The sequence below is a fragment of the Bifidobacterium catenulatum subsp. kashiwanohense JCM 15439 = DSM 21854 genome (genome assembly GCF_001042615.1).
Classification (GTDB): Bacteria; Actinomycetota; Actinomycetes; order Actinomycetales; family Bifidobacteriaceae; genus Bifidobacterium; species Bifidobacterium catenulatum.
The window spans coordinates 1,960,826-2,076,168 of sequence record NZ_AP012327.1 but is presented as its reverse complement, the minus strand read 5'-3'; the positions used below and the strand labels follow the sequence as shown (position 1 = coordinate 2,076,168).

Genomic DNA, 115,343 nt, shown 5'->3' with positions numbered 1-115,343 from the left:
GCTTAGCAGAAGAGCATGTCATGTGGAACTTGCTTTTTTTGCGCTGTTCCCTGTGTTCCCTGTAATGTTTTGCTCTCTTGCGAAAGACACGATTTCGGTTCTGTTTCTTATGGCTTTTTGTCTTCTTTTTGTCGAAGTAATTAGGACAAAAGGCGATATTGCGACTAATCCTTGGGTCATTAGTGGGCTGTTTCTTTGTGGATTGCTTACGTGCTTAACGAAGAAGGCGGGGGTGTATGTTGTCGTTCCTTCGCTTGTTCTTGCTTTCTTGATGGTTCTTTCAAAAAAAGCGAAGGCAATCTTGATTTCAGTAGGGATGGCGGTAGCTGTTATCATGCTGATCTTAATTCCTAAATGTATCATGCCTGCACTTGGTGTTGAGCCTGGCGGAAAGCAAGAAAGCATTCCTTTCGCTATTCAGCAGGTCGCACACGATATCAAATACAACGGTGATGATATGACCGAAGATGAGAAGGGGTTGGTGTCTGATTTCCTGACCATCGATTATTCGAAAATAGCTGATAGCTATGATCCTCAAATTGTTGATCCAGTGAAGGGAACAAAGCTTAAGGATGAAAGCCTTTTTGGCGACTTTATCAAGCTGTGGATCAAAAAAACTGTGGAACACCCGCTTGGGCATTTCGAATCATGGATTGGCCTTGTTAAGGGTTGGTTTGGATTCCAAAACAATGATGGCTCTCCTAACTATATGGTAGTTTGCACAGAATCTGCTTGGTATTACGATCCAATAATGAAGTATGTTCCGCAATGGCCTGTTAAAGCTTCAAAGAGCGATATGGCACGCTCCATATACAACATGGAACAGAGTGTGCCTGTTGTCAACGTACTTTTTTCCAGATCTTTGTGGGCTTCTATTCTTCCATGCTTGATGCTTTTCTTTGCGCTGAGGCCAGAGAAGGGCAAGCTAGGTCGTGTGGCGTCCATGATGCCGGTAGATATGTCCTTTGTGTATTTGTTGTTGGTGCCGGTATCTGGCATGGGAGGTGAACCTACCAGATACGTTCTGCAGATGATTTGTGTTGCGCCACTTTTCTTGACTTTAATAGCTAAGAGCCGAAGTCAAGAGAACGTAGAAGAATAGTGGGCGTTGCTGGTGACGTAGAGAAATCTATGCCACCAGCAGTGTGCTTCTAATAAGTTGATTTATTTGCGTTGGACGATATTGGAGAACGCTGGAGGACACAAGGATGACTGTGGTTCAAAAGGGCATGAAGCGGCGTGTGCCACTTGTTGTTTTGGCGATGATCTGTGGTTTTCTAGCGTCGCTGGTTGACTCCATTCGTCAGAATGATCAGTTGGTTCTGGCTCCGCGCATGCTTTGGTATACGCTCATAATCGCAATCCTCTTCTTCCTTTTTGTGTTGCTTTTAGAGTGCGTGCTGGCTTGGTTGAATCGGGAGCCTGAAACGTATCGAAACGTTTCGTGTAAGTTGCGGGAGATCTTCTCTTTTAAGACATCGAAGAAACAGTTTGCGTTAATTGCGGTTGTGTTGGTGCTGTGCTGGCTTCCGTATCTGATTGTTACTTATCCGGGTGTCATCTGGTATGACACTGAGCAGCAACTGCTCCAATGGAATGGCCAGCCGAATACTTTTACTAATGGTAGTTATCTCTCTGATCACCATCCTGTTTTCGACACTATGATATTTGGTACTTTTCTGCGATTAGGAGCGTTTTTCGGCTCGGCTGATCGAGGGTTGTACCTAGGGTGCATAGTTATCGAACTGGTCACCATTGCATCTCTTGCGTCAATGATTCTTTACTGTCGTCATATTGGCGCTGGATGGCGATTCTGTTTTGCTGAAATGATTTTCTTTGCGGTATTCCCCTTTACGGCGCTGTTTTCCATGACGATGGTCAAAGATTCGTTGTTCATGCCGTTTTTTATCTGGTTTGCCATGATATTTGTTGAAGCGGTAAGAACTCAGGGAGTATTACTCAAACAGCCTCAATTTTTTACGGCGTTTTTACTGACTGCGCTTTTGATGGGGCTTACGAAAAAAACTGGCGTCTACATCGTGCTTATATGCTGTATCATCTTATTTTTTGCAGTATCTTCAATTATACGTAAGCGTGCTGTTGGTGTTTTTACTGTCGTTATATCGGTATTTATGATACTGATGCCGAAAATCGTTTTCCCTGTACTCCGTATACAGGAAGGTGGAAAACAAGAGATGCTTGCCGTTCCGTTGCAGCAATCCGCGTTACTGGTGAAGCGGCATGAAAATGATGTTTCGAGACAGGATCTAGAAGTTATCTACAAAATTCTGGGTGATGATGTAGCCGACCGGTACCAATGGTGGGCATCGGACAATGTGAAAGGTTATTCTTGGGATTCTCAGAATGATCAATATTTAGGTCAATATGCGATTGCTTGGATCCATGGGCTGGCATCTCATCCGGAAACATATGTTGAAGCGTATGTCGCTTTGCAGGAGGCTTGGCTGGGCATTCCTTCACCTACTGATTCGAATGCTGGTGATTTAGTAATGCAGACGTACGCTTTAGGAAGCGATCATTATGCGTTACCTGATTCGGTGAAATTAGGGCTATGCTTTGGTGGCTTCAAAAATGCAGTGCAGAAACTTCAGGAGACGATTAATGATCACATAGCGCGAGCTCCAATAGTGAATCTATTGTGCTCGCGTGCGGTGTGGTCGACATGGATATTCGTGTTTGTTCTCTACGAGTGTATACGTCGTAAACAGCGACATTGCTCGTGGCTGGCACCTTATGTTGTCACATTCCTGTTTCTATGGATTTCACCGGCTACCGTGACCATAGAAGGCATGAGATATCTCATACCAATGGTTATGATTGCGCCGCTCATGCTTGGAATGCTCGGGTCTGGTGAGCAAACAAACAGCGCGCAGGCAGCTGAGGATGAGCGGTAAAGCGAGAATAAATTCAAAGCCGGTGAAAGGCAGTATTAATGCTTTTCACCGGCTTTATATTTGGTGTTAATTAGCGTCGGCCTCGTGCTGTTCGTCCGATTGACTTGAGGAGTTCCCTCCGGCGCGACCCAATCGGCATGATTGGGTCGATGATTTTACGAATTGGGTTATCCTCACCCACCGCGCGAGGTGGCTTGGCTGGCGTGACAATGACAGGAGCTTTCGGTGCCGTAGCTTTTACTACACGCTTCAACAAACGCTCATAGAATGGTGTTTCACGTGCATAACGCCAGTAAATGGAAGCGAAATCGCAATCTGGATCAGTCCACGGCTTCTGGAAACCGGCATAGTGGATGATCTGCGGGTTGTTACGTGACCTCATGTAGGCGTCATAAATGTCGTTTGGTGCCTGCACAAACAGATTGCCGACACGTCCGCCGCAATCGTGAACCACATTCCACTCCCATGGCAGATACAACACTTCGCTCTCGCAATGTGCGTTAAGCACGTCCTGATCGTTATAGATGAACGCAGGATTGGACGCATACGTAAGCCACTGCCTGATGGTGTAGCGCTCGCGCATGGCCTTGGTGTTGAGCACCAGCACGCCAGCCTGGAAGTAATCGTATGGATTCTTCATCTTCAGCACGGTCTTCGCATAATTCATACGCTTACCATGCTTTACGTTCAAATTGCCAAGGAAATCGATATCGCGCACTGCGCCAAGCAGCTTGCCCTGCAAATCGATGTTGTAGAGCTTTGCGATATCACCGTTGATGATGATGTCGGAATCGAGATACAGCACCTTGTCATAGAATGGCAGGACTTTCTGAATCAGGAAACGGTAGTACGTCTCCACGCTGATATGCGCGTTGTTGGTGGAAAGCTCATATCCGGCAAGTTCGCGGTCCACGTTGGTGAATCGCAGATTCATGTTCGGGAACTGCTTGAAGAACCCGCGCATACGCTCCTGCTTATCCCAAGAGATGTTGCGCTGCAGTACGGTGACATCGTAGAAATAGCTCGGATCAGCGTTCTTCATGGCTGAGTACACGGTAGTGGTCAGCTGTGGCACGTAATTGTCATCCGCTGCGAACACCACTGGAATGATCGGCTTATCAGTGACGTCAAGCGGCTTGAGCTGCTCGGCTGGTTCCGGATTGGTGAAGTGCACGCACTGCAGCTCCTTGAACTTCCAATTGGAGCCGATGCGCTTATGGTGCATCAAATAGATGTTCAACAGGCGTTCGGAAAGGTGCCCCGGAGTGCGCAGCGCCTCCTTGCTATACATGCTGTAATCGGTGTTCCTGTCGAATTCCTCAAGAATCGGGAACATCCAAGAGCAATAGTCGAAGAAGATCTCCTTCTTCATGATGAACATGTTGCAGAAGCAGGCTTTGTTGCCCTTGAAGAAGGCGTCGGCATCCTCCTTGTAGTCCGGATACATCTTGCACAGAATTCGATAGCAGTGAAGCAGATCATCATCATGTAGCAGGGGAGCGGCCTCCCACAGTGCGCGCGGAGTGCCGTGCTCGTCAATAATCTCCGTGAGATCACCGAATGGAGTGGTGATGACGTCGTATTGGTGAACTACTCGCTCAATGTTTGTATCGTCAAGTCCATACTCTTTCGCGGCTTTGGCATCGATGTAATCATCTATGATCTCGCCATATGGGTTCTCTTTGTGGGGAGTGTCGGAGAAATCAAAATATCGGCGATAATGGCAGAAACCGTAATAATCGGCATCCACATTCTTCCAGGCCCAGTACTGGGCGGTCAATTCGCAATAGCGCGGATTACGGTCGGAGATATTCTCGCCTTCATCATCGCGGTGGCAATAAAATAGACGCATTGAGTTTCCGGATGAACCTACTTGAATCATTTGGATGGTATCGCAGGGGAAACGATTGACGTCTTTATGAGTGGATGCAAAGATTTTTACTCGATGGTTTTCTTGTCGGAAGTAAAGCTCTTGTGCCGCGTTGTATTCTTTGACGTGCCTGCTGGCAGCTTTTTCCAGTTGTAAATATCGGGCTGGTATGTTTGGTTCATCTTGGACAAGGCTTTTGGCTAGTTTGAACCAGGTGACGAAAGCCTTAGAAGAATTTGTATATCCAAGAGAGGTATAAGCTTCATCTCTGACAAAACGCATCAGTTCTACAGATGTCTCGGTATTTCCAATAACCTGAGAGACTTGTTTTGCCGCTTCAAGCTTGTCTTTTTCAGGAATTCTATCTTTCCAGTCATTCATCAGCGAAAAAATAAGCCGTTCTTTGAGACGTGCAGAGGATTTAAGGATAAGTGCTGATTGATTGTCCTCGGCGAATGCGTTTGCCGCCACCCAACACAGTTTCATCTGATTTGCGGCAGTTAAAAACTGTTGAATTGAGAGGGATTTATCCGTTGTGACGCCTCTGCCTATGTTGTAGATATATCCTCGGATAGTTGTATCAGAGATTTCTAAATCGGACATACTTGCAAGAACGAGAAACTCATAGCTGTCTTCGGCTCGTTCGAGGCGAGTGTCGGACATTACCGAGAATGCCCGACGGCAAATGTCTCCACGGAAGGCTTTATGCGTGACATGCCAGTCTCTTCCGTATTCGCTCGGGGAAATGAAGGTATCTTCTAATAGTTGATTTCCACCGGAGACAGAGGATGGCGAATTCGCCCAAGCCTCAAATTCTCGCGCAGAGTGGCTGTTCATGCCGTTTTGTTCTACACAGGTGAGGCCGAACCGGAAAATATCTGGATTATTCTGATTGATGGCGAAACGAACTTTAGAAAGGGTCTCTTCAGCTAAGGCGTCATCTGAATCTAGAAATAAGACATATTTGCCGGAGCTGATGGAAACCCCACTTCTTCTTGCGAGATGTAATCCTTCGTTTATTTGTTTGTCTAGAAGATGAATCCGCTGATCACGAGAAGTGTATTGTTCGATGATTTCACTGGCTTCGTCAGAACTGGCGTCATTGACCACAATGGCTTCCCAGTCCGTGAAACTTTGTTTAGTCAGGCTGTCTAGGCATTCTTGAATATAACTAGCGCTGTTGTAGCATGGAATAATAATACTGAAAAAAGGATTTTTTTCCCTCATCTTACAAGCTTTCTGGTGAAAAATGTTTATTTCTTTAAAAAAGTAAGGTGCTTTTTGAAAAAAGACATCTTATTTTCTGACTTAGAATTCCGTGTTTTCAAATCTAAAAAATGACGGATTGCTTGATTTCGGTAATCGGTATATTGCGGGGTGACGTTAGTGCCTGCTAGTTTTTCAGCAATTTCTTTCCATTGAACATAGCGTGCTTGGGGATCGAAGGAATCTCCTGCGTCCCAGTGGGAATACGCATCATCACGGGAGAGTCGCATCAGCTCAGTTGCGACTTCTAAAGGGGTAAAAGACTTTGTGGCTGTATCAATAGTTTCTATCTTGTCCTTGTCGGATAGACGAACGTACCAGTCACCGAACAACATTTCTATTAGACGATGTCTGAGTCCTCTTACGCAGGGCGACAAATCAAAAACAGTGAATTGATCCGCGTATGCCGAGGCTCTTTGTACTAGCATTCCATAGTTGGTGCATAAAGAAGCGAATTTATCTTTAGACATGGGATGGAACGTGGTAATTCCTCTGCCTAGATAGTAACGATAAGCTATAACGTTGTTGTAAAAGAGTTCAGTGCTGGCAAGACTTGCTATAACGAGCCATTCATAACTGTCCTCGCCACGGACTAAACGGTCGCTGGACATTACCTTAAAGGCTGACTTTAATAAATTCGTCCTATATAGTCGTTGCAGAACTCTCCAATCTTGACGGAACTCATCTTGAGCGGAGAAAGAGGAAGCAACAATGTCCGATCCTTGCAACGTAGGAAGAGTTCGATTGCTGAGTCGTAGAATGTCAGCGCAGACGGGATCGGGCATATCTGTCCCAAAAAGTTCCGTACCAAAATGAAGAACATCGAAACTCTGCTCGTGAGCAAGTTTGGACAGTGCGAATAAAGCGTTAGGAGCCAGCTCATCGTCTGCGTCTACAAACATCGAATATTTGCCTTGAGCGAGTTCAACTCCGCTCTTTCGTGCGAGATGGGTTCCCTCATTGCGTATCTTGTTAATAATGCGGATTCGTTCATCTTCGTCAGACATTCTGTTGGCTACAAGAAATGCATCATCTGGGCTGCCATCGATGACAATAATGGCTTCCCAGTCACGAAAGACTTGATTTTGTATGGAATGAATACACTTCCGCAGATAATCGGCATTGTTGTAGGTTGGAACAATAATTGAGAAAAAAGGTTGTGAGGCTGTTCTCATTTCTAAAGGCATCGAATTAGGCATTGTTTTCTCTCACTTGTACAGTAGGTGAAATTGTGGCGCTGTCATCGGTCTTATGGTTTATCGTCAGCTGGTTCGGGCACTACTGGCATCTTCGACTTCCTAGCGTCTGAACCAGCTTCACGGATTTTGCTGTAAAACTATTTATTCGATAGTTCCCTTACATTCGATAGCCAAAATATCGTTATTCAGCAAAGCATAGTCTCCATTTCGTGAATCGCGAATTGCGAAACGGCAAGAGTCCTCACCATTTGCAAATGCAATTGCTTTAGGCGTCTGTGGATTTTCGGGGTCGTCAATACGTAAAGAAGCGACGATCTGGAAGTCACCATTATTAAATATATTGACCGGTAGTGAGAACCTTACTTTATGATGACCAGGGTTGTGGAACTTATACAACTTGGGACCTGGATCAAAAGTTAGTCCGCCTCTTTTTGCGTCGAGTAAGGTCATTGTAAAGTAAAAATCAGTATCTTGATCAAAGTAATATTCAATATCGAAGTCGAATGAGTCATCTTTCTTGCAAACTGGGTTTGAAGCTGGAATGACTTTGAGCCACGGTTTATTACCATTGTCTTCTTCGACGTGATTATGTTCCTCGGAATTTTTCTGCTTGAAGTTTTCGAGAGTATAACGATCGGCAACATCATTCTTGTCACCACTGGCGATAATTTCGCCGTTCTTGATCAGGATGGCCTTGTTGCAGTATTTTTTAACGGAATCCATGGAATGGGTGACAAGAATAACGGTCTTCGTCGGATCCTTCTTGATTTCAGCAAAGAAGTTATCACACTTACGCTGGAACGCTTCGTCGCCGACGGCCAGGACTTCATCAAGCACCAGAATATCGCCTTGGGCCTTGATGGCAACGGAGAAGGCAAGACGCACCTGCATACCGGAAGAATAGTTCTTGAGCTTCTGATCCATGAACTCTTCAAGCTCGGCGAACTCAACGATGTCATCGTACATCGCGTCGATTTCAGCGCGAGTGAAGCCCAGTAGAGCACCGTTCAGATACACATTCTCACGGCCGGTCAATTCCGGATTGAAGCCAACGCCAAGCTCGATGAATGGCACCAGCTTGCCTTCAACTGTTACAGAACCTTGTTCCGGAGTATAGATTTGTGAAATGATCTTCAACAGCGTGGACTTACCGGAACCATTACGTCCGACGATGCCGAAGAAATCACCTTGATGCACTTCGAAACTAATGTCACGTAAAACATGCTGCTCGGTGTAGCCCTTGATGCCTTTTGTCCAATTCAGGAAAGCCATCTTTAGACCGGTCGCCTGTTCCGTGGGTAGTCGGAACATTTTGGCAACATGATCAACTTTGAGCACTACCGGGCGCTCGTCAACGTTCTTTTCCTCAGCCATTGCAACCTCAGCCATGATTTAGAGCACCTCCGCGAACTTGGAGCTGTACTTACGAAATACGTGAATGCCCAGCCACAGAATGAAAACAGACAATGCATATGGCAGCAGGCAAAGCAGTTTGTTATCAACCATGCTCCATACAGTCGGCACGTATTCCGGAGAAAGCAGATTATGACGAATATCCATGATCACTTGGGTGGAAGGATTCAACATCAGGATTTTGGCAGCCCAAGAGAATTCCGGGTTATTCGCGACCATGGTAATCGGGTAGATGATAGGCGTCGCGTAGAACATGGCCTGCAATATGACTTCCCAAATATGGGCCACATCACGGAAGTACACGAACAGTGATGCGAGCAGCAGAGCCACGCCAAGACCAAGACAGTACAACTGGATGATGCTAAGCGGTACAAGCAATATGCGCCATGTGTAGTGCGCGTGGGCGAAGGAGCCGAAGCAAATTACCACTAGCAAGTTGATGCCAAGGGAAATCATGGAACCCATCGTGGTGGAAGCCACAATAATATAATTCGGGAAATGAACCTTACGCAGCAAATCACCGCGGCCAACAATAGACTGCATACCCATGCTGGTGGATTCGGAGAAGAAGCTCCACAAGCAGGTACCGCACAGCAATGAAATCGGGAAGGTCGGAGTGCCATCGGAGAACTTCAAGAACTTCACGAACACTACGTACATCACAGCGAACAGCATAAGTGGCTTCAATACGGACCACACCATACCGAGGAACGATCCTTGGTAACGCAACTGGAAATCGGTTTTCACCAGTTCCTTGAATACCACCATTGCGTAGTGGTACCTCTTTTTGAGGCTGTCAAAAAAGTTCTTCACAAGCGTCCTATCCTACTAGTGCGAAGCATTTGAGCACAAAACGTGTAGTGTGCCCTCCTTCAGCAGTACTCTCATATATTCTATTGTGGAAAGGACGTTTGTTTCAGTAAGGCGGAATATCTCACATGGCTCTCACAGGAGAACATCAGCATCTGGATATCAAAATCTTCGTGTCGGCGCACAAGCCTGCTGTTTTCCCCGAAGGAAACAGTATCCTCCCCGTACAGGTTGGAGCAGCCAAGGCTGCAAAGCGATTCGACAGCACGCTACACGATGATGAGGGTGAGAATATTTCCGACAAAAATCCTCGCTACTGCGAATTGACAGCGCAATACTGGGCTTGGAAAAATGAGGACGCCGACTACTACGGTTTCTGCCACTACCGACGCTACTTCGATTTCGCCGACACTCCGCATAAGGAAAATGACTATGGCGAGATCATCGACTCCTATATCGATAGTCAAACCATTAAAGAATACGGTATCAACGATGTGGATATCGCCAAAGCGGTAGATGGCTGGGACGTTATCACCACGCCGCTTAACGACACCCGTCGTATCGGCGGGTTTACGAATCTCAAGCAGCATTGGGGTGCGGATAGGCATCTTCGTCTCAAGGATTTGCGTCACATGTATGACATTCTGTGCGCGCGTCATCCTGATTACAAAGCGGATGCCGATGCGGTGCTGAATGGGCATACTGCAGCTTTCTGCAACATGTTTATCATGAAGAAGAACATTTTCTTCGAGTACAACGAATGGCTGTTCCCCCTGCTGGATGAGTTCGCCGAACATACTGATTTCAGCAAGATGGATGTGCAGACCACCCGCACTGTCGGGCATCTTTCCGAACGTTTGCTTAACATTTTCCTTGCGCACAAACAACGCACTGGAGCCAATTGGAAAATCAAACGACTGCAGTGCGTACATTTTCTGCATCCGGAACCGTTCACCAAGCTTGAGCCTCTGCAGGAGAATCCCGAAAGCATTATGCCCGTAGTTTTCGCAGCGGATGATAATTACGTTCCAATGCTTACTACCACGATATATTCGATGCTGAAGAACGCTTCCACAGATCGTTTTTACGATGTGATCGTATTGGAACGAAATATCTCTGATGAGAACAAGCAGATTATCGCGAAATTCCTTGCGCAATTCTCGAATGCCACCGTGCGTTTCTATGATGTGAGTCGCTATCTTGCGGGGTTCAATCTCACTACCAGCAATGCACATATCAGTGTGGAAACGTATTACCGTTTCATCATTCAGGAAGCGTTGCCTTTCTACTCAAAGCTGCTGTATCTGGATTGCGATCTTGTAGTGAATGGTGATGTTGCCGAACTGTTTGATACAGAAATGGGCGATAGCGCCATCGCCGCAGTACCAGACATCGACTTCATCGGCAATCTCAATATGAAAGATGGTATTCGCGCCGAATATGTGCACAAGCAACTGCATATGCGTGATGCCTACGGATATTTCCAAGCTGGCGTGCTGGTTATGAATTTGGATTGCATGCGTAAAATTCATACGGTCCATGAATGGCTGCAGATTGCCGCAAAACCGGGATACATCTACAACGATCAGGATATTCTCAACACTGAGTGCGAGGGACTTGTTACGTACCTCGACTATTCGTGGAACGTGATGCATAACTGTGCCGGACGTGTGGCGGGAGTGTTTGATTTCGCACCTGCAGACGTGTATAAGGCATATATGGAATCGCGTAAGGTACCAAAAGTCGTGCATTATGCCGGTTTCGACAAGCCCTGGAAGAATCCTTGGTGCGATTTTGCTCCCCTGTATTGGCAGTACGCGCAGGAAACCCCGTTTGTTGCGCAAATGTACGCCGCCATGTCTGGAGTGCAGAAGCCGGAACCTCCGGAGCATCATGATCGAGCCATTGCTGAAGACAGTCCAATCCGTAAATACGTGGACGTTTTGGCACCAACCGGTTCCAAGCAGCGCGAGCTCATGAAGATCGTGGCACGCAAAGTGCAAGGCAAGAAGTAAGCAAGTGTGAAGTTGATACGTGAACCGCGCCCCGATTGATGGACTGAAGAAATTCCGATTCGATGATTGGAAGTGCGGTTCATTTGTGAGGAGGCAGAGACTTTTATTAATCTCGTTTGAACAAATCGCGTGTGAAAACCTTGTCCGATACCTTGTTAAGGTCATCATTCTAACGATTGGCAACGATGACGGTAGACCGTTTTGTGAATGAGTCAAAATCGTGCGTCATTTCGTTGCCAAAGAAGTCGGTAGCGTCTAGTGTCGGCTCATAAATCAACACGGGGATGTCGTTTGCCTTGAACTGCTCATGACACCCTGAATCACGGACTGGCGGAAGTTGTCGGAACCGGATTTCATGGTCAAATGGTAAATACCGGCAACAGGCTCGTCAACGTCCTTGACCCTGTCAAGAATCTCGTCGGCGATAAAGTCTTTGCGAGTACGGTTAGCATTCACAATCGCCTCGATTAAATTCTGCGGAGCCTGATCGTAATTGGCGAGCAGTTGCTTGGTGTCCTTTGGCAGGCAGTAGCCGCCATATACGAAGCTTGGATTGTTGTAACCGTCGCCGATGCGCGGATCCAAGCAAACGCCGTCAAAGATTTCGTGAGTGTTCAGTCCACGGCTTTCGGCATAAGTGTCGAGCTCATTGAAATAGGCCACGCGCAGTGCAAGATATGTGTTAGCAAACAATTTGATGGCCTCGGCCTCGGTAGTGTCCACTACCAGTTCCGGAATGCCCGTGCTGCCATCATGATTGACCCGAGAACGTTCCTCAGAAGCCGCTCCCTGAGCCAGAAGATCCACAAAAGTATGTGCGGACTCTACGGAACGTGCATCATCCTGCGGAGCTCCAACAACAATACGGCTGGGATGCAAGTTGTCAAACAGAGCATGACCTTCACGAAGGAATTCCGGAGAAAACAGAATATGGTCATCGTTCAGCCGATCGCGCAACTGCTGAGTGCAGCCAACGGGAATAGTCGACTTAATAACAATCCACGCTTCCGGCGCGTACCTTCGCACTGCGGAAATCGCCGCTTCCACGCTGGAAGTATCGAAATAATTCTTCTTCTCGTCATAGTTCGTAGGCGTTGCAATCACTGCGAAATCAGCATTGGAATACGCTTCTCCCGGATCAACGGTTGCATGGAAGTCAAGAGGACGTTCTCCGGAAGTGTTCTTCTCCAGAAAATCAGTGATCGTAGCATCCACAATAGGGCTTTTACCGTTGTTCAGAAGCTCAACTTTCTTCGGAACAATATGCCAAAGCATGAACCTCGTTATGTTAAGCAAGCAGCAAAGCGACAGAAAGACCTACATATCCAGTTCCAGCAACTGCAATCTTCATAGTTACCGGCTTTCGTTATTCCTGACAAACTAGCACTATTGTAGAAACAGGCGGTGATGTGGAACGCGAATCTACTGAAGCTCTACGAAATCAGTATCCTTGAGGTAGTTCCTACCGGCACTCATATCGTATTGAATGAGTTTGTAATCATGAAGTAGTGTTTTAGCCTCCTCGGAAAGATCCTTCTCATTCATACATGCACCAGCGGCATTGAGATATACCGGTTTGTCGGAACTACCTCCGGCCGCTGAAGGAACCGACATGGCAGGTATGGCCTGATGCATCTCAGTGAGAAAAGCCAGATATGGGCTCACCTTAGCGTTGAGATGTGAAGCCAGTTGTGCAGAGAAATAGTTGGACGAGGTGTATGCGGAGGAAGCATCATCAAGTTTAGTTCCAGCAGCGGAGGAAGCATTGTTGGACCAAATAAAGTAATCTGTTTCATGAAGACCAAGAATATTGTCTGAATCGGAGTATGCGGTACTGTAGATGCCAGGCAAGTGATCTCCATAGAAAACGACGGTAATAGGACGATCGATATTGTTTAAAGTATTTAGGAAATCTTGTGTTGCTTGATCTGTGTAATTAAGACCTTTCGTGTACGTCTCAATATTGAGTCGTTCATTCTCCTGAAGATTTTCGGAAGTGTCAAGTTCTTTGAACTGATTATCTGTGTAGATATCCTCATAGGGCATGTGATTCTGCATGGTTACGACTTGATAAAACTTGTTGCCATCAGAGGACTGCACTTTCTTGAGCACTTGGCTGTAGAATGATTCATCGGAAACATACCAAGCCGAATCTATAAGGCGAAGGTCTGTGAGTTCAGGTGTCCCATCTGTGGCATAGAACTTAGAGAACCCAAACTTCTTATAGTTGATATCACGAAAATACATGCCGCGGTTGTATGCATGGAAGGCCACGGAAGAATCTTCGCCGTTCTTTTCATTCCATAGCTGATTGAGGGACTGATCCCACTTTTGTCCAGGAACCAATTGCTGGTAAGCGATAGATAGGGTATCGCTGTAGTTAGCCATGGAAAGACCCGTAAGAGCCTGGTATTCGATGTTGGCGGTGCCGCCACCGTAACCGGGGGAAAGCATGAGTCCGGAAGTTGTTTCGTCCTTAATTTGACGAATATTTGGGATCGGATCTTCAGCGAAACTTACGCCCGGGATTCGTGTGGGATCCGAGAAGGTTTCCGAAAGTACCATGATTACAGTGCTATCAGTCAGATTAGTTGTTCTAGACTGATTGATGGAGTCGGCTTCCTTGGAATATTTCTTTGCGATCTTGGTCATGGCCTCTTTGGAATAATCTTCGGGTTCATCCATGATCTTGGTGTGTGCGAGTTGAAGGAAGTTGATGGCGGGTCCGTTATTGGCTGCATCCGCTAGAGGATTCCAAGGTTGTGGATTGTCAGAAAGGTTGTGCGCAAATTCCGTAGCCCATGAATTCGCTGTTCCCAGTTCCCAGATGAAAGACACGACGAGCGTAGCGCTTAAAGCTGCGGCAAGGACACGGGTCAGCGTGCCTGCAAAATTCTTAACGCTGGCAAATGGATGTAGCCAGTGGCAAGGGATGATTGCATTCCTGCCATCAAGGAATTGCATAATGATGCAGATGGCCACAAAGTAAATAACGCCAGTTACCGCACCATCAACTAGAGTCTGACTGGATTTTGGAATAAAAGAAGTGAGTTCTCCCGCATTGCCACCAGTTATGAAGTTTAAATCGGCAGGAATAACAGGTTCGTTGCGAGACTCAATCTTAATGTGATTGGCAACGGCAAACACCGTCATAACAGTGCCGAAGATGGCTGAAGCAACCCAGAAACGATTGAGAATCAGCACCAAGGTGAGGTAAATGGCACCCAAAACTATGAAATTCAGTAATGCCTGATATTGATTGTCAATCCATGTTTGACTTACAAACTTGGTTGTACGTCCAATAACGCTTTGCAAAACCCTGGTCGTATCATCAATTTCCGAGCCTTCAGGATATTCCGGCTCGCTGTACATTCCCCACTGAAGAAAAACGACCTCAAAAGCGGTAACTAATACCAGAACAATGGCGTAGAACGAGAACGAGAAACGGTGACGTTTCTTCCACAGGCCGTGCGCCTTCTGAAAGAATTTGATGATGAGTTGAATAGCTTTGAAATTGGTGAAAGTTTGCCATGCGGTCTTTACCGCTGTAGCGGCGGTATGGATGGCGTGGCCGGTGGTTTTGGCAGCTTTTGCAATTGCATGTCCTGCGGTGGAGAGTGCTTTTGCCGTAGTGTGTACGGATTGTTTGCAGACCTCGACAGCCCGCATCAGAGGATGCTCGTTAGCTTGCGCGAGTTGAATTTCAGCAGACGGGGGGGCTGAATGGGTACTGTCGTTCGCGGCTTCGTTAATGGCTTCGTCAATGGACTTGTCGTCAGTCGTTTTTGGCAGATGGGGCGCATCGACTTTGGAAATGAAAACGCTTGCGTTATCGGAGATGGCGTGAATTGCTGATTTCTGCGTATACAGTTTTGAACCGTGGTGGCCTGAAAGGGCGGATGGAGCGCAAGCGTTGCTGTCTTTGTCATTCGCAAGAGGGCGATACGCTCCGCCCGTAATCGGCTGCTTAGTGAGTTTTACGTATGAAGGTGCACAAGCGTGACGGTCGGGCGAAAAAATAGGCATCGTCGCATCCTTCAAAAAGATAGCCCCCCTATAATTGGAGGCTCTGTACAATTAAACCGGGTACATTTTAGTGTTCAGCTGTGGACGAACGAGTGTCTCGTATATATTTCCGGTCGACCTTCCGAATCTGCCATATATAAGCCCGATATGGTGAGAAAAAGTTTTTGTTGTGCGGAAATCGATGGCTGAATCTCGTTGGGGCCTAAGATGGTCTCATCTAAAGCAACGGACCGTCAAACAGTTCGTCGTGGGATCCCATGCGAATGAATCGGATTGTCGACGCTTCCGGCCGCTCCGAGTAGATCACCAACACATCCATTTTTCCTTCGGCAAGATGGAATTCCGCATATCCTGAGTAGATTCCTCGTGGGCGATCAAGCATGTGAGGATTATATGATTCCGGAACGTGTCCGTACTCCTCAATGGCTTCGATTACATATTCGAGTTCCGTGACGATTTGAGGTTTTCGTCGTGAGATGCGTTTGAAGTCGGTCTGAAATTGTTGGTCGAATTTGATGGTAATCATGGCGTTTTGCCTGTTCAGCCGTGATTGTTGTGCAGCCAGGCGATGGCGTCTTGCGCGCTGTTGAAGGTGGCCGCGTCGTCTGGGAGGATACCGCGTTCCTTGGCTTCGGCTTCGAGCATGGCTCGCTTGGTCTGCTCGTTTGGTTCCGCGGTGCGCACGGAGGTGTCGAAAGGCAGGCGCTGCTGGTTCACGAGCTGGATGCTTGCCATGGTTACGTAAGTGTTGAAATTCATGCCTATGGCGTCGAGTGTCTGGTTGACTCGAGCTTTCAGATCGTCGTTCATGCGAATGGTAATATTGCCCATCTGAATCACCTGCCCTAATCTTGCGTGCAATTAATGTGTATTTTATGTCAAATGCACGCATGTTGCAAAGATAGAGAAAGTTGGTAAGTGGTGTCTCGCTTATGTATGGCAGATTTTGGGGTTTGTGCGGAGGCGATCGATTATCTCGCTTACGCGCGTATGGGGTCTTGCTCTATGCGTTTGTCTACAACGGACTTTGTGTATACAATGTATACAAACTCATTTTGCGTTAAGGAGGCATCGAAATGAGCGCTGCGACACTGGTGAGATGGGGAAACGGCCAAGGCGTTCGGCTGAATCGCGACGTTGTGGAGGATGCCGGAATCAAAGTGGGCGACCAGCTTGACGTGCAGGTACGGGAGGGGCGTATTATTCTAACCCCTAAGCGTATGAGGGTCATTTCGGTTCCGGATTTTGAGGCGATGTTTGCGGGATACGAGGGGCCTCGGACGCAGGAGGACGGATTCGCTGGCCAAGTCGGAAAGGAACTTCTATGAAGGACTATCGCTATGGTGACGTGGTGTGGGTGAATTTGGATTCGTCGGCTGGCCATGAACAGGGGAAACGTCGGCCTGTGGTGGTTGTTAGTAACGATGCTTACAACCGTTTCAATAATCTCACCATGGTCGTGCCGATAACCAGCAGTAGGGAATATCCTTTGCATGTCAATGTTGGTGTGATTCCGACTGAAGATGGTTCGGAAATTTATGGGTGGGCGGAAATCGAACAGCTTAAATCGCTTGACCTCGAGGCGCGATACGGCAGCGTCGTTGGAGAACTGGATGGAGAGACTCTGGATAAAATCACGGACTTGGTCCTTGTTTGTCTTATGCAGCCCACCATGCGCATCGAAAACCTTGTGTAGGTGTGAGTGAGTCTGTGGTGCGGCTTCGTTTGGGGCACCGAAACCCGCCACTGTACCCAAGGTTGGTAAGCGTCAAGAAATGACTATGAGAGCCGGACGGACTTTGGCCTTGTGACCTTAGTTGTGAGTCTAAGTTCAGCGGTGGGGGTGAAAATAGCTGCAAATTTGCCATATATAAGCCAGTTTGTGGAATCGCTTTATGGCTATGCAACCCTGCCGGTACTCTGAAATTGTGAGTAGTGAGATTTTCAAGCCGCGCAACATCATCGTGACCGGCGGATGTGGGTTTATCGGAGCCAATTTCGTGCGCTATGTGGCACATAACCATCCTGACGTGCACATAACCGTGCTCGACAAACTGACCTATGCCGGAAATCCGCAAAATATCGCCGGTCTTCCGCAATCGCAAGTCGAACTTGTGCAAGGTGATATTTGCGATACGGCATTACTGGAACGTATCGTGCCTGGTCATGACTCGATCGTGCATTTTGCGGCCGAATCGCATAACGACAATTCCATTGCCAATCCTGAACCCTTCATCACAACAAACGTGGAAGGCACGTTCCATTTGCTTGAAGCCGCCCGTAAGCATGACGTGCGATTCCACCACATCAGCACCGACGAAGTGTACGGCGACCTTGCGCTTGACGATCCATGCAAATTCACCGAAAGCACGCCGTATAAGCCGTCTAGCCCATACAGTGCGTCGAAAGCGGCATCCGACCAGCTGGTGCGCGCGTGGGTTCGCACGTACGGGCTTCGCGCCACGATCTCTAACTGTTCCAACAATTATGGGCCGTACCAGCATGTGGAAAAATTCATTCCACGGCAGATCACATCCATCATGGAAGGTGTGCGGCCGAAACTATATGGCACAGGCGAGAACGTGCGCGACTGGATTCATACGGAAGACCACTCTTCTGCGGTGTGGGAGATTCTTACGCGCGGGCGGATCGGCGAAACGTACCTGATTGGCGCAGATGGCGAAATGAACAATATTGCTGTAATGCGTATGATTCTACGGCTTATGGGATGCGCCGAAGATGCGTTCGACTGGGTGCGTGACCGTCCCGGGCATGATCGGCGTTACGCGATCGACTCTAGTAAGCTGCGTACCGAACTCGGATGGAAGCCTGTGCACACCGATTTTGAAGCCGGTTTGCAAGCGACCATCGCTTGGTATGCTGCCAACCGCGCTTGGTGGGAGCCCGCCAAAGCCGCCACCGAAGCCCGCTACCGCGCCCAAGGCCAGTAAAGCGCGTCAGACGGGAGCGTTTGTGACGGTGCGTCATGGTGGATGCGACGCAGCCTGGCAATTGGGCTCGGTAAGTGGCGATTGGGAAATAACGTGCTGCAAGTAGCCGGTTTCGTCAGGAAATGGCTGCGAGAGCCGGATGCACATTCTGGCCTAATGACCAGCTGTGAATCCAAGTCTCCCGAATCTGCTGTATATAAGCCAAATACGGTGCGAAAGTATATTTAACGGGGTCAAAGTTGTATCTTTGAACGACTTTGACCCCGTTAAATTGCTGTAAACAGGTAATAAGAGAACTTAAAGGTGATGACGGGGGTGTAAAATCTGTTGTTGAGCATGTAAAATAAGCTTTTAACGGGGCAAAGTTGTTCTTTTGGGTAATTTTATCACCGTTAAAACTGTGATGATGGAGTAAAACATGCAAATGTATCGTCGAGAGCATTATCTGGCCAAGCTTCGTCCGTTCTATGACGATGCGGGACTCATTAAGGTGGTCACAGGCATTCGCCGTTGCGGAAAATCGAGTCTGCTGTGCAGTGTCATGGATGAGCTGCGGGAACGTGGCGTTGCGGAAGGCAATATCTGCTACATCAATCTTGACCGTCGAGAATATCAAGGCGTGAACACTCCGGAAAAGCTTGATGCGGTCATTGAACATAGCCTGGGCAAGTCAGCTTCAACGCGTTACCTGTTCATCGACGAAATACAGAACGTGAAGGGGTATGAGGCCATCGTTAACGGATGGCGTGAAGAAGGCGACTGCTCGATTTTCATCACCGGATCCAATTCATACCTGCTATCCGGCGAGCTTGCCACCAAATTGACAGGCCGCTACATTGAGCTGGAAATGTTCACCCTATCGTTCAGCGAATATCTCGGCATGCGTGAGTATCTTGGACTTCCCCAAAAGCCGGAGTCGCAGATTTTCCAAGAGTATCTCACCTATGGAGGGTTTCCGAAAGCGCTGGAATATGAGGATCTTGATGCGAAAGCCATGTATATCCAAGATGTCATAGGGCAGATCTTCAACAAAGACATAGCCGCACGCAAAGTGGTGCGTCACCGCGATACCTTCCAGCGTGTGCAGGACTATCTCATCAACAACTATGCCGCTCCCACGAATCTGTCGGGGATCGTCGACTATCTGAAACATGGCGAAGGCGTGACGGTCAAACGTGAGACTCTCGCGAACTATGTCCGGCTGTTGGAGAGTGCGAAGGTCCTCTACAAATGCCCGCGATTCGATTTGCGTTCGCGCAGGTCGTTGAGAGGCGGGGAGAAGTATTATCTTGCGGATCCTGGCATACGATTCGCGCGTAACACTGATACGCGAATGAGTTACGGACCAGCCTTGGAAAATGCGCTGTACGTGCATTTGAGGTCGAAAGGCTACGAGGTAAGCGTGGGCATTATTGGTAAGCTGGAGTGCGACTTCATTGTGCGTAAGCGGGAACGGTACGCCTATGTGCAGGTGTCGATGAGTGTGCAGGATCCTAATGTTGAGGAGCGTGAATTCCGTCCGTTCACGAAGCTGGCTGACGGGTATCCGAAATACCTGTTCAGTTTGGACCCGCTGCCAATGCAACGCGACGGCGTAAGGCATCTCAACCTGATGGAGTTTCTACGCACGGACGGAGATCTCGACCTCTCATAGCGTTTTGCGAGCGCGATGGCGACCACTGCGATCACTGCGACGATGGCGATGGTTTTGCATGGTCTCGCATTGTTTTTCTGCGTGGTTGGCCGCATTGCTGGTTCCTTTCTTCTTGTGCGCCTCTCATTTTGGACAAACGTTGCGGGTATACAAAAACACTTCTGAGAAACGATTTACCGGTGGAAATAGTGCGGATTATTTTGCTATGAATGGAATTTGTTTGTGATTGCGATGCTGGGCGCGTCAGGATTTCATGGTATTTATGCTGGAGGGATAAACGTTTTAAGGGGGTTTGGATGGCGTATCGTGCGACGCTGAAGGATGTGGCTGCTGCCGCGGGGGTGTCTGTGACGACGGTTTCGCTGGTGTTGAATAATCGTCCTGCTCGCGTGTCTGAGGGGAAGCGCAAGGTCATTGCCGATGCGGCGAAGAAACTGAATTATGTGCCGAATCAGAGCGCGCGAAGCTTGGTGACCAAGCAATCCCAGTTGGTGGCGTTGATTGTGCCTGATATTGAGAACCTGTTCTTCGCGGCGCTTGCCAAGTGTGTGGAGGATGAATGCGCCGCGCAGGGGTATTCGCTGATTGTGGCCAATTCCGATGATTCGCGTGTTACTGAGCATGAGTTGTTGCAGCGTCTTCCGGCTCGTGGAGTGGACGGTGTAATGCTGATTCCGGCGCGCGAGTCCTGTGTTGGCGATGCTGCTGGGCGGTTGCGTGAGGATGTGGCGCTTGTATCGTGCCCTGTGGTGTTGATCGACCGTTTGACGCAGTGTGGTTGGTGTGATGCGGTTGGTTTTGATAATTATCTTGGTGGCCGTTTGGCTGCCCAGTATCTGTTGGAGGGCGGTCATACTCGTATTGGCATTGTCGCCGGCGATATTGCGGAGTCGAGTGCCGCGGAGCGTCGTCGTGGTTTTGTGGATGCTATCGAGCAGTCGGGAAAGCATTTTGATCCTGCGCTGTGTGTTGAGGGGGATTACCGTTTTGGTAGTGGCTATCGGGCTGCTGATCAGATTATTGATGGCGGTGCGACTGCCGTGTTCTGCTGCAATGATGTGATGGCGCTTGGTTTTCGTCAGCGTATGGCGGAGCGCGGGTTGCGCGTTACCGAGGATATGCAGGTGATTGGTTACGACAATATTCTCAAGCGATTCGGGCTTGGTTGGCGTATGACCACCGTTGAGCAGAGCGTGACTGATCTGGCTGCCGCTTGTTGGGATATGTTGCGTGGGCGGATTAATGTTGCGGTTCATGCCAAGTCCGGTGTGGATTCGGTGGCTGCTCGTCCGTGGCTTTCCGAGCCGCAGGTTGAGGTGCTTACGCCGAAATTGGTGCAGGCGGCCTGCTCGTAAACCGCCGTTTTTAGGTGCTGCAGACCGGTGAAAAACGGGTGGCGTAGATCAATATCGATATGCAGTGACATCAGTATATCCAATATTCTGTAAATGTTGGAAATAAAGGCAACACGCCGTGCGTGTGGTGTCGAATTTGCGTTATTGATAAAACGCTTTATCATAAATCTTGTCAACGCACAACACAACCGAAGAATGTGTTCGATGTATAACTGACGGCGTACCCGTATGGTGGCGGACCGTCGTCAGGCTCGTCAAGGAGGAAGGCACACACATGAAGAAGATGATTCTTGATCTTGATACCGGTGTTGATGACGCACTTGCCATTTCGTATGCCCTGGGAAGCCCGGAAGTCGAGCTGATCGGCATCACCGGTGCCTATGGCAACGTGCTCGTCGAGCAAGGTGTGCGCAACGCATTGGCCGTGACCGACCTGCTCGGCCACCCGGAAGTCAAGGTATATCAAGGCCTGCCGCACTCCAGCACCACCGACCACTTCGAAGTGCTGCCGATCTCCGCATTCATCCACGGCAACAACGGAATCGGTGACGTGGACATCCCTGATTCCAACCGTTCCGTCGAAACCGAATCCGCGGTCGACTTCATCATCGATGCGGTGAAGACCTACGGCAAGGATCTCGTCTACGTGCCGACTGGCCCGATGACCAACATCGAAGCCGCACTGAAGAAAGCACCGGAAATCAAAGACGAAATCGGCCAAATCGTGCTTATGGGCGGCGCGCTGACCGTACCCGGCAACTGCAACGCCTGCATGGAAGCCAATATTTCGCAGGATCCGGAAGCCGCCGACTACCTGTTCCGTTCCGGCGCTCCGACCACCATGATCGGCCTCGACGTAACCCTGCAAACCCTGCTCACCTACAAGGAAACCCAGCAGTGGCGTGACCTCGGCACCAAGTCCGGCAGGTTCCTGGCCGACATGACCGACTTCTACATCAAGGCCTACGAAACCACGTCCCCGCACTTGGGTGGCTGCGGACTGCACGATCCGCTCGCCGTCGGCGTGGCAGTGGACCCGACCCTCGTCACCACCCTCGACATCAATATGAAGGTCGACGTGGAAGGCCCGACCCGCGGACGTACCATCGGCGACGAAACCCGTCTGAACGATCCGGTCAAGACCATGAAGGTGGCAGTAGGCGTTGACGTGCCGCGCTTCCTGAACGAATTCATGACCCGCATCTCCGGACTCGCAACCAAAGCCGAATAAGCGTAACCGGCCAAATAATCGCATAAAACATCCTCAATATAAACAATGGAGATTTGTGAAATTGCGATTACTGAAAAACAATATTTTCGCAAATCTCCTTTTCATTTAAGGAAGACAAAGATGAGCGCGACTGAAGTTCTCTCTGCATTGGATCGCATCCACGGCACGGTGTCCGTAATCGGCTCGATGAATGCGGATTACACCGTCACCGCGCAGCGTCTGCCAAGGCCGGGGGAAACCATCACCGGCGGTCCGTTGCAGCTGCTGCCAGGCGGCAAATCCGGCAACCAGGCTGCCGCCGCAGCGCGCATCGGCGCAACCGTGCAGATGTTCGGCGCGGTAGGCTCCGATTCCAACGCCGACTTCCTGCTGGGCGCCCTAGGTGAAGCTGGTGTGAATACCACGCATGTTCGCCGCGTGCCTGGGCCATCCGGCACAACCGTGATCACCGTGGACGCAACTGGCGAAAACACCATCGTCTACTCTCCGGGATCGAACGCGCAGGTCACTGTGGATTATGTGGAATCCGTGCGGGAGGTGCTGGTACGGTCTTCCGTGCTTGGCCTATGCTTGGAAAGCCCGATCGAAACGGTGACGGCCGCCGCACGCATGTGCCACGAAGCGGGTGTGAAGGTGCTACTCAACGATTCGCCGTTCACGCTGTCGCTGCCGGCTGAACTGGTTGAAGCGTCCGACATTCTGTTGGTCAACGAGCACGAAATGGTGCAGTTGCTTGGCATTGACGAGCCGGAAAACGACGATTGGGATGGTTTCGACTGGGGTCATGCGCTGGAAGCGATGCGCGGATTCGGTTTCGAACAGGCGATTGTGACGCTCGGCGGTGACGGTTCGGTGGTATTGGATTCCACTTCGGCAACGCCGATTCAGCGGATAGCCCCCGTGCGGGTCAATGCGGTGGATACCACCGGTTGCGGCGACTCGTTCATGGGCACGGTGCTTGCCGGTCTTGCCTCAGGTATGGCACTTTCCGAAGCTGCCGAACTCGCCTCGTACGTGTCTGCATATGCCGCCACTGGTTACGGCGCGCAAGCCTCCTACGGCAATGCCGCACAAATCCGCGAAGCATTATCAGACGATAGCTAGATTTCTCTCTTTTCTCTCTTGATACACGGGTGCCGCATCCTGCTCAACAAAGGATGCGGCACCCGTTTTGTCTTGTATTGCCTTCGATAATCGTATTGCCCCGAAATCTCATTTCGTTAAACCATCATTGTAGAGGGTTCTATTTCGTTACGAATCACCCATTAAAACCGTTCTATAATGTTACAAAACGAGATTAAAAACCGTCTCATTGCGTTACAAGGGGGTTTTGTGTTCAAGCGAAAAGCCATGGAAAAACTGGTGTTTTGGAAGGAACATAAAAACAAGCAGGCCATGTTGGTCGATGGTGCTCGCCAAGTGGGAAAGACCAGTCTTGTTGAAGAATTTGGTAGAACCAACTACGAGCATATGGTGGAAATCAACTTCATCGACATGCCTGACGCGAGGAGAGCGGCGGACAATGCGCAGAACGCAGACGATCTGTTTCTTGCCATTTCCGCATATGCACAAGATGAAATAATTCCCGGGAAAACCCTTATTTTCTTAGATGAAATTCAGACATGCCGTGACGTGGTCACCATGATTAAATTTCTTGTTTCTCGGTATGACGATTACGATTTTGTGCTATCAGGCTCGCTGCTTGGCGTTGAAGCAAAATCTGTGGAATCAGTTCCGGTGGGATTTTTGGATTCGATCACCATGTATCCCATGGATTTCGAGGAATATTGTTGGGCGAATAAAGTTCCGGGAAATGTGTGGAATGAAGTTCGTTTGGCCCACAAGGAGAAAAGGTCTGTCAATGAGGCGGTCCATCGAAGAATGACGGATCTTTTCCACGACTATCTTTTGGTGGGAGGTATGCCGGATGCAGTTTCCGTTTTTTTGGAGCAGCACAATATTCAATCATTGCGTGCGCGTCAGCAGGCAATCGTCAATCGGTATCGTGAGGATATTTCGCAGTATGCAGAGAATCTCACACAAGCGCGGAATATCCGCCGTATTTTCGATTTGATTCCCAGTGAATTAAATCAGCAGAACAAACGATTCCGTGTGACCAGCCTTGATAAGCATGCCAGAATGGAACGTAATGAAAACAACTTCCTATGGCTGGCTGATGCGGGCGTCGCATTGCCCTCATACAACGTTGAGGAGCCGCGGTATCCGTTGATGTTGTCGATGCAATCTAGATTGTTCAAGCTGTTCATGAATGATGTTGGACTATTGACGTGCATGTGTGGCATGAACGTTGTACGCGATTTATTGAACGATCGTACTGACATTAATTTCGGTGCATTGTACGAAAATGTGGTGGCTCAGGAACTTCGTGCGCATGGATTCCCGCTGTACTATTTCAAAAATAATACGATTGGTGAGCTTGATTTTGTTGTTGAAAGTGCAGCCGGCAGGGTGGTTCCTGTCGAAGTGAAATCTGGTAAGGGCTATAGACGCCATCATGCCATCGACAAGGCACTTGCCACACCTAACTATGGTATGGAACGAGGAATTGTTTTTGCGGAGTCCAATGTTGAATGCATGAAAAACATTGATTATCTTCCTATATACATGGTTTCTCAATTAATATTTGATGATTCTTGGGCTAAAGAGGAGACTAATTGAACGGTAGTTGCGGTAGATAAAAACTTAGATGATATTTGCTGTCAAATAATGAGTAAAGCATGTACAAAAAACTCGCCGACTGGGTGGCGGCGAGTTTTTGTTTAAGAATAATATGAGATGAGCGAATCAGGCGTAGATGTTGCGCGGACGCATGTCTTCGGGCAGGCCGTTGAGCAGCGTGGAAACGGAGCCGGATTCGAATACGGAGCGGATGCCAGCGGCCAGCAATGGGGCCACAGACAGCACGGTCATATTCGGAAGGCGCTTCTCTTCCGGAACAGGCACGGTGTCGGTAAGCACGATTTCCTTGGCACCGCAATTCCTCAGGCGTTCCACGGCGGGACCAGACAGCAGGCCATGCGTGGCAACCAGCGTCACGGACTTCGCGCCGGAGTTGTTCAGTGTGCGCACAGCCTCGCAGATGGTGCCTGCGGTGTCGATCATGTCGTCAACCACCACGCAGTCGCGGCCTTCGACCTCGCCGATAATGCCATGCGCCTCGGCATGGTTCGGGCGAGTGGTGTCACGAGTCTTGTGAATGAAGGCGAGCGGCAGATTGCCCAGCTTCGCGGCCCACTGCTCGGAAACCTTGATGCGGCCGGCATCCGGAGACACGATGGTGGTGTTCTCAAGCGGCATGTTGTTGCGTACATAGTCAAGCAGCACCGGAGTAGCGGTGAGATGATCGACCGGGCCATCGAAGAAACCCTGCTCCTGAGCGGCATGCAGGTCAACCGTCATAATACGGTCGGCGCCGGCTGCGCGGAACAGGTCGAAAATCAGGCGGGCGGTGATGGGCTCGCGGCCCTGATGCTTCTTATCCTGGCGCGAATAGCCGAGGAATGGCGCGACCACGGTGATGGAACGGGCGGAAGCGCGCTTCATGGCGTCAACCATGATGAGCTGCTCCATGATCCACTTGTTGATCGGCTCGGTATGCGCCTGCATCACGAATGCGTCGGCACCACGCACCGGCTCGGTGTAACGCACATACATCTCGCCGTTGGCGAAATCGTAAGCTGTGGTCTCAAGCACGTCGATTCCCAGGTATTTCGCGGTTTCATGGGCCTGCTCAGGGTATGCACGACCCGTCACCAAAGCCAATTTCTTATCCGGAGTGCCTTCGAGAATCGCCGACATGCTTCGCCTTCCACAAATCTAGAGTCGCGTAAATACGGTACCAACCGTACAAAAATAGCCGTATTCAATATAACAATGCGGGTGCCCATGACGCGCCTGTTTTGCGGAACGTGCGCAATTGCCGCTCGTCCAGCAGAAGGGCTATGCTGAACAGGTTGTCTGAACCGTATCTTTATACCTTTATATATGGATGCGCGAAGGCAGTACGCATACACACTCCTGCCATGGAAGGTCCATGGCCGATAGTCCGAAGGAGGTGGGTGATGTCTGCGCATAAGTACGAACTGATGTTCATTGCCGATCCTGAGCTGGATGAGCGCGGTCTGAAGAAGCTGACCGAGCAGTATCTGGAAACTGTCACCAAGGAAGGCGGTGCTGTCGAGAACATCGACATCTGGGGCCGTCGCAAGCTTGCCTACGAGATCGCTGGCAAGACCGAAGGTAACTACGTTGTGGTCAACTACTCCGCTGAGCCGGCCACCAGCGACGAACTCGATCGTCTGCTGAACCTGAACGAATCCGTCATCCGCACGAAGATTCTTCGCAAGTAAGTAATTCTAAGCTTTTCAAGCTGCAAAACAATAAGCTGCAAAGTAAGTAGGTAACGATGGCAGGCGAAACGATTATCACTGTGGTGGGTAACCTCACGGCTGATCCCGAAATCCGTACGGTTGGCAACGGCTCGTCCGTGGCCAGCTTCACGATTGCCTCCACTCCGCGCACCTGGAACCGTAATACGGGCCAGTTTGAAGATGGTCAGGCTTTGTTCATGCGCTGCTCCGCGTGGCGCGACATGGCCGAACATTGCGCGCAGAGCCTGAGCAAGGGCATGCGTGTAATCGCACAGGGTCGTTTGCAGCAGCGTTCCTATCAGGCGAACGATGGTTCCCAGCGCACGGTTGTCGAGCTTCAGGTCGATGAGATCGGTCCGTCCCTGCGCTATGCGACCGCCCAGGTCACACGAACCTCCAGTGCCAACGGTGGTAATTTTGCCGGCAATCGTGGCGGCAATGCTTTCGCTGGCGGCAACGGCGGGTTCAACAATGGTGGCTTCGCCGGCAATGCCGGTGGATATCAGGGCGGTGCCGGGTATTCCGGTGGCGCTGGCTATCAGGGTGGGGCTGCCGCTCCGGCCAATGCCGCGCCCGCCGTGCAGCCTGCTCCGGCATCGGATCCGTGGGGCAATTCGGATAATTCCGGTTCCTCATCGTTCGGTTCCTTTGGCTCCTCCGAATTTGGTGGAAGCAGCGACGAACCGGAATTCTGATCCGACCCGGATCGCAGCTTAAAAGAAAAGCAATTTCCAGATTTTAAGGAGAACATCAAGATGTCACGCAAGAGGCCGCAGCCGCCGGTCAAGCCGTTTAAGAAGAAGCCGAATCCACTGAAGGCCGCTAAGGTCACCGAGATCGATTACAAGGACGTTGCCCTGCTGCGCAAGTTCATCTCCGATCGCGGCAAGATTCGTTCCCGTCGTATCACCGGTGTTTCCGTACAGGAACAGCGCGAGCTCGCCAAGGCTATCAAGAACGCCCGCGAGATGGCTCTGCTGCCGTACGCCACTTCCGGTCGCTGATCTGAGAGAGGTTTGAACAATGGCTGAAGCTAAGGTTATTCTTACCAAGTCCGTCAATCATCTGGGTCACCCGGGTGACGTCGTGACCGTCAAGGCCGGTTACGCTCGTAACTACCTGATTCCGCAGGGCCTCGCCTTTGCTTGGTCCAAGAACGCTGCTGCTCAGATTGAGTCCATGAAGCGCGCTCGTCTGGCCAAGGCCGTCGCCACCCGCGAAGAGGCTGTTGCCGCCAAGGGTCTGATCGAGGGCTCCGTCGTTGAAATCGCTGCCAAGGTCTCCGAGTCCGGCAAGCTGTTCGGTGGCATTTCCGCCGACAAGATCGCCATCGCTCTGTCTTCCAAGGCTGCCGTCAACCCGAAGAACATCACCGTGGATCCGATCAAGACCACCGGCGAGTTCGCTGCGACCGTCGCTCTGCACCCGGAAATCACCGCTTCCTTCACCGTGAAGGTTGTCGCTGAGTGATTTCGGCCCCATTCATCGAGACTGCATTCGTTGCCGTCAGGATGAATGACTTCAGACTGAGATACGTCTGAGCTTAAGCATGGAAAATCCCCCTGCACCAGCTGAAAACAGTTGTGCAGGGGGATTTTCATATTTGATTAGTAGTTGTAGCCACTGTCATCAAGCGTGACCGTGACCTTGCCATCCTTGTTGACCGTCAACGATTCCACACCATTGATATGCGCGTTCGGAATGATCGCATTATCGGTTTTGGCGACGCTGTTGGAAAGCAGCTTGCGCTGGTTTTTGCTAGCTTGAGGATCGGCAACGCTGCTAGCCTTAGGAAAATTGTGAAGAAATTGTAATTTCAAGTCTTGCCTGCGCTGTTCGAGTGGTGAATATGATGGTTGAATTGCGTTTTCCTGCGACTTTCGCAATATGCTGAAATCGTTGGAAAATAGCGGTTTTACAATCGCGACACGCCGAGAGTTGCATTCTTCTTGATTCTGAGTATATTTACTTCTCGTGCTCAGCGAGAACAAAACCTCGCAAGACCAACGCCCCTTTAGCTCAGTTGGTTAGAGCAGCTGACTCTTAATCAGCGTGTCCAGGGTTCGAATCCCTGAGGGGGCACAGTTTGGAAGGCTCCGGTCGATTATCGGCCGGGGTCTTTTTGTTTTCCGGCTTAATTCTGCTGATGAAATCCTCATCCTGGCGATAGTAGGTATCGTCGGTCAGATCGCTAATGGTTACGCCGAGTTCTTTAGCGGCGAGATACATCTTCTTCGGTCGAATTTCTGATCCCCCGTTGGGCCGTTGGCGGCACCGGGATCTCGGCTGCTGGAGGGTGGGGCCGGCCGCCATGATGCCGCGCGTCGACTGCCCCATGTGCGGCGTGGTCGTCGCATCGGCGCCGGGGGGGGGCGGAGCCCGGCGGCCGGTTCACCCGGGCTGTTCGAACGCGGGGCTCGAGGCGTTCAACAACGGGATCAAGGTCGCCATCCGCATGGCCTACGGCTTCCACCACGTCACCAACCTCATCGGCCTGGTCATGCTCAGATGCGGCGGACTCGACATCCGACTGCCACAACCCGCAATCTAACCCACGAAAACAGCATAAGCCTTACTTTTTCTGGGGATGTGCATTGGTCAAATTACGTCTTCTTTCGTGATATGTCGAGCTTTGTTGATTGTTGCGCAGAGCGCCGTAATCGCAAAAACGAGGCAGGTTCCGATTTCGATGACAACCGTCCAGCCTTTGGCGTCGCTGTTGGCAAAGCCGTTGGCGGCTATGGAGCCGAGGATGATTACCGCTACGATTGCGGTGACGCCCGAGCCTCGCAGCAGTCCAATCAGCCCGCTGATGACGCTTACGCTGGCGGATAGTATGGCAACGCCGAGAGCTTCGACCATCATGCTTGCCAATGCGGGGAGACGGGAACCGTCTCCGGTCAATAGTGCGTAGGGAATCAGGGGCGCCGACATGCCTGCCCATGTGGCGAGGAACGTGCCGGACCAGATCATCGCGTTTTTCACCAAGAACAATGGGGCTCTGCCGCAGGGCCATGCATAGGTGATTACGCGGCCCGTGCCGGAGTAGGCCGGAATGATGATACGGGCGTAGTGGGCGGTTGAGGCGATGGAGCAGCCGGCGGTGGCGACCGCGCAGGTCACGGCCACCGTTAAGTCGGAAACCAGGAAACCGAGATGATCGACTCGGGCGATACCCACGATCCTGAAGAACAGCAGCGACAGCGAGCTGCCGATAAGAGTGGCGGCCAGTAGAAACAGGTAGAACCTATACGAGGTGTATTGTCGTTCGATGCGGTAGACATCCAGCATGGGACATGCTCCTTGGTTGTTTGTGTTAGTCCTGAGTGTGGCGGAAATAGTAGGATTCCAGATCGCTGATGTCGCTCATGGCATGTTGCGCTTTGACGGAACCGTGATTGATGACGATGACCTGGTCTCCGATGGTTTCGAGTTGGGCGAGCATGTGCGCACTGATGATGGCCGTGACTCCTCGTTTGTTCTCTTCCCGGATGATGCGGCAAAACAGCTTCATACCCGTGGGGTCTAACCCGTTCATCGGCTCATCCAGGAGCAGGAGCGTGGGATGATGCGCCAGGGCCGTTGCCAGTGCAAGGCGCATGCGGTTGCCCATGGACAAGGTATCGGCCGGTAAATCCCCCATGGAGGCCAAGCCGACCCGTTCCATTGTTTCGTCGGGGGACCAGTCGCATCGCATGAACGCTAGATGCTTGTGGAGGATGGCCCGTACGCTCATGCCTCGCTCGAAGACGGGAATGCCGATCAGCATGCCGACCTGTCTCAATAGCATGTCGCGGTTCTCGGGGTTCATGATACGGCCGCGGATATTAGTTTCACCTTGGTCGGGGGCGATCAGGCCACCCAAGGTTTTGAGCAGCGTGGTCTTACCGGCCCCGTTCGGGCCGATCAGGGCGATGGTTTCTCCGGGATACGCGCTGAATGATATGTCGTTCAGGACCGGTTTCCCGCCGATAGTTTTCGACACCCTGTTGCAGTAGAGAGTTGCCGACAGTGATTTCATTTCATCTCCTTTTGGATAATCCCGCAAGGCAACCGGCCACGCCGGTAAGACACCATGCGAAGACTACGAATAAATCAATCGAATGGCTTATGTTGCTGCCGGGGAATGCGGCATCGGTGAGCATTCGGTGCATCGGTACGAAGGGCATCCAATCATGAATGGTAAGAATTATTGATGGTAATTTGTCGGACGGGTATAGAATCGGTGCGAACAGCATTGTTGCTAGCATGATTAGCTGACCGACAACCGTTACTCCACCGCAAGGTAGCCATATAGCCAACATGTACCCCAATGACAGGTTCCCCAATGCACAGAGAAGTAACATCATGACTAAATTTGAGGTCGCCATCTGTATGAGTCCAAATTTCATTGTTGAGGCAACGAATCCGGCAACGACACCCGGAATGGACACCGCAATCCAGATAATGAAGTCAGCTATCAGGAGACAAATCCTCGGTACCGGCAAATTACGCTGATATTCAAGTAATCCTTCGGAAATGGATTCCGATAATAGCTGCGGAGCAATAGTGCACCCCACCGCCACCAGACCAAGCTGCCATACACCTGCAGAGAGTTGCTCAGCCTGACTGGTGGTGAGACTTCCCATCATCAGAGTAAGACCGTATACGATTGCTAGCGCAAATACTGTCTGTACCATGGTGAAAGCGATAAATAGATATCTATGCCGTACAAAGCTCCATTTTAATAGAGATGTGAGCATTCGCGCACCGCATATAAGCCGCGATTTATTCAGTCCACTCTCACTTATCATCGGACGTCGATTATCCTTTCATATGCTTCGCGCAACGTGCCGTGTTGCACCGAGAACGACAGTTCTGGCTCATCGCCCATCAGCATGTTCAGCCGGCTCAGTAGCATTTTGGCTTGTTCCGACGAGCAGACATAGCGTAGCCGACCGTCCTCAGCCAGTACCGGAGTTGCAGCTAATTCCGTCAAAACCAAAGAGGGATCCGCAGTGTTGACTTCGATCCGTATAAGTTCGTCAATAGAAGTGAGTTGGCGTGGTGACGCATTACATACGAGGCGACCGCAGTCGAAGATCAACAAATTGTCGGCCACCGAACCTATCTCATCTAGATTGTGAGTCACTACAAGTATTGTTTTGCCTTGGTCGGCTTCCTGCCGGAGTATTTTCCATACTCTGCTTCGACGAATCGGATCCACATCGTTGGTCGGTTCGTCCAGCAGTATTACGGAAGCCTCCTGAACGAGAGCCATCCCCAAAGAGACTAGGCGTCTGCAGCCACCAGATAGATTCTCTCCTGCGACATGCGAATATTGCTCAATGTCCAGACGACCCAAGAAGTCATTCGTTAGGCGAACCGCACGACGACGAGATATGCCACGCATGCCGGCTGCGCAGCATAAAGCCTCGACAGGAGTGACCCCGCGCAAAGGGACATGTGGCTGCGGCATATACGCGCATAGACGTCTCAGCTCGGCTGCATGGGATATTTCTCTTCCGGAAAAAAGTATGGTTCCAGAAGTCGGTTTCACTGATCCGCAAAGCGACCCGAGTAACGTGGTCTTACCTGCACCATTATGTCCGAGAACTCCTGTAAGTGTCCCTTTGGGCAATGAAAAACTGACATCCCGCAGCGCCCATACGTCGGAAGAGAATCTCCCGAACCGCTTATTTAAATCTCGCACGGATAAACTACAGTATTGCTCCATTTCCACCTTCCTATCGTTTACACTTCAAGTAAGCCAATAGTCAAAGCAATGGGCCATTGCCATATTATGAATAAATCCATTGCATATCCAAATAATCTGAATATGAACGATAAAAGATATTCACCATTGTTAGAGGGTTTGCTAAAGAATAGAGGCCTATCCAAAGTTAAAACAATCAGTAATCTACCATCACGGATTGCATGAAACCCCAATTGCCATACCATTCTTAGGCAAACTGTTGAAGCCGCTGATGCAGCATATGCATTATCGAAAATAATCTGAACCGCAAATAAAGCCGAGAGAAGCACTGAGTCAAATATCAGCCCGGCAGAGATCGCTTCAATGCGCCGAATGCGCGGCCAAGCCCAGACGTGATTTAGATTAGTGCTTATCACACGATGCAACATTTGTGCAGAAACGGTCCACGAACGACCGAAAACCATATGGCCAAATTCATGGATTGCTGTAGAAACTACGCCTACTACCGTAATCAGCAGTATGTCAATCAGAATGGATTCATGGGGTACCAGCCACCATCTCCCTGAGGGGAATCCATAACGAAAGAAATAATAAATGTTCAGCATGGATGATAGGGCTAATGATATCCACAAAAAAAATCGCATGCAAAACCATATTTTTCCTTTGCCTGGAGTTGGTTCCGACAATGGTATATTAAATCCGTCAATTGTTTGCGCGATTTTCTTTGCTTCAAATTGACTTTTGCAGTGAGCAGAAGATAGGATTACCGGTGGCTGGTTTCCATTGCCAATAATCCATTGGCCGGAAGAATTTTTTCGGCAATACACATCTACACCTTTTCCTCAAAAGTGAACTTAGACACCTTCCCCGTAATATTTGAATGCTTCCCAATCGTCATATGATCCATTACCGCAAGTTGGACATTCATCGTATCTAGGCCATGCGGGATGGGGGAAACTCGTGTAATTGGGGTAGTCAATTTCCAACTGCAGTCCCAAACTGCGAGGTTTCTCATAGTTTGTAATAAGACGTACCGCCTCATCTACCATAACCGATGTAATCAGCCAAATGGTTGGGGCAAATGCAATGGTAGGAGATTTGAAGCCGGAAGATTGGAAGCCTCGAAACTGTTTAACGAATCGTGAATCATTCTTCGTGTAATATAGATGTAAGCAGTCAAAGCAACCCGTTTTTTGTGGGACAATCGTGAATACTCGCCCATGCGTCATCTGAGTTGCACCGAAAACACAAGGTACGTTGGCTTCTACGATTGCTTTATTCACGCGCCGCTGCGCTAAGAATGGCGGTTCGTCAACAGCGCATATCACCAAATCATTTCCCGGAATCAAAGTCGATACATCTTCGGAGGATTCTATCTTACGATTGATGGCTTTAATTTCCATTTCGGAATTCATCGCATGTAAAGCTTCGGCCGCCGCTTCCACTTTAGGTCGTCCAATATCTGACTCGCGATACAACAATTGACGACCAAGATTGTTTTCCTCAACATTGTCATAGTCAACAATGGTGACACCTGCGATTCCTAGACCAGACAATAATGTCAAGATATTGGAACCCCCTCCCCCCAATCCGAGAAGAAGTATCCGACTATGCCGCAGTTTATTCTGTATCCGAGCCGCGGACTCTGTACTTGCGCCAGGGAAACAAGAAAAATAAGTAGCATTTGCCATATAACGCGGGGCGGTGACAGTGTCTTCGAACATCTCGTCTACATATCCCAGCTTGTCCAAATCCGAAAGGCCTTTTTCGATGTCTTTCTCAGACAATCTTGGATGCATATCCTTCATTCTCTTCACGATTGTTTGCCATTCTGAACCATTAAGAGACTGAACCAAATCCCACATTTCGCATTTCGGATCGGTAAATTCGGAAGTTGTTCCTAATTGTGCGCCAATCCGGAATACTGAGTTGTCAAGCCTATATATCGGCAAGGTTCTTTTAATGACGGGACGATTAAAATGCATATAGAACCCCCTTTGTAAATTAATGAGATAAATAAAGGCGGTGACGATATTAAACCGTCACCGCAATAGAGCTACTTTCAGAGGAGGATCCACCAAGAAGTCGCTTCGACGGTCTCGGCGCGTTCGATCTCAACGTCCATGTTGCACCTCCTTATCGCTGGGGGGGGGGCTAGCTCCGACAGTTTCCTCTCTTTGCTCTGCTCCCCGGACTGTTGTTCCCGTCCATTTGAGCGGGTATTCGTTAGGTTACGGAGAGTCTCGCCATGAGCCAAGGTCTCATCCTCGAAAATGAGGATTATCCGCTGCTGACAGGCCGTCGATGTACCTTGCAGGCCTTGGCAGATGATGGGATGGCAGGCGTGGCCTTGCTATCTGCATCGATGTCAACAGCCATCTGTGGTGTTTCTAGGGGGGCATATCGGGCGTCAACGTGTTTTGCGCCTGCGTCCTTCTCGCTTTAGCACATGTGCCGATTCCCGGATGGGGAACCGCACTACGAAATTTGGCCTACACATCAAGAGGCGCCGTGAAATCGGCCGCCGGCTTAGACCGAACTCGTGTAGCTGTCGAGGCGGCCATTGGAGAGAACATGTATCATATGCGTGTCAGACTTCCGATGACCCTTGGACGTCCGTTCCTGTTTCGCCACATTTTAGGGGGATTCATGAGATCTTCACCGACACTCTTGATCATGGATAACGACCGGCTGGCATTGCGATTGCTTTCAGCCAGTCTCAAACGCCTACTTCCCGGCTGTACGGTTCTTGCACCAGTCGATACTGGCGCTGAGGCCATAGCCGTCTGTACTTCGCATCACTGTCCGGATCTGTTGTTGGCGGATGTCTCCATGTCTGATATCAACGGATTGGTGGTGTGCCGGACGATTAGAAAAGAGAATTGGAAGACATCCGTACTCATGATGACATCATTCAGCGTCGCCGAATATGCTGCAGAAGCGGTGGCTTCGGGAGCCCAGGGAATCATACATAAGGACAATCCGAAAACAATCGCCGAGGCTTTGCTGCAGATAAAGGAAACAGGAATCTGTTCTGATCGTTTTCTGAATGCCCACGATTCGTTTTTGCGGCTGAAGTCAGAGAAGAACAAGGATCTGTCCCCTCGTGAAATGGAAATCGTTGATCGATGGGCGCGAGGGAGATCGATGTCCGACATAGCGGAGGAATTATCGATCGGTCAGACCACGGTGCGGACCCATCTTGAACATGCCGCGTCCAAGCTGGGGGTAGCGAACAACCGTGCATTGATTTCCGCCTGGATGCATCTCAATCGCTGATGAGGATTTCCATGAATACGGCGTTTACGTTTCCGTCAAAAATAATTCGGCGCTATGTGGCACATCCCTGCTTGTCCCTTCTGTCGCTGCTGGGGCTGTCTCTTGCCCTGATGGAGATAATCCAGATTGGTCCCATGCCTCTTCTGCCGGCAATGCTCTATGGAGTGCTTGCGGTTTCCTTTGTCCTTCTTCCTGCCATTGGAGGCCAAGCATGTTGGGCCATCATTGTTGCAGGTTCCGTGATCTCCATCTCCCTCACTCAGGACAGTCCCTTCGTTATCAGCGGCATGCTCATCGCTCTCGGCATTCTTGCGTTCTCCGGAACCGTGCCTGAATGGCTGATCGCAATGCTGATTTGTTCCTGTACGTATATAGCGCGAAGCGTTATGGTGGAGAACTTCAATGTTTTCGTTTCCGTGTCGGTCACGGTCATGTTCTTGGCCAGCTTGCTTGCCGGCAGATTGGTAGCGCTTCGCCAACAGGCTTTTATCAGAGAAGAGCAAAGGCTGAAATTGCAGATTGAGCTTCAGCAGCTTGATTATATGAGGCAAAAGAATCGTCTTGCGATACAGATACATGATTCCTTGACCAATAATCTTTCGGATATCTCATTAATGGCCCGGGTTCATATCGATGAAAACATACCTGACAGCGATGATTGGGCAATCGTTCTTGAACATAGTCAAGAGGCGTTCACGCAAGTGCACGACATCATAGACATCCTTTCCTCGGAAGACAAGGACGCGAAATCAGAAACGACGTTCATGGTTGAACTGCGTAATCTGCTGGATGAAAGATGCAGCCATCTTCATGCGCTGGGGTATGACGGAAATACGGCCATCGACGGATGCTGCATCAAAGCTTCGCCGGAAGAAAAGGAAGAAGCGTTATCCTTGATAAGAGAACTCTGCAACAACATACAGCGTCACGGTTCCCCACGCAATGGCTCGTTCGAGTTGCTGGTCAAGCTATCACCATCGTCAATGGAAATTAGCGAGATGAATGATATTGCAGCCGGATCGGCGCTGACTGCATTCGAACAATCGGGAAGGGGCCTTTCACTGCACTCAAAACGAATACAGGAAATGGGAGGCGAACTTAACTATAGAAGCGATGATGGATTGTGGGTGCTCTACGCCAAAATTCCGCTGAGTCATATGGAGACAACAAAAACTTGAAACCAAGTACAGCGAGAACTTTTAAAAAACAACAAATAATCCATCACAGATTAATACTCCAGTATGACGAATACAACAATCAAAACGCGGAAATATCATTTTATTTTGTATTACTCGGAGGAGGAGCCAGGTAATGATTCAGCGCTATAGTCAAGGGACGTCAGCAAGAAGAATCTTCCCCATATTGCTGATTGCGGAAGGATTATGCCTATCGGGCATGAGCGTGGATCTGACAATCACCTCACTGACCGGTTCGTCCCTCGCGCCAGCACCATGGATGGCAACATTCCCGATAGCGTGCATATTCATCGGTACGGTGATCGGCACACCGGCAATGGGACGCTTGGTGGGGCGATTCGGCTATCGGCAAGTATTCGTCTTCGGCGCCCTTCTAGCCGTCTTGGGTGGAATATCCTCAGCCACGGCTTTGCGATTCCACCAGTTCCCATTGCTCTGTATAGGGACGTTCTGTGTGGGCATATACCAGTCGGGGACGAACTACTACCGGTATGCCGCAGCCGATTCCATGCCCGGCAAAGAAAGCAAGGCAATCAACGGAATCCTATCGGCAGGAGCCATAGCAAGCATCATCGGCCCGGTTCTGGCGACATTCTTCGGCACTGCGACCAACATCGAATACGAGGGATCATATTACGTCGTCAGCGTGCTCGCCGCCTGCGCGGTAATCGTGCTGCTGGCGCTCCCGAAAATTCAGTCGCCAACTCCCGCGCATATGCGCGACAAAGCTACCGCGAGCACAACCCCCAATTATCCGGCATTGCTGACCCGACCCCGGTTCGTGCTGGGCGCGACCATCAGCTTCGTCGCATCATTCGTCATGGTGCTCGTGATGAGCGGCGCACCCATAGTCTTGGAGAGCACGTTCTCCCAAAACGCGCAAACCAGAATGGTCGCCATGCAACTGCACATGGTCGGCATGTACCTGCCAACCCTGTTCGCCATCTTCATTTTCCACAAGAAAAACAGCGAAATGGCGCAGGCGTTGACGGGGTTGATCATCGGCATGCTCGGCACAGTCGTCGCACTCGCCGCGTCGGCTTCGTATGCCGTCACTCTGGATCTGCTGCTGATCGGAATATCCTGGTCGCTGTGCTACGCCGCAGGCAGCGCCCTGTTGACAAAATCCTATACGGAGTCGGAACGTTCGTGGGCGCGAGGCGTCGGCGAACTCGCTCCCGTATTGGGACAGGTGCTGGGAAGTGTGCTCGCTGGCGTGCTGCTGGCCGCGGGGTGGAAAACCGTATTCGTCACCGTGCTGGCGATGATCGTATGCGCGCTCATCGCCATGGCAGGATATCGCAATAAAATCAAGTCATGAGCGCAAATGACATGTCCTTAGACGACATAGCCTAAGGACGTATATTGTATACCGTTGCAAACTAGAACAAACTAGCTTGCAACGGCGAGCGAGGAACCAACCCTAGTCCCAGGTCAGCGAGTTCCTCGGGAGCTTGAGCAGGTATTGCATTTTCCGGATGACGGCCTGCTGGACGTGTTCGGCGTCGTGCCCGTCGGACGGGTGCAGGAGGATCGTGAATCGTGTCGAGCGTTCCACGAGCGTGCCGATCGCGCTTTTGTTGGCCGCGCCGCGCATATCTCGCCACGCGTCGCGTACTCCACACCCTCGAACACCCCCCTGTTCACTTGGCCCTCCCGTCAGTCAGCCAGGCGTTGCGACGATCACTGGAACCCGCCACGAAAGTTTTTTGTCGGGGGGGGGGTCACTTTTCCTAGTGACGGCAGCCGGATGGCGTGCAGTCGGTAAGATACAGAGAAGTATGTGCAATATACGGAGAAGTATATGAATGCGATAAGTATTGCGCTTCCATTCAGACAGTGGAATTACTTGCGTTGTATGGCGAAAGACGACGCCGTCTTCCGCCGAATGGAAAGAAAGGAGTCAAATTGGCATTAGATGTTGGCAAAGCGTTGAAATCCAAGACCTTGGTGGTCGGCGTCTTGTCGATGTCGTTGCTGATGTCCGCCAGCAATGCAGTCAGCGGTACCATACCGGCGATGAAGGAGGCGTTCTCCGACTATTCCACGGCGAACGTCGAACTGCTGACCACGGTGCCGACGATCGGCTCGATGGTCGGCACGGCATTGACCGGCCTATTCGCCAATGCCATCGGCAGGAAGAAAATCGCGATGGCGGGATTCTTCATATCCGCCGTCACAGGTGTGATTCCGGCGTTCTTCCCGTACTATTGGCCGATTCTCATATCGCGTATGTTCTTCGGCTTCGGGTCGGCGCTGTTCGTCACCTTGAGTGTGTCGTACATCACCGACCTGTATGACGGCGATATGCAACGCAAGCTGCTTGGATGGAGACAGGCGGTCGGCAATCTTGGCGATGTCGTGCTGCTGTTCGTCGCCAGTCTGCTGATCACCATCAACTGGCAATCCACGTACCTCATCTTCTTCCTGTTGTTCGTCCCCATGGTGCTCGTGGGCATGTTCATTCCGAAGGAGTTCGATAACTTCAGCATTCGCAGCGCGCTCGTCGACGATGAGGGTCACGTCGTCGACAAGAGCGCCTCGCAGAAGCAGACGACGAACTGGCAGGTGCTGTGGCTGGCGTTCATCTTCCTGATGGTCTCCATGCTTTACAACGTCATGTCCATCAAGCTCGCCAGCTACGTGGTCGATGAAGGCATCGGTTCAGCATCGCTCGCCACATTGATCTTCAGCTTCCTCGTCGTCGCCACCATCCTCTCCGGCGTGTTGTTCGACAAGGTCGCCAAGGTCACCAAGCGCCTGACGGTGACCATCTCCGAAGTGGTCATCGGCATCTGTTTCATCGCCACTGCGCTGACGAAGAACGTGCCGCTGATGTTCGCCCTGGTGCTGATTGCCGGCTTCGCATGGGGCATCATCAACCCCGCGCTGACCGCACGATTCGTGGACTACTCGCCCGCGCACTCGATGAACCTGACCACGTCCATCGTGATTATCGGCATCAACATCGGCTGTCTGATCTCCCCGTACTTCTTCGCGCTGACGGCAAGCATCTTCGGCAATTCCTCGGCCGGATTCGCCATCATCGTCGGTGGTGCGCTCTACTTCGTGATGGTGGTCATCGAGCTGATCACCCTCAAGGTGGACAAGAAGCTCACGGTGTGATTCCCGCGGCGACGGAGCCGTACCGGAATCGGACGACGGCAATCAACAACCAGCAACCAATCAGACACACAGACAACGAACAAAGGAGTTTCAACATGGTGTTGTTCATGGCCAATCCACAGCGTCCCAAGATGTATGAGAAGTTCGTGCACGATACACCCGAATGGTTCAAGGGCGCCGGTCTCGGCATCTTCGCCCACTGGGGTTCGTATTCGGTGCCGGCATGGGCGGAGCCGATCGGTGCGCTTGGCACCTTTGACGATCCGGTGTACTGGAACACCCACTGCCCGTATGCGGAATGGTATTGGAACACGATGAGCATCAAGGGCTCGCCGGCGGCCGAGCATCAGAAGGAAGTCTACGGTGACATGCCGTATGAGGACTTCATCGACATGTGGAAGGCCGAGGCGTTCGACCCCGCGGACATGGCCGACCTGTTCGCACGCGCCGGTGCCCGGTACTTCGTGCCGACCACGAAGCATCACGAAGGCATCACGCTGTGGAAGGCCCCCGACAACGATGGGTGGAATACCGTGGACCGTGGTCCGCATCGCGATCTGGTCAAGGAATTCGCCGACGCCATGCGCGACAAGGGACTGAAGTTCGGCGTGTACTACTCCTCGGGCCTCGACTGGCACAAGGAGCCCAACATGCCGATTCTCGGCGACGGGGAATACGGGCCGCAGAGCGAGGACTACGCCCGCTATATGTACTCGCATGTGATGGACCTCATCGACAAATACCAGCCGTCCATCCTGTGGGGAGATATCGACGTGCCGAAGATCTCGGAGGAGGACAACGATTTCAGCGTGGCCCGACTGTTCGAGCATTACTACGACGTGGTGCCGGATGGTGTGGTCAACGACCGCTGGGGCCTGACCCATTGGGACTTCCGCACCGTCGAATACGAACAGGGCAAGGAGCTCATGGGCAAGGGCATGTGGGAGATGACCCGAGGCATCGGCTACTCCTTCGGCTACAACCAGATGGAGGACGCCGACTCCTACATGACCGGTCCGGAGGCGGTGAAGTTGCTCGCCGACGTGGTCTCCATGGGCGGCAACCTGCTGCTCGACATCGGCCCCGACGCCGCCGGACGCATCCCCGAACTGCAGCGTCAGTGCCTCGAGGGCATGGCCGACTGGATGGACGTGAACTCGCCGAGTATCCATGATGTCGAACCGGTGCCGGAAGCCTCGCCTTCCGGAGAGGGGGACGGCGAGCCATGGGTCCGTTGGACCGGAGACGGCAAGAGCGTCTATGCCGTCGTCGATGCTGCGGGCAGGGTTCCGCTGCGCATCGCCGCCGATGCTGTGGACGCGGATTCCGCCGTGACGCTTGGCGGATCCGCAGTCGCCGTGGACGCCGACGGCGACGTGCTGACCGCCGATGTTCCGGCCTCGGAAGTGGCGGGGCCGCAGGTCGTGCACTTCGTCCGTCGCTGACGGATTGCGCTGAAGGTGCCGTATTCGATATACAGCTATATTATCGGATGCGGCACCTTGTCATATGCGCGCGTACAGGGTAGAAAATGGGCATCGTTCCTCCTTGGAAAGGTATCGAGGATTTCCCCTCCCGAAAACATAATTAGACAATATGTCTAATAAAAAATTATCCGTCCGGACGCAAGTTTTCAAGTCGTCGTCGGGCGTGCGATTCCGTTTCCTGGGACATGAAAAAACATTCACGGAGATCCCGGTTCAAACACTTCCTTCCCTGATCGCGGTCCATCATGGGAGCCGTCATGCGCGGCGACCACGGAAGGAAGAATCATGACGGCAAGCAAACCAACGAACGTCCTCGAAGGCAATCTCGCGTCGGAACCGAAATACCGGCAGGCCAATAGCGAGAAACAGGCGCGAATCGTATTCCGAGTCGTCCACAACGAACGATACTTCGACCGGCAATCGCAGCAATGGCTCGACGGCCGCAAGACCACGGTCGATGTCAGCTTCTACGGCCCAGCCGCCGACGGAATCGCCAAGAAGATGAATGACCATCCGGACATATTCGTCAAAGGCGCGAAGGTCATCGCATTCGGCGAAGTCGCGGAACCCGGCGCTTATCTGTCAGATGACGGTCAGCCACGCAGCCGCATGGCCATGCTTGGCCGGCGAATCGTCCCTGACCAGATCGCCAACGCGGAACGCGCGCTGAATGCCCAGCGAAAAGACGCGATGCAATGGATGACTGCCGCTCCGGCTGTAACTCCCGTCGCTCAGGCGGCTCCCGGCCAGACGTATGTGGGCGGCTTCGCGGCTCCGCTGATGTGACGCTGCGTCGCCAAAAGCCGAAATGCCGTCCGTTGTGGACGACTCGGAATACGATCCGCCGAAGAACAATAAAAGAGGTGAAGCCCGTATCTCGCAACCACTGAGATTCGAGGTCGCTTCGGCTGATTCCGGTGGCTTTCTGGGCATTGCATTCGGCTGGACATTCGACATCGCATCCTGCCGGCATTTCGTCGTGGGGCAAAGTGTACAATCGCCACGTTTGCTTTCGCGCCCAGCGAACAACCGTCGCCGGCTCCGCGAACGGATTTCCAATCACATAGAATGCCGTGAACAGTCAGCCATGCCTGCTGCGCGGCGAAGAGAAAAGAAGAAGCAGTGGAATACTCCCTCTATACCAAGCTGGCCGCCGAATTCTTCGGTACCGCCATTCTGATGATCTTCGGCAACGGCGCTGTCGCGAACGTTGAACTGAAGAACACTAAGGGCCATCATGCAGGCTGGTTGAACATCGCCATGGGCTACGGCTTCGGCGTGATGTTCCCGGTGCTCATGTTCGGTGGCGTTTCCGGCGCGCACATCAACCCGGCTATGACCATCGCCCAGGCGGTGAACGGCCTGTTTGATTGGAACCTTGTGCTGCCGTACATCATCGCTCAGCTGCTCGGCGCCGCAGTCGGTCAGCTTGTGGTATACATCACCTACTATCCGCATTATAAGGACACCGAAGACGCCAACGCCATCTTTGGCACTTTCTGCACCACTGACGCCCACAACGATCGTGTGAACTACTTCGTCAACGAGTTCTTCGGCACCCTCGTGCTCGTGGTCGGCGCACTGTGCTGCCTGTCCCTGCCGTGGGGTGAGGAAGACCATGCTGCCGCATCCATCGCGGTTGGTTTCATCGTGTGGGGCCTCGTGACCTCCATGGGTGGTCCGACCGGTCCTGGCCTGAACCCGGCCCGCGATCTCATGCCGCGACTGCTGCACGCCATCCTGCCGATTCCGTCCAAGGGCTCCTCCCGCTGGGACGAGGCTTGGATTCCGGTCGTCGCCCCGGTTCTGGGCGCTATCGTCGGTGTGGCCATGTTCAAGCTGTTCGTCTGATCGTCTGCAGTCATTCGTGATTTGTTTGTCTGACTGTCACATAAGTTGCGTTTGACATATAAGAACTGACATGCAAAGCCTGTTTTCCTCGGAAATTTTCTGGTTCGGGGGAAACAGGCTTTTTGCATGCCCATTATTGGCTGGTAGCGTTGCCTTGGAAGAGATATGCTGCCACCTGCGTGACGGTAGCATAAGACTGCGGAATAAGCGGAAATAAAACTGCGGAACGTGACTATAGTCCGAAATACGCGTTGAACTCGGCTTGGTCGAGTACACGATCCGAAGTGTTGGCGCGAACGGCGCTCCAACTGAATTCGCCAAGCGCTTCGGCGGCGTTCATAGGCTGCGGCTTGGTGTGTTCCGGATTGCCTTGCAATCCAAGCAGCCATGCGCAATAGCCGATGATCTGTTGCGCGGTGACGCCATGTGCCGTGAGAATACCAAGATCGAGCGAGCGTTCGCGTTTGGCGAGGCGTTGACCGGCCGCGTTGTCGATAAGGGGCAGATGCGCGTATGAAATGGCCGCATCGGCAGGTTCGGAAGACTGGAATCCCGCAGCGATAAGGGCTTTGCGGATATAGATTTGCAAAGCGTTGGAGCGTAGCAGGTCGCGGCCGCGCACAATGTCGGTGATGCCCATGTCAAGATCGTCCACGGTGACGGCCAGCTGATAGGAGTAGATGCCGTCCGATCGGCGGACGATGGTGTCGCCGATGTCTTGGGCGAGGTTGTAATGCTGGTTGCCGAACACTTCGTCGTGAAAGGCGATGGTGGTGTCGGTGGTGGCGATGCGCAGCGAATGGCGGTCTCCGCTGGCGAGACGTTGCTTCACGCGTTGCGGGTCGTTGGCAATGAGTCGGTGGCATGTTCCCGGATATACGGTGAAACGGTCGCCTTCCTGCGGTGCCGACGCGGCGCGGATGTCGGCGCGCGAGCAGAAGCAGGGATAGATGAGCGGCGTTGCGCCGGGTGCGTTTATGGTGTTGTTTGCGGTAGTGCCGTAGGAATCGGAATCGTAGGAACCGATGCCGATAGTGCTGATAGTATCGCTGATTTCGTCAATGTTGAGGTTGGTGAGAAGATTGAGCGCTTCCTGATATAGGGTGTGTCGCGCCGATTGGAATACTGGTTCGCCGTCCCAGTCGAGACCGAGCCAGCCGAGGTCGTGCATCATGGTTTCGGCAGCGCCGGGAACGACCCTCGGTTCATCGATGTCTTCAATGCGCAATCGTATGGAATCGCCTGTTTTACGTGCGGAAAGCCAAGCTCCAAGCATGGCGTAGACATTGCCGATATGCATGCGGCCTGATGGGGTGGGTGCGAATCGGCCGGTCATGGTGGCTCCTTTGATACATCGATGGTGACAGTATGCAACTGTACCTTCTGGGACTCATTCAGGTTCAGCGTAGGGCGATTCGGGTGGCGCAAACCCCCATACCAGTGTGTATAAGGTGGTAGTATGTGCCGTTCCGGTACGTTCGTTTGCGAAGGTAATCTGCGAGCGTGGAAAAGGTATTCCGTTTTGTCGGGTGAATGAGGTCGATATGACGAAAAGGCAGTTTAGCAACACGGAGGTCGAGTATCTTCGTGCGTTGCCGGCGGTTGAGTCGGTTACGCAGAACAGAATCACGTATTCGCGTGATTTTCAAATCAGCTGCATGCGCAGATATTTGGATGGCGAGAGGCCAAGTTCGATTTTCACGTCGGCTGGATTGAGTCCTGCGATTGTCGGTCGCAAGCGTGTGGAGCGTAATATCGCGCGCTGGAAGGTGGATCCGGATATCATGGCCGCCGCGAAAAGCGGAGGTTCGTCGGGGCCGTTGTCTGCCGAGACGCGCGAGCGACTGGTGTCCGTTCAGCTGGGGCAGATTCGGTCGTTGACATGTCAGGTACTTGAACTGAAGGATCGCATCGACGTTTTGGAACGGCAATTGAAAGAAATACAGAGATGAAGTGCGATAGCTGAAAAAAATAGATTGTTTTTTCGGCGCGTGTTTAGTAAATCTTCCATATAGTGATTGTCGGACGGAGTCTTTGAAGTCCCTCTTCTGCTGCCGTCTGTTTTATTGGCCCGTGCGAATATTGGTCGCTTTATCGCTTCGCTTCAGACCGTCGTACGGGCTTCTTCTTACTCTGGTAGAGGTAGTTGGGATTAAATGTAAGAGGCTGAACATGACCGCATATATGGATCATAAGAATCTTGCCAATGAGGTGATCGACGACGTGCGCGCCGTGCAGATCGCCGATGGCGTGCATCGCGTGTTGGATCGTATCGCGTCGGCCGAGCAGCATGCCGGTCGTGACGCGGGTTCCGTGCGCCTGCTTGCCGCTACGAAGACGCGCGATGTGGGCGAGATCATGGCGGCGATCGACGCGGGCGTGCGCATGATCGGCGAGAATCGTCCGCAGGAAGTGACGGCGAAGGCCGAAGGGTTGATGGCGCGTTGCGCGGAACGCGGGTTTGCGTTGGGTGTTGCCGACGATTCCGGCATCGCGTCCGCTTCAGACGATTCCGAAGTTGCTTGCGAGCGCATTCCGTTCCATCTGATCGGACAGCTGCAAAGCAATAAGATCGGCAAGGTGTTGCCGGTCGTCAATGCCATCGAATCGGTTGATTCCCTTGATCTGGCGGAAAAGATTTCACGTAGGGCGGTGGCGCGCGGCATCACCGTGGGTGTGCTGCTGGAAGTCAATGAATCGGGCGAGGCGTCGAAATCCGGTTGCAATCCGGCGTATGCCATTCGCGTCGCGCAGAAAATCGGCACATTGGACGGGCTCGAATTGCAGGGTCTGATGACCATTGGCGCGCATGTGAGCGACGAAACCGCCATTCGCCGGGGATTCGAGCATCTGCGTAGAACTCGCGATCATATTCTCGAATCGGGGGAGCCTGGCACGCAGTCTTGCCGTGAACTGTCGATGGGTATGACCGGTGATATGGAACTTGCGATTGCGGAAGGATCCACCATCGTGCGAGTCGGTACCGCGATTTTCGGCGAGCGTGCTTTTATCTGACGTTTTTCTTCCTGTGACGGGCCTTCGCATGCTGTGGTGGCCCGTTTTTTTTTGATGTTTTTGATTGTCGGGCGTCGCATGTCGATGATATGGACGATTCGACGATTGTTGCGGGTAGACTGGCAAGCATGAGAATCGCACGTTTTTCGCATAATGATGTACCGCAATACGCTTTCGTGCAGACCGATGAAAGCGACGGTAAGGACTATCTCGTAGCGCTTGAGGGGCATCCTCTGGCCGGTGCCGGCGTGAAGCCGACCGGCGAGCGTTTTCCGGTGGACGGCGATGGCATCCGTCTGCTCTCTCCGGTGATTCCGTCGAAGGTGTATGGTCTGGCCAAAAATTATGAGGCGCACGCGCAGTTCATGCATGAAGCCGGCCATTCCGATATCAAGCATGCTCCGGAAGACATGGTGATCTTCTCCAAGCCGAGTACGTCGGTGATCGGTCCGGATGATCCGATTGTGATTCCGTCATATTCGAACGACATGAATTTCGAGCCGGAAGTGGCTGTGGTGATGGGCCGCATCGCCAAGAATGTGTCGGTCGAACAGGCCATGGACTATGTGCTCGGTTTCACCTGCGTGAACGATGTGACATTGCGCGATCTGCAGGGGCTTGACCCGATGTGGACGCGCGCGAAGGGCTTCGACACGTCCTGCCCGCTCGGCCCGTGGATCGTGACTCGTGATGACTTGGATTGGAAGGATGCGAAGATCTCCTTCACGTTGAATGGCGAGGATGTCGAGCTGGCTTCCGGCACCACGGCGAACCTGATTCACGGCATTCCCGAGCAGATCGCCGCGATCTCCGGCTTCACAACGCTGCTGCCGGGCGATGTGATTCTGACGGGCACTCCGAACGCTTCCGGCCATCTCGATCCGGGCGACGAGGCGATCGTGCACGTCGAAGGCATCGGTAGCCTGCGCAATGTGGTAGTGCGCGGCTGATCGTCGATTGGCATATTGCGGATATGAAGGCTGTCACCTTTCGTGGGTGGCGGCCTTTCGTGTTTTTTCGCGACTTTTCGTTCAGTGAACAAAAGTTGAGTGTTGCGGACTCAACTTTTGGGAATAGAATGGTGGTGAAGTTGGTTGAGCATATCAGACAACGACATATGCGCCGGCACAACCGTGCGAAAACGGACGTTCGACGCGAACCATGGAGGATGATATGGAACAGAAGTTCACCACAATGGCGCAGGAAGCCATTTCCGACGCCGTGCAGAATGCGTCGGCCGCAGGCAACGCGCAAGTCGAAACCCTGCACCTGCTTGACGCGCTGCTGCGTCAGGAAAACGGCGTGATTCGCGGACTGATCGAAGCCGCGGGTGGCAACGCGCAAAACATCAGCGCAGCCGTGCACCAAGCGCAAGACGAGCTGCCGAGCGCCAGCGGATCGACCACCGCGCAGCCACAGGTCAGCAGGCAACTGTCCGCCGTGCTTGCGCAAGCGGGCAAGGAGATGCAGCAGATGGGCGACGAATACGTCTCCACCGAACATCTGCTCATCGCCATCGCAGCGGCAAAACCAAACCAAAGCGCGCAAATCATGGAACAATACGGCGTGACCGCCGACGCGTTACGCAAAGCCGTGCCATCGATTCGAGGAGGTGCGAAAGTGACCAGCCCTGACGCTGAAGGTTCGTACAAAGCCCTCGAAAAGTACTCAACCGACCTGACCGCGGCCGCGAAAGAAGGCAAACTCGACCCGGTGATCGGCCGCGATCAGGAAATCCGCCGCGTGATCCAGATCCTGAGCCGCCGCACCAAAAACAACCCGGTGCTGATCGGCGAGCCGGGCGTGGGCAAAACCGCCGTGGTGGAAGGCCTCGCACAGCGCATCGTCGCCGGCGACGTGCCGACAACCTTGCAAAACAAGAAGCTTATTTCGCTTGATTTGGGCTCCATGGTGGCCGGTTCGAAATACCGCGGCGAATTCGAGGAACGCCTGAAGAGCGTGCTGCAGGAAATCAAGAACGCCGACGGGCAGATTATCACCTTCATCGATGAGATCCACACCATCGTTGGCGCGGGCGCAGCCGAAGGATCCATGGACGCGGGCAATATGCTCAAGCCCATGCTTGCGCGCGGCGAACTGCGCCTGATCGGTGCCACCACGCTCGATGAATACCGTGAGAACATCGAAAAGGACCCGGCGTTGGAACGTCGTTTCCAGCAAGTGTTCGTAGGAGAGCCGAGTGTTGAAGACACCATCGCCATTCTGCGCGGCATCGCGCCGAAATACGAAGCCCACCACAAGGTGACCATCGGCGACGACGCGCTCGTGGCCGCGGCAACGCTGTCGAACCGGTATATTTCCGGCCGTCAGCTGCCAGACAAGGCCATCGATCTGGTGGATGAGGCCGCATCGCACCTGCGCATGGAACTCGACTCCTCGCCTGAGGAAATCGATGAACTGCAACGCCAGGTCGACCGACTCAAGATGGAGAAATCATACCTGCTTGGCAATCCGAAAGACGGTGCCGCCGCAAGCAAAGCCGAAAGCGAGCTTGACGAAAGCGCCAAGGAACGTCTCGACGACCTCAATAAGGAAATCGCAGACAAAAGCGAAAAACTCAACGGTCTGAAAGCACGCTGGGACGCCGAAAAGAACGGACACAACCGCATCGGCGACCTGCGCAAGAAGCTCGACGAACTGCGCACCCAAGCCGAACGGTACGAGCGCGAAGGCGATCTGGCGAAATCCTCCGCCATCAACTATGGCGAAATTCCGGCCATTCAGAAGGAGATCGCACAAGCCGAACAAAACGAGGCGGCGGCCAAGAATGATGCGGACGGCATGGCTGGCGACGACAGCGCGGCGGAAGACATTCCGATGGTGCCGGACCGCGTCGACGCCGATTCCGTGGCCGAAATCGTGTCCGACTGGACGGGCATTCCCGTCGGCCGCCTCATGCAAGGCGAAAACGAGAAGCTGCTGACCATGGAAGATTATCTCGGCAAACGTGTGATTGGCCAGAAAGAAGCTATTCAAGCTGTTTCCGATGCGGTACGCCGCTCGCGTGCGGGCATTTCCGACCCGAACCGCCCGACAGGATCGTTCCTGTTCCTTGGACCGACCGGCGTGGGTAAGACGGAGCTAGCCAAGGCGCTCGCCGACTTTCTGTTCGACGATGAAAAAGCCATGGTGCGCATTGATATGAGCGAGTACATGGAGAAGGCCTCCGTGTCTCGTCTAATCGGTGCTGCGCCGGGCTACATCGGCTATGAGGAGGGTGGCCAGCTGACTGAGGCCGTGCGTCGCCGCCCATATTCGGTGGTGCTGTTCGATGAGGTTGAAAAGGCCAATCCTGAAGTATTCGACGTGCTGTTGCAGGTGCTCGACGACGGACGCTTGACCGACGGGCAGGGGCGAACCGTGGACTTCAAAAACACGATTCTGATCATGACCTCCAACCTTGGCTCGCAGTTCCTGGTGAACACCGAACTGGATGACGAAGCCAAGAAGAAGGCCGTGATGGACGCCGTGCACATGCAGTTCAAGCCGGAATTCATCAACCGCTTGGATGAACTGGTCATGTTCCACCCGCTTACGCGCGAAGAGCTTGGCGGCATCGTGGACATTCAGGTGGCGCAGGTTTCGGCCCGCTTGTCGGATCGCCGCATCAAGCTAGATGTTACCGATTCGGCGCGCGACTGGCTCGCCAACACCGGTTACGATCCGGCATATGGCGCTCGCCCGCTGCGTCGTTTGGTGCAAACCGAAGTCGGAGACCAGTTGGCGCGCATGCTGCTGGCTGGCGAAGTGCACGACGGCGACACCGTGCTTGTGGACCAGACCGGCGGCGACCATTTGGAGCTTTCCTCGTGGGCGCCGGGGCAGATCGACGACAATTTTTCGGCGGAAGCTAAGTGACGGTCGGAGTCATTCGGCTGATCGGTTTGGCCTGACGGACTGTTGATTGGCCGAGTTGCGAAAACGGTTTTACCGTTGACGGTGGGCGGACCACGCACATGTGGGTCCGCCCATTTTTTTGTGCGACTGCGCTATTTTTCTTTTTGAAAACCGTTTTACCGTGACGGTTGTCGTTCGTATGCCTGCAAAACCAAGCCTGCGACCGTCAAAGCCGTCGCGCCGATCAACACGGCAATCGCAAGCTTTGGCTGAAGTCCGAAAATCAGCCACAAAGCGAACGTCCACACCGCGATGATCATCGTCACGGTTGCGGTAATCTGCGTTACCCGCGTGCGAATCTCATATGTGATGCTGGCCTGGATAAGCGTATCTAGGCTTTGCTGTGTTTCTTGTATTTCTTGCGTTTCTTGCGATTGTGCGGCCGGAATATCGCCTTCCGATGCTTTCCTTGTCATGGGACGTTGCTCGATCAGCGAAATCGCAAGCGACAGCACGGCGACCATGCTTGCGAAAGCGAAATATTGATTGCGTGACCCTGCGGGGAAAATCCATGACACCACGCACGCCAGCAGGCTGTAGACGTACACGACGGTCATGGCGAGCGATAGCAGCGAATCCGCGTTGGGCATGCGGTTTTTCAGGGCGGCGGTGCCACGATTGTGCATCGGCGCGGCGCAATAGAACATGACCGGCGTAGCTATGATGGCGTGCAGCCATGGATTGGCCAGCCAGTGGGGAAGTGTGATGCCGCCGAATGTCAGCATGGTTACGGTGAATGTAGGAATGGTCAGTATGGTTGCGATGGTGAGACGCTTGGCGATGTCGCTTCGGTGTGTTTCGCCGGCTGCCTCGTCTGGATTCACGGTGTGATTTTCGGAGGGCTTTTCATCGGTGATGCGCTGGCGGGAGGGGGCTATGCCATCGTTTTCGCTTAGGAATAGCCTGAGGATGGCCCAAGTGGTCACGGCCGCCGCAACAATCGCCGCCACCGTCATAAACAAATCGAATCCCATGTGTTTCCGAACCCCCGGATTGCCTCTTGAATGCCTCTCGAATATTCAGCGTGCTCGCGTTGCCGCATGTTCGTGAGCATGCTTTCGGCTCCAAGCATAATGCAGCTGGGCGCGGATGTCTTGCGAACTTTGATCTTCCATGATGTCTTGGGCATGCTGTTATATAGAACATATGTTCGACAATCCTGTGTTTGTGGTGATTCTTCTGGTGGTTGTGGCCGCGCTTGGAGCCGCGGCCGGCTTTTTTGCGGGCCGTTCCAAAGGGCAGGAAATGGCCCGTGATGCGAAAACCGCTGATCTTAACGAGGCGAAAGCGCAGATCGAAGCTGATCGTCAGGAAATCAGCGAATTGTCCACATCGGTGACCCAATACCGCACGCAGGCGGAAGGGTTAGCCCAACAGTTGACCTATCTCAAATCGCAGCTCGCGCAGGCCCAGCGGGCCGAACAGGAACGTGTGGAGCGTGAGCGTGAGCGTGCCGCGGCCGAAGCGGAACGCAAGCAGGCCGAAAACGAACGAAAGCTGCAGGAGCAGAGCAAGGTATTGTCCGCGCTCGCGCCCGTGCAGAAGAATCTTGATGCCCTGCAGCAGAAGGTTTCGCAAATCGAAGAGGGTCGCAAGCGGGAAATGGGTGCGCTTGGCGAGCAGCTCAAGGGCCTTGGCGAGCAGCAGGCCCGTCTTGACCGCGAGACCAACGCCCTGTCGTCCGCATTGCGTAACAACAAGGTGCGCGGCGCGTGGGGTGAGGCGCAGTTGAGGAATATCGTGGAATCCGCCGGGCTGCTGGAACATGTGGATTTCGATACGCAGGTGGTCGTCACTGATGCGGACGGTCGCACGCAGCGTCCGGATATGATCATCCACATGCCGGGCGGCAAAACCATTCCGATCGATGCGAAGGCCCCATATGCCGACTATCAGAAAGCGTGTGAAATTCCCGACACCGCCACGCCTGAGGAGTTGGCACGAAAGTCGGAATTGCTGCATGCGCATGCCAAGGCGGTGCGCGAGCATGTGAAAACTTTGGGTGACAAGGCCTATTGGAATGCGTTCGACGACGCGCCGGACTTCGTAATCGCCTTCATTCCCAACGAATCCTTGCTGCAGGCAGCTTTGGAAACCGATCCGACGCTGATGGACGACGCGTTTGCACGCAAGGTTGCTTTGACTTCGCCGATTACCTTATGGGCGGTGCTGAAGTCCGTGGCGTACGCATGGCAGCAGCAAAGCCTGACCGATGACGCAAAAATGCTGTTCGACCTGTCTCGCGAATTGTATGAACGATTCGCCGTGCTCGGGGACCGTGCCGCCAAGCTGGGATCCGCCATCACCAAAACGGTCGGTGCCTACAATGCGTTCGCCTCGTCACTGGAATCGCGTGTGCTGGTCACCGCACGCAAGCTGCAGCGCGTCGACCAGAGCAGAATTATCGAACCCGTGAACATGATCGCACCCGAAAAGGCCGATGTCCGCGAACTCACCGCTCCCGAAACCAGCGCGCAGTAACCTTTGCCTGATACGTGTCTGTATGAGGTAAGGTTTGACGAGCCGAAAGGATAGGCTAGGAACATGACCGAAGAGAAGACTTTCCGTAAGACCAAGTCGGTTGCTGCGACTGCCGATGCTCCCGCTCGTAGCGACATCGATTTCGCCATGCTTGAGCCGCGTGACCAGCTGAAGTCGCTGTTGCAGGCTGAAATGGCCGACAAGCCATTCTCGGAGCTTTCCTCCGTGCTGTTCGACCATCGTGGCGCTTCGATCGTTGGGCATATCCTGTTGGACACGTTGGAAGAGGCCGGTTATTCCGTGGACGATTTCGACGCGGTGGGTGCGTTGACCGCGGCCGCGGTTCCGCTGGTGTCCGCCATGATTCAGGCGGCCGCTTCGCGTGGGGAGAACCTTAACGGTTTCGTGATGGATTTCGTGTATCCGTCCATCAAGGGGCCTTCGATCGCAGGCAAGCGCGTGATTCTGCTGGATTCTTGGTTGTCTGAAAAGTCGTATGTGCAGACGTCCTCGTTGGTTACGTTGCGCAATGGCAACGAGCTGAGCCTTGACTTCTCCGTGGTGGAAAACGAGGGCGCTAAAGTGCTTGCCGTTGCATCGCTGATTGGTGGCGTCGATATGGCATCGCCTTCTATCAAGGTCATCAATCCGGTTGACGGAAGCGAATCCGATCTGCCGTTTGTGGAAGTATTCAAGGAATCGGAACTTCACTAAGTGTCGCAATACTAAGCATCGAAGTTTCGTGGCTTTTCGGTTGTATTGGTGGTTCGATGACGCTAGATATCGTGTTTCACGGAACGTTTCACGACTTTGCGTCTGGTTGAATCGATTAATGAGTTGTGAGGAGGAATCGCGTGCATCAGCCTAATCCCATCGATATTGCAGCGAAAGCATCCGGAGAGCCGGTCTTTCGTGAAGTGGGCGTAGGGCCGTGGGCTGAAACGCATCTTGGCGAGCCTCGTCCGGATGATCCGCAATCGCCGAATTATGACCGTCGATTCGATTCGTCTCTGCTTGACGAGGGTGATCGCCGTAACGTGCTTGACCGGTATCGTTACTGGACGGTTTCGGCCATCAAAGACGATCTTGACGCTCATGGTCGCCATGATTTTGAGGTTGCCGTGGAAAACTGGACGCATGATTTCAATATCGGATCGATGGTGCGCACTGCCAACGCATTTCAGGCAAAACGCGTGCATATCGTCGGTCCGCATAAGTGGAATCGCAAGGGCGCATTGATGACGGAACTGTATCAGCATGTCGAAAACCACCCTTCCATAACCGAACTGGTTGAATGTTGGAAACTGCGCATTGCCGGAGAAATCGCGGCGGCGCAATCGCAAGCCTCTGCAATCGCATTACATGTGCGCGAAAATGCGGAAAGTGGGCACGGTGCCGGTATGAACGATGCCGTTTCACTGAATGAAGGCCATGTTACTGAGTGTGCTCCATCTGGCATGTCAATGGATGCTCCAGCCGCAAGTGGGGCTGAAAATGGGAACAAGCTGGCCTATATGACGCAGCTGGCGGCGATCGATCAGCGCATTGCTGAGTTGAAGGCTGCGCGGGTGATTGCGCTTGACATCATTCCGGGTGCGGTGCCGATGGAAACGTATTGCTTCCCGAAGCGATGTCTTATGTTGTTTGGCGCGGAAGGCCCGGGACTGTCCGAGAAAGCGCTTGAGCTGGCGGATGATGTGGTCTACATTTCCCAATTCGGTTCGGTGCGTTCCATTAACGCCGGAGCTGCCGCTGCGGTTTCCATGCATGCCTGGATTGCCCAACACGCCGCGCCCCAGTCCTGAGGCTTCTATCGTTCCAAATCCTCCACCTACTGGAGAAATCTTCCCGGTGGCGAGCCTCTCAGCGTCCCGATTCCTCCACTTACTAGGGAAATCTTCCCGTAGATGATCACCCTATGAAACGCAAGGAACCCCAGCGCGCCGTAGTTTCGCAATCAGCGGTTTTTGCTGGACTGCATCGTCAAAAGTGAATCTGACGATTTCCGTAACTCCTGCGTGAAAAAGCGCCTGTTCGCGTTCTCTCTCGGCCTGCACGGTTTCCTGTATGCTTCTACGATTGGTCATTTGCGGATCAACGTATTTCGCGGTGCCGTCGAGTTCCCCGACAATGATTCGTCCATCGGCTTTGCGCCATAAAAAATCGACCCTGAACTGTTTTCCTGTAAGGGAATCAGTAAAGGGAACCTGTAATTGGGGAACCGCAAATCCATTTTCGATCATGACCGCACGGGCGAAAGATTCGCCGCCATTCTCGCTTCTCGCATCGGTATATCTCAGTAATTTGAAGATGCGTGAGCAGTCGAGGGTCGTGCGCGCACATTCTTGCAAAATCTGCTTTTCTTCGATTCCATCTGAAGCTGCATCGTCAAAAATCGGTAGAGAATGGATGAAATCTATCGTACGTCCGCAATCTAGCAGCGTACGAGAGGGATTCGTGACGGGAATTCCGCTTGCGATTACCGCTTTTCCTCTGGGGTATGGACTGTATATGATATTGAGTTTTTCGTGCGGTCGGTATGATCCGTGACTGGGCAGCGTTATGGTCAGTCCTTGCCGATGCAAGATTCGTGGATGGTCGAATCCGTGAGCTGCGGCGGCCGTTATTCCGGAGAAAACCCAGTTGGGGTGGAGATTCCCAAGGGCTCTGGCCATGTGCAACGATTGCTCTGACTCGTTGAACTGCTGCCAATATTCGGCGCGGATGAAGAGCCCCGGATACGGGCGCGCGAGATCGCCCGCGTGGTATCTGCGGTACAGTCCCTTCTGGATGAGAGGGTCGCTGCTATGTGCGCATCGTCGCGCATTTTCTGCTTGATCGAGCAGCGCATCGATTTGAGGATATGCTTTCATGGTTTGACGCTACCTTATTGAGATACTGCTAAGGAAGCGCGATTGGCAAATGTGGATAGAGGATGCCGTTTCGGGCGTGTCTGTGGATAACTCACGATTTTTGTGGATAACTGGCTGGTTGTTTTGTAGATAAAGGTTAATGTCAGCTTATCTCATGTGAATTTAGACTGTTTTCTTCTGTTACGGGGTATTTTGAGTATTGAGATACTGCTTAGAGTCCTAATTGTTCCAGTAGGTGGGGGATTTGAGACTTTATCAGGGTCTTCCGCGGGTGGATTTCTCCAGTGGATGGAGGTTTTTGGTCTCCTGTGGAGCGTCTAGCGGGGTGATTCCCCCCAGTCACTGGAAGAATCGGGACGATTGGAGTCCTGTCAGCGGGGTGATTGTTCCAGTAGGTGGAGGTTTTGGGATTGTGAGTGGCTGGTTTGCGGGTGGATTGTTCCAGTGACTGGGGGATTTGGGACTGCGCGCGTGCTTTTGGCGCGTCCCTGGTGCGTCCCTGATGCGTTTTTGGCGGGACTTTGGCGAGATGGTGTGCTGGTTGTGGCTGGGCTGTTGTTACTGGTTCGGCGAGGCCGTTGCGGCTGGAGCGTGAGGCTGGGGCGATGGGCGAAATGGGCGGGGCGCTCGTCACACAGACGCGTTAATGTTAGGGACATGCCTACTTTCACCAAAGAAGAAATCGTGCATCTGGGCGATTTGGCCCGAATTGCACTCACTGACGAGGAGATCGCCCGTCTGCAGGGCGATCTGAACGTCATCGCAGAATCTATCAACAAGGTCCAGGAAGTCGCTACCGACGATGTGGAACCTACCGCGAACCCGATTCCGCTGGAAGCCTACCTGCGTCCGGATGTGCCGGAAACCCCGCTGACTCAGGAAGAGGCAACCGCGGGCGCCCCGGTTTCCGAAGCCGGCATGTTTGTGGCACCGCGCATTCTGGGGGAGGAGTGACATGAGCGAACTCGTCAAGCTTTCCGCCGCTGAGATGGCGGCCAAGATCAAGTCCAAGGAAGTCTCCAGCCGCGAGCTGGTCGAGGCGCACCTCGAAGTCATCGAGGCTGCTGAGCCGAGCATCAAGGCCTTCCTGAAAGTGTCTGGCGAACAGGCTCTCGAACAGGCCGATGCCTTCGACTCCAAGTCCGATGAGGAAAAGTCCGCACTGCCGGAACTCGCCGGTGTGCCGATCGCCATCAAAGACATGATCGTCACCAAGGGCATCGAGACCACCGCAGCCTCCAAGATCCTCGAAGGCTGGGTGCCCCCGTACGATGCCACCGTCATTGAGAAGCTCAAGGCCGCGGGCATGCCGCTGCTGGGCAAGACCAACCTCGATGAGTTCGCACAGGGCTCCTCCACCGAGCACTCCGCTTACCAAACCACTCACAATCCGTGGGATACCGAGCGCGTTCCGGGCGGTTCCGGCGGTGGCTCCGCAGCTGCCGTTGCCGCATTCGAAGCTCCGCTCGCTCTGGGCACCGATACCGGCGGTTCCATTCGCCAGCCGGGTTCGCTGACCGGTACCGTCGGCGTCAAGCCGACCTATGGTGGCGTTTCCCGTTTCGGTGCGATCGCCATGGCTTCCTCGCTCGACCAGATCGGCCCGTGCTCCCGCACCGTGCTCGACGCGGCTCTGCTCCAGGAAGTGATCGGCGGCCACGACAAGCGTGATTCCACGTCCATTCCGGAAGGCCCGCGCCCGATGGTGGCGGCCGCCCGCGAAGGCATGAAGCGTGATCTGAAGGGCCTCAAAGTCGGCCTGATCAAGGAGCTCGGCGGCGAAGGCTTCCAGCCGGGCGTTATGGCACGTTTCAACGAGGGCGTCAAGAAGCTCGAGGAAATGGGTGCTGAGATCACCGAGGTGTCTCTGCCTCACCTGCCGTACTCCCTCGGTGCGTACTACATCATCATGCCGTCCGAGGTCAGCTCCAACCTGGCCCGTTACGATGGCATGCGTTACGGCCTGCGCGTCATGCCGCCGGCGGGCGTCCCTCAGACCGCCGCCAACATGATGGCCTACACGCGTGAAGCCGGCTTCGGCGACGAGGTCAAGCGTCGTATCATCCTCGGTACATACGCCCTGTCCGCCGGTTATTACGATGCATGGTACGGTTCCGCGCAGAAGGTGCGCACCCTGATCATCGATGACTTCAAGAAGGCTTTCGACAAGGTTGACGTGCTTGTTGGCCCGACCAGCCCGGTCACCGCATTCAAGTTCGGTGAGAAGACTGAAGATCCGATGGCTATGTATGCCATCGATATCACCACCATTCCGGCCAACCTTGCCGGCGTTCCGGCCATGAGCATTCCTGCTGGCCTGAGCGACGACGGTTTGCCGGTCGGCTTCCAGTTCCTCGCTCCGCAGCAGCGCGACGAAGCCATGTACAAGCCTGCTGCAGCTCTTGAAGCAGCTCTCGAGGAGGATTGGAACGGCCCGATCTGGCAGTCCCTGAAGACCCCGTGGCTCGACGGCTTGAACAAGTAAGAAGCATCGGAGGAAAGAAAACAAAATGGCTGAAAAGTTGATGAAGTACGCCGATGCCGTCAAGAAGTTCGACCCGGTCATCGGTCTGGAAACCCATGTTGAGCTGAGCACCACCACGAAGCTGTTCTGCCCGGCCGAAGTCTCGTTCGGCGGCGATCCGAACAGCCAGCTCACCCCGGTGAGCCTTGGTTTGCCGGGCTCTCTGCCGGTGGTCAACAAGACCGCTGTCGATTATGCGATCAAGCTGGGGCTTGCCCTGCATTGCGAAATCGCTGAATGGAGCCAGTTCGCACGTAAGAACTACTTCTACCCGGATATGCCGCGCGATTACCAGATCTCGCAGTACGACAAGCCGACCAACGGCAACGGCTATCTTGATGTGGAACTTGAAGACGGCACTGTGTTCCGCGTGCCGATCGAACGCGCCCACATCGAAGACGACGCCGGTAAGAACACCCACGTCGGTGGTGCTGACGGCCGTATCGAAGGTGCCGATCACTCTCTGGTCGACTACAACCGTGCAGGCGTGCCGCTGATCGAAATCGTAACCAAGCCGATCGAAGGCGCCGGAGACCGTGCCCCCGAAATCGCAGGCGCCTATATGCGCGCCATCCGCGACATCGTGCGTGCGCTGAACATCTCCCACGCTCGTATGGAGCAGGGCAATATGCGCGCCGACGTGAACGTGTCGCTGCGCAACAGCCCGTCCGACCCGTTCGGCACTCGTTCCGAAACCAAGAACGTGAACTCGTTCCGCGGTATCGAGAAAACCATCCAGTACGAGATCCGCCGTCAGGCCGCCATCCTTTCCGAGGGAGGCGAGATCCTGCAGGAGACCCGTCACTGGGATGAGGCTTCGCAGACCACCGCCGGCGGCCGCGTGAAGTCCGATGCCGACGATTACCGTTACTTCCCGGATCCGGATTTGGTGATGCTGCACATCACCAAGGAACACATCGAAGAGATGAAGGCCCAGATGCCGGAAATGCCGCGTGAGCGCCGCAACCGTCTGAAGGGTGAGTGGGGCTTCAACGATCTGGAGATGCGCGACGTGCTCAATGCCGATGCCCTGGATCTGCTTGAGGAAACCGTCAAGGCCGGTGCCACTGCAGCCGGTGCCAAGAAGTGGTGGCTGGGCGAGCTGAGCCGTGAAGCCAATAACAAGGGCGTGAGCCTCGAAGAGCTGCCGATTACTCCGGCCGATGTGGCTGAAGTCGAGAAGTTGATCGCCGACGGTAAGCTCAACGACAAGCTGGCCAAGCAGACCGTCGCAGGTGTGCTCGCCGGCGAGGGCACTCCGGATGAGGTCGTCAAGAAGCATGGCTTCCAGGTCGTGTCTGATGACGGCGCTCTTGAAAAGGCCGTGGATGAGGCTCTCGCAGCCAATCCTGACATCGTTGAAAAGCTCAAGAGCGGCAACATGAAGCCGATGGGCGCCATTATCGGTGCCGTCATGCGCGCCACTCGCGGTCAGGCTGACGCGAAGGCCGTCACCAAGATCGTGATGAGCAAGATCAAGTAACGTTTACGACGATTACTTGCGATTGCTGAACCGCATGAAAACGCACGTTCCAAAAAACTTGGAACGTGCGTTTTCTTATCTTTCCGAAAGAAAGGGAAAGAGCATAATCGCCAGTTGTTTTTCTTACTATCACCGACGTGTCTTTCAATACCAAGTTATGCTGATAGAGGAAGATGTACAACGATTGCCGCCGCGCCAATTCACAGCTGACGTACAGTCGGGTACAATACCCTCGGTATGGGTGCGGCGACGGTCGTGCCTGCAATGACGTAGGGGACAGGAAAAATGCCAGAGAATCTTGAGGTTGCAGCACAGGGGCAGTCGGACCAGCAGTCGCGTGAGCTGCCGAAACGTATCATCGTGCCGCCTATCAAGGGCGAGATGGTGCATCTACGCCCGGCCGTGATCGAGGATCTCGACCGCATGGACGCCATCGAGGCGTATGTCGGCGCTTCCGGAATCACCGGTAAGGACCGGGTTGCCGAGCGTGGCGCGGTGCGTGCATGGGTGCGTCGTTCCGTGGCATGGTCCCAAGGCGAGGCTCCGTTCGAATCCGGTGTGGGGGACCCGGAATCACGTCGCACGATCGCATGGTCCATCGTCACCGAAGCCGATCATGATGGCGATGGTGAGATTGACGCCGCGAATTCCGACAATGTGATCGGTATGATTTTCCTGATCGATATTGACGGTTGGGCTCGTTCCGCCCGCATACAGGTGGTGCTTGGTAAGGATTACCGGGGCCGTGGCTATTCGCGAGACATCATGCCGCGCGTGATGACGTACGGTCTTGCGCCGGAGCCGGCAGGCCTTGGCATGCATCGCATTTGGGTTGCTGTGCCCGAGCAGAACACGCGTTCCGTGTCTGTGTACCAGTCGTTGGGATTCGTGCCTTCCGGCCGCTCCCGCGACGCCCTGTGGAACGCCTCTCAGAACCGTTACCAGGATCTGATCGTTATGGACACGCTGGTTGACGAGTTTGATCCGATCCGCTCGCTTGACGCGTTCGGCATGCACGTGATCGAAGACAATCCGGGCGTCAAGGAGGCCTTGAGCGCACGCGAGCATTCGATCGCCATTCGACTGAATGAGAAGGATCCCACGAAACCTGATGCGGAAGGTGTGGGCGCCGACGATGCTGCGGCGGTTGCGCAATCCGTGCGGGAAGTTCTTTCTGACGGTGCGGATGATGTGGCTGCGTCCCAGCGGAAGAACGTCGAAGGCGTGGATGCTGCGCGGCAAAGCGAGCGTGACGATCGTAAGTCCGTTAATGGTGATGCCGATGTCGAAAACAGCTGGCCGTATACGGCTGGCGAGCGCAAGACGTCGAAGGAAGCTTGGTGGCGTACGCTCGGTCGTGGTCGCAAGCGTGATGTGGAAGGTAAGTGATGAGCGCCGAGGATCTCGATAACTACGAAACCGACGCAGAACTGGCTTTGTATAAGGAATATCGCGACGTTATTAAATTATTTACTTACGTTGTTGAGACGGAACGTCGTTTTTATTTGGCAAATAAAGTCGATTTCAACGTACGTTCCGCCGGTCAGGACGTGTATTTCGACGTGCGTTTGACCGACGCGTGGGTGTGGGACGTCTATCGTTCCAGTCGTTTCGTCAAGAACGTGCGTATCGTCACTTTCAAGGACGTCAATGTCGAGGAAGTGCAGAAAACCGATATCGACATTCCTGATTCCATATAGTCGATATGGTCGCGATCGCTTTGCTCGGTCTGATATTGCCTTGTTTGTTTTAGACTGCTTGGTTCGGTATTGCCTGACTTGGCTTGATTTTGTAAGCATTCGCACAAGATGCGATGTTCGTTTCCCTACCCTCGGGTAGACTATCAGGGATTTTTGTTTTCATAAGGAGACCTCAAAGTGACGCAAAAGCAATCCGTGGTGATTATCGGCGGTGGCCCTGCAGGCCTGACCGCCGCTTGGGAGCTCATCAAGGACGGTGGCTCCGAGAACTACGACGTGACCGTGTTGGAAGCGACCCGCGAATTCGGCGGCATCTCCCGCACCGTCAAGCATGATGGCAACCGTATGGATATTGGCGGCCATCGTTTCTTCTCGAAGGACGAACGCATCATGGATTGGTGGAAGGGGGTCCTTCCATTGCAGGGTGCGCCAAGCTATGATGACAAGAAGCTCGGTCGTGAGCACGATATGGAACCGGGCGGCCCGGATCCGGAAGTCGAAGACAAGGTGATGCTCAAGCGTCATCGCGTGTCTCGTATTTACTGGAACCGCCACTTCTTTGACTACCCGATTTCCCTGAGCGCCAACACGTTGAAGGCCATGGGGCCGAAGCTTACGTTGGTTGCCGGTTTCAGCTATCTGAAGTCCATGGTGCACAAGCTGCCGGAAGACAATCTGGAGAACTTCTACATCAATCGTTTCGGCCGCAAGCTGTATTCCATGTTCTTCGAGGGCTATACCGAAAAGCTGTGGGGGCGCCATCCGTCCCAGATTTCTGCTGATTGGGGTGCGCAACGCGTCAAAGGCCTGAGCATTATGGGCGTGTTGAAGAACGCGTTCCAGAAGCTCCTGCCGAAGAAGCGCAGCAATGCTGAGGTCGAAACCTCGCTGATCGAGGAATTCTGGTATCCGAAGTATGGTCCGGGCCAGCTGTGGGAAACCGTTGAGGCCAACTGCGAGGCGGCTGGCGTGAAGGTCATCACCGACGCGAATGTGGTGGAGATTCGCCAGGCCGACGGCAAGATCGCTTCCGTAGTGTATGAGGATTCCGAGGGCAACCGCACCGAAATGACGGCGGACGACTTCATTTCCTCCATGCCTGTCAAGGACCTCATCAACGCTGTGGACGCTTCCAGCAAGCCTGCGCCGAAAGACATGACCGAAATCGCCAACGGTCTGCCGTACCGCGATTTCGTGACCGTAGGACTGCTCGTCAAGCACCTGCGTCTGCCAAACACCACCGACATTCCCACCCTCGGCAATCCGCCGATCGTGCCTGATTGCTGGATTTACGTGCAGGATCCGGGTTACAAGGTCGGCCGCCTGCAGATCTTCAACAACTGGAGCCCGTACCTGGTCAAGGACGTAGACAACACCGTGTGGATCGGCCTTGAATACTTCTGCGAAGAGGGCGATTCCTTCTGGAACATGTCTGACGAGGAGGCGAAGAAGTTCGCCATCCAGGAGCTCACCCGCATGCAGATCATCAACGGTCCGCAGGACGTGATCGATTCCCATCGTGAGCGCGTGAAGAAGGCATATCCGGCCTATTTCGACACGTACGACCGCATGTCTGAGCTCGTGGAATACCTCGATTCCTTCGGTAATCTGTACTGCGTCGGACGTAACGGCCAGCACCGCTACAACAACATGGATCATTCCATGGCCACCGCCATCGAGGCTGTCGGCAATATCAAGAATGGCAAGACGTCCAAGAAAAACGTGTGGTCCGTCAATACCGACAAGAGCTACCACGAGGAAAAGTAAGCTTCGGTAAGTCCGACATACTGTTGTTGCAGACAAAGACCCGTCGTGTGATCGCATGACGGGTCTTTTGCATTGTGATTTGTGATTTGCGGTTGGCGTGAATACGTTGGCACGCCTGCGTTGCGTTGGTCTGGATAACGTTGTATGGTTAGAAAAGTTCGAAAACCGTGATATTTCGCGGCGGACTTTCAGTGGCGGAACATTTCCGTATCTCTTTTTTACAGCTGTCGTGGGCGTGTGCCTGCGGAAGCTAGGGGAAAGGCAAAAACCAGTGGCAACCAGCCCGAATCTTGAAGACATGAAACTGCCTGAGCTCAAGGAGCTCGCCAAGCAGATGGGCCTTCGTGGCACCTCCACCATGCGTAAGCCGGAACTTATCGCGACGCTTCAGGCCGCCCGTTCCGGTGGCGAGGCGCCGGCCGGCGTGACCGTACGCGCTCCGAAGTCCGCAGCGTTCACCGCTTCGGCAGCTCAGGCCGCAACTCCATCCGCAGACGCTGAGGTCGCGGCTGGTAAGGCCGAAGAGGCCGACAAGCCTGCTGAGGCTGCCGCAGTCAAGGCTGATGATGCTGAGAATTCTGAAAAGACGGCTTCCAAAACCTCTGGAAGGACCCGCGTCGAGCGCACTGAGCGTTCCGAGCGTTCCAGCCGCCGCAAGCAGGACGAAGCGCCGGCAGGCAAGGATGCCGCGGACGTTATGGCCGCTGTGAACGCTTTGGATAGCCTTGACGAGGCTCCGAAGCGCCGTCGTCGCCGTGACACAGAAGCGGCTACCGATCTGCTCGCCGAATTGGGACTGGATGATGCTTCGCCGAAGCAGGACGATCGTCGTCGCCATCGCAAGGACGATGAGGTCGATGCCGAGCCGCGTCGTCGTCGCCGTGTAGCGGAGGAGCCGAAGGATGAGGATGTCGTGCGCGATCTCGACGACATTCTCGCCACGCTGCCTTCGCAGGGCAACGAGGACGACGAGCGCCATGGCGAAACTGAGGATGGCGATTTTGCACGTCGTGTCCGTGGTCGTGCCAGCGACAGGGGAGATCGTGCGGATCGTCGCGGACGCCGTCTGCGTGGCCGTGACCGCGATTATGACGAGCGTGACGATCGTCGTGGCCGTAACAGCGATCGCAATGATCGCAATGATCGTGCCGACCGTAACGATCGCACGGAGCGCAATGTCGAACGAGAACAGCGCCACGAGGAGCCGAAAGAGGATCTCGTGCCAGTCGCAGGCATCGTCGACGTGCTTGATTCTTACGCTTTCGTGCGCACGTCCGGCTATCTGCCGGGACCGAACGACGTGTACGTCTCCATGGGCCAGGTCAAGAAGTACGGCCTGCGCAAAGGCGACGCAGTGCACGGTTCCATCCGCACCCCGCGTGAGGGCGACCGTCGTAACCAGCGTCAGAAGTTCGTACCGCTGCAGTCCATCGACTCCATCAACGGCATGACCGTCGAGGCCGCGCAGAACCGTCCGCAGTTCAACAAGCTCACCCCGCTGTACCCACAGGAGCGTCTGAAGCAGGAGACCGCGCCGAGCAAGCTCACTGGCCGTCTCATCGATATTGTGGCGCCGATCGGCAAGGGTCAGCGTGGCTTGATCGTGTCTCCACCGAAGGCCGGCAAGACCATCACCTTGCAGAACATCGCCAACGCGATCGCCACCAACAATCCTGAAGTCCACCTGATGGTCGTGCTCGTGGACGAACGCCCGGAAGAGGTCACCGATATGGAACGTACGGTGCAGGGCGAGGTCATCTCCTCCACCTTCGACCGTCCGGCCTCCGACCACACCACGGTCGCCGAACTCGCCATCGAGCGTGCGAAGCGCCTCGTGGAGCTCGGCCAGGACGTGGTGGTACTGCTCGACTCCATGACCCGTCTAGCCCGCGCCTACAACATCGCGGCCCCGGCTTCCGGCCGTATCCTTTCCGGCGGTGTTGACGCCCAGGCGCTGTACCCGCCGAAGAAGTTCTTCGGTGCCGCCCGCAACATCGAAAACGGCGGTTCCCTGACCATCATTTCCTCCGCTCTGGTGGAAACCGGTTCCAAGATGGACGAGGTGATTTTCGAGGAGTTCAAGGGCACCGGCAACATGGAACTGCGCCTAAGCCGCGAACTGGCAGACAAGCGCCTATTCCCGGCCATTGACGTGAACGCTTCCGGTACCCGCCGCGAGGAGCTCATCACTGATCCGCAGGAACTGCCGATTATCTACCGTCTGCGCCGACTGCTTGGCGGTCTCGAACCTGAGCAGGCCTACCAGACGCTCGTGCCACGTCTGAAGAAGACCGCGACCAACCGTGACTTCATGGCGTCGCTGATTCAGCAAAGCAGCAATAACGCGAATAACGGCAGCAATTGATCGCAATTAGTCGCGAGTGATCGCAATTTGCGGTAAGCAAGCCAAGGGTCGTATGGCAATCGTCATACGACCCTTTCGCATATCCTCAGGGCATTGCAGATGCATGGGTGATCACGTTGTGGACATGCGATACATAAATTCCGACATGCTAAAAAATACGAAAACAAAAGTTGAAAGACGGAAATCATATTGCCTTACAAGGGGAGATATGTAAAAAATAAAAGACAAGTGATTGAAAATCGAAATTCGTAGGAAATGTTACGAAAATGCGGTTGACGGATTGTGTGTTGGGGTGGGTATGGTAATGGACGAACTGTGAGCTGCATAGGGGGAGTCGGTCCCGCCGGGCCGGTGCAGAATGCTTGTTGGAAAGGGGTATGTATGACAGGCAACGGCAACGAACCCGACACCACGCACGCGAACGTGGGCCAATTCGACGACATCGACGAGACTATTCTCCGCATGTTGGAGGAGGATGGCCGCGCCACGCTGTCCCAGCTTTCGGACGCTACGGGACTGTCGATTTCCGCGGTGCAGTCGCGCGTACAGAAGTTGGAACGTCGCGATGTGATTCTCGGCTACAAGGCCGTCATCGACGATGAGAGGCGCGGGCTTGCTGTGCGCGCCTATATTGCGGTGACGCCGATCGACTATTCCAAGGAATCCGAGATTCCCGACAAGTTGCAGGATATCGACGGCATTATGTCATGCGATTCCGTTGCCGGTTCTCCCAGCTACATGCTGACAGTGCGTACGGCCTCACCAGGCAAGCTTGAGGATCTGCTGAATGTCATTCATCAGACGGTGCCGGTGAGCACTGAAACCACGATTGTGCTGCAACGGTACTTCTCCAAGTGACATTTGCGCGGTAGTCTTGTATGCATGAGCGATAGCGAACACGACTGGCTTCGGCCAGAAGAAGAACACGAAACCGAAACCATCATCGATGCGAGTACCGCGCAAAGCAATCCTGAGGTCGCCGACGCCGTGGCGAAAATCGCCGCGTTGCGCCAGTCAATCGACAATGTCGATACGGCCATCGTCTCCCTGCTGGCGGAACGCTTCAAATACACGTCCCAAGTGGGCGTGCTGAAGGCGCGTGCGGGCTTTGCGCCGGCCGATCACAAGCGTGAGAACTACCAGATTGAACGTCTGCATCGCATTGCCGTCGACGCGGGTCTTGACCCTGATATCGCCGAAATGTATCGCGAATTCGTGGTGACCGAAGCCAAGCGTAGGCATAAGCGCATTGCCGAAAACGGTGGAGATCCGGGCGTGCTCGACGTATTCGCCTGACCTGTCTGTTTTCGGTGGAAAACAAGTATTTCGGGGCATGCCGGGCATTACATTGAATGCTTTGGAATGGAATTACGATTGCGATTGCGAGGTCCGGCATGCGTCACACACTCACGATTCATCCACTGGATGTCCGTCGCCATCTTTCCGCGGCTACTGCTGTGGTGCTTGTCGCTGCGATTCCGGTCGCGGCCGTCGAAGCGGCCAATGTGGCGACGTTCGTGCGGCAGAACAGGCAATATGCGGTCGAGGTGACGCAAAGTGACGTGATGAGCGCATACGAATCCATCGATAAGCCTGGCCGTCTTTTCCTGACCCAAAGCGGAACTTCTGCATCGCACGCATCACAGCGCATTCCCAAAGGCACTGTGGCAATGCCATGGAAAGTGTCCGCCACATTCACTCTTGACGGTCCCAATGTGAGCGCTTCCGAAATTTCCGGCGCTTCCGGAATGGTTGGCGTGCGCATCTCCCTGCATGCCGTTGATGCCGGCAAAACGGCCGATTTGACGCCGATCGTCGCTTTCACCATCCCCAGCCGCGTCGGCAATGACGTGACCTCTGATGACGGTGTGGTCGTTTCGTCGGACAACACTTCGACACTGGTGGCCGCAGCCGGCAAACCCGGTGAGGATCTGACATTTAACACGTATGTGACGGCGAATCGCTTCTCCATGAGCTCGCTGGCCGTCGCCGCGGTGGATGGCGATGTCGGCCAATCGCTGCCTGATCTCACCAAGCGTGCGGCGACGCTGGTAGACGGGTTGACCAACGTTGGTTCGCAGCGCAATCGCAAGCTCATTTCTCAACTGGAAAAGCTTCGGGACAACGAAAAAGCGATCGCCAAACAGACCATCTCAACGCGTTCCAAAGCGCATGAGCAGGCGTTCGACACCTATGTCGAGGCGTACGTCGGCTCGTATACCACGCATCTGTCCGGCTCACTCGGCAATTCCACGCAGCTGTCCGCCATTCTCGGCACCGCATCCGAGTTGAACGGCGACACCCCCGTAGCCAAGTCCGTGGCGGATCTTGCCAACGCCGTCAACGACGTGAGCGCCGCCTACCGACATATTGGTGCCGCTGATGCGGTCGACGAGGTGATCCGCACCATCGAACAGCGCGGCACATCCGGGCTGGTGAGAGAGCTAGGCAAACGCGCGGGTGAGGAGCAGCAGCGCGGCTCCAAGGATTACAGCGTCGGCCAGTCACAGCTGTCCTCCGCGATGATTCCGTATTCGATGGACTTCACCGACGCATACACGGCTCGACTCAAGGAACTGGGCGCCACCACCGGCACCGCATCCGAATACGAAAACCAGGCGATCGCCGACGTGCGTGCCGGCATCAAGGGCAATGAGAAGCTCAAAACCGCATCTGACAAGGTCTCCGCCGCGATGACCGCGTTGGCGGACGCTAGCGAGCACATCGGGCAGGCCAGTGCGTTCCATCAGATCATCGTGCGGTTTGCTGACCAGCTGGATCCGGATGACGAGACATCGGATTCCAACGCTGCTGACGGCTCTTCGGTGCTTGATTCGATACGCGCCGTTTCGGCTGGGCGTGCGTTGTGCGCGAAGGCCGAGAAGTCGCGTGCCAAGGCTCAGCACAAGGCGGAACGGGTGCAGGCCAAGGGCGATGCCGCCGATTCCTCCAGCTTGGTTGACGACAAGAACGCCATCAGCATGGACGATGTGATGAGCTATGCGGGTGGATTGCGTCCGTCATTCGGCGCGGCCGCGGACGCCACGTCGAAGAACGTGGCGAAGGTTGGGGGAGTGGATGGCTCCACGAAGAAGGGCGATTCCGCCGCTTCGGATGGCAGTTCCGAATCCGTCGGCTCGATGCCGATCTCGGGCTACGGTTTGGCGAAAAGCGAGTTTGCGCCAAATAATGGCGATTTGATCGACGAGACGGTTGAGTTGGCTGCCGCGGCCGAGATTTTGGACGGTGTGATGCAGTCTGGACTGTCGGCTGGCTCCGTAAAGGCGACTGGCGTCGCGCAGTATTTGCTGGCTGTCCCGATACTGTAGATTGGCTGTTTCCGCTGGTGGGTGCGATTTGTGGTTGTTTTGGCGTGGCCCCCGTTCATGAATAAGAGCGATTTGGATTGGTTTTCCCGGTTTTTTTCGGATACGGGGGTGCGTATTTCGGCTTGGAACGCCGCTTTGATGCCCTCTTTCGTGCGTTGACTGCGATTGCGCATCGGGAATGCGGCTTTTTCGAGTACGGGGGTACATATTCTGGCAGGGAATGTGATTTTCCGGTTTTTCGAATGCGGGGCAATACAAAAGGAGGCTTTACCGTCAGCCGGCAGTCCCGTGAGAACTGCCGGCCGATATGATTTCAGAAGATTACTTCTTAGGTTTCTTTGCCGGCGGCTCGCCCAGCTCGCTTTCAGCGATTGTCACGTCGGTTGCGGCCTCGTCCTCGCCTTCGGCTGCTGCTGCAGGCGAGGTGAAGGAGATCGGTCCGGTCACACGACCGGCTTCGGCGATATCGTCCAATGCGCTTTCGATGGACTTGCGTGCCTCGTCGGAAACGCCCAGCTGCACGGAAAGGATCGGAGTCTTCATCGAAACCTTGGCCTTCGACTTGATGCCACGCAGCGCTGCCAGAGCTTCACCGGCATGGGTGAGCAGCTCCGGGGAGACGGCTGCTGCGGCCGCATCGTACGTTTCAGCCTTCGGCCATGCGGCGTGGTGCACGGAGCCTTCGCCCTCATGCATCCAGCTCCACACTTCTTCGGTGGCATACGGCAGGTACGGTGCCAGCAGGCGTGCGAAGGCATCCAAGCCCAGTCCCAGTGCGGTGCGGGCGGACTTCACAGCCTTCTCGCTCGGCACGCGGCCGGTGGCGTCGGCGGTGCCGTATGCGCGGTTCTTAACCAGTTCGATGTAATCGTCGCAGAACTGCCAGAAGTAGTTCTCGATGACTTCCAAAGCCTTGGAATGCTCGTAGTTGTTGAGGCTTTCGGTGGCTTCGCGCACCACGAGGGCCATCTTGGCCATGGCTGCGCGGTCCAGCGGCTCGGTCACGTCGGCAGGGTTCCAGTTTGCGGTTGCCGGAGCGCCCACATGATGGTTCTCATCCTCACGGCCGATGGCCAGCGCGAACTTGGTGGCGTTGAGCAGCTTGATGGCCAAACGGCGGCCGATCTTCATCTGGCCTTCGTCGTAAGTGGCATCCAGGCCCAAACGTGCCGCAGCGGCCCAATAACGCACCGCGTCGGCACCGAACTGCTTGATCGGCTTGTCTGGCACGACCACGTTGCCCTTGGACTTCGACATCTTCTTGTGGTCCGGATCGAGAATCCAGCCAGACAGGGTGGCATTGGCCCACGGCAGACACTTGTTCTCAAGATGCGCGCGATCCACGGTGGAGAACAGCCAGGTACGGATGATGTCCTGACCCTGCGGGCGCAGATCCATCGGGAACGTGGCATTGAAAATCGCCTGGTTCTCTTCACCTGGTTCTTCCCAACGGGTCACGATCTGCGGGGTGAGCGACGAGGTCGCCCACGTATCCATAATGTCAGGCTCCGCAGTGAAGCCGCCAGGCACATCGCGCTGGTCTTCGCTATAGCCTTCCGGCACATCATCGGTCGGATCGATCGGCAGACGATCTTCGCTCGGCACGATCGGATGATCGTAATCGGCGGTGCCATCTTCATTCACCGGATACCACAGCGGGAACGGCACGCCGAAGAAGCGTTGACGGGAGATCAGCCAATCGCCATTCAGACCGTTCACCCAATTTTCGTAACGCACGCGCATGAAATCGGGGTGGAAGTTCAGTTCGCGTCCGCGTTCGATCAGCTCGGCGTTCAGCTGCTGATCGGTGCCGCCGTTCTTGAGATACCACTGGCGGGAAGTGACGATTTCGAGCGGCTTGTCGCCCTTCTCATAGAAGTTCGTCATACGCTTGGTCGGAGTCGGCTCACCGTCAAGATCACCGGATTCGCGCAGTGCGTCGACGATGACCTTGCGTGCGGAGAACGTCGTCTTGCCGGCGGTCTCCTGGAAGACACGCTTGCCTTCCTCGTCTTCGATCCAATCCGGGGTGTCCATGACGATGCGTCCGTTGCGCTGGATGATGGAACGCAACGGCAGGTTCAGGTCGCGCCACCATTCGACGTCGGTCACGTCGCCGAACGTACAGCACATGGCGATGCCGGCGCCCTTGTCCATTTCCGCAGCCTTGTGCGCCAGAATCGGCACCTTCACATGGAACAGCGGGGAGTAGACGTACTGGCCGAAATACTGCTTGTAACGCTCGTCGTCCGGATGCGCGATCAGTGCGCCGCAGGCCGCCAGCAGTTCCGGACGAGTGGTTTCGATGTAGATCGGAGTGCCGTCTTCGAGACGGAAGGCCACCTTGTGGTAGAAGCCTGGGTATTCGCGGGATTCCAGTTCGGCCTGAGCCACTGCGGTCTGGAAGGTCACGTCCCACAGGCCCGGAGCATCTTTCTGGTACGCTTCACCGCGGGCCAGATTGCGCAGGAATGCCTTCTGCGCCACGCGTTGCGGGTGCTCGCCGATGGTGTGGTAGGTCTGCGTCCAGTCAATGGACAGGCCGAGGGAACGCCACAGCGCCTCGAACTGCTTCTCATCCTGAGCGGTGAGCTTTTCGCACAGTTCGATGAAGTTCTTACGGGAGATCGGAACCTGATCCTTGGCGTCGATCTTCTTGCCATCGGTGCCTTCGAACGGCGGCACGAAATTCGGGTCGTACTTGAGGGAGGTGTCCACGCGCACGCCGTAATAGTTCTGCACACGGCGTTCGGTCGGCAGGCCGTTGTCGTCCCAGCCCATCGGGTAGAACACGTCGTAGCCGTTCATGCGCTTGAATCGCGCGATCACATCGGTATGCGTGTACGAGAACACATGGCCCACGTGCAGGTGGCCGGAAACGGTGGGTGGCGGGGTGTCAATGGAATAGACGGCCTTGCGGTCGCGGGTGCCCTGGAACTTGTAGACTTCGTTTTCGTCCCAGACTCCGCGCCACTTGTCTTCGAGACCGTCCACGCCGACCTTGTCGGGCAGCGGCGTGAGGTTCGCGTTGATGGTATTATCTTGGCTTTCAGTCATAAACGCTAGTCTAGAAAGCGAATGTGACAACTTACGGAACTGCAACCGAATGCCGAAATCGCGAAATAATCGCAGGAAAATCAGTGCAGTTTTATTCTGCTTAATGGAAGCAGTCGGTCGGTCAGATTTTTCGGATATCCCTGTAATTGGTCGCTTACCGCAATGAAATTCTTACGCGTGTACAGCCAGTCGCTTGCCGCGTTCTCGCTGACGGTGCGTGCATACGTGCGCATGCGATCCTGATAATCGCTGTCGTTGGTGGCCGCCATCGCATATGCATATGCTTGCTGCGCATCGCCATTTTCGAAATGGAACATGCTTTGGCCGTCGGTGAATACGCTCGCATCGTTTTCGCCGCTCATAGTGGTGAGCGCGATATTGTACGTGCCGGCGTTCATGCGTTCCGTGATTTGTGCCGCGGAATCAAGCACTTCCAGATTGACGCCGATATTGAGCTGTTCGATCGCCGATTTCACGGTATTGCCGATCTGCTCGTATTTCTTGGGTACCAACAGATCGATATCGGCGATATAGGAGGCGCCGAAATAGCTGCGCATCTGCTGACCTTGTTCAAGATTGTATGGGAACAGTTCGCTCAAGTCCTCATAGCCGTCTTCCAGCGGGCTGATCGGACCGCCGAGCGGCGAATAGGCGTCCGGAGCGTCTTTGGCGATGAATTGGGCGTCGATGGCGTAGCGCGTCATTTTACGGATCTGCTCGTCGGAGAATGGGCTTTCGGCACCGTTGTTGAAGGCGAGCATCACTTTGTCGAAGCTGATGCCGTTGTCGGAATTGATGCCGCTTTGCTGGTTGAGCTCGTCCGCCGCCGATGCGCTCAACGGCAATGCCATGCTGATTTTCTTGGCTTCCATGGCGCTGACCAGGGAATCTTCAGAAGAGTAGTAATACAGGATTACCTGCGATGCTGCGGCTTTGGTGCCCCAATACGAGTCATTGCGTTGCAGCACGATCTGCGATTTCGACGTGCTCGCCACGGTGAACGGGCCCGATCCCACGGCCTTTTTACTGTAATTCGCCTTGCTTTCTTCCTCGTCGTAGACGATGCCGGCACGCCCGCTGAGCGCGCGCAAAAGCCTTGGATTTGGCTGATTAAGCGCGATGACTACTGTGTTTCCGTCAGGATTGGTGATTTCCTTGAGATTGCCGAGCTGGTCGGCACCCACGTAATTATTGTTGATGACGTTTTGCAACGACCAGACTACGTCCGACGAGTCGAGTTTATGCCCGTTGGCGAAGGTCATGTTGGTGTTGAGCGTGAACGTGTAGGTCAGTCCGTCGTCGGAAATCCGCCATGATTTGGCGATTGACGGCTGCAGTTTGTTGGTTTCGCTGCGTGATACCAAGGTCTCGTACACGTTTTCGAGCAGCGCCTGCTCTATTGCAGTGCCCTGTTCGCTGCGGATGTCAGGCGATTCCGGCGCGCTGCCCTGAATACCGATGGCCACGGAGGAGTCGGAAACGAGCGTGGTGAAGGAGGCGATCGGATTTTTGCGGTTCGTCAGCGACCATCCCAGCCAGGTCATGACGCTGAGCATGATGGCGACGCCGAAAAAGACCAGCCACCGCGTGATTTCGGCTTTTAGCTTGGTTTCCCGCCCGTTTTCTTCTTCCATGTTGCCGAGTCTAGTTGACACGTGCTACAGCGGGTGCTGCATCTACGGGGTGATTGTTCCAGTGGGTGGGAGAACCCCCGTTGGAAGGTCCGATACGGAACTACGCTGCGAATGCGCTGGGGCAGGTGTCGTTAAGCGGGCAGTTCAGGCAGTCCGGCTTGCGAGCATGGCATATGGCACGACCGTGCAGTATCAGCCTGTGAGACAGATCAGTCCACTCCTCGGGTGGGAAGCATGCGGTGATCTCGCGTTCAATGGCCTTGGGGTCAGGAGATCCACTCGCCCAATCCGAACGCCAGCGCAGTCGACCGGTCACACGAATCACATGAGTGTCAACAGGAAAACCCGGCACGCCAAAAGCGTTCCCAAGTACTACATTCGCGGTTTTGCGTCCCACGCCTGGCAGACTTGTCAAAGAGTCCATATTTTGCGGCACTTTGCCATCGAACCGTTCGCACAATGCGTAAGAAAGTCCGATGATGTTCTTTGCTTTCGTATGATGAAATCCGATGGAATGAATGATGCTTTCCACACGTTCGGGATTGGCGCTCGCAAGTGCGTCTGGTCCCGGATATTCGTCGAATAATTCCGGTGTGACCATATTCACCCGCTTGTCGGTGGTTTGTGCGCTCAGTACGGTCGCCACCAGCAATTCAAAAGGATTCGAAAAATTCAGCGCGCACTTCGGATGTGGAATCTCCTCGCACAATACTGCGTATTCCTGATGCATGCGTGACAGTCGCGCTTGTTTCGATTCCTTGGGCACACTACCAGTCTACCGTCGTATGAATAGTGCAACTGCTCGCACGAAAGTGAAATAGCCGACAGTCAAATCGCAGACAATTGCAACAATCGCAAGTATTGCAAATCGTCTGACAAGCAAGCGGATAGTAAGAAAATCAGCTTTCGTCCGAAGCGTTACGGGCTGCAGCATCCTTGGCTGCAGCTTCGCTCTCTTCCTCTTCGGGAGGGTCGAAACGATAGCCAACATTGCGCACAGTGCCGATCACATGCTCGTATTCGCCGCCCAACTTGGCGCGAAGGCGACGGATATGCACGTCAACTGTACGGGTGCCGCCGTAATAGTCGTAGCCCCACACCTCCTGCAGCAGCTGCGCGCGGGTGAACACGCGCCCCGGATGCTGTACGAGATACTTGAGGAGCTCGAACTCCTTGTATGCCAAATCGATCGGGTGCCCGTGCAGGCTTGCCGTGTAGCCGTTGGTGTCCACTACCAAGTCTCCGGAGTGGATCATGCCGTCTTCGTTCTGCACGCCCGAGTCACCGGAACCATACATTGCGTTGATCGGCGAGTTGCCGCGCTCCGACACCAGGCGAAGACGTCCCTCAACCTCGGCCGGAGAGGCGGACGCCACTACCACGTCGGCGATGCCCCACTGCGAATTGACCACGGTGAACCCGCCTTCGGTGAGGATGAGCACGATTGGCGTGGAAAGTCCAGAGGCGTGAATCAGGCGGCACAGCGTTTTCGCCGTAGCCAGGTCGTCTCGCGCGTCAAGGAAAAGAATGGTGCTTTCCGGCATTTTCACCAGACTTGCCGCATCCATCGGCAGCACGCGCACGCGGTGGGAAAGCAGCGCCAGAGAAGGAAGCACGGTAGCTGGGTCGCTAGCGAACGTCATAAGCGTCAGATCCGTCACGTTAGCTCCCTTTATCTCTTGTGCTGGTTTTGTATCGTTGCCGCGATTGTACTCTTGTTGTGTGTTATCGGCGTTTCGTTAATTTTATCTGAACTATGTGGACACTTGCGGCTACATTTAATGGTATTGCATACGTAATGACCACATTATGGAAAATCATGAAAAGGGGACGAAATGACCGCCTCTGAAAAAGCTGCCGTCAAGTCGGCTCAGAAAGCCTCGTTCGGTAAGGTGCTTGCCGTCCAAATCGCCGCATATGTGGTGCTGGTTGTGCTTGCGCTGATTCCTGGCATTTCCTATGGGAATACGGAAGAGCCTGCAATCGTGTCGTTCACTGTTGCGGCTTCCGTGGCGATGATTGCGCTGCTTGCCGTGTTCAACCCGTTCCGCGATGGTGTTGTGGGTCATGTGATTTCCGTGGTTGCGGGCTTGCTTTCCGTGGTATGTGCCACGACGGTGATGCTTGGACGTGCGATTTTCCCCGCTGGTTTGGGCAACGAAGACACGTTTTGGATGCAGGAAGGCTGGATTGCCGGTGTTGGCGGTCTGCTGATCCTGCTGATCGTGGTTTCGTTCGGGCGTCAAATGGCGCGTGAGAACCGTACGCATCTGATTCGTTCGCTGTCGCACAATGTTGTGGAAGGCGTTGCCATGATTGGCAGCGCGGGCTGGTGTTTCTTGTCAACGTTGCTGCCGATTCGTTCCGGCGAAAACGCGGCTTCCACCGAGTTTGCCGTGAGCCCGGCGTGGATTGTCTCCGTGATCGTGTCGCTGTTGCTGATCGTTGCGCTCGATGTGTGCTCGTATTGGTGGAATCGTAATGCCGATCCCGATCCACAATCCAAGAATCCGTGGATTGGCATCGCGCTGCTGCCGGTTATGATTTCCGGAATTGTGGTCGGCCTTGCATCGTATGCGAACGTCATACTTTGGTAATGCGATTCTTTCAATCGTGGGAAAGCAATCATAAGAAAATAATCGTTTTTACAATAATCGTAATGCAAAAGTCCGTAATCATGTGCGATCACGGGCTTTTGCTGTAGTTTGTATATCCGTTTTTATCTGACTTGCGATTGTTATGCGAGGAATCCGAGATGTTCCAGCAGTACTTTCACACCGATCAGAATAAGCACGATGCCACCCGCGATCTGTGCGGGCTTCTGCCAGTGCGAGCCGAATGCGCGGCCGATATACAGGCCGGCTGCGGAGAACAGTCCGGTGGTGATGCCGATGATGATCACTGAAATCCAAATGTTCAGCGACATGAATGCGAAGCTGACGCCAACGGCGAATGCGTCGATGCTGCAGGCCACGGCGAGCGGAAGCATGTGTTTCCAATCGAAATCAGCGGTTTCCTTGGCGTTTTCCTCATCCTCTTCGAATGCTTCACGCACCATGTTGCCGCCGATGAGGGCGAGCAGACCGAAAATGATCCAATGGTCAACGGCGGTCACGTATTTGCTGAACGTGGACGCGGCGAAATATCCGAGCAGCGGGAAAAGCGCCTGGAATCCGCCGAACCAGAGGGCGGTTTTGAACGCGTCGAGGCCGCGCAGTTTTTTGATGGTGAGGCCTTTGCCGATGGAAACGGCGAACGTGTCCATAGATACGGAAATGGCTATGAGTAGTATTTGAATCAACATAACTGGTATATGGGTTCATCCCGCCGGTTTTCCACGGGATGGGCCTCGACGGAGTCTCACGTCCGCCTACGCCTAGAGGGGTACCGACATAGAACTGCCGCGCCAGCCAGCGGGCTTTGAATTCTGCGAATACTGTTCGCATGCCGTGAATTACGTGTTCCACTATAGCGGTCCCAGCGAATATGCGTATGTGATATGAGTGTATCCCGCTTGCGGGCTATTTCTTCCACTCGCTGGAGGAATCCGGACACTTGGAGGGTATGGTTTTATCCGTTTTCTTCCAGTATCTGGAGGTTTTGGGACGTTGAGATGGCTTTTGCTGGGGTGATTGTTCCAGTGGGTGGAGGTTTTTGCCCGCTGAGGGGCTGGTTTGTGGGGTGATTCTTCCAGTGGGTGGGAAAATCCGGACGTTGAAAGGTATGCAAAAACAAGAAGCCCGTTGACGTGCGTGAATGCGTACATCAACGGGCTTCTTATGTAAAGTCGTTACCTAGAAAGGGGCGAAATCACTCAGCTTCGGATTCAGCGAGGCGCTTGCGAGCGGCCACGATTTCAGCTTCAGCCTTCTCGGCACCGGTCCAATAATCGCCCGGCAGCACTTCCTTGCCCGGCTCCAGAGCCTTGTACTGCTCGAAGAAGTGCTTGATTTCAGCCTTGTGGTACTCGGAAACGTCTTCGACATCCTTGATGTCGTCGAAACGCACGTCAGCCGGCACGCACAGCACCTTGTCATCTCCGCCAGCCTCGTCGACCATGTGGTACAGGCCAACGGCGCGGCATTCCACCACGCAGCCCGGGAACACGGAGTTCGGAATCATGACGAGTGCGTCGAGCGGATCGCCATCCTCGCCCAGAGTGCCGTCGATGTAGCCGTAGTCATCCGGGTAACCCATGGAAGTGAACAGGGTGCGGTCCAGGAACACGCGGCCGGTCTCGTGATCCACTTCGTACTTGTTCTTGGAGCCGCGCGGAATTTCCACCACGACGTTGAAGGTTTCTGCCATGTCATTTCTCCTTGAGATTGGGCAGTTTACATTGCCAGTAACCACAATACCGCTTTCCACCGAAGTGGAACCGGTATTGTGGCATGAATCGAAACGAATTTCTAGTCGAGCTGACCGAGATTAATCAGATCGATTGAGACTCAATCAGTCTTCGACAACGGTGAGCACGTGTGCCACGTCGGCCCATGGGGCGAGCGAAACGTAGTTGTCGTAACCCCATTCGAAGTCGTGGCCGGTCAGCTCGTCATGCACCTTGAGCGGCTTGTCGGTGGCGAAACCGAAGTCGCCAAGCTCCACATGCACGATGGACTGGTGCGCGTTGTGGCCGTCAAGGTTCACGATCACAATCACCGTGTCTGCCTTGCCGGTGCCGGTCAGCTCGGCCGGGGTCTGGCGCAGGAATGCGATCACGCCCGCATCGTCGCTCGGCAGAATGTGCAGATTGTGGTAGCTGCGGCATGCCGGGTGAGTGTCACGAATCTTGTTGAGCGAGGTCAGCAGTTCGGCGATACCGTACTTTTCGGTGCTGTCCCAGTCGCGCACCTTGACTTCGTACTTCTCATTGTCAATCTGCTCTTCGAAGCCCGGACGCTGCTTGTTTTCGATAAGCTCGTAGCCGTTGTAAATACCCCAGCTCGGGCTGCCCATAGCGGCGAGCACCGCACGCACTGCGTGACCGGCGATGCCGTTGTCGCGCACGTAGGCGGTGAGAATATCCGGAGTGGTGGGCCAGAACGTGTTGTGCTGGTAGAAGCCGCCATCGCCGTTGGTCTCTTCGAAGTACTCTTCGAGCTCTTCCTTGGTGTTACGCCATGGGAAGTAGCAGTGCGACTGCGTGAAGCCCGCATAGCTCAGCGCGCGCATCATGCCCGGACGGGTGAACGCCTCGGCGAGGAACAGCACTTCCGGGTGCTTCTTCGTGACGGCGGCGATCACATCCTGCCAGAAACGCACCGGCTTGGTGTGAGGGTTGTCAACGCGGAAGATCGTCACACCCGCCTTGACCCACAGGTCCATAATGCGTTCGACTTCTTTTTCGATGCCTTCCATGTCGGCATTGAAATCGATCGGGTAAATATCCTGATACTTCTTCGGCGGATTCTCGGCGAATGCGATGGTGCCGTCCGGCTTGGTGCGGAACCAGTTCGGATGCGCCTTAACCCACGGGTGGTCAGGAGAGCACTGCAGAGCGAAATCAAGCGCGATTTCCAAGCCCAGCTCGTGGGCACGCTCGCAGAATGCCTTGAAATCGTCCATGGTGCCAAGCTGCGGGTCAACGGTGTCGTGGCCACCCAGTTCGGAACCGATGCCGAACGGAGAGCCCGGATCGTTCGGGCCGGCTACCAGGGAATTGTTGCGTCCCTTGCGGTTGGTTACGCCAATCGGGAAGATCGGCGGCAAATACACAATGTTGAAGCCTTCGGCTGCGGCACGTTCCAAGCCGGCGATTGATGTCTTGAGGTTGCCGGGAACGATCTTGCCGTCTTCGCCGTAGTAGGCACCTTCGGAACGCGGGAAGAACTGATACCAGGAAGCGAAGCTGGACTTCGGGCGTTCCACGCGGAAACGCTGCGGATTCGACTCGGACAGGCCGTCGCGCAGCGGGTTGGTTTCGTGCAGCTGCTCGATGTCGCTGCTCTGGGCTGCGGCGAGACGCTCTTCGGCGCTCAGCGACTTGTCTCCCATGGTCTTGGAGGCGTCGCGCAGCACCTTCTTGTCGGCTGCGGAAAGCTTGGAATCCTTCGCATCGGCCCAACGCGCGAGCAGTCGTGCGCCGGATTCCAGCGCATTCTCCACGTCGTCATTCACTTCAACCTTGATGATGGCGTCGTGCAGCCAGGACTGGTAGGTGTCTTCCCAGCCTTCAACCACGATCTGCCATTCACCCAGCTTGCGCTTGACGGTGGCATAGTCGGCATCCCACGGCTTCAGATCGCTGTGCTCGCCGATCTTGACCATGGCTTCCCAGCGATCAAGACCCGGATTGGTGCAGGTCATGGCGAAACGTTCAACCTCGCGGCCGCGTGCGCTGCGTACGGACACGGTCGCTCCGGCCTTGGTGCGGCCTTCGATGAACACTTGTGCGGTGACATTGAATGCTTCGCCGAGCTCCACGCGTGCTGGGAACAGGCCGTTCTCAACGTTCGGGGTGATGTCGAGCACGTTCACGCGGCCGAACTGTTCGGGGCTGGTGCGTTCGATGACGGGGGCTGGGGCTTCGCCTACGACTTGTGGTGAGGCGGTCTTCGCCTTGGCGGTGCGCTTGCGAGCGGTGGATGCCGTAGGTTTTTTGGCGGCAGTGCGCTTGTTAGGCGTCTGAGACATTGATGACTCCGCCTTAGCGGTCGTCTTCTTGAGGGTTGATTGCTTGGTTGTGGTGCGCGGTTCCGCGCTGTTATCTTCTTCTGCCATAACGCCGATTATAGATGAGGAAAGGTGGATTTGGTGAACTATCTTCTGATCAGCGATTTTCCGCCCTTTGTGGATAACTTCTTGACTTAAGTTTGGCAAAACGTTTTTTGTGGATAAGTCGCGGTTTTCAACAGGCAAAGTTATCCACAGAATGCCGAAAAAATACGTCCTCCGACCACAACCCCTGAAAAAGGCCATGTGGTAATCGCAAGTATGTAAGTCTGTTGAATCACGGCAACAACGACGTGCATATCGAAAGGACGATGCAATGAATGTTATGAAGCGACGTATGCTTGCGATTCTGGCCGCGGTATTGGTGGCCTGCGCCATAATCGTAGCGATGACATGCCCGGCAGCGCTGGCCGCCGAACAGCTGCTACGTGCGAACGGCAAGCATCACAACTATTTTCTTGATGGAAAACCGTATGTGATCGGGGTGAACGCGGAATCGAGATCGGGCAAATTCTATTATTGCCGGCAAATCGAACGCATGACCGACTATAAGGTGACTGAAACCACCACCGTGGAAAATACGGAAGCGGCGCGGCGCCTTGCATGGCTGCTGTCCGAATATCAACATGACGGGGAACCGGTGCTCACGTATGCGGCGATCGGCGTGCTGGTGCACCGCAACTATGACGACCAAAAGGTGTGGGCCAGGCATGAGCAATACCTCTTCTCGGTGATGGACGAGCTGGAGAGCAAGGTCAACGAGCTTTGGGAGGAGGCTGCGAACAAGTTGCCGGTTTCTTCGAGGGTGACGCGTGATGATCGGCAGGGATTGCGGTCCGGAAGCCTGTTCGTGCAGTTGCTGGATGCGAGTGGACAGCCTGTCGAGGGCGTATTCACGGCGACGATCGAAGGTCCGGCCGTGTTCGACGAAGATGACGAGCCCACGGCAGTCGGCTGGGCCGAACTGGAGGGAACCACCGTGTATTGGCATGCAACGGGCGCCGGCGAGGTCAATATCAAGGTCGGATACCAGTCCGTGGGATTGGATGAGGCCGTCACCGCGCAGAAAATGATGGTGCTGAACGATGTGGTGGAACGTGAGGATAGCCTGTTGACGTTCAATGTCGATAACCTTTATGCCCCTGAGCAGGAAATGCCTCAGACAGGAAGTTCGATGGGGCTGGTGTTGGGTTTGGCAGCTGCCGTGATGTGCTGCGGGGCGTTCATGCTATATGCCGTTCGTCGACGATGATAGGTGGCGATGATGCTGCTTCATGGAGGCGAGTTTGCGGAACTTGGCTGAATATGCTGAAGGAAGCCAGCGAAAAGAACGTGGCGAAATTCGAAACCTGTGAACAGTCCGACCAGCTGCCATGTCCAGATTTTGCCTGGATTCTGTTAAGTAATCGGCTTGGCCAAGATTCGGTAGGAAAACAAAAAAGTCAGGAACCACTATGGTTCCTGACTTTCATTGGTAGCGGGGCATGGATTTGAACCATGGACCTCTGGGTTATGAGCCCAGCGAGCTACCGAGCTGCTCCACCCCGCGTCGGCTTGTCTTCAAGACAGCTCTATTAACTTTACGATTACTTTCAAATATGTCAAATCGGCGTGTCGTACTCGTTCGACCGTGTGAAATAGCGTCACAAATAGCGCGTTATCCATTTTTCCTATACCTGTTTCGACCGATCGCCGGCGCAGGGGAGTGCGCCATATCCGACTCCGCACCATAATAGAAGCATGCCTATCAAGATTCCCAGCGGCCTTCCGGCCAGAGACATTCTCGACTCCGAGCGCATTTTCGCGCTAGAAAAGCCCGAAGCGGAGCGTCAGCGTGTGCGCCCGCTCAAGCTGGTGATCCTGAATCTCATGCCGAAGAAGGTTGAAACGGAAACACAGCTGCTCCGCCTGATCTCGAAGAGTCCTCTGCAGGTGGAGATCGATTTCATGAAGACCTCCACGCATGAGGGTACGCATGTGAGCGCCGACCATTTAGTAAAGTTTTATGAAAACCTCGACGCGTTCCAAGACAATTATTACGACGGCTTCGTGGTGACGGGTGCTCCCGTCGAGCATCTTGATTTCGAGCAGGTCGATTATTGGGATGAGTTCAAGAAGATTCTCGACTGGGCTTCCACGCATGTGTTCTCCACCATGTATTTGTGCTGGGGTGCGATGGGTGCGCTCAATTACCGCTATAACGTGCGTAAAGAGAATCTTCCGGAGAAGATTTTCGGTGTGTTTCCACAGTATTTGCAGGATGAATACTGCTTCCTGACGAACGGTTTCGACGAGATCTGCCTGCAGCCGCATTCTCGCCTTGCGGGGGTGAACGAAGGTGATGTCGCCCGCAATCCCGAATTGCAGGTGCTTACGTGGGGTCCAAAATCCGGTCCTGGTCTGATCGCCACCCGCGATTTTTCGGAGGTGTTCGCGCTTGGCCATTGGGAGTACGGCAAGTACACCTTGGCTGAGGAGTATGAGCGCGATATGAAGAAGGGAATGACGAACGTGCCGTTCCCCGAAAACTACTTCCCGCATGACGATTCGCAGCTTGAACCGGTGTTCGCGTGGCGCGCCCACGCGAATCTGTTGTGGCGTAATTGGCTGAATTGGGTGTATCAGACCACGCCATACGATTTGAGCGAGGTTCCGCAGCTTCGTGCGCAGAAGCGTCTTGGCACGGATCGTTCGATTCGCCATCAGCCGGGTTCGCCGCGTGTCGATGCGTTCGCGCCGTTCGTGCGCGACGGCTACGGCGTGATCCACGACTGAATCCAAGGTCCCTTCCGTAGTATTGCGGAAGCCATCGATGCGTTGAATATGTGATAATTCGCGTGACGCGAATCGCGTGATTGTGTGCATCTTTTTGTTTGTATCAATCGCATTCGTCTGCGATTTATCGGTGTTGAGCTGAATCAGTTTTTAAAGATTTTCTGACACTCGATAGACATAGTGAAACGTTTTACCGACAACATGCGGTATGCTGGATAACGTCGACTACCCGACGAATCACAGAGCCGTGTCTAGTTAGTCCAGCTTGAAGCGAAACGCCGGAAAAACCAAATGGCCGTAAGGAAAACCCCAAGTGTGTGGACGTTGTCTAGACACGGGCTAATAATCCTATCCAGCCATTCGGAGTCGAATGCGTCGCACGGGGCTCCGGTCGCGTCGATGCATACTTCGAAGTACGCTTTGGTTAAGTAACCAGAACGTCACATTCGACTCGGTTGTTGGGTTAAACTAACAGCTGACACAAGAGCAGGAGGCGTGAATGATTGGTGCATTGGGAAAAGGCATGCTGACCATCGCTGATGGTCCCGAGATGCCCAGTGTCGATGACTTCCTTCCCGATCCGTTCGTTTTTCAGGGCACGCCGTTCGCCATTAACCGCATCATCCTCGTTCGCATTCTTGCGACCGTCATCATGCTGCTGGTTCTCGGAATTACGGCAAGCCGTGCAAAGCTCATCCCCAGCCGTTGGCAGGGAGCAGTCGAATGGCTGATCGAATTCGTCCGCGACAATATCGTCTATCAGGTGATGGGTGAGCTGCGCGGCAAGCGTTACGTGCCGATGATCACCACCGTGTTCTGCACGTTGCTGGTCTTCAATCTGTGTGGCATCATCCCGGGCTTCAATATCGCGGCAAGCGCAACGATTACGCTGCCGCTAGTATTCGCCATGTGGTGCTTCTGCCAATACTGGATTGCAGGCATTCGTGAAAAGGGTCTTGGCCACTTCCTGAGGGATGAGATCTTCCCGAAGGGTGTTCCGGCTCCGATCTACATTCTGCTGTCCCCGATTCAGCTGCTTGAGCTGCTGATTATCCGCCCATTCTCGTTGACGATCCGACTGTTCGCCAACATGGTTTCGGGCCACTTGATTCTTGCGCTGTGCCTTTCGGCCACGCAGTACTTCCTCATTGATGTGGTGAACAAGGTGTTCATGCCATTCGGCGTCGTCACCTTCGCAGCTGGTATGTTCATGTTCCTGTTCGAGGCGCTGGTCGCTTGCCTGCAGGCTTACATCTTTGCCATTCTGACCACCGCATACATCAACATGAGCTATCCGGAGATCGACTGACCGCCGGCTTTTTAATTGTTGCTTCTTGTCAAGCAATAACCAGAAAGGAAACAATCATGGATATCGTTACCCTCGCTGAGGTTGCCGGCAACCTGAACGTCGTTGGCTACGGCCTCGCCGCTATCGGCCCTGGCATCGGTCTGGGCATCCTGATCGGCAAGACCATCGAAGGCACCGCTCGCCAGCCTGAGCTCGGCAGCCGTCTGCAGACCCTCATGTTCCTGGGCCTGGCATTCGTTGAGGTGCTGGCACTGCTCGGCTTCGTGCTCGCCTTCATCAAGTAAGACTTGATTCAAGGTAACACCGAAGACGCAAACGAACATGAAAGGAGGAAGACACTATGGTGACCGCAGCTAGCGAAATGGAATTGTTCCTTCCGAAAAGCTACGACATTTTCTGGTCGTTGGTCATTCTGATCATCGTCGCCGTGTTCTTCTACAAGTTCTTCCTGCCGAAGTTCCAGGCCGTGTTCGATGAGCGCGCTGCCAAGATCGAAGGTGGCATCGCCAAGGCCGAACAGGCCCAGAAAGATGCCGATGAAGCCAAGACGAAGTATGAGGCTCAGCTGAGCAAGGCGCGCGTCGAGGCATCCAAGATCCGTGACGACGCACGTACGGAGGCATCGCACATCATCGCGGACGCACGTACCCGTGCCGAAAGCGATGCGGCGCAGATCACCGCTACTGCCCAGCGTTCCATCGAATCGCAGCAGCAGCAGGCTCTGGTGAGCCTCAAGGGTGAAGTCGGCGTGCTGGCAACGGCACTGGCCGGCAAGATCCTGGGTAGCAAGCTCGAGAATGACGATGTGCAGTCGTCGATGATCGACCAGATGATCGCCGACATGGACAGCGACAAGAAGTGATCGAAACCTTCAAGAAAGGGAGGTGACCAATGCGAGGAGAAGCATCGCGTATCGCAGATCGCGTTTCGCGTGACTCGCTGGCCCCCAAGCTGCGTAACAGCGGTGAGGACGCATGGCGTATCGGGAACGAGCTGTTCACGATCACCAGCGCGCTTGACCACAACATCCAGCTTGAACGTGCCCTCACCGACCCGTCGCGCCCAGTCGAAGACAAGGTTGCGGTAGTCAAGACCCTGATTGGGGATCAAGCCCATCCACTGGTGATGGAGATTATGTCCGATCTGGTGTCCCGCCGTTGGAGCCGCGTGTCTGATATCGCCAATGCCGTTGAGGATTTCGGCGTTGACGGCATGATGTACTACGCGGACCACACCAATACGACTTTGCAGGTCTCCGTCGAGCTTGCCGAGTTGCATTCCGCACTGCTCAACCTTCCGGTCGTGCGCACCAAGCTGTATGACGCAACCGTTTCCAGTGAAGCCCGTGTCAAGCTGCTGTACAGCCTGATTGGTGACGCGGATTTCACTAAGGTGACCAAGCGCCTGGCCGAGCACGCGACCTGCAATCTGCGCAATCGCCGCTACCTGCAGACCATTCAGTGGCTGATCAACAAGTTCTCCCGCCATATGGGCGAATCGATGGTCACTGTTACCACGGCAACGCCGTTGAGCAAGGAGCAGGTGGAAAAGCTCATCGCCATCTATACGGCGAAGACCGACCATCCGGTGCACATCAACTCTGTGGTCGATCCGACCGTCATGGGTGGCATGCGCATCCAGGTGGGCGACGAGGTCACCGACAACACGGTGGTCGCACAGCTGCAGCATCTTCAGCGCACGGTGAAGGCAACCGCCTGACGGTTCGCCGCACGGTGAACAAGCCTGAAACAAGACTTGACTGAATTTATAAACAACAATAAGGAGTGATCATGGCAGAACTTACCATTGATCCCACCACGATACGCAAGGCGCTCGATGAGTTCGTCGAGTCGTACAAGCCGTCGGACACCCCGACCCAGGAGGTCGGTTATGTCGCGACTGCTGGCGACGGCATTGCGCACGTGACGGGACTGCCTGGTTGCATGGCCAATGAGCTGCTGACCTTCGAAGACGGCACGCTTGGCCTGGCGTTCAACCTTGACGCCCGCGAGATCGGTGTGGTTATCCTCGGCGACTTCGCAGGTATCGAGGAGGGCCAGGAAGTGCGTCGTACCGGCGAAGTGCTCTCCGTGCCCGTCGGCGACGGCTACCTTGGCCGCGTCGTGGACCCGCTAGGCAACCCGATTGATGGTCTTGGCGAGATCAAGACCGAAGGCCGTCGTATTCTCGAGGCCCAGGCACCTGACGTTATGCATCGTCATCCGGTTGACGAGCCAATGTCCACCGGTCTGAAGGCCATCGACGCAATGACGCCTATCGGCCGTGGCCAGCGCCAGCTCATCATTGGCGATCGCCAGACCGGTAAGACCGCTATCGCAATCGATACGATCATCAACCAGAAGCGTAACTGGGAATCCGGCGACCCGAAGAAGCAGGTGCGTTGCATCTACGTGGCCATCGGTCAGAAGGGCTCCACCATCGCATCGGTGAAGCAGTCCCTCGAAGAATCCGGCGCCATGGAGTACACCACCATCGTGGCCTCACCGGCTTCTGATTCCGCAGGCTTCAAGTACATCGCACCGTACACCGGTTCCGCCATCGGACAGCACTGGATGTACAACGGCAAGCATGTGCTCATCGTCTTCGACGATCTGTCGAAGCAGGCTGAGGCTTACCGTTCGATTTCCGTGCTGCTGCGCCGTCCGCCGGGACGTGAGGCATACCCGGGCGATGTGTTCTACCTGCACTCCCGTCTGCTCGAACGTTGCGCCAAGGTTTCCGATGACCTCGGCGGCGGTTCGATGACCGGCCTGCCGATCGTCGAAACCAAGGCAAACGACGTGTCCGCATACATTCCGACCAACGTGATTTCCATCACCGATGGTCAGATCTTCCTGCAGTCCGACCTGTTCAACGCGAACCAGCGTCCGGCTGTCGACGTCGGTATCTCCGTGTCTCGAGTCGGTGGCGCGGCACAGACCAAGGCGTTGAAGAAGGTCTCCGGCACACTGAAGATTTCCTTGGCCCAGTACCGTTCCTTGGAATCCTTCGCCATGTTCGCATCCGACTTGGATGCGGCTTCGAAGGCCCAGCTGAACCGTGGCTCCCACCTGACCGAGCTGCTCAAGCAGCCGCAGTTCTCCCCGTATTCCATGGAACAGGAAGTCGTCTCCGTGTGGGCCGGCACCCATGGCAAGATGGATGACCTGCCGTTGAATGACGTGCTGCCGTTCGAGAAGGCCATGCTGGACTACTTGGACCACAACACCGATATTCTCAAGACCATCCGCGAGACCGAAGACTTCACCGCCGACACCGAGGCCGCCCTCGACAAGGCTGTGGAAGCGTTCCGTGAGACCTTCGTGACCAGCGCGGGCAAGCCGCTGGTCGAGAAGAAGCCTGACATCAAGAACGCCACTCCGGTCGAGCAGGAAAAGATCGTCGCAGGAGAGAAGTGATCCATGGGCTCGCAACTCGCATTGAAATCTAGGATCGCCTCCACCGCGTCGTTGGAGAAAATCTTCAACGCGCAGGAGATGATCGCGTCTTCGCACATCGCCAAGGCACGTGACGTCGCCTTGAACGCGAAGCCGTATACCGATGCGATTTTCGACGCCGTGCAAGCGCTGGTGGCCCATACCCATATCGACCATCCGATCGTGAAGAAGGACGAGGACAACCCTCGCGTGGCTGTCCTCGCTCTCACCTCGGACCGTGGTATGGCAGGACCGTACACCTCCTCGATCATCCGCGAAACGGAATCGCTGCTGGCCCGCCTCGATGCGGCAGGCAAGCAGCCGGAACTGTATGTGTATGGTCGTCGCGGTGTGACGTACTACAAGTACCGCAATCGTGATGTTGCCGGTACTTGGGAAGGCGATACCGACCAGCCCGGCGTAGAAGTCGCAGAGTCCATCTCGAAGGCACTGATGGACGCCTACATGAAGCCGGCGAGCGAAGGTGGAGTTTCCGAACTCTACATCGTGTTCACCGAATTCGTGAATATGGTTGTTCAGAAGGTGCGCGTGCTGCGTATGCTGCCCGTTGAACTCGTGCTTCCGGAACAGCAGGACTCCGGCCCTGTGTCCGAATCCGATGCCGATGCCGCGACCCCGCTTTATGCGTTCGAGCCGAGCGTCGACGAAGTGCTTGACGCGATTCTGCCGAAGTACATCCAGTCCCGTATTCATGAATGCCTGCTCACCGCGGCGGCATCCGAGACTGCAAGCCGACAGAACGCCATGCATACGGCTACAGACAATGCCCGCAGCCTGATCGACGACCTGACCCGCAAGCTCAACGCTTCGCGACAGGCTTCGATTACCCAGGAACTTACCGAAATCATCGGCAGCGCCGACGCGCTGAATAAGAAGGAAGAGTAGGAACGCATATGGCTGAGAATCAGACCACAGCGGCTCCCGAGACGGCTGCAGAGCCGACCGCTGGACGCGTCACGCGTATCCAGGGTTCGGTCATCGACGTCGAATTCCCGGTGGGCCACCTGCCCGACATTTACAACGCACTTACCGTTGAGCTGACCAACACCGCCAACGAAGAGGGCGAAACCACGAAGAAGATCACGCTTGAGGTCGAACAGCACCTCGGCGACTCCACCGTGCGTACCGTGGCGCTGAAGCCGACCGACGGCCTCGTTCGTGGCGCCACCGTGCTTGACACCGGCGGCCCGATCTCCGTTCCTGTTGGCGATGTTACCAAGGGCCATGTGTTCGATGTGTCCGGCAACATCCTCAACAAGAAGGATGACGAGACCATCACGGTCACTGAGCGTTGGCCTATCCACCGCAACCCACCGGCATTCGATCAGCTGGAATCCAAGACCCAGATGTTCGAAACCGGTATCAAGGTCATCGATTTGCTGACCCCGTACGTGCAGGGCGGCAAGATCGGTCTGTTCGGTGGCGCAGGCGTCGGTAAGACCGTGCTTATTCAGGAAATGATCCAGCGAGTCGCCCAGAACCACGGCGGTGTGTCCGTGTTCGCAGGCGTCGGCGAGCGTACCCGTGAGGGTAACGATCTGATTGGCGAAATGGACGAGGCTGGCGTTCTTGAGAAGACCGCATTGGTCTTCGGTCAGATGGATGAGCAGCCGGGTACCCGTCTGCGCGTGCCGCTGACCGCACTGACCATGGCAGAGTACTTCCGTGATGTGCAGAACCAGGATGTGCTGCTGTTCATCGATAACATCTTCCGTTTCACCCAGGCTGGTTCCGAGGTGTCCACCCTGCTCGGTCGTATGCCGTCCGCAGTGGGCTACCAGCCGAACCTGGCTGACGAAATGGGTGCCCTGCAGGAGCGAATCACTTCGACCCGCGGTCACTCCATTACCTCGCTGCAGGCCATCTACGTGCCGGCCGATGATTACACCGACCCGGCTCCTGCAACGACCTTCGCCCACTTGGATGCAACCACCGAGCTTTCCCGTGACATCGCTTCCAAGGGTATCTACCCGGCAGTGGACCCGCTGAGCTCCACTTCGCGAATCCTTGATCCGCGTTACGTGGGCCAGGCTCACTACGAGTGCGCGAACCGTGTCAAGGCGATTCTGCAGCGTAACAAGGAGCTGCAGGACATCATCGCCCTGATCGGTATTGATGAGCTCGGCGAAGAAGACAAGACCACTGTGAACCGTGCTCGTAAGATCGAGCAGTTCCTCGGTCAGAACTTCTACGTCGCCGAAAAGTTCACCGGTCGCCCGGGCTCCTACGTGCCGGCAGACGAGACCATCGAAGCGTTCACTCGTATTTGCGACGGCGTGTATGACGACGTTCCGGAACAGGCATTCTCCGGCATCGGCGGCATCGACGATCTCGAGAAGAAGTGGCACGACATGCAGAAGGAATACGGTGCGTGATGGCCGGATTGACAATGCAGGTGAACATCGTCGCCGCAGACCACCCTGTGTGGCACGGTACGGCGAAGTCCGTCACCATTCCGGCTTTTGAAGGCGGAATGGGCATCCTGCCCAACCACGAGCCTGTATTGACCGTAATCAAGGAAGGAACCATCGTTGTGGTGGATCCGGATGGTAGCCGTCGCTCCTTCGAAGTGACCGACGGTTTCATCTCCTTCGATTCGAACAAGCTCACCGTTGCGGTTGAGCGTGGACGTAACGTCAAGATGGCCGAGTAGCACTCGGTAGCATACTTCTGACGGCCTGTCTGTTGCGATTGCAGCAATTTGCATATGATTGCGATTACTGCAGTTGTAGTGGACAGGTCGTTTTTCTTTTCAAAAAACGGTATTAATTACAATAAAAAAAGATTGCACTGATTACGGATTCAGGGCTTACGGCAATCATGGTAGGGTAGTGCCTCGTGCGAATTATTGTTGCTGATTGCTCTGCCGAATATTCCGGACGTTTGAACGCGTCCCTGCCGCTCGCCAGGCGCGTGTTGCTCATCAAAGCCGACAACAGTCTGCTGATTTTTTCCGAACTTGGATCATACAAGCCGCTTAATTGGATGGCAGCGCCCTGCACCATTAAAGACATCACTCCGAACCATGCTGACGACGATGTCGAAACGGAAGTTCCGCAGAAAGTCATCCGCGCTTCGGCAGATAAATCCAACGACGTGCTCGAAGTGACCTTGCAGCATATTTATTCCGATGAAACGTACGATTTGGGCGAAGATCCGGGACTGATCAAAGATGGTGTCGAAGACCATCTGCAAAAATACTTGGCTGAACAGATCGAACGCATCGGCGAGGGGGCGACGCTCGTGCGCCGCGAATACCCGACTGCCATTGGACCGGTCGACATCATGGCCATCGACGCTAGTGGCAAGCACGTTGCCATCGAAATCAAGAGAAACGGTGGTATCGACGGCGTCGAGCAGCTCACTCGCTACTGCGAACTACTCAACCGCGATCCTTTGCTAGCCCCCGTACGTGGTATTTTCGCCGCGCAGACCATCACTCCGCAGGCCCGTGTGCTTGCCCAAGACCGCGGCTTCGACTGCCTGATCCTCGACTATGACGAGATGAAGGGCACCGAAGACGACTCCTTACGACTCTTCTAGCTTATAAAAAACTCCCTGTTGTTATGCAGGGAGTTTTTTATGCACGAATCGTGATGTAGATCAGTAGGCGGCGAGGATGTCGACGACGAAGACCAGCGTGGAGTTCGCCGGAATCTTATCCTTCGCCTTGCTGCCGTAGCCGAGGCTCGGTGGCACCACCAGCAGTACCTGGGAACCGACGGTGTGGCCGGCCAGCCCCTGCTTCCATCCCTTGATCACGCCGTCAAGCGAGAACGTGGAGGATTTGCCACGATCCCACGAGGAATCGAATTGCGTGCCGTCCAGCAGCCAGCCGGTGTAATGCGCCACTACGGTCTGCGTATCCTTGACCTCGGCACCTTCGCCCTTGATCAAATCCTGCGAAACCAACGTGTCGGAACCCTGGTAACCGTTCATGTCGATCGACGGCTTGCCGTCCTTTGCAAGCGTGACCTTCGGTAGATCGGTAGGCACGTCATGCACCTTCGTGCCCGTTGCCTTCGTCAGATCCTTCGACTTCGACACGATCGTGAGCACCATCAAATATGATGTGCCTGCGGAATTTGAATCGTTCACACCGAACGCAATCGTGGCGTTAAGCTTCTGATCCTTGAAAATGTTGTAATAATTCTCAGTCATCTGACTGGTGTCGGAAGTGACCACCGTGGAGCAATCGGGGGTGTTTTTCTCCCATGTGCTCGCTAATTCGGAACCGTCCTTGACATTGATGGCGATGCCCTGCGTGCATATGCGGTCGCCGTCTTCGATCTGGTCGCCGTTGCCTTTCTGCAGTACGACGTAGCTGTTGTCTTCTACCGTCATAGGGGTTTTGAAGGAGACGGTCGGCTTCTCGCCGGGCTTGCCCGTGGCGGTCACGCCAGCAATCTGGTTCATCTTCGACGAGGAGTTGGAGGAAGACGATGACGAATCGGAAGATGAACCTGACTTCGCGTCGGAACTTCCGCATGCCGCGAATCCTAGGCACATGATCGTCGTGCAAGCGGCTGCGACGGCTTTGAAAAGAGTAGATTTGCGCATAGGTTCCACCTTAGTGGCAATCATTGATTTTCATAGTTTTTTCAGGCTTTTGCAGAGGGGCAATGTAGAATAGTGAATGCTATGACTTTATTGCAGGAAGAACAGGAAAAGCCGCAGTCCAAGGCGGGTCCCACGCGACACGCCAAGATCATGCGCGGCATTGTCACGCCTATTTTCGGTTTGCTTGCCATTACTTGCATCGTGCTTGGCGTCTTGAACGCGACGATCTGGAAGCCCTCGACGCAGGTCTCGGCGTCCGCCACGGTCACGGGACCACAGTATGTGGTCACCGATCCGAATGTGCTGCAATTGGTTGATGATCGTGTCACCATTTCGGCGAAGTCCCGAGACAAATCCGCGAACGTGTGCATCGCCATCGGTTCCGCCCGTGATGTTGCCGGATGGATCGCGGGATCCAAATACGTGCGCGTCACCGGGTTGTCTGACTGGTCCACCCTGTCCACGCTGAAGGCCACGGCTCAGGGCACTGCTGATAATTCCGAAGGCCAGGTCGCGTTCCAGGATTCCGACATGTGGCGCACCGTCAAATGCAATGCCGGTTCCGTTGATATGCAGATCAAGGGTACGAATACGAATAATGCCGAGGATTCCGTTGCGATTATCGATTACGGCAATCGCAACGGAGGTTCGGTCACGCTTGATTGGACTCGTCGTTTGCTGCTGAATTTCGCCATGCCGTTCTATCTTTCCGGCGGATTGCTGGCAATACTTGCAGTGCTTTCGGCTTCTGTGTTTGCCATGCCTCCGCATAAGCGCCGTAACAAGCGCGTGTTTGCCATGGTTGACGGCATCGGTTCCACGCAGGGTGACGATGACGAGGTTGCCGCATGGGTGAAGAACGCCGAAGCAAGTGCCGCCCGTAGTGATAAGAGCGGGTCGAATCGTAAGCGCCGTCGCCATGCGAGCCATCGTGCGACCGGTTCGGAAAACATGCAAAATGAGATGGCACAACCTACGATTATCGATCCTTCCGCTCGAAATTTGGTTGCCGACCAGCAGAATGCCGCCACTGATGGCGTTGGTGAAAACGACGATTTCGAACAGACTTCCGTGATTTCGCAAGACGAGCTTGCCGCATATTTCGCACGTCTCGCACAAGAGGAAAGCAGTGCGGCCGCAGCGTCCTCAGGATCTGTGGAATCCAACGAAACATCCGAAAACGACGAATCCGACGAATCTGACAACGAGGAGGCCAAGTGATGAAGAAGCGTTTCAACGTAATCGCGGCGGCCGTGCTCGCATTGGGAATGGTCGTTGGCATGTGCGGATGCGAGGGGCAGCTGCCGCAGCCGAAAGCCACGCAACGTCAGGATGCGCCGAATCTGACCGCCAAGCAAGAGAAAACCATCCGCACGAATATTCTCAAAACGCTTGACCAGTGCAATAACGATCGCAATATCGACGCCCTCGGCTCAATTCTGGAGGGGCCGGAACTTGAGATTCGCACAAGTGAACTTCATGTGGCGCAGGTCACGGGCAATCTTGATCGTAAGACCGCGATTCCAACCGATTTGGCACAGGCCGTGATTTCCACGGACAGTGGATGGCCACGTTCGGTGTTTTCCATCACTTCCACCACGGACGACCAGCAGTCCAAGCGTCTGCTGGTGTTCCGCCAGGATTCCGCACGCCAGAACTACAAATTGTGGGGTGTGGCACGACTGTTCTCGGGCGTGAAAATGCCGAGTTTTGAGATTTCCAAAACCGGTAGCGCACAGGGAACGGAAAAAGACACCGGTCTGGTCATGACTCCGAAGGATGCGGTTGCTGCATATGCCGACGTGTTGCAGAACGGTGCGTCCAGCCAGTATGCGCAGAAGTTTGCCGACGACGATTTGCGTACGAAGCTTGCCGATCTGACCGGACAGGTGCAGAAGGCCATGGAGCTGAACGAGGGATCGCAGCAGCAGGCGTTCACGCCGGTTGACGGTGCCATCAGCGTTATGCGTTCCGCGGATGGTGGCGACTTGGTAGTGGCACAGATCAATTCCGAATGGACGCGCTCAGCTGGCTCCGGCCGTGAATCGCAGCCCGCTTCCGATGCGGAAAAAGCGCTGTTTGGCGACGGTCGGGCCACCAGCACCATGAAAACCACGTATGTGAATGTGATCGCGTTGTACGTGCCTCCGGCGAATTCCGGCGAGAAGATCACCGCAGTCGGTTCTGAACGTCAGCCGGTCAAGGTTGAGGCGCTGTAATCGTGGCGGTTGCGCGTAAGCTTGGGGCGAACGTTTGCAATGCGTGTTGCGCTGGGCGCTTAATGTTGTTGATTGTTGATATTTAGGAGGCAAGCATGGCAGGTCAAAGGCCGTTTAATCCGGGAGTTTCCTTGGCGGGAGCCGTCGATCTTGAAGCGTTGAAGCATCAGGTGAAGGCTGAGCCGGGGCAGGCTGGAGGAGCTCCGGCCGCTGGCGGTTACGTGATCGACACTACGGAGAACACGTTCCAGGCCATGGTGCAGACGTCGGCCACGTTCCCGATTCTGCTGCTGTTGTGGGTGCCGACCGATGATCGCCTGTTCGATATGGCACGCCAGTTGGGCGATGCCGTGAACCAGCTGAACGGCCAGATTCAGCTGTCTCGTATCGATATCGCGTCGAATCCGTCGATCGCGCAGGCGTTTCAAGTGCAGGGTGCTCCTGCTTTGTTCGCGTTGATCAACGGCCGTCCGATGCCGATTCTGCAGGGCTTGCCGTCCGCTGAGGAAATGCAGCAGCTTGTGGACGCGGTGATTCCGAATCTGGTTGCCGCCGCCCAACAGGCTGGCGTGACCGGTTCCGCGCCGTATTCGGGCGATCCGGATTCCGATGCGGCGAATTCCGATGCCGGCGCCCAGGAGCAGGTGCCTCCGGAGCATCAGGAGGCGTATATGCTGGCCCAGCAGGGCGATTACGCTGGTGCCGCAGCCGCGTACGAGAAGGTGCTTGAAGCCGATCCGAACGATGCCCGCGCAGCCCGCGAGCGTGCGAAGGCGTTGCTGTTGGCCCGTTCCGCCAATGCGAACGTGCGTGAGGTGCGTGCCGCCGCTGCCGACAATCCCGATGATGTTGAAGCGCAGCTTGCCGTTGCTGACATTGATATGATCGGCGGTCAGATTCAGGATGCGTTCGACCGTTTGCTGGATTTCGTTGCGGCCGGTCACAAGGCTGATATTGAACCGGTGCGCAAGCGTCTATTGGAATATTTCACGATTCCTGAGCCGACCGACGAGCGTTTGAAGCGCGCCCGCCGTCGCCTCGCCACGCTTATGTACTGATACGTTTATTGACTTAGATACCGTTTTGGGTACCGTTCAACCGTAGGCTGACAACCAAATCGTTCTTTACAGCCTACGGTTGTTTTTTATATTTAAAAAAAGACTTATTCCATACGATTGGTGCCGAAATAGTCAAGGAATTGCGGTCCGTCCGCTTCCAGTTCGGCTTCGAATTCGGATTTCCATCGTGAATATGGATTCGCGGCAAGCCCTTCATTGCTGAACCGCGATTGGTCGGTGATTTCGGTGGTGCAGAATTTCGGAATCACCAGATTGGTGACCGGGCCGATGCGTTCCGCTTCCGCAATGATCAGGGGAGCGTTGGTGCCTCCGAACACGTCGATGTTCCAGCCGTCCTCATCGATCCAGTCGGTGAAACGGTTTTTGATGGTTACGTGTCCGCCGCGTTTGATGAGCTCCCCGGCGATGCGCGAATCCAAGTCGCGGCTTGCCTCATAGCGTGTGCCTCCCACGGACGGCCCTTTCACGGTGACTGATCCAATCCGGAATTCGTCGCGATACTTTTCGAGCACGGCCAGCGGGTCGAGGTCCGGAGTCATGGCGATGCGAACGGACTTTGTTTTTAATCGCACGCGCAGCGCGTAATTATCTTGATGAACGTAATAACTTTGTACGATTAATGTCGGACTGTCACTGTCATCCAACTGCGTCGGCAGGGCACGGCAGAAAAAACGGCGCGTGTATTCGAAATCGCCTATATTTCTGCCTGAATCCTCAACCATATTTTCAGTCTAGTGGAAAAGACGCGGTAAATAGCGTTATTGCGCCGTAAATTATGATGTAATACTCTTCGTTCCCCGTTCTGCACCCGTCAAATCCCCTACATAGTTGGGCGCGTTGCCGAAACCCCATCCACGCTTGTTTTGCCAACATAATGACTGAGATTCAAAAACCATTTTTTCCGTAAAAAGTGTCGCTTTCATCTCAAGGCAGTGTAAAGTAGGTTGACGCACGGGTTTGTAGCTCAGTGGATAGAGCGTCTGTCTCCGGAACAGAAGGTCGTGGGTTCGATTCCCATCAAGCCCACCACAAAGATATGTGAAGGGTCGGGTCGCAGAGCCGGTATTTGGAACATGGGACAATGCACGTCGATTCCATGGGTACAGTGATTGCTTGAGATTGCGTTGTCGTGGTTTGCCACGGCCTGAACGCAAGCAAGATGCAATAACACGTTCTTCGAAGGAGAACATTATGAGCGAGAAGATGGAAGCGGTTGCGACTTCTGAAGCCCCGGCTGCACTGGGCGCATACAGCCAGGCCGTGAAGGCCAACGGTTTCGTGTTCGTCTCAGGCCAGCTGGGCATCGACCCGGCCACCGGCGAACTGGCCGGCGAAACCGCCGGCGAGCAGGCAGCCCAGGCACTGAAGAACATCAAGCACATTCTTGACGCCGCAGGCACCGGCATCGAGCACGTCTGCCGCGCCACCATCTACATGAAGAACGTCGAAGACTTCCACGAGATCGACGACGTGTATGCGCAGGCCTTCATCGGCTCCGTGAAGCCGGCCCGCGTCGCGTTCGGCGGCAACAACATTCCGAAGGGCGCTCTCGTTGAGATCGACGCCATCGCTGTGCTCTGATTTCAGTGCGTTGATTGCAAATCTCCAGGAAATCCTTTTCAGGCTCGTATGCGGTTTCTTACGCTGCATGTGAGCCTGTTTTGTTTATGCAACCTCAGGATTGCCGCTAAAAGTGAACAGCAGGCAACATGATTCCACCGATTTCCGTATAGTAATGCGATTGGGTATTGTGCAAACGCATGCAAACGCAAGAACGCAAGAACGCGCCCATCCAAATATGAAGGAGCAGTCGCGCATGGCCGAATCGCAAGTCAACGCATCCACTGCAGGCACTGACGTCGCTGAGTCCGCTGAAGCTGAGCGGGGCGGTCTTGAACGCAAGATGGAAACCCGCCATCTGACCATGATTTCGCTGGGTGGTGTGATCGGCACTGGCTTGTTTCTCAGCTCCGGCTACACGATTCACCAAGCCGGCCCTCTTGGCGCGATCATCGCGTATGGCATCGGATCCGTGCTTGTGTATTTTGTGATGCTCAGCCTCGGCGAACTGTCGGTGGCTATGCCGTATGCGGGCAGTTTCCACCTGTATGCGAAGCGTTTCATCGGCCCCGGCACCGCGTTCACCATCGCCGTGCTGTACTGGCTGAATTGGGCGGTGGCGCTCGCTTCGGAATTCACGGCAGCCGGTCTGCTGATGCAACGTTGGTTTCCTGATTCGCCCGCGTGGATTTGGTCTGCCGCCTTTATTGCGGTGGTGTTCATGCTCAATATTCTGTCGGTGAGGCTGTATGGCGAGTCGGAATTCTGGTTCGCATCCATTAAGGTGTTTGCAATTATCGCGTTCATTGTGGTCGGCTTGCTTGCCATGTTTGGCGCGATTCCGATTGCCGGCTACGATCATGCTCCGCTGTTTGAGAATTTTTATAATGACGGCTGGCTCCCGAATGGTGTGTTGCCGATTTTTTCGACGCTGTTGACGGTGGTGTTCGCGTTTTCGGGCACTGAGGTCGTTGGTGTTGCGGCGGGGGAGACGAAGGATCCGGCGCAGGCGATTCCGAAGGCCGTGCATACCACGGTGTTGCGTCTTGCGATTTTCTTCATCGGTTCGATTGCGGTGATGTCCGCGCTGATTCCGTGGCATCAGTCGGGTGTCGACACGAGTCCGTTTGTGCTCGTGTTCCAGTCGATCGGCATGCCGTTTGCCGGCGATGTGATGAATTTCGTGGTGTTGACGGCGGTGCTGTCCGCTGCGAATTCCGGCTTGTATGTGTGTTCGCGTATGGTTTGGTCGCTTGCGCAGGAGGGTATGATTCCGCGCGTGCTCGGCAAGACGAATTTCCATGGTGTGCCCGTGTTTGCGGTGCTCTTCAGTATGGCCGGATCGTTGTTGGCGTTGCTGTCTTCTGTGGTTGCCGCTTCGACGGTGTATTTGGCGTTGGTTGCGGTTTCCGGCTTGGCCACGCTGGTGGTGTGGGCGTCGGTTTCCGTCTGCCACTTGCGTTTCCGCAAGCAGTGGCTTGCTCAAGGCCATTCTGTTGACGATTTGAAGTATCGTGCCCCCGGTTTTCCGTTCGTGCCGATCGCTGCGATTGTGATGTGTATTGGCGCGTTGGTTTTGGTGATTTGCGATCCGTCGCAGCGCTCCACATTGTTGTATATGATTCCGTTCGTTGCGATCTGCTATATCGGCTATTACATTTCCGTGGCTTGGCGCAGAAAGCATGGCGAACTGCAGGATGATACGCGGGGCGATACGCAAGGCTGATTCTGTCTGCATAATCGGTAGACTTGGAGGAATGAGTCCAGAAGCGCTTAGTGAACTGATTTTCAATATTGCCAACAACCTTGTGAACGAAGGCAAGGCAGGCACCCTGACCACCGATCTCATCCCTCCACAGGCCAAATTCGCCGTCATGCGTCCGAAGGACCGCGCGCACGGTGATTGGGCGTCGAACGCGGCCATGCAGCTGGCTAAGAAGGCCGGCATGAAGCCTCACGATTTCGCCGAACTGTTCGCTGCGGAACTTGCCAATGCCGATGGCATCAAGTCCGTGGAAGTGGCCGGCCCCGGCTTCATCAACATTGTGCTTGATTCCGCGTCCGCCGCAGCCGTGGTTGACACTGTGCTTGGCGAGGGCACGGACTACGGCAAGAACGACCATCTTTCCGGCAAAACCCTGAATCTTGAATTCGTGTCCGCCAATCCGACCGGTCCGATCCATATCGGCGGCACCCGTTGGGCTGCGGTCGGTGATTCCATGGCCCGCGTGCTTGAAGCGAACGGCGCCAAGGTGGTGCGCGAATATTATTTCAACGATCACGGCGAGCAGATCAACCGTTTCGCTAAGTCGCTGGTTGCGGCCGCTCACGGTGAGGAAACCCCGATCGACGGCTACAAGGGTGCTTATATCGATGAGATTGCGCGTCGCGTTATCGATGAGGCAAATGCCGACGGTGTTGCGATTCTCGACCTGCCACGCGTCGACGGTGGCGTTGACAACGATGGCAATCCGTTGGGTGAGGGCGATTCCGAACAGCGTGAGGAGTTCCGCAAGCGTGCGGTACCGATGATGTTCGAAGAAATCCGCAAATCCATGAAGGATTTCCGTGTGAACTTCGACGTATGGTTCCATGAGAACAGCCTGTATTCCGATGGCGAGGTCGACAAGGCGATCGCTGATTTGCGCGAACGTGGCGACATTTACGAAAAGGACGGCGCAACCTGGTTCGAGTCCACCAAGCATGGTGACGACAAGGATCGTGTGATCATCAAGTCCGACGGCAACTATGCGTATTTCGCAGCTGATATTGCTTACTATCGCAACAAGCGCCATCGTGACAACGATCCGGCAGACATCGCCATTTATATGCTGGGTGCCGACCATCACGGCTATATCGGCCGTATGATGGCCATGTGCGCCGCATTCGGCGACGAGCCTGGCGAAAACATGCAGATTCTTATTGGCCAGCTCGTCAACGTGTTGAAGGACGGCAAGGCAGTGCGCATGTCGAAACGCGCCGGCAATGTGGTGACCATCGACGATTTGACCGACGCTATCGGCGTGGATGCTTCTCGTTATTCGTTGGCACGCACCGACTACAATTCTCCGGTCGATATCGACCTGAACCTGCTCGCTTCGCATTCCAACGAGAATCCGGTGTACTACGTGCAGTACGCGCACGCCCGCTCCTGCAATGTGGATCGCAATGCGGCTGCTGCCGGCATCACCTACGAGGGCGCCGACGTGAGCCTGCTCGACACCGCCGCCGACGGCGAAGTGCTTGCCGCACTCGCCCAGTGGCCGGCCCTGCTGCGCGAAGCCGGAGACCTGCGTGCCCCGCATCGTGTGGCCCACTACTTGGAAGACCTCGCAGCCACCTACCACAAGTGGTACAACGTGGAACGTGTGGTGCCTATGGAACTCACCGATCCGGAAGCTCGCGGCGAACAGGCCGAAGCCCTGCGCATCGCCAAGGCTCCGGAACCGGCTCGTGCGGCCGCACGTTTGAAGCTCAATGACGCCGTCAAGACGGTTATCGCCGAAGGCCTTGACCTGCTTGGCGTCGCAGCCCCAGACAGGATGTGATCGCCATGGCAGTCACCCCCATCTGGCCGGCCGGCTCCAGTGTGAACGAGCAAGGTGAAATCACGTTCCATGGTCGCACTGCCGAAAGCCTGCTGAACGAATTTGGCTCACCGCTCTACGTCATCGACACCGATGACGTGCGAGCCCGTGCCGCCAAATTCGTCAAATCCGCGGCAAATGCATTCAACAACACCGTAACCCACGTCAGTTTCGCAGGAAAAGCACTGCTTTCCAAGGAAATCTGCCGTATCGTCACCAAATCCGGCATGCTGATCGACACATGCACCATGGGCGAGATGCGCATCGCGCTCGCCGCAGGTGTTCCCGGAAGACGACTCGTGCTGCACGGCAACAATAAGTCCGATGCGGAAATCGAACTCGCCATTACCGAAGGCTTCGCCAAAATCGTGGTGGACGAGCCGAACGAGCCGGCCCGTATTGCCGAAATCGCCAAGCGTCTCGGCAAGCGCGCTCGTGTGATGTTGCGTGTTACGTCCGGCATTCATGCGGGCGGCCACGAGTTCGTGTCTACCGCGCATGAGGACCAGAAGTTCGGTGTTGCCTTGCTGCCGGTTGGTGCCGATGCAAGCAAGCTGAACGTGCTTGACGATTTGACTGACGTGACCCCTGCGGGGTCGAATGCACGCCTAGGTGAAAGCGAAACCACTCCGGGCGAAAACGCAGAACGCCAGCTGCAGTACGACATCAAATACCCGTACGACATGAGCCATGAGAAGGTTTCCGAAGGCGACCGTAAACTCGCCGAAGCCATGACCATGGTGGCTGATGGCCCCGCGCTCGCCGTGTTGAAGGAGATCTACCGCCATCAGGATGTGCTCGAATTGGTCGGCGTGCATTCGCATATCGGATCGAACATTCACGATGCGGACGCCTTTATCCAGGCCGCGAAGCGCATGATGCTGCTACGCAAGACCTTCTACGCTACCGACGCATACACCCTGCCGGAGGTTGACTTGGGCGGCGGCTATTCCGTGGCTTACACCGATGGTGAGGATTCCATGGACCTCGATACGGAACTTGTTCGTCTTGCCAGCGCGGTCACCACCGTGAACCGTGCGCTCGGCATGCCCGCTCCGGTCATTTCGTTCGAACCGGGCCGTTGGACGGTCGCCCCGACCGGCGTCACCCTGTACCGCGTGGGTACGGTCAAGCCGGTGCAGCTTGCCGGAACCGCGAAAGACAAGGCTGGCAATCCGGTTACGGAACGCGTGTACGTGTCTGTCGACGGCGGCATGAGCGACAATATTCGCCCGGCATTGTACGGATCGGATTACACTGCGAAAATCGCCAATCGTGAGGGTTCCAGCGAAACCAAGCTGTGCCGTGTGGTCGGCATGCACTGCGAATCGGGCGATATCATCGTCAACGAGGTGCGTCTTCCTGCCGATATTCAGCGCGGTGACGTGCTGGCGGTGCCTGTTACGGGTGCATACGGTCGTACGATGGCCAGCAACTACAATCAGGCGCTGATTCCTGCGGTTGTTGCCGTATCCAAGCAAGACGCGCATGTGATGATTCGCCGTCAGACGGTCGAAGATCTGCTGGATTGGGATGTGAGCGAATAGCGATTCGTGGCATTTCGCCCGTGTTTCGTATTGTTCATGGCGATTCGTCTCAAATTGCGGACGCGACATGGATGTAGCATGGACGGTTTTCGGGGCAAAGCTCAGAAACCGTCCATTTTCGTATGATTTCGCGGTCTTACGTCATATCGGGACCGTACAATAGGCAGGGTTACACCAATACTTCACATTCAAGGGAGGATGCCTTGGCACAGGAAGATGTTGCGCCGATTCGCGTTGGATTGTTGGGCGCGGGCACGGTCGGCTCTCAGACCGCACGTCTGCTGGTGGAGCAGAAGGATGAGCTTGCCGCACGCATCGGACGACCGATCGAACTGACCGGCGTCGCCTGCCTTGATCCGGCGGAAACCGACCCGTTCCCGTGGATTGACAAGTCCGTGGTGACCACCGACACCATGAGCGTGGCCACCAATGCCGACATTGTGGTCGAACTGATCGGCGGAACCGGCGTGGCCCGCAAGTTCGTGCTTGCGGCCATCGAATCCGGCGCTTCCGTGGTCACGGCCAACAAGGCGCTACTGGCCAAGTATGGTCCGGAGATCTATGCGGCCGCCGAAGCCAAGGGCGTCGATATCTACTTTGAGGCTTCCGTGGGCGGTGCTATTCCATTCCTCAAGCCACTGCGTGAATCCCTCGTCGGAGACAAGGTGACGAGCATGCTTGGCATCGTCAACGGCACCACGAACTACATTCTCGACGAAATGACCACCAAGGGTCTTGATTTCGACGACGTGCTGAAGGACGCTCAGGCTAAGGGATACGCCGAAGCGGATCCGACTGGAGACATCGAAGGCTACGATGCGGCCAACAAGGCAGCCATCATGGCCACGCTCGGTTTCCATACCAATGTGACCATCGACGACGTGTCCGTTGAGGGCATCACCAAGATCACCGCCGACGATATTGCTGCCGCAACCGCCGAAAACAAGGTCATCAAGCTGCTGGCCGTGGTGGAGAATGGCGAGGCCGGTGTGTCTGCCCGCGTGTATCCGGCGCTGATTTCCAACGAGCATCCGCTGGCTTCTGTGCATGGTTCCTTCAATGCGGTGTTCGTGAAGGCCGAAGCGGCCGATGATCTGATGTTCTATGGTCGTGGCGCTGGCGGCGCTCCGACCGCTTCCGCAGTGGTTGGCGATGTGGTGACCGAAGCGCGTCACATCGCACAGGGCTGCACCGGTCCGACCATTCCGCTGTATAAGGATTTGAAGAAGGCTCCGATTGAGGCTTCCAAGGCCGAGTTCGCGGTGCGTTTCGTGATTCACGACAATCCGGGCGTGCTTGCGGCCATCGCGGCCAAGTTCGCCGAGCATGGCGTGTCCATCAATGGTGTGAACCAAGACCTCAAGCCCACGCTGAAGGATCCGGGCTACGACGGCGAACTGCAGCAGCTGCGCCTTGTCACGCACATGACTGACGAGCTGACCCTGCGTGAAACCGTGAAGGATGTGTGCGCGCTTGATTGCGTGGTCGGCGAGCCTTCCATCCTCCGCGTGCTCAACTAACAGTTATGAGACGGCTGCTCAAATCGTTGCGATTGGGCGGCCGTCTCTTTGTTCATATTCCGGCTGTTGTTTTAGGCAATTGCTTGCCGATTGTTTACTGAATTGTCTGCCGATTATGGGTTTGAATTTGACTCTTGTACCCTTTCGGGTATACGGTGCTTGACTTGTAAAGAAGATGCGACGAAGGACGACGAGATATGACTCCAGTTACTCGCAAAGTACGCGTGCGTGTTCCGGCTACCAGCGCCAATCTTGGTTCTGGCTTTGATACGGTCGGACTCGCTCTGGACTACCACGACGAACTTGAATTCACACTGAGCGCCGATCCGGTGAACACTGCGGCTCAGGTGATGATCGAAGGCGAAGGCGCCGATACCCTCCCGCGTGACGAAACCCACTTGGTGGTTTCCACGTTCCGCCGCGCATGCCAGACCTTCGGGCTGGGCCGTGTAGGCTTCATTCTTCAGGCTCACAACAACATTCCTCAGGCACGAGGCATGGGCTCTTCCGCAGAGGCCATTGTGGCGGGCATTGCAGCCGCGGCCGCCTTCGCGCAGGACGACGAACTCAACCGTGATGCCGTGTTCGAGCTTGCCGCCGCCATCGAAGGCCATCCGGACAACGTGGCTCCTGCCGTGTATGGCGGCCTCACCATGTCTTGGGACATGGAAACCCCCGAAGGTGTCGGTTCCGTGCCGATTCCGGGCTGCGAGCCGCTGCACAAGGGCTTCCACACCATCAACTATCGTGTTGCCGACGATCTGACCGCAGCCGTGTTCGTGCCGGATTATGAGCTGTCCACCGAAAAGGCGCGTCAGGCGCTGCCGGGTCAGCTGGCGTTCAAGGATGCCGTACACAATGTGTCTCGTGTGAGCCTACTGCCGGCCGCCATGAATCCTGCGATGCTGGCGACTGGCCAGCATCAGAACGCCAATGCGTTGCTGTTCGCAGCCACGCAGGATCGTCTGCATCAGCCGTATCGCGCTCCTTTGATGGAACCGTCATGGGCGCTGATCGAAAAGCTGCGTTCCCATGGTTTCGCATCCATGGTTTCCGGTGCCGGCCCATGCGTGCTCGTGTTGCATCATGGCGACGCCCGCGAACAGCTGGAACAGCTCGCTTCCGAAGAGCTCGCTTCCGGCCATTGGCGTGTGCTGCATTTGGGCGTCGACACCAAGGGCGTGCAGGTGGAACGCGTATGAACAACTCCGTTCCGCTGATTCTCGCCTCCAAATCCAAGCCTCGCCGTGACGTGCTTTTCTCGGCTGGTATTTGCCCCACGATTCGTGTATCGAACGTAGACGAGCCGGCAGCGCTTGAACGTGAGGCAGCCGCCATGGGCGTTGCCGTAAGCGATCTGAGCGTGGAGCAGCGGGTGATGATTCTCGCTACGGCCAAAGCCGAAGCCGTGCATCAGGCGTATCGTAACGTTGCCGCCACCGCTGCGGCGGCGCACGGCAATCGCATAATCGGATATCCGCTGAAAGCCGTTGCCAAATCTTCCAAACATTCAGATAATGCTGAAAATACTGGAGATGCTGCATCTTTAGAACATCCTCGTATTACATTGCGTGCAGACGAAGTGCAGTCCGCCTCCGACGTAAATACCCGCGATTTTTCGGGAATCACCATTCCTACGATCACTGAATCGATTGCTGATTTCGTTGATGACGAGCCGAGCCTGACCCGTGCGGAAGTCGGTCCGCTGATTCTTGGCTGCGATTCCATGTTCCTACTTGACGGCGAATGCTACGGCAAGCCGCATAGCGTTGAGGTGGCTCGGGAACGGCTGCGTGCCATGCGCGGTGCCACCGGCGAACTGTGGACGGGCCATTGCCTGATCGACTTCGCCACCGGGCGTATCGCGCGAGGCGCGAGCAGGGCCACGCTGCACTTCAGTGAATATTCCGACACTGATATCGAACGGTACATCGCTACCGGAGAACCGTTGGAGGTGGCCGGTTCCTTCACGCTTGAGGGCTTCGGTGGAGCGTTCATCGACTCCATCGAAGGCGATCCGCATGGCATTATCGGCCTGAGTCTTCCGCTGGCGCGCCGTTTGGCCGCCGAGCTTGGCGTGGAATGGACTGATCTGTGGAACGTGACGCGAGCCGATCAAGAACCGAACGTTGAACACGATTCGCGAACCGGTGCCGCAAAACTGCTTCCTCCCAAGGAAAACGTGCATCAGCCGGGTGATGGTTGGATTGATTGCGATTGCGGCCGCAAGCATTGGGGTACGAACGGCGCGTCCGGTGTGCTGCTGGCCCGCCGAAGCGAACAGACCGGCGAAGTGACGCACGTTGTCATGCAACATCGCGCGGTGTGGAGCGCGGAAGGTGGCACATGGGGCATTCCAGGAGGTGCCACCGCCGACGGTGAAAGCCCGATCGAAGGCGCGCTGCGCGAATCGTACGAGGAAGCCAACATTACCCCTGAAGATATTGACGTGGTCGGATCGTACTGCGAAGACCACGGACCGTGGGCGTACACCACCGTGTTCGCTTTCGAAAAGCCGGGACACCGCGTGGAGCCGAAGGCCAACGACGACGAAAGCATGGAAATCGAATGGGTGCCGATTGAGGAAGTCCCCAATCGTAAACTGTTAACCGCCATGCGTACCGACTGGCCCAACTTCGCAGCACGACTTGCTCAAATGGCTGAAAAATAGCGTCTGTTAGCGCTAACCGAGGCTGCGTGTAGAATAGTCGAAAGTAACAACGGTAGTGTGCGGGAGGCGACGGGGCATGGCAGGCAGGCGTAATGCAGGCAAAAAACGTCCTTCGATGTTCGAAGTGGCAAAATTCGCGGGAGTGAGCCATCAGACCGTATCCCGGGTTATCAACCATTCGCCGGACGTTTCCGATGTGACGCGTGAGAAGGTGCAGAAGGCTATTGACGAACTTGGCTATCGCCCTAGCAACTCTGCCCGCGCGCTTGCCTCGCGCCGTTCCCGCACCATCGGGCTCATCGCCGGCGGTCAACGGTTTTACGGACCGATTTCCGCGATTTCGTCGATAGAATCGATGGCTCGACAGCATGGTCTGTTCATGACGGTGAGCATGGTGCACGAGGCCCTGTGCACGCAGGCTGAATTCGACGACCTATGCCGTACGTTCGATGAGATGAACGTCGATGCCTTCATTCTCCTCACGCCGACCGATGTCATGTTCTCTGCGGCCTGCCGTACGCAGGTCATGCAGCCGCGTGTGATCGTCACTTCCACGCATGGCAGTATCGGCGTGCAGGATGGTTTGCGATTGATGTCTCCCGCCGATCGCCGTCGCGTATCCGTCGTCGGTATGGACCAATGGTCCGCAATGGCTGAAGTGATGCGTCTCGTAGTGGAGTACGGTCATCGTTCCGTACTGTATTTCGCCGGTCCGAAAGATTGGCGTGATGCGGCCACAAGACTGCTGGCGTGGAACAAGCTGTGCGCGACCAATGCCGTTAATTCGGTGACCGTGCAGTGCAATACGTGGGAAGCCTCCGAGGCGTACGGCAAAATGAACCATATTCTTGACAACATCGGACGTACCGGCGGCAGTTTGCCAACCTGCATGGTGTGTGCGAACGACAGCCAGGCTGTTGGAGTGGCACGCGCATTGCATGAGCATGGAGTACGGATTCCGCAGGATGTGAGCTTGGTCGGATTCGACGACATGCCTGCGATGGACAACATGTTCCCTCCGCTGACCACGGTTCGTCCTAGTTTCGAGCAGTTGGGTGTGGCTGCGATGCGTGAGGCGTTGTATCTGTTGGGGGAGGGTGACGAGAATTCGTTCGCCGCGTCCCGGCATGGCGTTGGTTTGGTATCGGCGGAACTGATCAAGCGCAGTTCAATCGGTCCCGTGCAGCGACGTTGATGGTCGGTTGTTCTCCTCCTATGATTTCGTGAACCGGTGCTGAGTGCGGACTCGGCACCGGTTCGCTGTTTCGGACGATTGCGCTGACGGATTGTTTCTTTGACACGCGAGTTTGTGCGGTTCGTAATTTACGTTTAGAATAGTGAGCGTTAACAGTGAGCGCTAACATTCAGTTGACAGAGTGGTTGCGTAGGCGCTTGGACACAAGGAGTTTGACACTATGGCGCAAGAGCAAGAACTTGACGACCAAGTCGCATTGACCGCCGAGAAGATCCGTGCCGGTAAGACGAGCCTAGGCATCGAATTCGGTTCCACCCGAATCAAGGCCGTACTCATCGACGACACCTATCGCACAATCGCCGCCGGCGATTATGGCTGGGCCAGTCATCTTGAGGATGGCCTGTGGAGCTACACCCAGGAAGAGATTTGGAAGGGTCTGCAGACCGCATACGCGGCGATGGCTCAGAATGTGGAAGCCGCATACGGTGAGAAGCTCGCGCGAGTCGGACATATCGGATTCTCCGCCATGATGCACGGCTATCTTGCCTTTGACAAGAACGGCGAGCTGCTCGTGCCGTTCCGCACCTGGCAGAACACCAACACCTCCGAAGCGCACGAGAAGCTTTCCGAACTGTTCCAGTACAACATTCCGGAACGCTGGTCCATCGCCCATCTGTACCAGGCGGTACTCAACAAAGAGGAGCACATCGGTAAGGTGGACTACGTCACCACGCTCGCCGGCTACGTGCACTGGAAGCTCACCGGCAAGAAGGTTCTCGGCATCGGCGATGCCTCCGGCATGTTCCCGATCGACCCGATCACCCACGCCTACGAAACCGAATTCATCGAGAAGTTCAGCGCGTTGCCGGAAGTCGCCGCACAGCCGTGGAAGCTCACCGACCTGCTGCCGGAACCGTTGGTCGCAGGCACCCCGGCCGGCACGCTGACCGCCGAAGGCGCCAAGCTGCTCGACCCGACCGGAACCCTCCAGCCGGGCATTGTCCTCGCGCCGCCGGAAGGTGACGCGGGCACTGGCATGGTCGCCACCAACTCCGTGCGCGTACGTACCGGCAATGTCTCCGCAGGCACCTCCATCTTCGCGATGGTTGTTCTTGAGCACAAGCTCAAGGCTCTGCACCCGGAAGTCGACCTCGTCACCACTCCGGCCGGCGATCTCGCTGGCATGAGCCACGCCAATAACTTCACTTCTGACCTCAACGCGTGGGTTGGTCTGTTCGGCCAGTTCGCGGCCGCCTTGGGAACGCCCGTCGATACGGGCAGCCTGTACGGCACGCTGTTCCGTGCCGCGATCGCGGACGGTGTCGATGTCAACTGCGGCGGACTCATCAACTATCCGTTCCGCTCCGGTGAATTCCTTGCAGGTCTGTCGGAAGGACGCCCGCTATTCGTGCGTGGTCCTGAAGCCCGCATGAGTCTGGGCAACTTCATGCGCGCTCAGCTGTTCAGCGCATTCTCTCCGGTGAAGATCGGCATGGATGTGATGACCAAGGACGAAGGCGTCGCGGTCGACTCCCTCGTCGGCCACGGTGGCATCTTCACCACCCCGAAAGTTGCCCAGAAGATTCTCGCAGCCGCATTCGATACACCGATCAAGGTAATGTCCACCGCTGCCGAAGGCGGCGCATGGGGCATGGCCGTGCTTGCCGATTATCTGTGGCATGCCGACCAGCCGCTCGATGAATTCCTTGACGCTCGCGTGTTCGCCGATGCCGCGTCCACTACGGAAAATCCGGATGAAAACGATGTTGCAGGATTCGAGGAATTCTTCGATCGCTTCCGCAAGGGGCTGGCGATTGAACACACGGCAATCGCAAATATTCCCTTGGAAACCAAGTAAGTTTTGTAGAAAGGAAACATATCATGGCAACTTTGGCTGATTACGGCCCGGAAGTACGCGCCGAAGTCAAGCAGGTGCGCGAAGTCGTGGCCACCCTGCACGAGCAGCTCATCAAGTGGAACCTCGTGGTGTGGACCGCCGGCAACGTCTCCCAGCGTCTGCACACCGCCGACCTGATGGTCATCAAGCCCTCCGGCCTGCGTTACGAGTACCTCACCCCGAGCTCGATGGTCGTTTGCGACCTCGACGGCAACGTGGTGGACGGTTCCGAAGCCCCGAGCTCCGACACCGCCTCCCACGCCTACATCTACCGCCACATGCCCGATGTCTACGGTGTAGTGCACACCCACTCCACCTACGCCACCGCATGGGCGGCCACCGGTCAGAACATTCCTTGCGGTCTGACCATGATGGGTGACGAATTCGGCGGTCCGGTGCCGGTAGGTCCCTTCCGTCTCATCGGCTCCGAAGCCATTGGCGAAGGCGTGGTGGAAACCCTGAAGAAATATCCGAAGTCTCCGGCCGTGCTCATGCAGAACCATGGCCCGTTCACCATCGGCAAGGATGCTGAAGGCGCCGTCAAGGCGGCCGCTATGACCGAAGAGGTCGCCCGCACCATGTGGGCCGCCAAGCAGATCGGTGACATCATCCCGATTGCCCAGGAAGACATCGACAAGCTTAACGACCGTTACACCAACGTCTACGGACAGCATTGACGTGACGGAGCGGATCCTACATGGTTCCGCTCTGCCACACAACACATACCCCTATCCAACACAATGAAGTAAGGAAACAACGATGGCAATGGAAAACCCGTTCGAAGGTAAGGAAATCTGGTTCGGCGTCGGTTCGCAGGACCTGTACGGCGAGGAAGCGTTGCGCCAGGTGGCTCAGCAGACCGGCGAAATGGTCGACTTCCTGAACAGCACCGGCAAGATCCCGGCCAAGATCGTGCTCAAGCCCACCCTGAAGTCCTCCGACGGCGTCAAGGCCTTCATGACCGAAGCCTCCGCCAACCCGAACGTCATCGGTGTGATCACTTGGTGTCATACCTTCTCCCCGGCCAAGATGTGGATCCGTGGCCTCGAAGTGCTTACCAAGCCGCTGCTGCAGCTGGCCACCCAGCACCATAAGGAGATTCCGTGGGAGACCATCGACATGGACTTCATGAACCTCAACCAGGCCGCCCACGGCGACCGTGAGTTCGGCTACATGGTGTCCCGCCTCGGCATTCCGCGCAAGATCGTTGTCGGACACTACACCGATCCGGAAGTCGCCGAAAAGGTCGGCACCTGGGCACGCGCCTGCGCCGGCTGGAACGCATCCCAGAACATGAAGGTCATGCGTTGGGGCGACAACATGCGCAACGTCGCCGTCACCGAGGGCGACAAGACCGAGGCCGAACGCGTGTTCGGCGCCTCCATCAACACCTGGGCCGTCAACGAGCTCGTCGCTGCATACGACAAGGTCAAGGACGATCAGGTCAAGGCCCTCATCGAGGACTACAAGGCCAAGTACGACGTGGCTCCCGAGCTGCTCGACTCCCGCTACGACGAGCTCTTCATCGCTGCCAAGGAAGAGTGCGCCATGGTCAACATGATGCGCGAAAACGGCTGCACCGCCGGCGTTGACAACTTCGAAGACCTTGGTGCCCTGCCGCAGCTGCCGGGTGTCGGCCCGCAGCGATTCCCGTCCGAGTACGGCTGGGGCTTCTCCGCCGAAGGCGACTGGAAGACCGCCGTGCTGGTGCGTATCGGCGCCGTGATGGGCTACGGCCTTGAAGGTGGCGCATCCCTGATGGAGGACTACTCCTACAACTTCACCGCCGGCAACGAGCTCGACATGGGTTCCCACATGCTGGAAGTCTCCCCGTCCATCGGTACCATCGCCAAGCCCAAGCTGGCCATCTACCCGCTGGGTATCGGCGGCAAGTCCGATCCGGTGCGTCTGGTGTTCTCCGGCAAGCCTGGTGACGCCGTCGTGGTTTCCATGGCTGACGAGCGTGAACGTTTCCGTCTGCTCATGGACGAGGTCTCCATCGTCGAGCCGCAGGGTTCCCTCAAGAACCTGCCGTGCGCACGTGCTGTCTGGAAGCCGAAGCCGGACCTCAAGACCGCCGTGCAGTGCTGGATCGCGGCCGGCGGCTCCCACCACACCTGCATGACCACCTCCGTCGGTCGTGAGGCTTGGGAGGACTTCGCCCGTATCGCCGGTGTCGAGCTCGCCGTCATCGACGAGAACACCACCGCCCGCCAGTTCGAGAAGGAACTGCAGCTGAGCGAAATGTACCACCGTCTCAACAACCGTCACTGAAATAACGGAGCGTTGCGCACGTTATCTTCGATGACGCTGCGAGCGTCATCGAAGATGCAATAAAAAAATACGGGCCGCCGCTGGGAAATCCCAACGACGGCCCGTATTTTTCTCTACGATCGCCCCATTCAGCGCTTGCCGGAGTACAGCTGCTGATCGATCACCTGCGCGAACACGCGGTTCACTGCCGGACGCACCACTTTCAGCGACGGGGTCAGGCACTTGTTTTCCTGCGTGAACTGGGTATCTAGCACTACGAACTTTCGTACGGATTCGGCGCGCGAAACCGTTGCGTTCGCCTTGTCCACATACTTCTGAATCTCATCATGTACGGCAGCGACGGTCGCGATGCGGTCGAGTGGAGTGTCTGCGGACAATCCTACGGACGGCAGCCAAGCTGCCAATCCCTCCGGATCCAGCGTGACCAGCGCACCGATGAACGGGCGATTGTCGCCAACAACTACCGCATGCTCCACAATCGGACATTTCACGATCTCCTGTTCCATCGGAATCGGGGAGACGTTCTTACCGCCGGCCGTGATGATGATGTCCTTCTTACGGCCAGTGATCGTAATACGTCCCTCGTCATCGATCGACGCCAAATCGCCTGTTTTCAGCCATCCATCCTCGGTGAACGCTTCCGCCGTCTTCTCGGGCAGATTATGGTAGCCTCTGAACACGTTTGGTCCCTTGACCTGTAGTTCGCCATCATCGGAAATGCGTACAGACGATCCCGGAGCCGGTTGACCAACAGTGCCGATCACATTGTCGGTGACACGGTTGGCTGCGAACGGCGCAGCGGTTTCCGTCATACCGTAACCCTGAATCATCGGCAGGCCGATGCCGTTGAAGAAATGCGCCAAAGACACGTCCAGAGGAGCGCCACCGCATGCCACGTAGCGGATGCGCGGGCCGAGGGCGCCACGCACGGTACGGTATACGGAAGCCTCATACGAGAGATGTTCGGCGGTCTGCTTCATGGTTGGCTTCTCACCAGCCTGCTGCATGCGCGACCAATCGCGTGCGGCCTCGGCAGCCTTGAGGAACAGGCGTCCCTTCCAACCCATGCCGGCCTTGCGGGAGGCCGCGTTATACACCTTCTCAAACACTCGTGGCACGCCCAGCAGATATGTCGGTTCGAAGGAACGCAAATCGGGCAGCAGCGTCTTTGTGTCCGGCAGATAGCCGACCACGCCGTCGTCGGAAGCGATCGACGCGTACTGAATGAACCGTGCGAAACAGTGGGCAAGCGGCAGGAAGAGGAGCAGTCGCGGATGATCTTCGAGAACGATCTCATGCAACGCCAGACTGCCCGCACGCGTGATCGATATGAAATTGCGGTGCGATAGCTCGGCACCCTTTGGAGCTCCCGTCGAACCAGACGTGTACACGATGGTAGCCAGATCGTCTGCATGCACCGAATCGATGCGCGCTTCCAGCTCCTCGTCGGACACGGTGACGCCCAAGCCTTCCAACGCGCCCATGGCGTTGGAATCGAGCATCAGAATGTGCTTGAGAGACGGGCAGCGGTCGATTACGGAGTCGAGACGGTCGAAGCGCTCGCGATTGTCGGCGATAGCCAGTTTCACATCCGAATCGTTGAGGATACGCTCGGCTTGCGCTGCGGAATCAGTGTCGTAGATCGGCACATTGACCGCGCCGATTGCGGCCAGTGCGAAATCGAGCACACCCCACTCGTAGCGGGTGGCGGAGAAGATGGTGACGGCGTCGCCCTTGGCGATGCCGAACGCGATAAGACCTTTGGCGGCGGCGATCACATCCTTGTGAAATTCGCCGGTAGTGACCTTCATCCATTGGCCGGGGGCGGTTTTGCGTTCCGCGATCACGGTATCCTCGCCAGTGCGCGCGATGCGTCCGGTAAGCAGGGAATAGATGGATTCGTCGTCGCCGACCTCGACGGATTCGCCCGGTGCAGTGTACTCGGTGAGCATGAAGCGTTCTCTTTCTCGCGGTTTTTGCGTTATTTCCGCGTATTTCTGCTTGTGATGCGTGCGGGAGCGATGCAAACCGTGTGTCCGCGTTTCCTACCCCTTGCGCACCTCGCACATTCTAAGTTACGGGGCCGTAAGTCTGCATTGTGAGAAGCGACAAGAAATATTTCATCAACTTTGTATGAACTGACAAATGGTGATATTCCGTCAAAAATCAAGTGTTTGATGTCGCGCTATATCCGTTCGGAAAAAGGCTTGACGTAACGGTTGTGGGGGAGCTGCCATGCTTTCCATATATTCCCGAAATGACCGTAAAACCAGAGAAATACGAAGAAATGGTGGTGCGAGCGATTTTTATCGAGTACACTCACGAGTGACGCAATTTACCCCTTGCGTCAGAGGGCTGCCTGCTCAACGGCGAACATCCAGCCTTTTTACTCTTTCGCCGTTTCGCTGGTCGTGTGGCATGGGCCGCACGTGTGCTTGGTTCGCGTATTTTTGCTGGAGATGCGTTTGCGATTGCTATGTGCGATGAGCTCTTGACGTTTCTGTTTCCGGGTGGATAGGCTGAATCGAGAGACATGGTGATGCGGGCGCGCAAATTGAACCGCGTGAATGTGAAGGAAAGGATTTCGATGTTTGACAAACGGCTGTTTTCCCTCGCTCCCGGCGTGGGACGGTTGGTTGCGGCGAAAGTGCTCTGCCAATGGATCGGACTGCTGTCCAACGTCGTGTTCGTGGTGACGATGGTGCTCATGCTTTCACCGGCGCTTGCCATGGTGGAATCGGCGTTCGACCCCATGTTCTCCATGGGTGATAGTGGCTTGATTTCCCGCCTGTTCGTCGGCTTTGGCTACGGCGGTTTCAGCGCGGAAACGTACGTCGGATGCGTACTGGCGATCGTGGTCTGCGCGGTGCTGCGTTTTCTGATGATGCGCACTGCGGCCTATTTCGGCGCGGAAGCGGCCGAGCGTGTCAAACTCGCGTTACGTGAACAATTATTCAATAAAATGCTTGCGATCGGACCATCATATTCGCAACATATCAGTACTGCCGACGTGGTGCAATCTGCTGGTGAAGGCATCGAACAAATCCAAAGCTTCTTCGAATTATTCCTACCGCAACTGTTTTATGCGATTCTCGCGCCGGTAACGTTATTTTTTATAGTTGCGCCGATTAATATGCCGACGGC

At 54.8% G+C, this 115,343-nt stretch carries 95 protein-coding genes, 3 tRNA genes and 4 pseudogenes (2 of these 102 running past the window's edge); 71 read left to right on the top strand and 31 right to left on the bottom strand.

What is annotated here, in order from left to right:
• Both BBKW_RS08825 and BBKW_RS08820 read left to right on the top strand, forming a co-directional pair.
• Positions 1 to 1,102, top strand: partial view of a DUF6020 family protein gene (locus BBKW_RS08825; RefSeq protein ID WP_048349546.1) — the 3' portion only. The gene continues 554 nt to the left of window position 1, outside the view; 1,102 of the gene's 1,656 nt are visible here — the last part of the coding sequence; its start codon lies off the left edge, out of view; it ends in the stop codon at positions 1,100 to 1,102.
• A gap of 106 nt (positions 1,103 to 1,208) precedes the next feature.
• Complete coding sequence (locus BBKW_RS08820) at positions 1,209 to 2,915, top strand: DUF6020 family protein (protein WP_033501482.1); 1,707 nt, start codon at positions 1,209 to 1,211, stop codon at positions 2,913 to 2,915.
• A 70-nt stretch (positions 2,916 to 2,985) separates the two neighbouring features.
• Here BBKW_RS08820 and BBKW_RS10335 read toward each other — a convergent pair whose 3' ends face one another.
• The 4 genes from BBKW_RS10335 to BBKW_RS08800 form a co-directional block, all read right to left on the bottom strand.
• The gene (locus BBKW_RS10335) at positions 2,986 to 6,012 is read right to left on the bottom strand and encodes a DUF4422 domain-containing protein (protein ID WP_033501481.1); all 3,027 of its coding nucleotides are present in this window, start codon (positions 6,010 to 6,012) and stop codon (positions 2,986 to 2,988) included.
• Positions 6,013 to 6,038: 26 nt separating this feature from the next.
• Positions 6,039 to 7,250, bottom strand: coding sequence for a glycosyltransferase family 2 protein (locus BBKW_RS08810; RefSeq protein ID WP_048349545.1), 1,212 nt, complete (start codon positions 7,248 to 7,250; stop codon positions 6,039 to 6,041).
• A 141-nt stretch (positions 7,251 to 7,391) separates the two neighbouring features.
• On the bottom strand, positions 7,392 to 8,639 hold the full coding sequence (locus BBKW_RS08805; RefSeq protein WP_033501478.1) for an ABC transporter ATP-binding protein: 1,248 nt from the start codon (positions 8,637 to 8,639) through the stop codon (positions 7,392 to 7,394).
• 3 nt (positions 8,640 to 8,642) lie between these two features.
• Entirely contained in the window at positions 8,643 to 9,476 is an 834-nt protein-coding gene (locus BBKW_RS08800) for an ABC transporter permease (RefSeq protein ID WP_033501477.1), read from the bottom strand.
• A gap of 125 nt (positions 9,477 to 9,601) precedes the next feature.
• Between BBKW_RS08800 and BBKW_RS08795 the strand changes: the two genes are divergently transcribed.
• On the top strand, positions 9,602 to 11,488 hold the full coding sequence (locus BBKW_RS08795) for a DUF4422 domain-containing protein (RefSeq protein ID WP_033501476.1): 1,887 nt from the start codon (positions 9,602 to 9,604) through the stop codon (positions 11,486 to 11,488).
• Between the two features lie 106 nt (positions 11,489 to 11,594).
• Here BBKW_RS08795 and BBKW_RS08790 read toward each other — a convergent pair.
• The 4 genes and pseudogenes from BBKW_RS08790 to BBKW_RS08775 form a co-directional block, all read right to left on the bottom strand.
• A pseudogene (locus tag BBKW_RS08790) lies at positions 11,595 to 12,839 on the bottom strand (nucleotide sugar dehydrogenase).
• A gap of 71 nt (positions 12,840 to 12,910) precedes the next feature.
• Positions 12,911 to 15,514 (bottom strand): LTA synthase family protein, encoded by a 2,604-nt coding sequence (locus BBKW_RS08785; RefSeq protein ID WP_048349544.1) that lies wholly within the window; start codon positions 15,512 to 15,514, stop codon positions 12,911 to 12,913.
• 217 nt (positions 15,515 to 15,731) lie between these two features.
• Entirely contained in the window at positions 15,732 to 16,040 is a 309-nt protein-coding gene (locus BBKW_RS08780) for a type II toxin-antitoxin system RelE/ParE family toxin (protein WP_228429007.1), read from the bottom strand.
• 14 nt (positions 16,041 to 16,054) lie between these two features.
• Positions 16,055 to 16,345, bottom strand: a complete 291-nt coding sequence (locus BBKW_RS08775) for a type II toxin-antitoxin system RelB/DinJ family antitoxin (protein ID WP_033501474.1) — start codon at positions 16,343 to 16,345, stop codon at positions 16,055 to 16,057.
• Positions 16,346 to 16,590: 245 nt separating this feature from the next.
• Here BBKW_RS08775 and BBKW_RS08770 point away from each other — a divergent pair, with 245 nt between their 5' ends.
• The 8 genes from BBKW_RS08770 (at position 16,591) to BBKW_RS08735 (ending at position 25,384) form a co-directional block, all read left to right on the top strand.
• Positions 16,591 to 16,842: an AbrB/MazE/SpoVT family DNA-binding domain-containing protein gene (locus tag BBKW_RS08770; RefSeq protein ID WP_048349543.1), complete on the top strand. Its 252-nt coding sequence runs from the start codon at positions 16,591 to 16,593 to the stop codon at positions 16,840 to 16,842.
• Entirely contained in the window at positions 16,839 to 17,210 is a 372-nt protein-coding gene (locus BBKW_RS08765) for a type II toxin-antitoxin system PemK/MazF family toxin (RefSeq protein ID WP_033501473.1), read from the top strand. The genes BBKW_RS08770 and BBKW_RS08765 overlap by 4 nt, the downstream gene beginning before the upstream one ends.
• A 205-nt stretch (positions 17,211 to 17,415) precedes the next feature.
• Positions 17,416 to 18,465 (top strand): dTDP-glucose 4,6-dehydratase, encoded by a 1,050-nt coding sequence (gene rfbB / locus BBKW_RS08760; RefSeq protein WP_193564548.1) that lies wholly within the window; start codon positions 17,416 to 17,418, stop codon positions 18,463 to 18,465.
• A 418-nt stretch (positions 18,466 to 18,883) separates the two neighbouring features.
• Entirely contained in the window at positions 18,884 to 20,119 is a 1,236-nt protein-coding gene (locus tag BBKW_RS08755; RefSeq protein ID WP_033501472.1) for an ATP-binding protein, read from the top strand.
• A 296-nt stretch (positions 20,120 to 20,415) separates the two neighbouring features.
• Entirely contained in the window at positions 20,416 to 21,474 is a 1,059-nt protein-coding gene (locus tag BBKW_RS08750) for a LacI family DNA-binding transcriptional regulator (RefSeq protein ID WP_033501471.1), read from the top strand.
• A 274-nt stretch (positions 21,475 to 21,748) separates the two neighbouring features.
• Positions 21,749 to 22,705 carry a nucleoside hydrolase gene (locus BBKW_RS08745; RefSeq protein WP_033501470.1) on the top strand — a complete coding sequence of 319 codons (957 nt, stop codon included), beginning with the start codon at positions 21,749 to 21,751 and terminating at the stop codon, positions 22,703 to 22,705.
• Between the two features lie 120 nt (positions 22,706 to 22,825).
• Positions 22,826 to 23,809, top strand: coding sequence for a ribokinase (locus BBKW_RS08740; RefSeq protein ID WP_033501469.1), 984 nt, complete (start codon positions 22,826 to 22,828; stop codon positions 23,807 to 23,809).
• A gap of 228 nt (positions 23,810 to 24,037) precedes the next feature.
• The gene (locus tag BBKW_RS08735) at positions 24,038 to 25,384 is read left to right on the top strand and encodes an ATP-binding protein (RefSeq protein ID WP_033501506.1); all 1,347 of its coding nucleotides are present in this window, start codon (positions 24,038 to 24,040) and stop codon (positions 25,382 to 25,384) included.
• Between the two features lie 126 nt (positions 25,385 to 25,510).
• Here BBKW_RS08735 and BBKW_RS08730 read toward each other — a convergent pair whose 3' ends face one another.
• Positions 25,511 to 26,524 carry a ribose-phosphate diphosphokinase gene (locus BBKW_RS08730; protein ID WP_033501468.1) on the bottom strand — a complete coding sequence of 338 codons (1,014 nt, stop codon included), beginning with the start codon at positions 26,522 to 26,524 and terminating at the stop codon, positions 25,511 to 25,513.
• A 263-nt stretch (positions 26,525 to 26,787) separates the two neighbouring features.
• Here BBKW_RS08730 and rpsF point away from each other — a divergent pair, with 263 nt between their 5' ends.
• From rpsF to rplI, 4 genes are read left to right on the top strand one after another with little or no spacing between them, the layout of a single operon-like run.
• A complete protein-coding gene (gene rpsF / locus BBKW_RS08725) occupies positions 26,788 to 27,075 on the top strand; it encodes a 30S ribosomal protein S6 (protein WP_003810120.1) in 288 nt (95 codons plus the stop codon).
• Between the two features lie 56 nt (positions 27,076 to 27,131).
• Positions 27,132 to 27,791 carry a single-stranded DNA-binding protein gene (locus BBKW_RS08720; RefSeq protein ID WP_033501467.1) on the top strand — a complete coding sequence of 220 codons (660 nt, stop codon included), beginning with the start codon at positions 27,132 to 27,134 and terminating at the stop codon, positions 27,789 to 27,791.
• A gap of 60 nt (positions 27,792 to 27,851) precedes the next feature.
• The gene (rpsR, locus tag BBKW_RS08715; RefSeq protein WP_003833963.1) at positions 27,852 to 28,100 is read left to right on the top strand and encodes a 30S ribosomal protein S18; all 249 of its coding nucleotides are present in this window, start codon (positions 27,852 to 27,854) and stop codon (positions 28,098 to 28,100) included.
• A 19-nt stretch (positions 28,101 to 28,119) separates the two neighbouring features.
• A complete protein-coding gene (gene rplI, locus BBKW_RS08710; RefSeq protein ID WP_033501466.1) occupies positions 28,120 to 28,566 on the top strand; it encodes a 50S ribosomal protein L9 in 447 nt (148 codons plus the stop codon).
• Between the two features lie 137 nt (positions 28,567 to 28,703).
• On the opposite strand, the gene BBKW_RS10870 is transcribed toward rplI, so the two are convergent.
• Positions 28,704 to 28,916 (bottom strand): hypothetical protein, encoded by a 213-nt coding sequence (locus tag BBKW_RS10870; RefSeq protein WP_033501465.1) that lies wholly within the window; start codon positions 28,914 to 28,916, stop codon positions 28,704 to 28,706.
• Between the two features lie 188 nt (positions 28,917 to 29,104).
• Here BBKW_RS10870 and BBKW_RS08700 point away from each other — a divergent pair.
• Together BBKW_RS08700 and BBKW_RS08695 are read left to right on the top strand one after the other, a co-directional pair.
• Positions 29,105 to 29,178, top strand: a tRNA-Lys gene (locus tag BBKW_RS08700).
• A gap of 229 nt (positions 29,179 to 29,407) precedes the next feature.
• The gene (locus BBKW_RS08695) at positions 29,408 to 29,647 is read left to right on the top strand and encodes a transposase (protein ID WP_033501464.1); all 240 of its coding nucleotides are present in this window, start codon (positions 29,408 to 29,410) and stop codon (positions 29,645 to 29,647) included.
• A gap of 47 nt (positions 29,648 to 29,694) precedes the next feature.
• Here the strand turns inward: BBKW_RS08695 and BBKW_RS08690 are convergent, their stop codons facing one another.
• The 6 genes from BBKW_RS08690 to BBKW_RS08665 all read right to left on the bottom strand — a co-directional run bounded on the left by BBKW_RS08690 (position 29,695) and on the right by BBKW_RS08665 (position 34,776).
• Positions 29,695 to 30,387 (bottom strand): hypothetical protein, encoded by a 693-nt coding sequence (locus BBKW_RS08690; protein ID WP_033501463.1) that lies wholly within the window; start codon positions 30,385 to 30,387, stop codon positions 29,695 to 29,697.
• 25 nt (positions 30,388 to 30,412) lie between these two features.
• On the bottom strand, positions 30,413 to 31,117 hold the full coding sequence (locus BBKW_RS08685) for an ABC transporter ATP-binding protein (protein WP_003828120.1): 705 nt from the start codon (positions 31,115 to 31,117) through the stop codon (positions 30,413 to 30,415).
• Between the two features lies 1 nt (position 31,118).
• Entirely contained in the window at positions 31,119 to 31,727 is a 609-nt protein-coding gene (locus BBKW_RS08680) for an ABC transporter permease (protein WP_228429005.1), read from the bottom strand.
• A gap of 158 nt (positions 31,728 to 31,885) precedes the next feature.
• Positions 31,886 to 32,812 carry an ABC transporter ATP-binding protein gene (locus BBKW_RS08675; RefSeq protein WP_032744903.1) on the bottom strand — a complete coding sequence of 309 codons (927 nt, stop codon included), beginning with the start codon at positions 32,810 to 32,812 and terminating at the stop codon, positions 31,886 to 31,888.
• 17 nt (positions 32,813 to 32,829) lie between these two features.
• Positions 32,830 to 33,618: a hypothetical protein gene (locus BBKW_RS08670; protein WP_144314078.1), complete on the bottom strand. Its 789-nt coding sequence runs from the start codon at positions 33,616 to 33,618 to the stop codon at positions 32,830 to 32,832.
• Positions 33,619 to 33,645: 27 nt separating this feature from the next.
• On the bottom strand, positions 33,646 to 34,776 hold the full coding sequence (locus tag BBKW_RS08665) for a ThiF family adenylyltransferase (RefSeq protein WP_033501461.1): 1,131 nt from the start codon (positions 34,774 to 34,776) through the stop codon (positions 33,646 to 33,648).
• Positions 34,777 to 35,467: 691 nt separating this feature from the next.
• On the opposite strand from BBKW_RS08665, the gene BBKW_RS08660 reads away from it, so the two are divergent.
• The 3 genes from BBKW_RS08660 to BBKW_RS08650 all read left to right on the top strand — a co-directional run bounded on the left by BBKW_RS08660 (position 35,468) and on the right by BBKW_RS08650 (position 38,587).
• Positions 35,468 to 36,070, top strand: coding sequence for a response regulator transcription factor (locus tag BBKW_RS08660; RefSeq protein ID WP_012576686.1), 603 nt, complete (start codon positions 35,468 to 35,470; stop codon positions 36,068 to 36,070).
• 11 nt (positions 36,071 to 36,081) lie between these two features.
• On the top strand, positions 36,082 to 37,248 hold the full coding sequence (locus BBKW_RS08655; protein WP_013140531.1) for a sensor histidine kinase: 1,167 nt from the start codon (positions 36,082 to 36,084) through the stop codon (positions 37,246 to 37,248).
• Positions 37,249 to 37,465: 217 nt separating this feature from the next.
• On the top strand, positions 37,466 to 38,587 hold the full coding sequence (locus tag BBKW_RS08650; protein ID WP_229773788.1) for an MFS transporter: 1,122 nt from the start codon (positions 37,466 to 37,468) through the stop codon (positions 38,585 to 38,587).
• Between the two features lie 105 nt (positions 38,588 to 38,692).
• On the opposite strand, the pseudogene BBKW_RS10615 reads toward BBKW_RS08650, so the two are convergent.
• Positions 38,693 to 38,857: pseudogene (locus tag BBKW_RS10615) on the bottom strand (IS30 family transposase); the annotation flags it as partial.
• Positions 38,858 to 39,174: 317 nt separating this feature from the next.
• Here BBKW_RS10615 and BBKW_RS08645 point away from each other — a divergent pair.
• From BBKW_RS08645 to BBKW_RS08630, 4 genes are all read left to right on the top strand, one after another.
• Entirely contained in the window at positions 39,175 to 40,392 is a 1,218-nt protein-coding gene (locus BBKW_RS08645) for an MFS transporter (protein WP_033501460.1), read from the top strand.
• A 95-nt stretch (positions 40,393 to 40,487) separates the two neighbouring features.
• Positions 40,488 to 41,837, top strand: coding sequence for an alpha-L-fucosidase (locus tag BBKW_RS08640; protein WP_033501459.1), 1,350 nt, complete (start codon positions 40,488 to 40,490; stop codon positions 41,835 to 41,837).
• 327 nt (positions 41,838 to 42,164) lie between these two features.
• Positions 42,165 to 42,665, top strand: coding sequence for a single-stranded DNA-binding protein (locus tag BBKW_RS08635; RefSeq protein ID WP_032744541.1), 501 nt, complete (start codon positions 42,165 to 42,167; stop codon positions 42,663 to 42,665).
• Between the two features lie 336 nt (positions 42,666 to 43,001).
• Positions 43,002 to 43,730 carry an MIP/aquaporin family protein gene (locus BBKW_RS08630; RefSeq protein ID WP_033501458.1) on the top strand — a complete coding sequence of 243 codons (729 nt, stop codon included), beginning with the start codon at positions 43,002 to 43,004 and terminating at the stop codon, positions 43,728 to 43,730.
• Positions 43,731 to 43,962: 232 nt separating this feature from the next.
• On the opposite strand, the gene BBKW_RS08625 is transcribed toward BBKW_RS08630, so the two are convergent.
• Positions 43,963 to 45,066, bottom strand: a complete 1,104-nt coding sequence (locus tag BBKW_RS08625) for a glutamyl-Q tRNA(Asp) synthetase (RefSeq protein ID WP_033501457.1) — start codon at positions 45,064 to 45,066, stop codon at positions 43,963 to 43,965.
• Positions 45,067 to 45,274: 208 nt separating this feature from the next.
• On the opposite strand from BBKW_RS08625, the gene BBKW_RS08620 reads away from it, so the two are divergent.
• The 4 genes from BBKW_RS08620 (at position 45,275) to clpB (ending at position 50,624) form a co-directional block, all read left to right on the top strand.
• A complete protein-coding gene (locus tag BBKW_RS08620; protein WP_033501456.1) occupies positions 45,275 to 45,682 on the top strand; it encodes an HTH domain-containing protein in 408 nt (135 codons plus the stop codon).
• Positions 45,683 to 45,902: 220 nt separating this feature from the next.
• On the top strand, positions 45,903 to 46,745 hold the full coding sequence (locus BBKW_RS08615; RefSeq protein WP_033501455.1) for a YggS family pyridoxal phosphate-dependent enzyme: 843 nt from the start codon (positions 45,903 to 45,905) through the stop codon (positions 46,743 to 46,745).
• Between the two features lie 128 nt (positions 46,746 to 46,873).
• On the top strand, positions 46,874 to 47,695 hold the full coding sequence (locus BBKW_RS08610; RefSeq protein WP_033501454.1) for a fumarylacetoacetate hydrolase family protein: 822 nt from the start codon (positions 46,874 to 46,876) through the stop codon (positions 47,693 to 47,695).
• 223 nt (positions 47,696 to 47,918) lie between these two features.
• A complete protein-coding gene (gene clpB, locus BBKW_RS08605) occupies positions 47,919 to 50,624 on the top strand; it encodes an ATP-dependent chaperone ClpB (RefSeq protein ID WP_033501453.1) in 2,706 nt (901 codons plus the stop codon).
• Between the two features lie 155 nt (positions 50,625 to 50,779).
• Here clpB and BBKW_RS08600 read toward each other — a convergent pair whose 3' ends face one another.
• Positions 50,780 to 51,637, bottom strand: coding sequence for a hypothetical protein (locus BBKW_RS08600; RefSeq protein ID WP_033501452.1), 858 nt, complete (start codon positions 51,635 to 51,637; stop codon positions 50,780 to 50,782).
• A gap of 172 nt (positions 51,638 to 51,809) precedes the next feature.
• Here BBKW_RS08600 and BBKW_RS08595 point away from each other — a divergent pair, with 172 nt between their 5' ends.
• The 3 genes from BBKW_RS08595 to BBKW_RS08585 all read left to right on the top strand — a co-directional run bounded on the left by BBKW_RS08595 (position 51,810) and on the right by BBKW_RS08585 (position 54,949).
• A complete protein-coding gene (locus tag BBKW_RS08595; protein WP_033501451.1) occupies positions 51,810 to 53,144 on the top strand; it encodes a DNA recombination protein RmuC in 1,335 nt (444 codons plus the stop codon).
• Between the two features lie 63 nt (positions 53,145 to 53,207).
• Positions 53,208 to 53,858: a type I phosphoribosyltransferase gene (locus BBKW_RS08590; protein WP_033501450.1), complete on the top strand. Its 651-nt coding sequence runs from the start codon at positions 53,208 to 53,210 to the stop codon at positions 53,856 to 53,858.
• A gap of 407 nt (positions 53,859 to 54,265) precedes the next feature.
• Entirely contained in the window at positions 54,266 to 54,949 is a 684-nt protein-coding gene (locus BBKW_RS08585) for a TrmH family RNA methyltransferase (protein WP_414635069.1), read from the top strand.
• A 111-nt stretch (positions 54,950 to 55,060) separates the two neighbouring features.
• Here the strand turns inward: BBKW_RS08585 and BBKW_RS08580 are convergent, their stop codons facing one another.
• Positions 55,061 to 56,017 carry a type IV toxin-antitoxin system AbiEi family antitoxin domain-containing protein gene (locus BBKW_RS08580; protein ID WP_033501448.1) on the bottom strand — a complete coding sequence of 319 codons (957 nt, stop codon included), beginning with the start codon at positions 56,015 to 56,017 and terminating at the stop codon, positions 55,061 to 55,063.
• Positions 56,018 to 56,674: 657 nt separating this feature from the next.
• Between BBKW_RS08580 and gatC the strand changes: the two genes are divergently transcribed.
• The 10 genes from gatC to BBKW_RS08530 all read left to right on the top strand — a co-directional run bounded on the left by gatC (position 56,675) and on the right by BBKW_RS08530 (position 69,185).
• On the top strand, positions 56,675 to 56,971 hold the full coding sequence (gatC, locus tag BBKW_RS08575; RefSeq protein ID WP_033501447.1) for an Asp-tRNA(Asn)/Glu-tRNA(Gln) amidotransferase subunit GatC: 297 nt from the start codon (positions 56,675 to 56,677) through the stop codon (positions 56,969 to 56,971).
• A gap of 1 nt (position 56,972) precedes the next feature.
• The gene (gatA, locus tag BBKW_RS08570; protein WP_033501446.1) at positions 56,973 to 58,502 is read left to right on the top strand and encodes an Asp-tRNA(Asn)/Glu-tRNA(Gln) amidotransferase subunit GatA; all 1,530 of its coding nucleotides are present in this window, start codon (positions 56,973 to 56,975) and stop codon (positions 58,500 to 58,502) included.
• A 25-nt stretch (positions 58,503 to 58,527) separates the two neighbouring features.
• Positions 58,528 to 60,024 carry an Asp-tRNA(Asn)/Glu-tRNA(Gln) amidotransferase subunit GatB gene (gatB, locus tag BBKW_RS08565; protein WP_003833994.1) on the top strand — a complete coding sequence of 499 codons (1,497 nt, stop codon included), beginning with the start codon at positions 58,528 to 58,530 and terminating at the stop codon, positions 60,022 to 60,024.
• Positions 60,025 to 60,309: 285 nt separating this feature from the next.
• The gene (locus BBKW_RS08560) at positions 60,310 to 61,413 is read left to right on the top strand and encodes a GNAT family N-acetyltransferase (RefSeq protein ID WP_033501445.1); all 1,104 of its coding nucleotides are present in this window, start codon (positions 60,310 to 60,312) and stop codon (positions 61,411 to 61,413) included.
• Positions 61,413 to 61,724: a DUF2469 domain-containing protein gene (locus BBKW_RS08555; protein ID WP_003833998.1), complete on the top strand. Its 312-nt coding sequence runs from the start codon at positions 61,413 to 61,415 to the stop codon at positions 61,722 to 61,724. Before BBKW_RS08560 ends, BBKW_RS08555 begins: the two co-directional genes overlap by 1 nt.
• 177 nt (positions 61,725 to 61,901) lie before the next feature.
• Positions 61,902 to 63,491: an NAD(P)/FAD-dependent oxidoreductase gene (locus tag BBKW_RS08550; protein WP_033501444.1), complete on the top strand. Its 1,590-nt coding sequence runs from the start codon at positions 61,902 to 61,904 to the stop codon at positions 63,489 to 63,491.
• A gap of 271 nt (positions 63,492 to 63,762) precedes the next feature.
• Complete coding sequence (gene rho, locus BBKW_RS08545; RefSeq protein WP_033501443.1) at positions 63,763 to 65,856, top strand: transcription termination factor Rho; 2,094 nt, start codon at positions 63,763 to 63,765, stop codon at positions 65,854 to 65,856.
• A gap of 381 nt (positions 65,857 to 66,237) precedes the next feature.
• Entirely contained in the window at positions 66,238 to 66,714 is a 477-nt protein-coding gene (locus tag BBKW_RS08540) for an Lrp/AsnC family transcriptional regulator (RefSeq protein WP_033501442.1), read from the top strand.
• Between the two features lie 24 nt (positions 66,715 to 66,738).
• On the top strand, positions 66,739 to 67,152 hold the full coding sequence (locus BBKW_RS08535) for a chorismate mutase (protein WP_033501441.1): 414 nt from the start codon (positions 66,739 to 66,741) through the stop codon (positions 67,150 to 67,152).
• Positions 67,153 to 67,250: 98 nt separating this feature from the next.
• A complete protein-coding gene (locus BBKW_RS08530) occupies positions 67,251 to 69,185 on the top strand; it encodes a hypothetical protein (RefSeq protein WP_414835666.1) in 1,935 nt (644 codons plus the stop codon).
• Positions 69,186 to 69,506: 321 nt separating this feature from the next.
• Here BBKW_RS08530 and valS read toward each other — a convergent pair whose 3' ends face one another.
• From valS to BBKW_RS08510, 4 genes are all read right to left on the bottom strand, one after another.
• A complete protein-coding gene (valS, locus tag BBKW_RS08525; RefSeq protein ID WP_033501439.1) occupies positions 69,507 to 72,242 on the bottom strand; it encodes a valine--tRNA ligase in 2,736 nt (911 codons plus the stop codon).
• A gap of 80 nt (positions 72,243 to 72,322) precedes the next feature.
• Complete coding sequence (locus BBKW_RS08520; protein WP_033501438.1) at positions 72,323 to 73,876, bottom strand: ABC transporter substrate-binding protein; 1,554 nt, start codon at positions 73,874 to 73,876, stop codon at positions 72,323 to 72,325.
• A gap of 100 nt (positions 73,877 to 73,976) precedes the next feature.
• Entirely contained in the window at positions 73,977 to 74,606 is a 630-nt protein-coding gene (nth, locus tag BBKW_RS08515) for an endonuclease III (RefSeq protein ID WP_033501437.1), read from the bottom strand.
• 169 nt (positions 74,607 to 74,775) lie between these two features.
• A complete protein-coding gene (locus tag BBKW_RS08510) occupies positions 74,776 to 75,537 on the bottom strand; it encodes a winged helix-turn-helix transcriptional regulator (protein ID WP_033501436.1) in 762 nt (253 codons plus the stop codon).
• 174 nt (positions 75,538 to 75,711) lie between these two features.
• On the opposite strand from BBKW_RS08510, the gene BBKW_RS08505 reads away from it, so the two are divergent.
• The gene (locus BBKW_RS08505) at positions 75,712 to 76,473 is read left to right on the top strand and encodes a hypothetical protein (RefSeq protein ID WP_033501435.1); all 762 of its coding nucleotides are present in this window, start codon (positions 75,712 to 75,714) and stop codon (positions 76,471 to 76,473) included.
• 140 nt (positions 76,474 to 76,613) lie between these two features.
• Here the strand turns inward: BBKW_RS08505 and BBKW_RS08500 are convergent, their stop codons facing one another.
• The 3 genes from BBKW_RS08500 to BBKW_RS08490 form a co-directional block, all read right to left on the bottom strand.
• Positions 76,614 to 77,180 (bottom strand): manganese efflux pump MntP, encoded by a 567-nt coding sequence (locus BBKW_RS08500; protein ID WP_033501434.1) that lies wholly within the window; start codon positions 77,178 to 77,180, stop codon positions 76,614 to 76,616.
• 506 nt (positions 77,181 to 77,686) lie between these two features.
• Positions 77,687 to 78,184 carry an inorganic diphosphatase gene (locus tag BBKW_RS08495; RefSeq protein WP_033501433.1) on the bottom strand — a complete coding sequence of 166 codons (498 nt, stop codon included), beginning with the start codon at positions 78,182 to 78,184 and terminating at the stop codon, positions 77,687 to 77,689.
• 144 nt (positions 78,185 to 78,328) lie between these two features.
• Complete coding sequence (locus tag BBKW_RS08490) at positions 78,329 to 80,509, bottom strand: maltotransferase domain-containing protein (protein ID WP_048349541.1); 2,181 nt, start codon at positions 80,507 to 80,509, stop codon at positions 78,329 to 78,331.
• 355 nt (positions 80,510 to 80,864) lie between these two features.
• Here BBKW_RS08490 and BBKW_RS08485 point away from each other — a divergent pair, with 355 nt between their 5' ends.
• Both BBKW_RS08485 and BBKW_RS10325 read left to right on the top strand, forming a co-directional pair.
• The gene (locus tag BBKW_RS08485; protein ID WP_033501431.1) at positions 80,865 to 81,800 is read left to right on the top strand and encodes a hypothetical protein; all 936 of its coding nucleotides are present in this window, start codon (positions 80,865 to 80,867) and stop codon (positions 81,798 to 81,800) included.
• Positions 81,801 to 81,853: 53 nt separating this feature from the next.
• Positions 81,854 to 82,042, top strand: coding sequence for a hypothetical protein (locus BBKW_RS10325; RefSeq protein WP_081962279.1), 189 nt, complete (start codon positions 81,854 to 81,856; stop codon positions 82,040 to 82,042).
• Here BBKW_RS10325 and BBKW_RS08480 read toward each other — a convergent pair.
• Positions 82,021 to 82,097: transfer RNA gene (locus tag BBKW_RS08480), tRNA-Met, on the bottom strand. The two genes, BBKW_RS10325 and BBKW_RS08480, sit on opposite strands and share 22 nt — an antisense overlap.
• A gap of 191 nt (positions 82,098 to 82,288) precedes the next feature.
• Between BBKW_RS08480 and BBKW_RS08475 the strand changes: the two genes are divergently transcribed.
• From BBKW_RS08475 to nucS, 10 genes are all read left to right on the top strand, one after another.
• Positions 82,289 to 83,323, top strand: coding sequence for a homoserine O-succinyltransferase (locus BBKW_RS08475; RefSeq protein ID WP_033501430.1), 1,035 nt, complete (start codon positions 82,289 to 82,291; stop codon positions 83,321 to 83,323).
• Positions 83,324 to 83,822: 499 nt separating this feature from the next.
• Positions 83,823 to 84,632 (top strand): F0F1 ATP synthase subunit A, encoded by an 810-nt coding sequence (gene atpB, locus BBKW_RS08470; protein ID WP_003833854.1) that lies wholly within the window; start codon positions 83,823 to 83,825, stop codon positions 84,630 to 84,632.
• Between the two features lie 56 nt (positions 84,633 to 84,688).
• Complete coding sequence (gene atpE, locus BBKW_RS08465; RefSeq protein WP_003809874.1) at positions 84,689 to 84,916, top strand: ATP synthase F0 subunit C; 228 nt, start codon at positions 84,689 to 84,691, stop codon at positions 84,914 to 84,916.
• Positions 84,917 to 84,972: 56 nt separating this feature from the next.
• On the top strand, positions 84,973 to 85,494 hold the full coding sequence (locus BBKW_RS08460; RefSeq protein ID WP_033501429.1) for a F0F1 ATP synthase subunit B: 522 nt from the start codon (positions 84,973 to 84,975) through the stop codon (positions 85,492 to 85,494).
• Positions 85,495 to 85,523: 29 nt separating this feature from the next.
• Complete coding sequence (locus BBKW_RS08455) at positions 85,524 to 86,351, top strand: F0F1 ATP synthase subunit delta (RefSeq protein WP_033501428.1); 828 nt, start codon at positions 85,524 to 85,526, stop codon at positions 86,349 to 86,351.
• 71 nt (positions 86,352 to 86,422) lie between these two features.
• On the top strand, positions 86,423 to 88,051 hold the full coding sequence (gene atpA / locus BBKW_RS08450) for a F0F1 ATP synthase subunit alpha (protein WP_033501427.1): 1,629 nt from the start codon (positions 86,423 to 86,425) through the stop codon (positions 88,049 to 88,051).
• A gap of 3 nt (positions 88,052 to 88,054) precedes the next feature.
• Entirely contained in the window at positions 88,055 to 88,975 is a 921-nt protein-coding gene (locus BBKW_RS08445) for a F0F1 ATP synthase subunit gamma (protein ID WP_003833846.1), read from the top strand.
• Positions 88,976 to 88,983: 8 nt separating this feature from the next.
• Positions 88,984 to 90,465, top strand: a complete 1,482-nt coding sequence (gene atpD, locus BBKW_RS08440; RefSeq protein ID WP_003833845.1) for a F0F1 ATP synthase subunit beta — start codon at positions 88,984 to 88,986, stop codon at positions 90,463 to 90,465.
• Positions 90,465 to 90,743: a F0F1 ATP synthase subunit epsilon gene (locus BBKW_RS08435; RefSeq protein ID WP_033501426.1), complete on the top strand. Its 279-nt coding sequence runs from the start codon at positions 90,465 to 90,467 to the stop codon at positions 90,741 to 90,743. Before atpD ends, BBKW_RS08435 begins: the two co-directional genes overlap by 1 nt.
• Positions 90,744 to 90,928: 185 nt before the next feature.
• Complete coding sequence (gene nucS, locus BBKW_RS08430) at positions 90,929 to 91,633, top strand: endonuclease NucS (RefSeq protein WP_033501425.1); 705 nt, start codon at positions 90,929 to 90,931, stop codon at positions 91,631 to 91,633.
• A gap of 60 nt (positions 91,634 to 91,693) precedes the next feature.
• On the opposite strand, the gene BBKW_RS08425 is transcribed toward nucS, so the two are convergent.
• A complete protein-coding gene (locus tag BBKW_RS08425) occupies positions 91,694 to 92,650 on the bottom strand; it encodes an FKBP-type peptidyl-prolyl cis-trans isomerase (protein WP_193786593.1) in 957 nt (318 codons plus the stop codon).
• Positions 92,651 to 92,731: 81 nt separating this feature from the next.
• On the opposite strand from BBKW_RS08425, the gene BBKW_RS08415 reads away from it, so the two are divergent.
• The 3 genes from BBKW_RS08415 to BBKW_RS08405 all read left to right on the top strand — a co-directional run bounded on the left by BBKW_RS08415 (position 92,732) and on the right by BBKW_RS08405 (position 95,927).
• Positions 92,732 to 93,871, top strand: a complete 1,140-nt coding sequence (locus BBKW_RS08415; RefSeq protein WP_128832423.1) for a hypothetical protein — start codon at positions 92,732 to 92,734, stop codon at positions 93,869 to 93,871.
• Positions 93,871 to 94,869: a hypothetical protein gene (locus BBKW_RS08410; RefSeq protein ID WP_033501422.1), complete on the top strand. Its 999-nt coding sequence runs from the start codon at positions 93,871 to 93,873 to the stop codon at positions 94,867 to 94,869. Before BBKW_RS08415 ends, BBKW_RS08410 begins: the two co-directional genes overlap by 1 nt.
• 95 nt (positions 94,870 to 94,964) lie before the next feature.
• Positions 94,965 to 95,927: a tetratricopeptide repeat protein gene (locus BBKW_RS08405; RefSeq protein WP_033501421.1), complete on the top strand. Its 963-nt coding sequence runs from the start codon at positions 94,965 to 94,967 to the stop codon at positions 95,925 to 95,927.
• A 104-nt stretch (positions 95,928 to 96,031) separates the two neighbouring features.
• Here the strand turns inward: BBKW_RS08405 and BBKW_RS08400 are convergent, their stop codons facing one another.
• Positions 96,032 to 96,670 carry a CYTH domain-containing protein gene (locus BBKW_RS08400; protein ID WP_033501420.1) on the bottom strand — a complete coding sequence of 213 codons (639 nt, stop codon included), beginning with the start codon at positions 96,668 to 96,670 and terminating at the stop codon, positions 96,032 to 96,034.
• A gap of 231 nt (positions 96,671 to 96,901) precedes the next feature.
• On the opposite strand from BBKW_RS08400, the gene BBKW_RS08395 reads away from it, so the two are divergent.
• From BBKW_RS08395 to araA, 13 genes and pseudogenes are all read left to right on the top strand, one after another.
• A tRNA-Arg gene (locus BBKW_RS08395) sits at positions 96,902 to 96,977 on the top strand.
• A gap of 162 nt (positions 96,978 to 97,139) precedes the next feature.
• On the top strand, positions 97,140 to 97,529 hold the full coding sequence (locus BBKW_RS08390; protein ID WP_003833824.1) for a Rid family detoxifying hydrolase: 390 nt from the start codon (positions 97,140 to 97,142) through the stop codon (positions 97,527 to 97,529).
• Positions 97,530 to 97,851: 322 nt separating this feature from the next.
• Positions 97,852 to 99,234: an amino acid permease gene (locus BBKW_RS08385; RefSeq protein WP_128832425.1), complete on the top strand. Its 1,383-nt coding sequence runs from the start codon at positions 97,852 to 97,854 to the stop codon at positions 99,232 to 99,234.
• Between the two features lie 31 nt (positions 99,235 to 99,265).
• Positions 99,266 to 101,056: an arginine--tRNA ligase gene (argS, locus tag BBKW_RS08380; RefSeq protein ID WP_033501418.1), complete on the top strand. Its 1,791-nt coding sequence runs from the start codon at positions 99,266 to 99,268 to the stop codon at positions 101,054 to 101,056.
• A gap of 5 nt (positions 101,057 to 101,061) precedes the next feature.
• Entirely contained in the window at positions 101,062 to 102,642 is a 1,581-nt protein-coding gene (locus tag BBKW_RS08375) for a diaminopimelate decarboxylase family protein (RefSeq protein WP_033501417.1), read from the top strand.
• Positions 102,643 to 102,845: 203 nt separating this feature from the next.
• Positions 102,846 to 104,162: a homoserine dehydrogenase gene (locus BBKW_RS08370; protein WP_033501416.1), complete on the top strand. Its 1,317-nt coding sequence runs from the start codon at positions 102,846 to 102,848 to the stop codon at positions 104,160 to 104,162.
• A 197-nt stretch (positions 104,163 to 104,359) separates the two neighbouring features.
• On the top strand, positions 104,360 to 105,364 hold the full coding sequence (thrB, locus tag BBKW_RS08365; RefSeq protein WP_033501415.1) for a homoserine kinase: 1,005 nt from the start codon (positions 104,360 to 104,362) through the stop codon (positions 105,362 to 105,364).
• Positions 105,361 to 105,661 (top strand): annotated as a pseudogene (locus tag BBKW_RS11295) (Maf family protein); the annotation flags it as partial. The gene thrB and the pseudogene BBKW_RS11295, both read left to right, overlap by 4 nt.
• Positions 105,662 to 105,762: 101 nt before the next feature.
• Positions 105,763 to 106,833 (top strand): annotated as a pseudogene (locus tag BBKW_RS08360) (Maf family protein); the annotation flags it as partial.
• Between the two features lie 76 nt (positions 106,834 to 106,909).
• Positions 106,910 to 108,028, top strand: coding sequence for a LacI family DNA-binding transcriptional regulator (locus BBKW_RS08355; protein WP_033501413.1), 1,119 nt, complete (start codon positions 106,910 to 106,912; stop codon positions 108,026 to 108,028).
• 220 nt (positions 108,029 to 108,248) lie between these two features.
• Positions 108,249 to 109,886 carry a xylulokinase gene (locus tag BBKW_RS08350; protein WP_033501412.1) on the top strand — a complete coding sequence of 546 codons (1,638 nt, stop codon included), beginning with the start codon at positions 108,249 to 108,251 and terminating at the stop codon, positions 109,884 to 109,886.
• A gap of 23 nt (positions 109,887 to 109,909) precedes the next feature.
• Entirely contained in the window at positions 109,910 to 110,602 is a 693-nt protein-coding gene (locus BBKW_RS08345; protein ID WP_003833806.1) for an L-ribulose-5-phosphate 4-epimerase, read from the top strand.
• A gap of 82 nt (positions 110,603 to 110,684) precedes the next feature.
• Positions 110,685 to 112,199, top strand: coding sequence for an L-arabinose isomerase (gene araA, locus BBKW_RS08340; protein WP_033501411.1), 1,515 nt, complete (start codon positions 110,685 to 110,687; stop codon positions 112,197 to 112,199).
• Between the two features lie 128 nt (positions 112,200 to 112,327).
• Here the strand turns inward: araA and BBKW_RS08335 are convergent, their stop codons facing one another.
• Positions 112,328 to 114,151, bottom strand: a complete 1,824-nt coding sequence (locus BBKW_RS08335; RefSeq protein WP_033501410.1) for an AMP-dependent synthetase/ligase — start codon at positions 114,149 to 114,151, stop codon at positions 112,328 to 112,330.
• Between the two features lie 635 nt (positions 114,152 to 114,786).
• On the opposite strand from BBKW_RS08335, the gene BBKW_RS08330 reads away from it, so the two are divergent.
• On the top strand, positions 114,787 to 115,343 hold the start of the coding sequence (locus tag BBKW_RS08330; protein WP_033501504.1) for an ABC transporter ATP-binding protein/permease. It continues 3,301 nt past the right edge of the window; only the first 557 of its 3,858 coding nucleotides appear in the window; its start codon is at positions 114,787 to 114,789; its stop codon lies off the right edge, out of view.

Bases quoted from the DNA above. Each gene is read 5' to 3' on its own strand.
- BBKW_RS08820 (WP_033501482.1), top strand. From the start codon at position 1,209: ATGACTGTGGTTCAAAAGGGCATGAAGCGGCGTGTGCCACTTGTTGTT.
- BBKW_RS10335 (WP_033501481.1), bottom strand. From the start codon at position 6,012: ATGAGGGAAAAAAATCCTTTTTTCAGTATTATTATTCCATGCTACAAC.
- BBKW_RS08810 (WP_048349545.1), bottom strand. From the start codon at position 7,250: ATGCCTAATTCGATGCCTTTAGAAATGAGAACAGCCTCACAACCTTTT.
- BBKW_RS08805 (WP_033501478.1), bottom strand. From the start codon at position 8,639: ATGGCTGAGGTTGCAATGGCTGAGGAAAAGAACGTTGACGAGCGCCCG.
- BBKW_RS08795 (WP_033501476.1), top strand. From the start codon at position 9,602: ATGGCTCTCACAGGAGAACATCAGCATCTGGATATCAAAATCTTCGTG.
- BBKW_RS08785 (WP_048349544.1), bottom strand. From the start codon at position 15,514: ATGCCTATTTTTTCGCCCGACCGTCACGCTTGTGCACCTTCATACGTA.
- BBKW_RS08780 (WP_228429007.1), bottom strand. From the start codon at position 16,040: ATGATTACCATCAAATTCGACCAACAATTTCAGACCGACTTCAAACGC.
- BBKW_RS08775 (WP_033501474.1), bottom strand. From the start codon at position 16,345: ATGGGCAATATTACCATTCGCATGAACGACGATCTGAAAGCTCGAGTC.
- BBKW_RS08770 (WP_048349543.1), top strand. From the start codon at position 16,591: ATGAGCGCTGCGACACTGGTGAGATGGGGAAACGGCCAAGGCGTTCGG.
- BBKW_RS08765 (WP_033501473.1), top strand. From the start codon at position 16,839: ATGAAGGACTATCGCTATGGTGACGTGGTGTGGGTGAATTTGGATTCG.
- rfbB (WP_193564548.1), top strand. From the start codon at position 17,416: ATGCAACCCTGCCGGTACTCTGAAATTGTGAGTAGTGAGATTTTCAAG.
- BBKW_RS08755 (WP_033501472.1), top strand. From the start codon at position 18,884: ATGCAAATGTATCGTCGAGAGCATTATCTGGCCAAGCTTCGTCCGTTC.
- BBKW_RS08750 (WP_033501471.1), top strand. From the start codon at position 20,416: ATGGCGTATCGTGCGACGCTGAAGGATGTGGCTGCTGCCGCGGGGGTG.
- BBKW_RS08745 (WP_033501470.1), top strand. From the start codon at position 21,749: ATGAAGAAGATGATTCTTGATCTTGATACCGGTGTTGATGACGCACTT.
- BBKW_RS08740 (WP_033501469.1), top strand. From the start codon at position 22,826: ATGAGCGCGACTGAAGTTCTCTCTGCATTGGATCGCATCCACGGCACG.
- BBKW_RS08730 (WP_033501468.1), bottom strand. From the start codon at position 26,524: ATGTCGGCGATTCTCGAAGGCACTCCGGATAAGAAATTGGCTTTGGTG.
- rpsF (WP_003810120.1), top strand. From the start codon at position 26,788: ATGTCTGCGCATAAGTACGAACTGATGTTCATTGCCGATCCTGAGCTG.
- BBKW_RS08720 (WP_033501467.1), top strand. From the start codon at position 27,132: ATGGCAGGCGAAACGATTATCACTGTGGTGGGTAACCTCACGGCTGAT.
- rpsR (WP_003833963.1), top strand. From the start codon at position 27,852: ATGTCACGCAAGAGGCCGCAGCCGCCGGTCAAGCCGTTTAAGAAGAAG.
- rplI (WP_033501466.1), top strand. From the start codon at position 28,120: ATGGCTGAAGCTAAGGTTATTCTTACCAAGTCCGTCAATCATCTGGGT.
- BBKW_RS08695 (WP_033501464.1), top strand. From the start codon at position 29,408: ATGATGCCGCGCGTCGACTGCCCCATGTGCGGCGTGGTCGTCGCATCG.
- BBKW_RS08690 (WP_033501463.1), bottom strand. From the start codon at position 30,387: ATGCTGGATGTCTACCGCATCGAACGACAATACACCTCGTATAGGTTC.
- BBKW_RS08685 (WP_003828120.1), bottom strand. From the start codon at position 31,117: ATGAAATCACTGTCGGCAACTCTCTACTGCAACAGGGTGTCGAAAACT.
- BBKW_RS08680 (WP_228429005.1), bottom strand. From the start codon at position 31,727: ATGATGGGAAGTCTCACCACCAGTCAGGCTGAGCAACTCTCTGCAGGT.
- BBKW_RS08675 (WP_032744903.1), bottom strand. From the start codon at position 32,812: ATGGAGCAATACTGTAGTTTATCCGTGCGAGATTTAAATAAGCGGTTC.
- BBKW_RS08665 (WP_033501461.1), bottom strand. From the start codon at position 34,776: ATGCATTTTAATCGTCCCGTCATTAAAAGAACCTTGCCGATATATAGG.
- BBKW_RS08660 (WP_012576686.1), top strand. From the start codon at position 35,468: ATGGATAACGACCGGCTGGCATTGCGATTGCTTTCAGCCAGTCTCAAA.
- BBKW_RS08655 (WP_013140531.1), top strand. From the start codon at position 36,082: ATGAATACGGCGTTTACGTTTCCGTCAAAAATAATTCGGCGCTATGTG.
- BBKW_RS08650 (WP_229773788.1), top strand. From the start codon at position 37,466: ATGAGCGTGGATCTGACAATCACCTCACTGACCGGTTCGTCCCTCGCG.
- BBKW_RS08640 (WP_033501459.1), top strand. From the start codon at position 40,488: ATGGTGTTGTTCATGGCCAATCCACAGCGTCCCAAGATGTATGAGAAG.
- BBKW_RS08635 (WP_032744541.1), top strand. From the start codon at position 42,165: ATGACGGCAAGCAAACCAACGAACGTCCTCGAAGGCAATCTCGCGTCG.
- BBKW_RS08625 (WP_033501457.1), bottom strand. From the start codon at position 45,066: ATGACCGGCCGATTCGCACCCACCCCATCAGGCCGCATGCATATCGGC.
- BBKW_RS08620 (WP_033501456.1), top strand. From the start codon at position 45,275: ATGACGAAAAGGCAGTTTAGCAACACGGAGGTCGAGTATCTTCGTGCG.
- BBKW_RS08615 (WP_033501455.1), top strand. From the start codon at position 45,903: ATGACCGCATATATGGATCATAAGAATCTTGCCAATGAGGTGATCGAC.
- BBKW_RS08610 (WP_033501454.1), top strand. From the start codon at position 46,874: ATGAGAATCGCACGTTTTTCGCATAATGATGTACCGCAATACGCTTTC.
- clpB (WP_033501453.1), top strand. From the start codon at position 47,919: ATGGAACAGAAGTTCACCACAATGGCGCAGGAAGCCATTTCCGACGCC.
- BBKW_RS08600 (WP_033501452.1), bottom strand. From the start codon at position 51,637: ATGGGATTCGATTTGTTTATGACGGTGGCGGCGATTGTTGCGGCGGCC.
- BBKW_RS08595 (WP_033501451.1), top strand. From the start codon at position 51,810: ATGTTCGACAATCCTGTGTTTGTGGTGATTCTTCTGGTGGTTGTGGCC.
- BBKW_RS08590 (WP_033501450.1), top strand. From the start codon at position 53,208: ATGACCGAAGAGAAGACTTTCCGTAAGACCAAGTCGGTTGCTGCGACT.
- BBKW_RS08580 (WP_033501448.1), bottom strand. From the start codon at position 56,017: ATGAAAGCATATCCTCAAATCGATGCGCTGCTCGATCAAGCAGAAAAT.
- gatC (WP_033501447.1), top strand. From the start codon at position 56,675: ATGCCTACTTTCACCAAAGAAGAAATCGTGCATCTGGGCGATTTGGCC.
- gatA (WP_033501446.1), top strand. From the start codon at position 56,973: ATGAGCGAACTCGTCAAGCTTTCCGCCGCTGAGATGGCGGCCAAGATC.
- gatB (WP_003833994.1), top strand. From the start codon at position 58,528: ATGGCTGAAAAGTTGATGAAGTACGCCGATGCCGTCAAGAAGTTCGAC.
- BBKW_RS08560 (WP_033501445.1), top strand. From the start codon at position 60,310: ATGCCAGAGAATCTTGAGGTTGCAGCACAGGGGCAGTCGGACCAGCAG.
- BBKW_RS08555 (WP_003833998.1), top strand. From the start codon at position 61,413: ATGAGCGCCGAGGATCTCGATAACTACGAAACCGACGCAGAACTGGCT.
- BBKW_RS08540 (WP_033501442.1), top strand. From the start codon at position 66,238: ATGACAGGCAACGGCAACGAACCCGACACCACGCACGCGAACGTGGGC.
- BBKW_RS08535 (WP_033501441.1), top strand. From the start codon at position 66,739: ATGAGCGATAGCGAACACGACTGGCTTCGGCCAGAAGAAGAACACGAA.
- BBKW_RS08530 (WP_414835666.1), top strand. From the start codon at position 67,251: ATGCGTCACACACTCACGATTCATCCACTGGATGTCCGTCGCCATCTT.
- valS (WP_033501439.1), bottom strand. From the start codon at position 72,242: ATGACTGAAAGCCAAGATAATACCATCAACGCGAACCTCACGCCGCTG.
- BBKW_RS08520 (WP_033501438.1), bottom strand. From the start codon at position 73,876: ATGGAAGAAGAAAACGGGCGGGAAACCAAGCTAAAAGCCGAAATCACG.
- nth (WP_033501437.1), bottom strand. From the start codon at position 74,606: ATGCATCAGGAATACGCAGTATTGTGCGAGGAGATTCCACATCCGAAG.
- BBKW_RS08505 (WP_033501435.1), top strand. From the start codon at position 75,712: ATGACCGCCTCTGAAAAAGCTGCCGTCAAGTCGGCTCAGAAAGCCTCG.
- BBKW_RS08500 (WP_033501434.1), bottom strand. From the start codon at position 77,180: ATGTTGATTCAAATACTACTCATAGCCATTTCCGTATCTATGGACACG.
- BBKW_RS08495 (WP_033501433.1), bottom strand. From the start codon at position 78,184: ATGGCAGAAACCTTCAACGTCGTGGTGGAAATTCCGCGCGGCTCCAAG.
- BBKW_RS08490 (WP_048349541.1), bottom strand. From the start codon at position 80,509: ATGTCTCAGACGCCTAACAAGCGCACTGCCGCCAAAAAACCTACGGCA.
- BBKW_RS08485 (WP_033501431.1), top strand. From the start codon at position 80,865: ATGAATGTTATGAAGCGACGTATGCTTGCGATTCTGGCCGCGGTATTG.
- BBKW_RS10325 (WP_081962279.1), top strand. From the start codon at position 81,854: ATGCTGAAGGAAGCCAGCGAAAAGAACGTGGCGAAATTCGAAACCTGT.
- BBKW_RS08475 (WP_033501430.1), top strand. From the start codon at position 82,289: ATGCCTATCAAGATTCCCAGCGGCCTTCCGGCCAGAGACATTCTCGAC.
- atpB (WP_003833854.1), top strand. From the start codon at position 83,823: ATGATTGGTGCATTGGGAAAAGGCATGCTGACCATCGCTGATGGTCCC.
- atpE (WP_003809874.1), top strand. From the start codon at position 84,689: ATGGATATCGTTACCCTCGCTGAGGTTGCCGGCAACCTGAACGTCGTT.
- BBKW_RS08460 (WP_033501429.1), top strand. From the start codon at position 84,973: ATGGTGACCGCAGCTAGCGAAATGGAATTGTTCCTTCCGAAAAGCTAC.
- BBKW_RS08455 (WP_033501428.1), top strand. From the start codon at position 85,524: ATGCGAGGAGAAGCATCGCGTATCGCAGATCGCGTTTCGCGTGACTCG.
- atpA (WP_033501427.1), top strand. From the start codon at position 86,423: ATGGCAGAACTTACCATTGATCCCACCACGATACGCAAGGCGCTCGAT.
- BBKW_RS08445 (WP_003833846.1), top strand. From the start codon at position 88,055: ATGGGCTCGCAACTCGCATTGAAATCTAGGATCGCCTCCACCGCGTCG.
- atpD (WP_003833845.1), top strand. From the start codon at position 88,984: ATGGCTGAGAATCAGACCACAGCGGCTCCCGAGACGGCTGCAGAGCCG.
- BBKW_RS08435 (WP_033501426.1), top strand. From the start codon at position 90,465: ATGGCCGGATTGACAATGCAGGTGAACATCGTCGCCGCAGACCACCCT.
- BBKW_RS08425 (WP_193786593.1), bottom strand. From the start codon at position 92,650: ATGCGCAAATCTACTCTTTTCAAAGCCGTCGCAGCCGCTTGCACGACG.
- BBKW_RS08415 (WP_128832423.1), top strand. From the start codon at position 92,732: ATGACTTTATTGCAGGAAGAACAGGAAAAGCCGCAGTCCAAGGCGGGT.
- BBKW_RS08410 (WP_033501422.1), top strand. From the start codon at position 93,871: ATGAAGAAGCGTTTCAACGTAATCGCGGCGGCCGTGCTCGCATTGGGA.
- BBKW_RS08405 (WP_033501421.1), top strand. From the start codon at position 94,965: ATGGCAGGTCAAAGGCCGTTTAATCCGGGAGTTTCCTTGGCGGGAGCC.
- BBKW_RS08400 (WP_033501420.1), bottom strand. From the start codon at position 96,670: ATGGTTGAGGATTCAGGCAGAAATATAGGCGATTTCGAATACACGCGC.
- BBKW_RS08390 (WP_003833824.1), top strand. From the start codon at position 97,140: ATGAGCGAGAAGATGGAAGCGGTTGCGACTTCTGAAGCCCCGGCTGCA.
- BBKW_RS08385 (WP_128832425.1), top strand. From the start codon at position 97,852: ATGGAAACCCGCCATCTGACCATGATTTCGCTGGGTGGTGTGATCGGC.
- argS (WP_033501418.1), top strand. From the start codon at position 99,266: ATGAGTCCAGAAGCGCTTAGTGAACTGATTTTCAATATTGCCAACAAC.
- BBKW_RS08375 (WP_033501417.1), top strand. From the start codon at position 101,062: ATGGCAGTCACCCCCATCTGGCCGGCCGGCTCCAGTGTGAACGAGCAA.
- thrB (WP_033501415.1), top strand. From the start codon at position 104,360: ATGACTCCAGTTACTCGCAAAGTACGCGTGCGTGTTCCGGCTACCAGC.
- BBKW_RS08355 (WP_033501413.1), top strand. From the start codon at position 106,910: ATGGCAGGCAGGCGTAATGCAGGCAAAAAACGTCCTTCGATGTTCGAA.
- BBKW_RS08350 (WP_033501412.1), top strand. From the start codon at position 108,249: ATGGCGCAAGAGCAAGAACTTGACGACCAAGTCGCATTGACCGCCGAG.
- BBKW_RS08345 (WP_003833806.1), top strand. From the start codon at position 109,910: ATGGCAACTTTGGCTGATTACGGCCCGGAAGTACGCGCCGAAGTCAAG.
- araA (WP_033501411.1), top strand. From the start codon at position 110,685: ATGGCAATGGAAAACCCGTTCGAAGGTAAGGAAATCTGGTTCGGCGTC.
- BBKW_RS08335 (WP_033501410.1), bottom strand. From the start codon at position 114,151: ATGCTCACCGAGTACACTGCACCGGGCGAATCCGTCGAGGTCGGCGAC.